Below are 107716 nucleotides of genomic sequence, written 5' to 3'. Positions count from 1 at the left end.
GGTCCTGATTGACCGTCGCGTCCGCACAGAAGATGACCCGGTTCTTGAACGTCAGCATGTAGACGCCGGCGGCGTAGTCGGCGTCCGCGGCGGTGCCGATGACCTGTAGCGGTGGGCGCAGGGCCGACGGGTAGTGGTGAGTCAGGCCCGTCAGCATCGCGTCGGCGTCGCCCATCTCCACCATCACGCTCCCCAGGTAGTTGCCGTCCCGGACCAGTTCCTCGGCCTCACGACGGGTGATGCCCTTGCGCTGGCGGAGTTCGTACAGGCGGTCGGCGTACTCCTCGACGTCCGCGGTTTCGGGGTCGACGACCACGGGGTCGAACTCCAGTCCGAACCGCCGACGGGTCGCCTCTATCTCGTCGGCGTCACCGAGCAACACGGGGTGAGCGATACCCTGTTCGACGAGTTGGTAGGCCGCCCGAATCATCTTCTCGTCGTCGCCCTCCGCCAGCACCACCCGCTTGGGGTCGCTCTTGGCCTTGTTGAGGACGACCCGCATCATCTCGCGGGACTTGCCCAACCGGGCCTCCAGTCGCTCGACGTACGCGTCGAGGTCCAACTCCTTGCGGGCCGCGCCGCTGTCCATCGCAGCCTTCGCGACGGCGGGGGTCACCTCGAAGAGGACCCGCGGGTCGAGCGGTTTGGGGATGATGTACTCCGGGCCGAACTGGAGCGGTTGGTCGCCGTAGGCCTTGACGACGGCGTCTGGCACGTCCTGCCGGGCGAGTTCGGCCAGCGCCTCGGCGGCGGCGACCTTCATCTCCTCGTTGATTTCGGTGGCGCGAACGTCGAGCGCCCCCCGGAAGATGAAGGGGAACCCCAGCACGTTGTTGACCTGATTGGGGTAGTCCGAGCGCCCGGTGGCCATGATGACGGTGTCGTCGCGGGCGTGTTTGGCGTCCTCGTAGGCGATTTCGGGGTCCGGATTCGCCATCGCGAAGATGATTGGGTCCGACGCCATCGACTGGACCATCGTCTCGTCGACGATACCCCCGATAGAGAGACCGACGAAGACGTCAGCGCCGGCCATCGCGTCCGCGAGGTCACCTCCCGGTACGTCGCGGGCGAACTCCCGTTTGAACTCGTTGAGGTCCTCGTGCTCGGCGCGGTCGGCGGTGATGATGCCCGAGGAGTCACACATCGTGATGTTCTCTCTGGAAGCGCCCAGCGAGACGTAGAATCGGGCGGTGGCGATGGCGCTCGCACCCGCACCGGAGAAGACGATGTCGAGGTCCGCGAGGTCCTTCCCCGCGAGTTCGGCGGCGTTGACCAACGCCGCCCCGGAGATGATGGCGGTGCCGTGTTGGTCGTCGTGGAACACCGGGATGTCCATCTCCTGGCGGAGACGTTGTTCGACCTCGAAACACTCCGGCGCGGCGATGTCCTCTAAGTTGATGCCGCCGAAAGTCGGTTCCATCGCACGGACCGTCTCGACCATGGCGTCGGCGCTGTCGGTGTCTAGTTCGATGTCGAAGACGTCGATGTCGGCGAAGCGCTTGAACAACACGCCCTTGCCCTCCATCACGGGTTTGGAGGCCTCCGGTCCGATGTCGCCGAGTCCCAGCACGGCCGACCCGTCGGAGACGACGCCGACGAGGTTCCCCTTCGCGGTGTAACTGAACACCCGTTCGGGGTCCGCGGCTATCGCCTCACAGGGCGCGGCGACACCCGGCGAGTACGCCAGCGAGAGGTCACGCTGTGTGTTTGTCGGTTTCGTCGTCGCTATCTCTATCTTGCCGGGCGGGTCCCGGCTGTGATAGTCGAGTGCGTCTTCGTCCAGTCCCATGGAGAGAGGTCACTCCCGACCATCAAAAAGGCAAGTCTACCGTCAAACAACGTACCGAACCTAGACGAACGTCGAATCGACCGTCTGCGCTCCCCCGCTCAGCGGTCGTTCCCGTTAGAGAGGTCTTCGACGCGGTCCACGAGTTCGGTCACGGCCGCGGACTGCTGGTCGGTCGCGGAGACGATTTCGTCCGTCGCCGACTCCGCCTCCCGGGCGTGGGCCTTGGCGTCCTCTATCGTGGTCGTTATGTCCTCGATGGCGCTGGCCTGCCCCTCGTTGGCGTCCGCGACCTCCTGGATGCCCGAGGTCGCTTCCTCGACGGCGGTGGTTATCTCGTCGAGAGCGTCGAGTGCCGCCTGAATCTCCGCCTCCGCCCGCTCGACCTGTTCGTGGGAGTCCTCGACCATCTCGGCCGTCGCCGTGGCCTGCGACTGGATGGTGTCGATGCTGTCCGAGATGTCGGCGGCGTGGTCGCTCGTCTCGTTGGCCAGCGTCTTCACCTCGTCGGCGACGACGGCGAACCCGCTCCCGCTCTCGCCCGCCCGGGCGGCTTCGATGTTGGCGTTCAGCGCGAGCATGTTCGTCTGCTCCGCGACGTCGGCGATGACCTCCGCGACGTCACTGACCTCGTCCATCCGGGACTCGAGGTCCGTGACGCTCTCGACTAATGACTCGCTCGTCTCGGTGAGGCCGTCCGTCACGTCGTGGACCGCCTCGCTGGCGTCGGCCCCCTCTTCGGCCGCTCCGAGTGCGCGCTCGGCGGCCGACGCCACCTCGCTCGACGTGGCCGCGACCTCCTGCATCCCGGCGCTCACCTCCTGCACGTTGTCGGCGGCGGTGTCCAGCGCTTCGGCCTGTTCGCTCACCTGCCGTTCGACCGTCCGGGCGGCCGACGCCGTCTGGTCGATGGCGCTGGCGAGTTCGGCGGTCTGGGTGTCGACCTGACGCGTCAGTCGGTCGAACTGGTCGGCCATGTCGTTGAGCGAGTCGACCACGTCCAACAGGGCGTCGTCGAGGTACTCGGCGCGTTCGTCTCGTTCGAAGGTCGCACGAGCGTCGAGTTCTCCGCGCCCCATCGCGCTCATCGTCTCCTCCAGTTCGGAGACGAGGTCGGTGACGGCCTCGTGTCTGAGCGCGTCGTCGGTGCGGTCCTGCACCATCTCCACGACGCCGACGAGTTCGCCGTCGTCGTACAGCGGCGCGGCGCTGAAGGAGATGTGGCGGTCCTCGCCGTGTTGGTCCTGCATGACGCTCGTGTCCCGGTAGAGGGTGAAGTCGGCCGACTCGACCTTCGGGACGTCGTACTCCGTGTGCGTGGTCTCCGGCGCGTCGAGGACTTTGTCCGCGAGGGTCTTCCCGCGGCGGCCGTCCGGGTAGAACGCTATGCTCGCCATCTCCATGTCCTTCGCTTCGGACTCCTCGACCCCCGTGAGCGCGGTGATAGAACGGTTCCACGTCACGATGTCGCCCTCGGCGTCCAACACGAACAGCGGCGTCCCGACGTGGTCCAAGACGTCGTGGACGTCCGCCGCGAAGTCGTGGTCTCCCGCGTCCTGACCGGTCTCGTCGTAGGCCGCGACGCCGGACCGACTGACCGCCCCCACCGCGGTCAGTTCGGTCTGCAGTTCGCTCTCCACGGAGGCGAGGGCCTCCTGCGCGTCGCCGTCGAGTTCCTCCCGCAGACGGTCGAACGCGGCACGCACCAGCGACTCGGTGGCGACCTCCTGTGCGGCGAGGAACCCTTCGGGTCCGACGCCCACTCGCCGGTACTCCGCGGCCAACCGGTCGGCGTCGGCCTCGTCCATCTCCAACTGTCGGGTCACCTGTTCGCGCCCGACCGACAGCGCCGCCGGTTCGTCGAACACTGCTTCGAGCGCCGCCTCGTCGGGGTCGTAGTCAGTCCGGAGGGACCAGGCGGACCCGTCGGCGCTCCGGACGGTCTTGCCGCCGTCGCTCTGGACCGATTCGTCATCGTTCGACGCACTATCCGTGAACAGCGATTCGAGTCGTGTGGGGAACATACCGGGTCGTATCGGGAACCCCCCCACCGAACGACATAAGGATATCCCCCACGGTATCAGTTCTAATAGTCACACGCTCACACGGGGGTGCGGCGGCCGCCCAAAGGAGGGCATAAGTACGAGCACACCAACGTCCACGTATGACCGTCCGTTTCCGTCGACTGCTCGCGGCGACGACGGCCCTCACGTTCGGCCTCATCCTCCTCGGCGTGTACACCGGGGCCATCGGTGCGGGGCTGACCTGCGGGGCGCGCTGGCCGCTCTGTGACGGCTGGATGGGACTGTTCCCGGCCAACTGGGCGAGTTTCGTCGAGTGGTTCCACCGGCTGGTCGCGATGATTACCGGGTTCGCCATCCTCGGCTCTACGGTCGCGGCGTGGCGCGGTGACTACACCAGCCGAATCAAGTACGCCACCGGCGTCGCCACTGTCGTCCTCCCCGTCCAGATACTGCTCGGTGCGAACACCATCATCAACTTCGGGGCGGCCGCACAGGTCCTCCACCACGCGGCCGCGCTGACGATTCTGACCGCACTGGTCGCGGCGACGGCGTGGGCGTACGACGGCACCGACGCCCGGGCGGAGACCTCGTCCGACGCACACACCCGCGACGCCGACGCCAGCCTCAGTTCGGACTGAGCGTCGGTCCTGTTTCCGGCCGAACACGTACAACACCGGTAGTAGCGGGTTCGTAACACTAATCCCGGCCTGCGTCGATGTTCCCTGTATGTCAGACGAAGGACTCTCGCGACGCCAGTATCTCACCACCGTCGGCGGGGCGGCAGTGACCCTCTCCGTGGCCGGGTGTTCCGGCGGTAGCGGGGGCGGCGAACAGACCATCACCGCGGGGACGGCCCCCGGGTTCCCCCCGTTCGAGATGAAAGAGGGCGGCGAACTGGTCGGGTTCGACATCGACCTCCTCGAAGCCGTCGTCGAACAGACCGACTACTCCTTCGAGGGGTGGGAGGAGTTCGAGTTCGACTCGCTCATCCCCGCGCTCACGAACAACAACATCGACGTCATCGCCGCCGGGATGACCATCAACGACGACCGGGACGAGACCATCGACTTCAGCGACCCGTACTACTCCTCGGACCAGGCCATCGTCGTCCGCGCCGACGGCGACTTCTCCCCGGGGAGCCTCTCGGACCTCGCCGACCGCCCCATCGGTGCGCAGAAGGGTACCACCGGCGAGGGCGTCGTGCAGGACGAACTCGTCGGCGACGAGATAACCGAGAACCAGTACAACGCCTACGACAACTACGTGCTGGCGATTCAGGACCTCCAGAACGGCAACGTCGACGCCGTCATGATAGACGTGCCCGTCGCCAACACCTTCGCGGCGAACCGCCCCGTGAAGGTGGCCTTCACCTACGAGACCGGCGAGAAGTTCGGGTTCGGCGTCCGCACCGACGACGACGCACGGCAGGAGGCGCTCAACGGCGGTCTCTCGACGGTCCGGGAGGACGGCACCTACGAGGAACTGACCCAGAAGTGGTTCGGCGAGTAAATCGATGTTACAGGCAGGCGACTGGGCGTTCGTCCTCGAGAACCTCGACTACCTGCTGACGGGTGCCACCGTCACGGTGGGCCTGACGCTGACCAGCCTCTTGCTCGGCTTCCTGCTGGGGTTCCCGGCGGGGGCCGTCGAGGTGTACGGCGACGGCGTTCTCCGGCGACTGGTGAGTACGAGCGGCATCGTCCTCCGGGGGACGCCCATCGTCGTCATCATGCTCGTCCTCTTCTTCGTCGTCTCTATCTCCCGGTCGGCGTTCGTCACGGCGACTGTTGGGCTGGGGCTGCGGAGCGCGGCCTACCAGTCACAGATTTTCCGGGGGGCGCTCCAGAGCGTCGACGAGGGGCAGATGGAGGCCGCCCGTTCCGTCGGGATGAGTCGGCTCGAAGGTATCCGGTACGTCGTCGTCCCGCAGGCGCTCCGCCGGTCGATGCCGGGGTTCCAGAACGAGTTCACCATCGTCCTGAAGGACACCAGCATCGCCTTCGCCATCGGTCTCGCCGAACTGCTGACCCGCGGGTACGACCTGTTCACACAGAGCGGCCGGTCGACGGCCGTGCTGGAGGTGTTCGTCGTCATCAGCGCCGTCTACTTCGTGCTGACCTTCGGGACGAACCGGGCGCTGGACCGTCTGAGCGAGTACTACGCGATTCCGTCCGGTGAGAGTTCATGACACTGCTACGAGTCGAGGACGTGCACAAGTCCTACGGAGACGAGGAGGTACTGAAAGGCGTCAGCTTCGAGATGGACCGCGGGGACGTCGACGTCCTCATGGGCCCCAGCGGGAGCGGGAAGTCCACGATGCTGCGCTGCATCAACCGCCTGACCGAGATAGACAGCGGCGAGGTCTGGCTGGACGGCACGCCCGTCTACGGACCCGATACCGACGTGAACGAACTCCGGCAGGACGTGGGGATGGTGTTTCAGGACTTCAACCTCTTTGCCCACCTCACCGCACTGGAGAACATCACGCTCGGCCTGCGGCGCGTCCTCGGGATGTCGGAGGCCGAGGCCACCGACCGCGCCGCCGACCACCTCGCACAGGTGGGACTGGCCGCTCAGGCCGACTCCTACCCGGCCGAACTCTCCGGCGGCCAGCAACAGCGGGTCGGCATCGCCCGCGCGCTGGCGATGGAGCCGAAACTGATGCTGTTCGACGAACCGACCAGCGCCCTAGACCCGGAACTCGTCGGCGAGGTGGTCGACGTGATGCGTGACCTCGCCGAGCGCGGGATGACGATGCTCGTCGTCTCCCACGAGATGGGATTCGCCCGCTCTGCCGCCGACGACATCCACTTCCTCGACAGCGGCCGCATCGTCGAGTCGGGGCCGCCCGAACAGTTGTTCCAGCGACCGGAACACGACCGAACCAACGAGTTCCTGACGGGGCTCCAGTCGAACGGCCACTGATGAGCGCCGAAGAACCGTCCGTCGCCGACGAAGTCCGCACCACCGTCACCGTCGACACCGACAGACCGTGGGCGCTCGTCGGTCTCGCAGTGTTCTGGGGCTGGTTGCTCCTGCGCTGGACGAACGACTTCCTCCTCCCCGACGGGATGGCGTTCCCGAGCGACCAGTCGTTCGTTCCGGCAGCGCCCGTTACCGCGGCCGCCGAATCGGTCGGTGCGACCGCCGCCTCGCTGGGTGTCGTCGGCGCACCGCTGGACGTGGTCGCCGGCGTCCTCGGGTTCGTCGCCGGCGCGATTCCCTCGCTCCCGCCGCTGGCCCGGGGCGCGTGGCTCACCATCGTCCTCACCGTCGCCGGCATCGCCTTCGGGTTCGTGCTGGCGGTGCCGCTGTCGGTGGCGCGCGTCTACGGCGGCCGGGGCCTCAGGTGGCTCTCGCTGTCGTACACCGAACTCATCCGCGGGACGCCGCTGCTGGCCCAACTGTTCGTGCTGTACTTCGGCCTGCCGCTGACCCAGCTAATCCGCACCCTGCCCGGCGTCGGCGTCGGGTTCGTCCCCGGGACGGCGGTGTGGGTCGCCGTCATCGGCTTCACGCTCAACAGCGCCGCGTATCAGGCCGAGTACATCCGGTCGGCACTGGAGTCCGTCGACGTCGGCCAGTTGACCGCCGCCCGCGCCATCGGCCTCTCGAAGGTCGACGGCATCCGCTACGTCGTCCTCCCGCAGGGGCTTCGCTACGCAATCCCCGGGTGGTCGAACGAACTCGTCTACCTCATCAAGTACTCCTCGCTGGCGGCGTTCATCACGGTCCGAGAGCTGTTCTTTCAGGCGGAGTCCATCGCCAACGACACGTTCCGCTACACGGAACTGTTCGTGCTGGCGGCGCTCTTTTACCTCGCGCTGGTCGTCTCCGCGTCGCTCCTGATGAATCTGGTCGAGGAGCGTACGGCGATACCCGGCATCGGCGGGAAGCGGCAGGCCTGAGGCCGACTCACTCTTCGTCTTCGACGACGTAGGCCCCGAAGTCCTCGGCGGTGCCGACCGGCGGCGCACCGAACGCCAGCCAGACGTGTCGCGTCTCGGTGTGGTTACACAGGTTCCTCACGGTGTCCTCGTGGACCCGGACGACGCCGTTCGCCGGCACGTCGTGCACCTCGCCCTCGATAGCTATCTGGGCCTCGGTCAGTGCGACGAACACCTCCTCTTGCCCCTCGTGGGTGTGCGGCGTCGTCACCTCGCCCGGGTCGACGACGACCTGATTGACCCGCATCTCCTCGGCACCGAGCGGGTCGGTGAGCCTCCGAACCGTCGACTCGCAGGTCTGGAACTGGTCGTCCGGGACCGACTCGGGGTCCACGATGGCGTAGCCGTCGGTCATGGCAGGGTGGTGAGTGGGGTCGACAGAAAGCGACGGGCGAGGAGTATGACTGGCGTTTATGTGTGGTTCGGAGTCACATGAAGTCCGACAGCCCGGACTGCTGGTCGTCGTCCTCGGCCGCCTCGCTGTCGGGCACTACGTCGTCCTCCCCCTTGTCGTCCGCCTCGCCGTCGTCGGCCGCTCCACCGAGCGTCGCCTGCGAGTCCTCGTCGCCGTCTTCGTCCGCGGTGTCGCCCTCGCTCGCCTCGGCACCGCTCGCGGACCCGCCGGCGAACGCGCCGCCGGAGTGTTCGACGGCGGCCTCCTCCTGCAGTCGCTCGGCGTCCTCGACGATGGACTGGACCTTGTTGGTGTCCTTCCCCGACCCGGTGACGAAGGCGACGTGTTCGGCCTCCATGTCGTAGGTGGCGGCCATCGACACCGTCAACTCGCGGTTCGTGCAGTGGTGGGTCATCGTCGCGAGGAACGGCATAATCTCCCGTCTGGCCGTCCGCATCGAGACGCCGTCGACGGCCGCAATCTGCTGGGCGACGTAGTCGCGGGTCTGGCGCGTCCCCTTCGAGCGGCCGAGTTTCGACCAGTACGAGGGCGGGCCGTAGCGCGTCCACCCGCCCTTCTTGCCGTCGCGGGCGGCGGCGACGCCGGCGGTCATGTTGTCGCCGGCGTAGCGCCAGAACGAGTAGTTCTGGGTCGCTCGCACCCGTCCGAGCCACCGGTCCGCGTTCGAGAGGAACTCGTAGGCCCGAGCGAGTTCCGCGCCCTCGTAGTCCTTGGGCATGTTGTCCTCTATCCAGTTGATGAGGTCGTCGGGCGTCTCGTCGACGTCGTAACTGGACTTCAGGGCCTCCTCGGCCGACCCCTCCTTGAGGACGACGTCGAGGTACTCGAAGATGCCCTCGGAGGTGTCCCGTTCGCCGGAGACGTAGTGGTCGGCCTCGATACGGTCCCGTCCCTCCGCGGTGGCCTGTAAGTCCTTGATGGCCCCGCGCAGGTCGCCGGTGTTCTGCTCGGCGATGTCCTCGACGACGGCGTCGGTGTACTCGACGCCCTCCTTCCGGCAGATGTCCCGCAGGACGGGCACGATAGAGCGCTTCTGCACCCCCGAAAACTCGATGTCCTGGCAGTTGTTGCGCAGGCCGTTGGACATCTCGTAGTACTCGTTGGCGATGAGAATCATCGGTTGACTGGCCTCCTTCACGAGCGAGGAGATGGCCCGCGCGCCGCCCCGGTCGGCGTTGCCGTGGATGTTGTCGGCCTCGTCCATCACGACGAGGCGACGGCCGGAGCCACCGGCGGTGAGCGTGCCGGACTTGGCGGCCTCGCCGGCGACCCGTTCGATGACGTCCTTCGTCCGGGAGTCGCTGGCGTTGAGTTCGATGGTCGGCCAGTCCATGTCGTTCGCCAGCGCGTGCGCGGCGGACGTCTTGCCCACCCCGGGCGTCCCGTGGAGGATGACCGCCTCGCGGTGGTTCTCCCACGTGTCGGCCCACTCCTTCAGCGCGTCGCGGGCCTTGTTGTTGCCCCGTACCTCCGAGAGCGTACTCGGGCGGTACTTCTCCGTCCAGTCCATTGAATCGTGGTTGGTGCGACCGGCGTTTAGGGGTTGCGGACGTCCGCCACGTGGAGAGCGGCCCGAAGACCTATGCCGGCCGCGCGTGGCGTCTGAGTCGCCATGAACGAAGACAGCCGTGGCTACGTCGCCGGTGCGGCCGCCGGTGCCGTCGCGTTCGTCCTCGCGTACGTACTGGTGTACGCCCTCACTATCTCCGTCGTCAGGGACTCGCTGTTGACCGGCATCGCCGAGGCGTTCGGCGACGAGAACGCCGCGTGGAAGATAGTCGGCTGGGTGTTCTTCAACGCCCAGTTCGTCACGACGACAATCACGGTTGACCTGCCGCTGGTCGGCGGCACCGACGCGGTGAACTTCGTCGCCGAGAGCGACGCGCTGTCGCCCGTCCTGTACGTGATTCCGCCCGCGCTCCTGACCGTCGCCGGCCTCGCGGCCGCACGCCTCGACGGTGCCACCGACGCCGGGAGAGCGCTCCGTGTCGGCCCTTCGGTGACGCTCGGTTACCTCCCCCTCGCAATCGCCGGCGGCCTGCTGTTCGCCGTCAGCGTCGGCGAGGGGAGCGGCGGGTCGCCGGACCTCCTGACCGCCGTCGTCCTCGCCGGCGTCGTCTACCCCGTCGTCTTCGGGACGGTCGGAGCTCTCCTCGCCACGGCACTCGCCGGCGACTGACCGGGGACCGAGCGTTTACGTGGGAAGGCGCGACCAGCGACTGCCGTGACACCGCCGCGGCCCGGGGACCAGTCGACGGCGAGCGACGACAGAGCCGTCGCGCCCGTCGTCGCCACGGTGCTACTGGTGGGCCTCACGGTCGTACTCGCCGCTTCGGTGACCGCCGCCGTCGGGTACGCCGCGGAACTGAGCGCCCCCGCCCCGACCGTCGCGCAGTCGTCCGGCGAGTTCGAGCGGTACGCGGCCGGCGGCGGCCGCTACACCGACCAAGTGGTCCGGATAACGCACCTCGCGGGCGACACTCTCGACGTGACGGCCGTCGAACTCGTGGTCGAGGCCTGCGGGCGAACCGGACGGTTGGTCAACCTCCCCGCGAGCGGTGACGACCTCCGCCCGACCGACGAGTACGTCCGCGGCGCGGACGTCTTCGACAACGCCTACGACGCCGTCGAGGGACCAATCGGAACCGGGGACGTCGACGACGACGGGACGTGGAGCGCCGGGGAGACGGTCCAGTTCCGTCTCGCGACGAGCGAGTGCCGACTCGAACCCGGCGAGCAGTTCACGGTGCGGGTCGTCCACACGCCGACCGGCGGGGTGATACTCGAAGAGACGCTCACGGCGGGGGACTAGTCCCTCTGCGGGCCGGCGTTCCGGTACGCTTTTGTTCCAGTCACGCAACCTTGCTAACCGATGACACGCGGCGCTCGCGACCAACTCGCCGAGAAGATAGCCGGCGAGGTCGCACTCAGCGACGACCCGGGGGCGACCCTCCGGAAGTGGCGAACCGACTTCGACGTGGCACAGACGACGCTCGCGGACCGGTTAGAGGTGTCGCCGTCGGTCGTCTCAGACTACGAGAGCGGCCGCCGAGACAACCCGGGCATCGCCGTCGTCCAACGCCTCGTCGTGGCCCTCTTGGACATCGACGAGGAACGGGGCGGCGACCACATCCGCCAGCACGCCCGCGTCCTCTCCTCGGGGTTCGACAGCGACGTGGTCCACGACCTGCGGGAGTACTCGGCCAACGTGGGCGTCGAGCGCGTGTACGACGCCATCGGGGCCGAGGAACTCCACCGCGGCGGACAGGACACCGTCGCCGGACACACCGTCATCAACTCCATCGCCGCCATCACGCGACTCTCCTCGGACGAGTTCTACCAGTTGTACGGCCAGTCGACGAACCGCGCGCTGGTGTTCACGAACGTCACCCGCGGGGAGTCGCCGCTCGTGGCGCTCCGGGTCGTCTCGCCGACGCCGAACGCCGTCGTCTTACACGGCCTCGACAGCGACGAGGTGTGGGACAAGGCGGCTGATTTGGCGCGCATCGACGACTTCTCGCTGGCGGTGACCGACAGTAACTTGGACGACGTGCTGGACGGCCTGCGCGACCTGCCCTGACAGGCGACCGTCGCGGACCCCGCTCAGAGCGTGACCAACAGGTCCGTGGCGTACATCACCGTGAGGCCGGCGAGGAACGCGAGGACGTTCGTCGGCGTGCCCAGCGACCCCCGCCTGCGGACCATCGTCCCAATCTCCCAGTTGACCTGCAGGATGGCGCCCACGCCGATGGCGAGGAACAGCGCCCCCAGCGTCGGCGAGAAGGCGACGCTCCCTATCCAGCCACCGAGGACGACCGGCGCGCCGGCGACGAGACCCAGCGCACCGAAGTGCCAGAGGGCCGGGCGCTCGCCGTCGGCGACGGGTGCGACCACCGCCGGGCCCTCCGTCACGTTGTGAATCATGAACCCGACGACCAGGAACGCGCCGAGCGAGACGCGGCCCAGCGCCACCGAACTCCCGATGGCCAGTCCCTCGGCGAGGTTGTGCAGGCCGATAGAGAGGGCGACGAGGTAGGCGACGCCCAGCGGGTTCACGTCCCCCGAGTCGTTCCACGCCGAGACGGCCTGTACGAGCAGGAGCGCCCCGAGGATGCCCAACACGACGAGGAGGTTCCCCTCGAAAGCACCGGGCACCTCGGCCGCCAACTCGAACGCCTCGAACCCGGCGTCGAACGCGAGGAACGCCAGCACGCCCACCGCGAACAGGAGGACAGCGTGCAACGAGCGGTCGCTCATCTCCTGCATCACCGGGAACCAGAGCATCCCCAACGCGACGGGGATGACGCCGACGAAGAGGCCGACGACGGCGAGCAAGCCCAGCAACTCGCCGCTCAGTCCCGGGGACACCTGCGGCGCGGTGATGGTGTGCGTGAACGTCGCCCCGTCGCTGAGGACGAGGCCGGTGTGGATGTCCCACCCCGGCGTCCAGTGATACGGGATAACGACGCGACCGCTCTCCATCGGTGCGAGCGTGTTCGTCGCCTCGCCGCCGGCGTACAGCGTGAAATCCCAGTAGGCGTCGTTGACGAGCACCTGGTTGATGGTCACGGGGTTCGGCCCGTTGTTGGTCACGTGCAGGACGACGGTCTCGTCGTTCGGGAGCGACGTGTGCGTGACCGCGACGTCCGGCAACGCGCCACCGGTCGCCAGTCCGGCGAACGGGTTCACGAAGACGAACCCGGCGACGACGACGGCGAGCAAGACGAGGGGTGCGACCGCCCCGACCCACGTCGGGAGACCGAAGGGCATCCCGCCGCGGGCGACCGTTGCGCCGCCGTCCGTTCGTTCGTCGGTCATGCTCGCACCTCGAAGAAGCTCATCCAGCCCAACTCGGCGAACTCGGACTGGTGAGCGTGGAACATGTACAGTCCCGGCTGGTGGTCCGAGTAGTCCAGCTCGATGATTCCCCGCTGTGCCTGACACTGCATGACGGTGTCGATAGTCTTGTGGGTCGGCATGAGCGTCGTCCCGTGGTCGTAGTAGTCGAAGAACTGCGAGTGGGTGTGGAAGGAGTTGACGAGGTCGAACTCGATGGCGTTGACGAGGTACACCCGCTGGCGCTGGTCGCGCCGAATCTGTATCGGGCGGACCGTCTCGCCGGCCTCCCACTCGCCGTTCTCGGCGTCGGTCGACCCCACGCCGTAGGCGAACGCCCGCGTGTTCGCGGCGTACACCTCGTTGTCGCCGTCGAAGTTGGTGTCGAAGCCGTTCATGACCATCACCATCTCGTCCACCTCGTCGGCGCGGTACTCGTGGTTGCGCAGTTCCGCTTCCTCGACCAGTTCTGCGCGCAGGTCGTCGGTCATCGGCCCGTGGTAGTTGACGTACTCGCGCGGGTTCTCCCGGACTCGCTCCGGGTCGGGGTCGATAATCATCGCCCCGTAGAGGCCGCGGTGGATGTGTTCCTTGAGCGGCATCGAGTGGCAGTGGTAGAAGTGACAGCCCGCCGGTTGGGCCTTCCACTCGTAGACGAAGCCCTCGCCCTGTTCGACGATACCGGGGCCGTTCTGCGGAATCCCGTCCATCCGCGGGTCGACGTTCTTCAGGTGCGGGTGGATAGTGTGTGGGTGTTCCTGTCCGTTAGTGAACCGGACGCGGACGAGTTCCCCCTCGACCGCACGCAGGGTCGGCCCGGGCACCTGCCCGTTGTAGGTCCACGCCGGGAACGTCACCCCGGGCGCAATCTCGATTTCCCGGAGCGTCGCGCTCAACTCGAACTCGCGGACCCGCTGACCGTCTTCCATCTTCACGGTCCCCGTCTCGAACGTCCGGAGGAACTCGTGTGGGTCGAAGTCGGCGGACTGGAACTCGCCGACGACGCCGGCGCGACCGTGCGGCGATTCGACACCGTCGTGGTCACCGGCCGCGCTGGCACCGCCGGAGAGGCCCACGGCGCTCGCACCCGCGAGGCCGAGGCCGCCCAACACGGTCCGTCTGCTGACCGCCGCGTCGTCTTTGACCGCGCTGACGAGTCTGTCAGAGAGCGACTCCGTGAACTCCGCCGCGTCCTCGTGGTCGCCGACCGACCGCGGCCCTTCGTCGGCCATCAGACCGCACCACCGCTGGAATTCGACTGCCGAAAGTGCGCTGACTGTGGCGCGTGTTTAGATGCTTGCATAGTCGAGATTAGACGCATCTAAATTAAAAGTGTGCCGGTAGACAGACCACTCGTGTCCGACGGCTGCACATGCCCTTGCAGTCGTCCCCGAGAGGTGCGGTGCCGTTCCGTCGCTGGCGGGCGGCGTCGGCTATCAGCGACGCTCCTGGGGGCTTCGAGCGGCGTGTCACTGGAAAAGTACGCTTCGAATCGGCCACCGGGCCCACGCTACACCGGTACGGCTCCCGACGGTCGCAGTTGCGGTACGAGGGTCGCGCGCCCCTCCATCCCTCCGCGGTTCCCAGCGGTCACCGCGTCACTTCGAGGAACCTCTGCTGCTCCACGGCTCACTTCGTTCGCGCCCCTCGCTACTCCACGTACCGATACTTCCGCTCACCCATCCGTCCCCACCCGTCGAAGACGAACTCCGATTCCGGTGCGGTGAACTCCTCGGCGTCGGCCTCTCTGTCGTGGTTGTGGACGTCGTGAATCTGCTCGTACTCCTCGAAGGTGAGCTCGTAGCGTTCGCGGTTCTGCTTGTCGATGTTCAACTGGGCAATCTCCTCCTCCCAGCCCGGAACGACGGTCTCCGCGTGGACCTCGGCCTGTGCGCCGGACCCGTAGGAGGCGACCAGTAGCTGTTTGTCGTCGAGGTCCCGGCCGTGTTCGCGGGCGTGTTTCAGGCCGGCGGCGCGGGCGATGTGGACCGATCCGGTGTACCAGTTGCCGACCTGTCGAGATATCTCCAGCGTCGGGTCGATGGTGTCGGCGTACCAGTCCTGATACCGCTCCGTCTCGGTCAGCGCGTCGGTGTACTCCCGGATTGCGTCGCGGAACTCGTTGTCGGACTCGAAGTCCTCGCGCATCGGCTGGTGGCCGATTTCCTCGGCGACGAGTTCCTCCACGTCGGTGCCGCGGATGATGTGGCGGTAGCCCAGCGCCGCCGCCTTCCGGACCATGCCGGGGAACGGCGTGTGGAACGGGATGAGCGGGTAGTCGTCTGGGTGGATGTCGCCGACCTGCGAGGCGAAGTCGTCCAGCGCCTCGCGCATCCGTGCGAGGTAGACGTTCACCGACCGCTTGCCGTCGACGGAGGGGAACTGCTGGTTCGGCTTGAGGAAGTCCGTCTCGTCGGCGCTCCCGAAGCCCTGTTCGGTGGAGAGTTCCACGAGGCTCGGGTCCTCGTCGACCAGCATCGCGACGGCGCCGGCCCCCTGCGTGGCCTCGCCGGGGTCGTCCCGGGCGTACAGCGCCGTGTCCGTGGCGATGACGATGGCCGCCCGGCCGCGGTTTCGCCCCGCCCGAATCCAGTTGTAGGCGTCGTCGAGGCTCTGCGTGCCCGAGATGCACGCGAACTTCCGCTCGCCCTTGTTCGCGTGGTGGAAGTCGCCGTCGTACACCTGTTCGAGACACCCGGCAACGTACGTCGAGACGGGCTTTGAGTTGTCGAACGAGGACTCCGTGGCCACGTCGATGCGGCCGATGTCGTCCGGTTCCAGCCCCTTGCGCTCCATCAGTCGGTGGGCGGCGTTGGCCGCCATCGTCACGATGTCCTCGTAGACGTCCGGGAACGAGGAGGCGTGCAGTCCCAGCCCCTTCGTGTACTTGCCGGGGTCGTCCCCCTGCGCCGGCGCGAACGTCTCGGCGAGGTCGAGTTTGAGCTTCCCTGTCCGTATCTCTATCGCGTCGATGCCGACTGGGGTCATGGGTAGAAGGTCGGTGGGGGTGGTTAAGTTATTGTCGTCTGGGAGTTCGACGGATGTCGTAATACGACAGTCAGGTCGACTGTTCTGCCGTATCGGACTGTGATGCACTATCGGTGACAGTCACGACGACGTAATAGGGCGGCGACCCACTCTGTGTGCTGCTATCCGACAGCGTCACAGATTCGGTCCCGCCCGTGTACGACGGCGAACTAACAGAGTCGAGTCGAGTCGATTTACTGGCGCTATCATAGAGTTCAACGGTGTACGATGTCAGGTCTCCGTCGGGGTCGCTGCCGTCGAACGTAATGCTCACGTCGTTCTTCCCGTTGCCACCTCCGCCCGACGAGGTGACACTGGTGGACTGTATACTGACAGTTGGCGGCTGGTTCGCAGCGACCACCTCGAACGTCGTTCCGGCGGTGTCCGCGTCGCCACGACTGAGACCGACGCTGTACGGCGAGTTCGCGCCCGACCCCGTTCCGACGCCGGTCAGTCCGAGCGTGATGGTGTCTCCGTCGGTAGCCCCGTCAGAGGTGTACTTCAGGACGACGTCACTACCCTGTTCGAGGAACTGAGCGGACCCACCACCAGCGACCACGCCGACGCTCGCACTGCCGTACTGCACGTCGTCGGCGCCCTGTGCGTCCGAGAGGTCGACGGACACCGTCTCGCCGTTCGGGAGGGTCGTCCCGGTCGCTGGCGAGAACGAAATCTGTTGGGTCTGTCCCCCTGTGTTGGGGTCGAGATTGTCGACGCTCACGCTGTCCAAACTCGACGTCCCGGCCCCGCGGGTGACAGAGAAGTCGTCGGTGACCGTACTCCCGGTGTCGCCCCGCGTAAAGGACACCGTGTAGGGGTTAGACTGGTCGATTTGGTCTCCGGCGACGACGTCGCTCAGTCGGACAGTCACCTGCGTGCCCGCCGCGATGTCGCTGGACGGCGTGTACTCGATGCTGGTCTGGTCGTCGTCGGACTGGAAGACCCAGTTCGCGGACCCGCCCGCGGCCGACTCGATGGAGGCCGACCCGTAGTCGACCTGTAGCGGACTCACTTTCTGCGGTTCGTCGAGGTTGATGGTGACCGTCGTCCCCGCGGGGAGCGTCGACCCCGGCGTGAACGAGAGCGTCTGGTCCTGTCGGGCGTTCGGGACGAGGCCCGTGGCCCGAGTGCTACTGAACGACCCGCCGACGCCGGTCGGCGAGACGGTGTACGCCTCCTCGTAGACGACGTCGTCAACGGTGTAGGTCACCGACACCAGCACCGTTTCGCCGCGCATGTCGACGTTGGTTGCGGTCCCCGACCCCTCGTCGTACCGGTAGAACTCGTAGAGATAGGTGGTGAACGTCCCGCCACCCGAGACGCGAGCGTTCTCCCCGTTGATGCGACCGTCGATGTCGAGGTCGGTCTCTCGGGGGAGCGGGACGCCGTCGGTGCTGGAGAACCCGGAGGTGTACCGGCTGAAGTCGGCGTAGGCGTCCTGTACGTCACCTTCGACGTAGTACTCGTTGTTCGTCGGTCCGGTCCCCGGCGACTCGTCGGCGAGGGCGTCGATGGTCGTATCCGCCGGTCGGAGGTCGACGTCCGTAACCGCTATCTCCTGACTATACCCGTTCTGGAAGGTGAGTTCGACGCCGCCGGGGACGGTGTTGGCGTCGCCGTCACCGTCAGCATCGTCGTCGTCTTTCGCCCGCGCGGCGGAGAGCGTGACAGACCCCACCGGGAGGTCGGTGCTCTCGGACTCGACGGTCACCGTTCGCGTGACGTTCTTCGGGTCCCCGGCGTCGAACGAAACGAGGTGCGGTGTCAACACAGCGTCGTCAGTGATTGTCTCCTTCGTCGTGAAGTTGAGTTGGTGCGGGGTCGTCGCCGTCGACCCGCCGGTGCTGTACGTGAACGTCACCTGACCGTTCCGGTCGGTGCTGCGGGCGTTGCCCGCCGCCGCGAAGGACCCGGGACTGGAACTGTTGTCGCTGGCCTCGACCGTGACTCCTTCCACCGGGTTGTTGAACTCGTCGCGCACCTCCAGCGTAATCTCCGTCTCGTCGCCCCGGGCCACGGTCGCATCGGCCCCGTCAACGACGGTGACGTAGGCGTCCTCCTCGCCGGTGACTCGCGACCCGACGCCGACTTTCGCCATCTGGAGTCGGTAGTCCGCGCCCGACTCGAACGTAATTGTGACGTTGTTGAACGGGCCGTTCTCGCCGGTCTTGGTCACGCTCGTGACGTAAGCGTCGGGGTCGGAGCCACCGGGGTCGTACTCCTCGTCGAGGAGACTTCGGAGCTGCGTAGGGGATAGCCGCGTCAGCAGCGAGACGGATACCGGGTTCGTCCCGTCGTCCGTGACCGTGACGGTGCGGGTCGACTGACTCACCGGTTCGACATCCACCGTCGTCGTACCGCTCGACGACCTGCCGAGCGACCCGTTCAGCGCGACCAGCGAGATGTGGCGTCCCTCGACGAGCGTCTGTCCCGACAGCGGCAGCGCGTCGCTCCTGAACTGGTTGTACGCAATGGAGTGCTCGTAGTAGGTGGTCGGAGCCGAACCGTAGAGGTTGTAGTTCGGTTCGTAGACCAGCGTTCCCGTGTTGTACCGTCGGGGCGTTCCGTCCCACAGGTCGCCGGTCTCACCGCTCGCGACGGCGTTGCTCACGGTGAACGCTTTCGAGGCGTCGACGGTGCCGTTCGTCCGCAACGACCCCGACGGCGGCCCGGGATTGACCGCGACGGCCCGACCCGGATAGGTCGTCCCGAGCGTGACCGACACGGCCGTCGGCGACCCCCCGCCCACCTGCGAGACGATGGCGTTGCGCAGGTCCTGCATCTGGGTCTGCACGCGCTGGTTGTGGTTGAACTCTATCTCCTCGTTCTGCTGTGGGACCACGAAGGCCTGATAGGACGAGAAGGCGACGATGAGGACGGCGAACAACAGCACGGCCCCCACTTGGACCGACTGTCCCCGCCGGTCCCCCACCAAATCCATGCAGGGTAGTTACGTACTGGTAGGTAAAAACCTGTCCGACGACTCAGCTCTCGTCTTCCTCTTCGACGACTTCGGGGTCGCTCATCGCCGTCTGGAGACTGTCGAGGCCGTTGACCCACTCCGAGACCAGGCCGTACTCCAAGTTCTCCGCGACGTCCATCGGGAGTTCGTCGCCGTCGATGATTCGCGTCCCGGCCTGCACGCAGTAGCCCAGCGCCGCGTCCAAGTTCTCCTCGGCCTCGGCGTCGGCCGCGGCACCGATGTAGTCGGCGACGGTGGCCTCGTCGGCGACGCCCTCCGCGACGTACTCCTCGGCGGCGTAGAAGACGCAGACGAGTGACGTCTGCACGCCGTCTATCAGCATCAGCGTCTCCTCGTCCTCCATCTCGATGTCGTCGAGGACGATGTCCCGGACGCCGGCCAGTTCCGACAGCGTCGTCTCCTCGTCCAGCGTCCCGTCCTCGTAGTCGGTGAGTATCTTCGCGATGGCGATGGCGGCGTCGTCCTGCAGGTTCAACAGGAGGCGTGCCGAATCCTCGTCCTCAGGGTCGACACCCTCCTCCTCGATGCGGTCGAGCCAGTTCTGCCAGCGTTCCTCGGTGTAATACTCCCCCGGCGGAGTGCTCATACCACTCCGTTCGTGCGCCCGGGGATAATAGCTTCGACAGGCGACGCCTACCGGAGCGCAGGGTACGAATCGCCCGATAGCGCCCCCATCGAGCGACAGACCTTCGGGAGCGTCTCGACCCGCGTTACTGGGGAATTTATACGGCCGCGTGAGCTATGTCACCGTATGTCGCGGCGTCGTCCGACGGTCGGTCCGACCGGCCACACAGGCCCGGCGGCGGTCGGTCGGCGGTCGACACAGGTTGGCCTCGTCCTCCTCGCAGCGACGCTGCCGCTGGTCGTGGGAGCGTTCGCGGGGATGCTGGCCGACGCCCCCGACATCGTGGCCGCTCTCGGCGTCGCGGGCGAGGCGGTGACCGGCCCGCTCGTGGGAGGGGACGGGACGGCGTGGCTGTTCCACGTCGGGACGCTCGGCGTTCTCTCCGGGTGCTGGTTCCTCGGCGCTGGCCTGCTGTTGGACGGTCTGTTCGACTAGTCCTCGGCGTCGACGCTCGCGGACCTGACCGCCGCCTCCACCTCGCCGCCGCGGCCCTGGAGTGTCCGCTGTGGGAACGGGATGGAGATGTCCTCCTCGTCGAAGGCGGCCTTTATCTCCCGGACGACGGCCGAGATAGCCCGCCACTTCCGCGGGGGCGTGGGGTGGTCTATCCAGAACCGGAGTTCGAGGACGACGGCGGAGTCACCGAAGGACTTGGGGATGACCTGGGGCGGCGGGGAGTCGACGATGTCCTCGATGCCCGTCATCGCGTCCTCGGCGACGGCCATCGCCGTCTCGACGTCCGCGTCGTAGTCGACGCCCACGTCGAGGGTCAACCTGAGGAGCCCCTTCTGACTCCGGTTGGTTACCGCCTGCTCACTCACCCGGTCGTTGGGGATGACGACGAACTCGCCGTCGAAGTTCTCCAGTCGGGTGTTGAAGATGGTGATGTCGGTGACGATGCCTTCCTCCTCCTCGCCGACCACGACCCAGTCGCCGATAGTGAACGGCCGCGAGAACATCAGGACGAACCCGGCGATGAGCGACCCCAAGGTCTGTCGGGCCGCGAACCCGACCACGATGCCGAGGAACCCGGCCCCGACGAGGAGGCCGCCGATGTTGATGCCCCAGACGGCGAGGACGCTCGCCCCGGCGGTGACGAAGATGGTGACCTGTCCCAGGCGAATCAGAATCTCCTCCTGATGTTCGGTGAAGTCGTCCAGCGCCCTGCTCAGGCGGTCGACGGACCGCTGTAACTGGTCCGAGAGGACGAACGCCACTGTCACGAGCAGCGCCGTCTGCACCGTGTCCAACAGCGTCGGGTCGTCGCTCTCGACGAAGGGGCCGAGGGCTGCCGTGACGTCAACGACCTCCCAGACGACGAGGAAGGAGACGACGACCAGCAACAGCACCGTGAGTTGGGCGGTCCGCAAGAGGATACCGCGGAACGTCGTCGGGGTGTACGACGCCAGCCGTTTCAGCCACTCGCCCGCCCGCCCCGACTCTATCTGGTCGACGGCGAGGTTCCGGAGACGCGCGAGCACGGCCGGGACCACCACGACGGCGAAGACGAGAACGCCGAGCAGAAACGCCGTCGCGGCGAGACGCCCCTGGGAAGCGGCGAGGCCTTCGAGGAACTGCTGGAGCGCTCGAATCAGTTCGAGGAGGGTATCGCCCGAGCGGTGGCCGGTGGGCGTGGCAGTCGTCCCCTGCACAGACCTGTATCACCGCCGTAGTGACTTGTGTCTTCGTTTCTGTCGGCGGAGCGGCGCCGAGGCGGTGCCGACGCTCGGCGAGTCGCGGACGAGAGAATCGGGTGTCGTCAGTTCAGACGCCGCGGCCCTGCAACTGCTCCTCTTCCGGCAGGTCGGCGTTCGCGTCGCCTTTCATGCCTTTCCCGACGTTCTTGCTGATTTCGGTGAGTTTCTCGGCGTCGTCCCAGTTGTTGACGGCCTCGACGATGGCGGTGCCCATCGCCTCGGGGTCCTCGGCGCCGAAGATGCCCGACCCGACGAAGATGCCGTCACAGCCGTGGTGCATCATCAGCGCCGCGTCGGCGGGCGTCGCGATGCCGCCGGCGGCGAAGTTGACGACCGGGAGGCGGCCCATGTCGGCCGTCTCGTGGACGAGGTCCGCGGGCGCCTCGTGTTCGCGGGCCCACTTCTCGCGTTCCTCGTAGCTCATCCCTTCGAGTTTGCGGATGGCGCCCTTGATGTTGCGCTGGTGGTGGACGGCCTGATTGACGTCGCCGGTGCCGGCCTCGCCCTTCGTCCGAATCATCGCCGCGCCCTCGTCGATGCGGCGCAGGGCCTCCTGCAGGTTGCGGGCCCCACAGACGAACGGCGCGGTGAAGTCCCGCTTGTCGATGTGGTAGCGGTCGTCGGCGGGTGTCAGCACCTCGCTCTCGTCGAGCATGTCGGCGCCGGCGGCCTCCAGAATCTCGGCCTCCTTCGTGTGGCCGATGCGGGCCTTGCCCATCACGGGGATGGACACCTCGTCGATGACCGCCTGCAGCGAGGCCGGGTCGGCCATCCGGGCCACGCCGCCGCGCTTGCGGATGTCGGCGGGCACCGCTTCGAGGTTCATCACCGCGACGGCGCCGACGTCCTCGGCGATGCGGGCCTGTTCGGGCGTGACGACGTCCATGATGACGCCGCCCTTCTGCATCTTCGCGAACCCGCGCTTCACGAGGTCGGTCCCCCGGTGCAGGTCCTCCAAATCGGTAGCTTCAGGCATTGACCGTGGCTTGGGACTGGATTTACTTAACCCGTGTCCTTGGCGGGGACAGGAAGACCGAGAGGAGGTGCGAACCGGGCTAGTGGTATTTATCCCCGGCCGACCATGCCGTGACAATGGACTCGGAGTGGGCCCCGTTCGAGCGGAGGGGACAGATACGGGTCCTCCACGTCGACGACGACCCGGACTTTCTGGAGGTGGCGTCGGCGATGCTCGAACGGCAGTCCGACGCACTCGACGTCGTCTCGGTGGCGGACCCCGCGGCGGTGACCGACCGACTCGCGGACAGCGACGTCGAATGTGTCGTCTCGGACTACGACATGGACCCGATAGACGGCCTCGAACTGCTCAATCGAGTGCGGGAGCGCCACCCAGACCTCCCGTTCGTCCTCTTCACGGGGAAGGGGAGCGAGGAGGTGGCGAGCGAAGCCATCTCTGCGGGAGTGACCGACTACGTGCAAAAGAGCGGCGACAGCGAGACGTTCGAGATGCTGGAGAACCGCATCGAGAACGCCGTCGACCACGCCCGAACCGAGCGAGAACTCGCCTACGAGAGCAGTCTGCTCGACACGATATTCGAGCAGATTCCCCACCACATGTACGTCAAGGACGCCGAGGGCCGACACGTCCGAGTGAGCCACGCCCACGTCGACGACCCGGCGGCGGCCGTCGGCAAGACGGACGTCGAGTTGTACCCAGACGAACACGCCGCGGACACGTACGCCGACGACGTGGCCGTCATCGAGTGCGGCGACCCCATCATCCACAAGGAGGAACAGACCATCGGCGAGGTGGGCGAGATGTACAGTTTCGACCATCTGGACGACAACTACGAGCAGGACGTCGTCACCGACAAGGAGCGATACAACGACTGGGCGCTCACTTCGAAGGTGCCGTGGCGCGACGAGGACGGCGACATCGTCGGCCTCATCGGTATCACGTTCGACATCAGCGACCGCAAGCACTACGAGCAGTCCCTAGAGCGTCACACCGAACGCCTCGAACAGTTCCTCGCCGAGGTCGCCCACGACATCCGGTCGCCGCTACAGGTCGCGAGTTCCAACGTCGCGTTGCTCCGCGAGACGGTCGGCGACGAGGCGGCCGACCGACTCGCGGCTATCGAGCAGAGCCACGACCGTATCGACGCCCTCGCCGACGAACTGGGGAGTTTCGCCCGGCACGGCGACGTCGAACCGACGCCGGAACCCGTGGACCTGTCCGACACCGTCGACGCGGCGTGGGCGAGTCACAGCACCGGCGAGGCGACGCTGTCGGTGGGTGTCCTTCCGACCGTCGAAGCGGACCCCACCGAACTGAACCGACTCGTCGACAATCTCGTCGACAACGCCATCGACCACGGCGGGAGCGACGTGACGGTGACCGTTGGCCCCCTCGACGACGGCGACGGGTTCTTCCTCGCCGACGACGGCCCGGGCGTTCCCGCAGACGAGCGCGACGAGGTGTTCGAGACGGGCTACACCACCGCCGCCGAGGGGACCGGTCTCGGACTGACCATCGTCGAGACGGTCGCGGACCGACACGGTTGGTCCGTCGACGTCACCGAGAGCGAGGCGGGCGGCGCGCGGTTCGAGGTCCGCATCTGAGCAGGGGTGTGCCGGACTTGCCCGACCGCTAGCGTTTTGCCCACCCCCTCCCACAGCGGAGACATGGCCACGCAGGAGGGTGTCGGCGGGCGCATCGAGGCGGTTGTCGCGCGAGTGTTCGACGGGCCGGTCCCCGACACCGAGGGACTGCCCCGTTACGTCGCCCCGCTTCCGGAGTGGCTAGAGAACGTCGGCCTCCGTCTGGCGTGGCCCATCGCCCTCGTGAACCTCGTCGGGACGCTCTTTGGCTTCTGGTACTACGCCGGCCGGCCGCTGAACCTCGCGCCGCCACTCGTCGAGGGGCAACTGGGCGCCGCGCCACCGCTCGCGTACCCCCTCATTCCCGACTCGCCCGTGGCGACGCTGTTCATCGGCCTCTCTTTTGCCGCGTGGCGACTCGACTGGGACGTCGAGTGGCTGCACATGCTCGCCTTCTTCGGCTGTATAAAGCTCGGCCTGTGGACGCCGTTCGTCCAGCTGGTCGTCAACGGTCCGGGCGGCATCGCGGCGTGGCTCTACTGGTTCCTCATCCTCTCGCACATGGCGATGGCCGTCGAGGCGTTCCTCATCCACCGCTACGCCAGCTTTTCGGTCCCGGCGGTCGCCGTCGCCGTCTTCTGGTACGGCTTCAACGACGTCGTCGACTACTTCGTGCCGGTGCTGGGCGGCCCCCACCACACGTGGCTCCGCGGCGAACCGCTGGTGGCGGCCTACACGTTCGACCACACCGTCCTCGCACACGACCTCGCGGCCGGATGGGCCGTCGTCCTGACGCTGTTGGCGACGTTCTGGGCGCTCTCGACCCGCATCGAGAAACTGAAACGGCAGCGCACGGCGTGACTCAGCCGCTCCCGGACTCGCGCCACGGCGGCGTCAGGTGGACGTGGAACAGTTTCCCGCAGTCGGACTCGCCACACACCGGGCACGTCTCGGCGGCCGGTTCGGGGTCTGCTTCGGCCGCCTCGACGTTCGTGGCCGAAATCAACCGCGACCCCGCGTGCCCCAGTTCGTACCCCTCGTCCGTCTCGCGGACGAAGTACTCACAGAGCCGCGAGAGGTGGTAGTTGAACCGGCCGGTGTCCCGTACGTCTGCGGCCTCGCGGAGGTCGGTGAAGGAGAGGGGGCCCTCCGCGTCGGCCAACTCCCGGAGGATGCGGACGCGCGTCTCGTCGCCGAGGACGTCCAGCGGGTCCGTGGGGTCGTCTACGCCCTCGCTCACGGCGGTCGGTTCGGCCACCGACGCCAAGAGCGTTACCCGATACGTCAGAAAAGTTAGCGAACGAGCGTTCGCCGAACGCTCTTGCCGGAGGCGAGACTCACCAGTGACCGATGACGCCCGCCCTTCCCCTCCGGGGCCGCCTCGACGAGGCGACCGAAGAACTGCTCGGCAACGCGGACTTCCGACGCCTGTACGCCGGCCACGCGGTCGGCGAACTCGGAGACGAACTGTACTTCGTCGCCGCGATGTGGCTCGTCTACGCCATCTCCGGGTCGACGTTCCTGACCGGTGTCGCCGGCTTCCTCGCCCGCGCTCCCGGTGCGTTCGGGTTCCTGTTCGGACCGCTCGTGGACCGAGCGCCGCTCCGCCGGTTGCTCGTCGCTGTCGAACTCGCGCAGGCCGTCGTGGTCCTCGCCGTGCCCTTCGCGGACGCCCTCGGCGACCTGAGCGTCTGGCCCGTCTTCGCGGTCATCGCCCTGCTTGCCGTCCTCGAACGGGTCACCGACCCCGCGCAGAACGCCGCTATCCCGCGCGTCGTCGCCGACCGGAACCTCGTCCGCGCGAACGCTCTCGCCTCGACGGCCGACCGCGCCATCGACGCCGTCGCTCGGGCGGCCGCGGGTGCGCTCGTCGCGGCCACCGGTGCCGTCGCCCTGTTCGTCGTGAACGCCGGCACCTTCCTCGCGAGCGGCGCGTCGTTCGCCCGGGCGGAGATTCCCGGCACGGACGCCTCGGGCGGGGTGCCCTCGGTGGCGGGGTACCGCGAGGACGTCGTCAAGGGCGTCGGGTTCGTACGCCGCTCGGTCGTGGGACACATGGTCGTCGGCGCGGCGCTGGCGAACGCCTTCACCGGGATGACGACGGCCGTCCTCCCGGCCATCGCCGCTCGCTACGGCGGGGCTGACACCTACGGCCTGTTGCTGGCCGCGATGACCGTCGGGACGCTCTGTGGCGCGCTCGCGGCCTCGTGGCTCGAAACCGTCCCCCTCGGGCACGTGACGACGACGGGGTTCGCCGTCGCCGCCCTCTGCTGGGCGACGGCAGCGCTTGCCGACTCGCTCCCCGTCGTCCTGACACTGTTCGGCGCGGCGTTCGTCCCCGCCGGAAGCTACAACGTCCTCGTCAGCGCCACCCTCCAGAGCGGCGTCCCCGAGTCGCTACTCGGTCGGGTGACGACGACGACCGGGAGCGTCCTCGCCGTCGTCGGCCCGGCGGGTCTCTTGCTCGGCGGTGCTCTGGGGGAAGTCGTCGGTAGCGGTCGGGTACTCGGGGCCTCGGCGGTCGGGTTCGCCCTCGTCGCGGCCTACTGGCTGGCGGTGCCAAGCCTCAGGCGGTTCCCCACGGCACGGGCCGTCGAGGCGGGGTCGTTCGGGCCGTCCTCCTGACACCGCCGGTGACGCCGCTCAGATAGTGAACGGGTCGTCCTCGTCTCGCTCCTCTAGGACCCACTCCAGTTCCTCGATGGCGCGCAGTATCGCCACCTCCGCCTCGTCCTCCAGTTCAGACGACGGCGGGTCGTGGCTGTCGTACTCGTCTCGAAGCGCCTCGATTCGGTCGCGTATCTCCGCCTCCGATTGCATGCGACTAGCTATCGGCCCGGTGCCATTGATGCTACTGGTCCCGGCGACGGCGACAGGGTACTTCCGTGTCCGCCCGTCCCAGCGAGGGCGCAGTCGACGGGAACCGGGTGAACGGGTATTTGGAAACCGATACTCGTTGACCGACCCCGAGAGTCCTGTCGAATACAGCACACAGATACGCGAGTAGATGTCGAGTGACGGCCGCACACGGCCATCCGAGACGGACACCGCCCACCTACTCCTGTCTCTGGGTCGTCACTCGGTACATCGCGTAGGCGAAGAAGACCAGAAGCCCGAGGGCGATGACAGTCGCGCGAAGCGTCGGGTCGATAGAGGTATGGACGACTACGTCCCCGAGGTTTCCGTTCGGGTCGAGGGTGTGCCCAGTGAAGAACGACTCGGCGATTCCCATCACCGTCGTCCCCAGCAGGATTAGTCCCCCACCGACGAGCATCGCGAGTCTGTCCACCGTGTCGGAAGCGGTCGTGACCACGTTTCGTCACCCCAAGAGGTATCTGAGCCGTGGATGGTCTCGAACTGGCTCAGTCCGCTCCAAGTAGGCGTCGAGGCCCCAGACGCGGCCAGCACCGAAGACGAGGAGGGTGATGAACAGTACGAGTGTGAGCAGGTCACCGTTGACGAACCCGTGCTCCCAGTCGGCGTTCCCGAAGTAGAGAAAGAACATCAGGACCGCTCCGAAGAAGGAAGCGAGTCGGGTCAAGCTACCGACGATGAGGCCGATGCCGATGAGGAGCTCCCCCGTCGGAATCGCGAGGTTCACGAACCAGGCTGCGTTCTGCCCAAACCACATCGTGACGGGGGCAAGGATACCCTCACTCGCCGGTCCCGTCAGCCACCACCCCGCGTTGAACGGCTCGCCCGCCAGAAACTTGTCCATCCCGGCGTGAAGAAACCTCGTACCAAGGAGCACCCGGAGGAACAGGAGCCAGTACGCTGCCCACGGCCAAGAGAGGGAGAACGAGACGTCGTCTCCGAAGAGCCGAGTTTCTATCGCGGTTGACATGGTACGTTCGAGGATTCGTTAGAAGCCACGATAGTTCTTTGTAGGGTAATGACACCTTTACCGTCCCGTCGAGTACCGGTCGCTCGAAAATCGGTCCACGACAGACCCCCTGTCTCTCCCGTGTGGTCTTCGGACTGTGAGCGACGTACGATATCCGCGAGTGTGCACTCGCAGACGCTCTCGGACTTCTGTGACAACTTCAGTCGGTCGAAATTACTGACGCTCCGGTGCCGCACACGCTCTCCATCCGGCCTGCTGTTTCTGTCACGTCTCGGGAGTTCCAACAGCGGCGGACGAACAGCTATGAACCTGTCAACCGAATTCGAATTGTAGCCGTGGCTCCGAACGCGACGTCCTCGACGCACGCAGACGCCTCGTCTCCGCGGCCGACGCCCTCCGGTGTGGTCGCCGCCGCCGGGACGTATCTCTGCTGGACGGCGGTGACGTACCTGCTCGAAGGGCGACTGCTGACGCTGCTTCGTCCGGCGGCGACGCTCGACCGACTCACGTACGCGCTGGTGGCGAACGTCCTCGTCGGCACCGTTCTGGCGCTCTGGGTCGTCCGGCGGTTCGTCGGGACGGATGGGTCCCCCGCCGACCACTTCGGTCTCCACTCCCTCCGACGGACGGCACTCGCCGTTCTGGCGGCCGGGGGCGTCGGTATCGCCCTCTACGCCCTCCAAGGCGCGCCGTCGACGAACCCCGTGGTCGTGACGAACGCGTTCGCACAGGTCCTCGTCGTCTCGGTCGCGGAACTCGTCGTGTGCTGGGTTCTGCTCGGCGTCGCCGTCGAACGGGGGCTGACCGAACAGGGTCTCGGTCGGTTCGTCTCGACGGCGGGTGCCGCCGTCGTCGCCGCCGCCGCGTTCGGCGCGTACCACGTCGCGCACAGTCCGCCCTTCAATTCCCCCGCGATGGTCGGACTGCTCACCGTCGTCGGCCTCGCGACGAGCCTCGTCTACTTCGGCGGACGGACGCTGTACGGCGCGCTGGTCTTTCACAACACGCAGGCGCTGTTCGGCGTCGTGCAGGCCCTCGAAGCGAACGGCCAGTTGGCGGCCTACGAGACGCCGCAGGGGCCGCTGCTGGCGATGGGTGCGCTGTCGCTGTTCGTCCTCGTCGCGACGGAGCGAACGCTACTCAGGCGCGCGAACCGGTCGGCGCGAGGAGACGACTAGAGTCGACCGAGACCGAGCGTCACCGCACGACGACGACGGCGTTCTCCGTCTCGGTCATCTCGCCCTCGCCGGAGTAGGTGCGGGACTCCTCGACAGCGAACAGGTCCGGGCCGAGTTCGAACTCGCCGCCGGCGACGACCAGCGTGTCGCCGTCTATCTCGTAGTCGCCGGACTCGATGGCGCTGTCGATGGCGCCCACGTCGCTCCCGAACTCGGGGCCGACGATGGAGTAGTCGAGGTCGATGTCGCTGACCTCGGTGGTGATGTCCGGGGCGTCCTCGAACGTCTCCAGCGTCTCGACGTGCATCGCCTCGGCGATGGCCGCGGCGAACCCCTCGACGTGGCCGTACACCTCGACGTGTTCGAGGTCGGCGTTCAACGGCAGGCCGTTCTCGGTCTTGTACCGGCGGAGCGCGGAGACGACCTCCATCGCCGTCTCGCCCGCTTCGAGGTCGGCCTCGTAGCCGCCGGCGACGGGCCAGTCGGTCGTGTGGACCGACTCGTCCTCGCCGTAGATTCGGCTCCACAGTTCCTCGGTGATGTGCGGGAGGAACGGCGCGAACAGCTTCAGGAACGTGCGGTGGGCGGTCAGGAGCGTGTACTCAGTCGAGGCGTCGCCGCCGTCCGAGAGGCGCTGTTTGGCGATTTCGAGGTAGTCGTCACAGAACGTGTTCCAGAAGAACGACCGCAGTTCGTTGCGGGCCTTCGAGAACGCGTAGTCCTCGAACTTCGCCGTCACTGAGTCGATGGTGGCGTCGAGTTCCGCGAGCATCCAGCGGTCGACGGCCGAGAGGTCGCCCTCGTCGACGTCTTCGACGGCGTCCGGTGCGGGGGTCAACTGGTCGACGAGCCGCGAGGCGTTCCAGAGCTTCTGAAGTAGGCGCTCGCCCGCCTCCAAATCGCCCTCCTTGTACGGGAAGTCGTCGCCGATGGAGGTGCCGGCGGCCCAGTAGCGGGCGGCGTCGACCGGGAAGTTCTCCAGCACCTCGCTGGGCGGGATGACGTTGCCCTTCGACTTGGACATCGCCTCGCGGTTCTCGTCCAGGACCATCCCGTTGACCATGACGTTCTCGAAGGGCACCTCGTCGGTGTGCTCGTAGCACTTGACGACGGTGTGGAACAGCCAGAACGAGATGATGTCGTGGCCCTGCGGGCGGAGGTCGAACGGGTACAGCTCCGGCATCTCCATCTCGAAGGTGCCGTCGGCGATGGACTGTGGTCCGTCCGCGTCGGCGTCACCGTCCGCGGTCCAGTCCCAGCCCGCGTTCACGAGGGGCGTGAGCGAGGAGGTGGCCCACGTGTCGAAGACGTCCTCCTCCGGGGTGAACGTGTCGTGGCCACACTCGGGACAGCCGTCGACCGGCGGGTCGTCCGAGAGCGGGTCGGCCGGCAGTTGCTCGGGGTCGGCCAGCACCGGCTCCCCGCACTCGTCGCAGTACCAGACCGGGATGGGGATGCCCGAGTCGCGCTGGCGGGAGATACACCAGTCCCACTCCAGCCCCTCTATCCAGTGCTGGTAGCGGCTGAACATCTTGTCCGGGAACCACTCCATGTCCCGGCCCGCTTGGAGGTACTCGTCTTTCTTGTCGAGCAGTTTGATGTACCACTGCTCGGTGACGAGGTACTCGACTTCGACGCCACAGCGCTCGTGGACCTGCACGGTGTGTTCGTGGTCGCGCGATTCGAGGAGATACCCCTCGACGTCTAAGTCCTCGATGATGGCCGCGCGGGCCTGCGTCGTGCTCATGCCCTCGTAGTCGCCGGCCACCTCGGTCATCGTCGCCGACTCGTCGATAGCCAGTCGGAGGTCTAAGTCGTGTGCTTGGTACCACTCGATGTCGTTCTGGTCGCCGAACGTACAGCACATGACGAGGCCGCTCCCCGTCTCCATGTCGACGCGTTCGTCGGCGATGATGGGGACCTCCTGGCCGAACAGCGGGACCCGCGCGGTGCCGCCGACGAGGTGCTGGTTCTCGTCGTCGTCGGGGTGGACGAAGACGGAGACACACGCCGGCAGGAGTTCGGGTCGAGTGGTGGAGATGGTGAACGTCTCGTCCTCAACGGGACCGTCGCCGTCCTCGACCAACTCGAACGCGATGTCGTTGAACTTGGTGTGTTTGTCCTCGTCTTCCTGTTCGACCTGCGAGATGGCCGTCTCGCAGTCGGGACACCAGATGGTCGGCGCGCGCTGGCGGTACTCCCGACCCTGCTCGTATAGGTCGAGGAAGGACAGTTGAGAGACCCTCTGGACCTCCGGCGCGATGGTCTTGTAGGTGTTGTTCCAGTCGACGGAGATAGCCAGTGATTGAACGTCCTCCGTGAACTCGTCCTCGTACTGGGTACAGACCTCGCGGCACTTCTCCTGGAACTCGCGGCGCTCGAAGTCCTGGTGGCGGATGTCCAGTTCGCGCTCGGTCAGGCGCTCGGAGGCGATGCCGTTGTCGTCGTAGCCGAACGGGAAGTACACCGTGTCGTCGGCCATCCGGTGGTAGCGGGCGACGAAGTCCTGCAGGGTGAACTGGTAGAGGTGGCCCATGTGGAGGTTGCCCGATACCGTCGGCGGCGGCGTGTCGATGGTGAAGCGGGTGTCGGCGTCGCCGTCGTATGCGTAGGTGTCTTCGGCGACCCAGTGGTCCTGCCACTTGGGCTCTATCTCGCGGGGGTCGTACTCCCCGTCGATGCTCTCGGACTGGTCGGTTGGCGATTCCTCGGTCGGCGGGTCCTGTGTGTCACTCATGTCTGAACTGCGGCGTGTCGGTCGAAAACGGTGCGGGCGTCGAGAGGGTGTGTTAGTGGGGCGTGGGGACCCCTACTACGGGTACGAGAACGGCTTCGGAGACTGCTCGACGCGCCATTACCTATATGTGGGCCAACCGGGGGCTAAACGACTTCGGTTTGCTGACGTCGTCTCGCCCCGGTCGCCGGCGTGGCCAGCGACGCACGGTGTCAGATGGTGAGTGTCCGGAGTGAGCGGCACGACCAGTCGTGGCGCGACCGCCTCCCGGCCGTCGGGCTACAACACGTCGTGTTCGCGGTCCTCGGCCGAGTGCGCGCGGACCCACAGGTCGCCGATGCGGGAGAGTCGCGTCCGGTAGGACTTCCCGTGTTCCTCCTGCTCGATGTAGCCCTTCCCACCGGGGCCCAGTCGGTCGACGTTGTAGATGACCTTCGAGCGGAACGAGTCGGTGTACTCCTCGCCCAAATCGCGGGCCAGTTCCTGTGCCAGTTCCGAGACGGACTCGAACTCGCCGTGGTCGCCCAGCGTGAAGAGGATGACCTCCTCGAAGGGTTTGACGTTCGAGAACGACGCGACGGGGAGTTCCACGATGTGGGAGCCGTCTATCTCCTTCGCGCCGATGGTGGTCCCGCGCTCGTCGAACTCGTCTAAGAGGTCCAGCGCCGTCTCCAGTCGGTCGCCGACCCGGTCGTCGACCTCCTCGCCCCGCTGGAGGTCCTGCAGGAGGTCGACCTGCCGGCGCAGTTCCTCGGCGAGTTCCGTCTCCAGATACTTCTCGGGGACGGTGTAGTAGGTGTGGATGCGGTCCCGGTCGCCCTCGCGTTCGACCATGATGGAGTGGGCGGCGGTGGCGAAGGCGAAGGAGACGGTCCGAGGCATCGCGGAGACGTTGACCCACACCTCGCCCCCGGCGTCGAGTTCGGCGTTGATGAGTTCGAACGCCTGCTCGAACGCCTCGTCGTAGTCGTAGACGTCCGCGACGACGACCCGTTCCGTCTCGGCGCCCAGCAGGTTGCTGTAGTCCTTCTCCAACTTCTCGGCGAGGTTGCGCGAGTACTCGACGTTGGCCTCGGAGCCGACGGCCCCCTCTAAGAGGATGACGCGGTCCACGTCGAGTTGCTCGCGCACCAGCGGCGCGATGAGCCGGTCGTAGTCGAACCCGACCGGGACGATGTGGGTCTGCATACCCCAACTGCCGTCACGGACGGTTATAAACACCCGCAGACTCTCGCCGGCGCTACGCCGGCGTTCGCTGCCGACCGCTCACTTGCAGGCGTCGTGGACCGTCTCGCCGTCCTCGTTCGGACTCCGAGACTGCCCGACGACGATGGGGTCACCGCAGGCGGCGCAGGTGAGGGTCTTGCCTCCGGTGGCCGTCGCGTCCTCGTCGACGTCCTCGTCCGTCTCGGAACTCTCGTCGGCCGCTTCGTCGGCGTCGTCCGACGATTCGAGGACGCCCGTGTCGAACGGGTCCTCGATGTCGGCGTCGGTAGCCGTCGCGTCGTATCCGATGGCGACGGCCCCGACACCGGCGAGCAGTCCACGGAGCCGTTTCCCGCTCCGGACGGACCGGAGGGCGAGGATAGCCAGCACCACGGCGAGCAGTACGCGGACGAGTCGGTCGCGGCCGCCGACGCTCTCGTTGAGGTCCATACCGAAACGCCGGCCCGCACGCTCTTTAGTCTCACCCCTTGCGCTCGCCGGTGGGGTTCACTCGCCGAACGGGTCCTCGTAGCCGTTGCGGACGAAGTACCGGACCCAGTTGCCGTAGGTGCGGTCGGCCGGGTGGTCCGCGACCTGTTCGTACCGGACCGTGCCGGACTCGTCGAGGACGTAGGTGGCGGCGATTCCAGTGAGGCCGTGGCTGGTCTCTTCGGTGCCGCTGTACTCCTCTGCGGCCTCGCCGTCCGGGTCCGCCAGCAGTTGGACGTCGAGGTCGAATCTGTCGCGCATCTCCGTCACCGGGCCGATGGGGTCGGTGACGACCGGCAAGATGTCAACGCCGTCGTTGAACCAGAGGTCGTAGGACACCTCGCTGAACGTCTGTAGCTGTTCGGCGCAGAAACTGCACCAGTGGCCCCTGTTTATCAGGACGACCGTCGGGCCGTCGCCCACGTAGTCCGAGAGCGACACCTCCCCGCCGGCGGTGTTTTCGAGAGTGAAATCGGGTGCCTCTGACTGTTCCAGACTCATACAGGGGGCGTTCGTCGCATCGGTTCATAACGAGGGCCCGGGTGTGCGCTCGGTCGCCACAGCCGAGTCACCGTCGGCTGACCCCTCAGCGAGACGGCCGCCTCAGTCGGCGTCGACGCCGTCCACCCGATAGGCCGCGTGGTTCTCCTCGGGCGCGGCGGAGGTGACCAGCGAGACGCCCACCGTCAGGACCAGTCCGAGGAGGATGCCCACGATGCCCGGCGTCCAGCCCACGTACGCCGTCGGGAGGGAGACGGTCAGTCCCGCGACCCCCGCGAGCGTCTCGACGACTGGGAACACGTGCAGGACGTAGAACACCTGCGTCCCGACGACGCCGGCGTACATCCCGTAGCGGGTGGTCCCCGGCCAGTACAGCGCCAGCGCGACGGGCACCGTCAACTGGGCGAACCCGCTGAAGGCGGTGTCGCCAATCTGGACGAGCGTCCCCGGCGTGTAGAGGCTGGCGACAAATGAGAGCGTCGCGAAGACGACGACGCCGACGCGGGCGACGAGTGCCTCGCGTGCGTCCTCGTCGGGCCTCTCGCTCTCGCCGAGCGCGCGTTTCAGCGGACGGTAGACGTCACGAGTGAGGTACGACGACCCGGAGAGGAGCATCGAGTCGCTGGAGGACATCATCGCGGCCATCGCGCCGGCGATGACCAGTGCCGCGAACCACGTCGGCGTGTACTGAGCCAGCAGCGCCGGGACGACGTTGCCGCCCTCCGGCACGGTCACGCCGAGACCGGCCGCCCACGCGCCGAGCATGAACGCCGGGACGAACAGGAGAAGGACCAGCACGGGCCACAGCGCGAACGTCCGCTTGAGCACTTTCTTCGACCCGGCGGCGAAGAAACGCTGGTTTATCTGGGGGAACATCGTCACGCCGAAGGCGATGCTCACCGCCGTCGAGATGATGAACTGCGGGCTGTAGAGACCGCCACCCAGCGCGAGGTACTCGGGTTTCGTTCCGGCGAGCGCGGCCGTGGCCTGGCCCGCACCGCCGACGGCGTTCAGAATCCACGCGACGGCGACCCACACCAGCGAGAGCATGAACAGGCCCTGTAAGGTGTCCGTCCACGCGACGCCGCGCATCCCGGAGACGGCGACGTACGCAATCATGAACAGCGTGATGCCGCCCGCGCCGACCCAGAACGGCACCGCGCCCTCGGTCAGGCCGACGATGGCCTGTCCCGCCCCCTTCTGCTGGAGCATCACGTACGGGAACAACCAGACGAGACTGACGCCGGCGACGAGCACCCGGAGCGGCGTCGACCCGAAGCGGTCGCCGAGCATCTCGCCGAGGGTGACGTAGCCGTGGCGCTTGCCGACCAGCCACTGTTTGTACCCCAGCACGTACCAGAGGACGGCGAAGATGATGCCGTCCATCAGCCCCATCACGAGAATCCACTCGGGGCCGGCGGCGAAGGCGAGGTTCGGCCCGCCGAAGAAGGTGAAGGCCGACAGGAGGGTGGCGAACGTCGTGAAGAGGAGGACGACCGTACCGAGGGTCCGACTCGCGAGGTAGTAGTCCTCGGCGCTCCGGTCGGTCAGGCGGTAGGCGACGACGCCCACCGCCAGCGCGACGACCATGTACGCGCCGACGATGCCCAGTTGGAGGGCGGTCTCGGCCATCTCAGTGCACCCCCTCGACGCCGAGGCCCCAGTCGGTTCGGGCGAAGACGGCGAAGACGACGCTCGCGAGCACCATCCACCCGACGTGCCACCAGAGCCACACCGGCAGTCCGAAGGCGACGCCCGCACTGTCCCAGAGGAACCACGGCACGGCCAGCGCCATCAACGCGAGGGCGACGACGGTCCAGCCGACGGTTCGTGCGACGCTCATATTGACGGACGTTTCACACTCCGCCTACTAATGGGTGTCGAACCTTCACAGAGATGCTATGAAGAGATTTCCTCTTCAGTACACCCGGGTCCCCGGGTCGACGTCCCGTTCGGTCGTCAGGTGGACCACGCCGTCACCACCGTCGACGCCGGTGACCAGACACTCGCTCTCGAACCCGGCGATGGAGACGGTGCCGAGGTTGACGACAGCGACGACCTGTGCGCCCAGCAAGTCCTCGTGGTCGTAGTAGTCGGTGAGTCCCGCGGCCGACTGTAGGGTCTCCTCGCCGAAGTCCACCCGCAGTTTGTAGACGTCCTTCCGAGCCTCCGGAAAGTCGTCGACGTCCACCACCTCACCGACGCGCATCTCCACGTCTTCGAGGAACCGTGCCGGGTCTATCGCGTCCTCGCTGAATCCCATGGCACCGTATTGTGGGGCCGGTTATTTCACAGTCGCGCTACGAGTGGGGTGCATGCACACGGCGCTTCAGTTGTGGACGCTCCGGGACCTCGACGCCTCGCTCGCCTCCCTCCTCGACCGCGTCGCCGTCGCGGGCTACGACGGCGTCGAGTTCGCCGGCATAGAGGACCCCCCGGAGACCGCACGGACGATGGAGGCGGCCGGACTACTGCCGGCCGGCGCGCACGTCGACGCCGACGAACTCAAGGCGGACCCTGCTGGGGTCGCCGACGAACTCGACACGCTCGGCGTCCCGTACGTCGTCGTCCCCTATCTCGACCCCGACCACTTCGCTGACGCCGCGGCGGTCGACGAGACGGCCGCGACGCTGGACGGCCTCGCCCGCGAGTTCGACCGTCCACTCCTCTATCACAACCACGACCACGAGTTCGTCCCCGTCGGGACCGAGACGGCCTTCGACCGCCTCGCCGCGGAGACCGCGGTGGGGTTCGAACTCGACGTCGGATGGGCGCAGGCCGCCGGCCGGGACCCGGTCGCGTTGCTCGACGACCTCGCCGGCCGCGTCCCCGTCGTCCACGTGAAAGACGTGACTGTCGCCGGCGAACCGACCGAACTCGGGGAGGGCGTCGTCGACGTTCCCGCCGTGGTGCGGGCCGCGCGCGAGGCGGGGACCGAATGGCTCGTCTTCGAACACGACGACCCCGACGACCCGGTGGCGTCGATGGAGCGCGGTGTCGAGGTGCTGGACCGGATACTGTCGGCCTGACCGCCCGTCGACCGGACCGGGGGACGAGACGAGGGCGGACACCCGCGACGCCAAGCTTATTTGGAGCGTCGTCGCCTACGGAAGCATAGTGACAGCGGCCGTCGCCGGTCTCGGCGACGGACCGGGAGTCCGGGAACAATGCACGACACATCGAAGTATCTGATACACGCGGACATCACCGCCGCCGGCGTCGTAGAGCGGAGCGACGTCGTCGGCGCGGTGTTCGGCCAGACCGAGGGCTTGCTCGGCGAGGAACTGGACCTGCGGGACCTGCAGGACTCGAAGAAGGTCGGTCGAATCGACGTCGAGATTCGCTCGGAGGGGGGACAGTCGTTCGGCCAGATAACCGTCGCCAGCGGCCTCGACAAGGTGGAGACGGCCATCCTCGGGGCCGCACTGGAGACCATCGAACAGATAGGACCCTGCCGGGCCGAGATAACCGTCTCGGACATCGAGGACGTCCGGAGCGCCAAGCGGCGGGAGGTGGTCGACCGAGCCACGGAACTGCTGGCGGCCTTCGAGGAGCACTCCGTCCAGACCGAGGACATCGTCGAGACGGTGCGTCAGCGCGCCCGCGTGGAGGACGTCACGGAGTACGAGGGGCTTCCCGCCGGACCGCGAGTGGCCGACTCCGACGCCATCGTCGTCGTGGAGGGCCGGGCCGACGTCCTGCAACTGCTGAAGTACGGCGTGAAGAACGCCATCGCCGTCGAGGGGACCGACGTGCCCGACGCCGTCGCGGCGCTGACCGACGACCGAACCGTGACGGCGTTTCTGGACGGCGACCGGGGCGGCGACCTCATCCTGAAGGAACTGTCGCAGGTCGGCGACGTCGACTACGTGGCCGTCGCGCCGCGAGGCCGCTCGGTCGAAGACCTCGCGCGCGGCGAAGCGATGCGGGCGCTCCGCGATAAGGTCCCCTACGAGGCCGTCGCCGACGCCGAATCCCCCGAAGAGGCCCTCGAAGCGGCCGAGACACGCGCCGACGGCGCGACCACCGTCGGCGAGGAAAGCGCCGACGCGGCGGACGACGGGGCCGCGGGACCGCCGTCGGCCGGCAGGCCGGACCCCGCCCCCGCCGTGGCCGACGCCGCGTCGACGGCGACACCGGCAGAGACCGAACAGGACGCCGCCGCGCCGGCCGACGACGCCGAAGACGAGGGGGACGGCGACGAGACAGAGGGTGCGGCGACGACCGAAGCAGGGACCGGAGAGGACTCGGTGGGGACGGTCACGCTGTCGGACCACGTCGACGCCGTCATCGGTGCCGACAGCGGCACGGTTCGCCTCCTCGACGCCGACCTGACCGTCCTCGCAGAGGGCGACGCCGCGGACGTGGTCTCGCTCGTCGAGACCTGCGAGGAGGCCCCCCGGACCGTCGTCCTCGACGACACCTGTTCGCAGACGGTCCTCGACGTCGCCGCCCAGCGAGAAGTGGACGTCGTCGCCACGGGCGAGGGCGAGTACGTCAAGCAACCGACGAGCGTGCAGGTCCGGACCGTCGATTAGAGGGTCCGGACCAGCAACACCGCGTCGCCGTCGTCGTAGTGGTCCGGGAGGTGGTCGACGAGTTCGAACCCGAACCCCTCGTAGAATGACCGAACCCGCTCGTCGTCCGCTCGGGCGGTGAGTCGGAGCGTCTCGAACCCCTCCTCGCCGAGGCTGTCGAGGACGCCCTCCATCAGCCGTGTCCCGTGGCCCTGCCCCTGTGCCGGCGGGGCGACGGCGAACTCCGCGAGGTAGGCGACGGGGTGGTCCGGGACGACCAGCGCGTAGGCAATCGGGCCGTTCAGGTCCAACACGAGGACGTGTGGCGGCCCGTCGATGGCGACGTCGAGCAGTCCCGGCCACGGGTGGTCGAGCGCCGCCGACTGGATGGCGCGGAGTCGCTCGTGGTCGGCCGACCGGGCCGAACGAATCATACGAGGCCGGCCGCCACCGCGACGCCGACGCCGGTGAGCGCCGCCGCGAGCGTCGCCAGCGCGTTGACGCCCTGATTGCCGACGACGGTTCCCTCGACGGTGGCCCCGAGGAGGCTATCGACGGTCATGCCCACGAACCCGCAGGCGAGAATCAGCGACGCTCCGACGGACCCGACGCTCTCTATCGTGACGGCGGCGATGCCGGCGATGATGCCCGCCCCGACGAGGCCCGCCACGACGCCCTGCCACGTGACGCCGCCGTCGGTGCCGGGTTCGACCCGCTGGAACGTGGTGATGAGGCGCGGGTTGTCGTAGAGGCCGCCGAACTCGCTGGAGAAGGTGTCGGTCATCGCGGCGGCGACGGCCCCGGCGAACGCGTAGAGGAACAGCGTCGGGTCGACGGCGATGTGGCTCGGACTGGCCGCCCACGCGAGGACGGCGACGAGCGCGACGATGGAGTTCGCGAGGACGTTCCCGCTCCCGCGGGCCCCCTCGTTCTCCTCGGCGATGCCGCGCTCTTGTTTCTCCTCGTAGCGGTACTTCGAGGAGAGGCCGCCGAGGCCGAAGAACGTGATGAGCATGGCGAACCAGCCGTACCCGCCGAGGACGATGGTCAACAGCGAGAGCAGGACGCCGGTGAGCATCCCCGGGAGCGAGGCGGTGTCGAGCGCGTAGGCGACGTAGCCCAGCACCGCGGAGATGCCCAGCGCGACGAACACGCGCTGGGAGGCCACCGACGGGTCGAGTTCGAAGAACAGCCACAGCAGTAACCCCACCGAGAGCATCACCAGCGGGTCGTCTCGCTCGAACAGCACCGAGCGGAGCAACGCGGCGACGAGGGCGCCGCTCGCGGCGAGGAACAGGGCGTCCGGCGTCGCGACCGAGAGGCCCTGTAACCGTGCGGCGACCAACTGAGCGCCGACGCCGGTAGCGAACCCGGCGACGACGAACCCGGCGGCGGTGACCACCTCGTCGGTGTGGACCCGGGCGGCGAGTCGCTGGCCGAGGTTGCCGTAGGCGACGATGACGACGGTGCCGACGAACACCCAGACCGGCAACTCGAACTGGACGGCGATGAGAGCCAGCCCCGCCGCGGCGAGGGCGAAGGCGGCGAGGCCGTACAGTTTGCCGTCCTCGTAGTCGCCCGGTCGGGCGAACAACTCGAACAGGGCGCTCCCCTGGTCGACAGCGGTCATGGCGAGCGCCGCGACGAGGACGAACGGTCCGGTCGCGGCGACAGTCGCGAGCGCCGGCGACTCGATACGGGTCGCCACGGGCACGACGAACGCCAACGTCCCCACCGCCGCGAACGCGCCGGCACGTCGGACTGTCGAAGTCACGTCCCGCCGGTATCCCCGAGAGCCACTTACCCTTTCCGAACTTGCAGGCTATCCGCCAGTACGTCGCTAGCACGCTCGTTCGGTGTCGGTCGGCGGACCGTGAGTTTTAGGCGAACCGTCGCTGTACCCGTCGGCGTGGGCCTCTACGACAGGTACCTCGCCACCCGCCTGCGGATGAGCGATGCGACCCTCCCCGAGACGGTGGCACTGGTCATCACCGAACGGGACCTGCTGACAGAAGGCGCCTACACCACCCTCGAACGGTTCTTCGACTGGGCGGTCCAGTACGAGGCTGCGACTATCGTGGTGTACGTGAGCGTCCTCGACGAGGACGTGGTCCCGACGATTCGACGGGAACTCGCGGACCTCCGAGCGCCGAAGCCAATCGCCATCCGCGGTCCGGGCGACGAGTCCGTCGCCGACGCTCCGATTCAGATATCTATCGGCCTCGGCGGGCAGTCGGAGTTCGCCACGGCCGTCCAGAAACTCGCCGAGGACGTCGAGGCGGGCGAGTTGGCCCCCGAGGACATCGACGAGGCCGCCGTCGAGGACCACCTCGTCTTCCCGACGGACCCGGACCTCGTCATCAAGACGGGGGCCGAGCGACTCTCGGACTTCATGATTTGGCAGTCGGTGTACTCCGAACTGTACTTCACCGACGTGAACTGGCGGAACTTCCGTCGCAGAGACTACCTCCGGGCCCTGCGGGACTATCAGGAACGCCAGCGTCGGTTCGGACGGTGAGTGCGGGCGGTCGCCGGACGCCGACAGGGTACTCTCTCACGGCCTCTGAGCCGGGACGGGCGACGCAAAAACACGTTTGACGCGGCGTCAGAGCGTCTCCTCTTCGTCTCGGCCAGGGTTCGAAGACCGGTCGTCGTAGTTCTCGCGGCCGACGTGGTCGTCGCCGAGGTTGGCCATCACCGTGTCGTGGAGTTCCGCCACCGTCTGGAACTCCGCCGTGTCGCTTCGCTCGACGATTGTCTCGATGGTGGTCCCGTCACCGCCCTGTGCCGCTATCGTCCGGTCACCGACCGTCTCGGCGACGGTGTCGCTGTCGACCGGCGGGTCGAGTTCGGCATCGAACAACTCTCTAGCGTCGGACGGACTGATAGGCATGGGACGACCCTTTGGTCCGCCGACGGGTACACTTGCGGCCTGCACAGGCAAGCCGTCAGTTCGCCGTCTCGTACTCCTCGTCCAGGTCCTCGCGTTCGCCGCTCGGTAGGGCGTCCCTGAACCGGGCGAGGACCCGACGGGCCTGCGGAACCTCGGCGTTCTCGACGGCGCGGACGAGGGTACGCGCCCGCCGGGCGCGAGTGGTGCGCCACGACTCCTCGCGGTTCTGGTAGGTGCGGATAGCCCGGAGGAAGTCTATCTTCCGGAACTCGGGCCAGTAGGGCGTACAGAAGAACGTCGCCGCCTCGTTGCCGTTGGCGTGCCACGGGAGGAAGTTCGAGGTGCGCTCGTCGCCACCCGTTCGCACGATGAGGTCCACGTCACAGGTCGGTCCTTCGTAGAGGTACTCTTCGATAGTGTCGACGTCGACGTCGTCGGGGGCCAACTCGCCCGCCTCGACGTCCTCGGCCACGTCCCGGGCCGCACCGAGGAGTTCCGCGCGCCCACCGTAGGCGAGCGCGATGTTGAGGTTCAGGCGGTCGTACTGGGCGGTCCGGCCCTCGGCGTAGTCGATGGCCTCTTGTACCCGTTCGGGGAGCATCTCGGTCTCGCCGATGGCCCGGATGCAGACTTCCGCGTCGTGGACCCGGTCGGCGTCCGCGAACGTGCGGAGTTTCTCCTCGACGAGGTCGAAGATGTACTCGCGTTGGTCCTCGGGGCGGTCGAAGTTCTCCGTCGAGAAGGCGTACAGCGTCACCTCGTCGATGCCGAGTTCGTCGCACCAGTGCAGCAGCGACTCCGTCGTCTCGGCGCCCTCGCTGTGTCCCTGTTTCGTCTCGACGCCCTGCTCGCGGGCGTAGCGGCGGTTGCCGTCCTGAATGACGGCGACGTGACCGGGGGTCCCGGATAGCTCCCAGCGGAGCACCCGCTCGTAGGCGGCGTAGCCGAGACTTCGGACCCTGTCTCGCATCGTCCGTAGTGTATCAACCGAACGATAAGGCGTTTGTGGCTCCGACCGTCCGTGTGAGAGCGCCGCATGGTTTTAATACCCTCGGCGCATACGGGAAGTTGCAATGGCGACCGGTACGGTAGACTTCTTCAACGACACGGGCGGTTACGGCTTCATCGAAACAGAGGACGCGGACGAGGACGTGTTCTTCCACATGGAGGACGTCGGCGGTCCCGACCTCGAGGAGGGACAGGAGGTCGAGTTCGACATCGAGCAGGCGGACAAGGGTCCGCGAGCGAAGAACCTCAAGAGGTTGTGACGATGGCGACAGGCACAGTCGACTTCTTCAACGACACGGGCGGGTACGGCTTCATCGAGACGGAGGACTCCGAGGAGGACGTGTTCTTCCACATGGAGGACGTCGGCGGTCCCGACCTCGAGGAGGGACAGGAGGTCGAGTTCGACATCGTGCAGGCCGACAAGGGCCCGCGCGCCGAGAACCTCAAACGGTTGTAGACGAACACGTTCGGCGGTTGTGACGACCTCGTCGCGGCGAGAGCGGCCGCTACGGCGGCCTGAATCCGAAGTGCATTAGGCACCGGCAGGCCGACGTCCGGTATGAGCGACGCCGACGCACTCGACGACGACCTGTATCGCCGGACCAAACAGCTTCTGGAGCCCGGCGAGATTCGACTCAACGGCGCCGTCGTCCACACCGAGTACGACGGCAGCGACGAGATAGAGATGATGCAGGCCACCATCGACGTCGGCGACGACATCGCCGAGGGGTACGGGATGGACCCCACGGACACGTTCGTCTACTCCGGCAGCGACGACCCCGAGTTCGCGTCGAACCAGCACCAGGGCCTGACGCTCGACGGCGAGGAGTTCGTCTGGGAGTGTCAGCAACTGCTCCGCAACGGGTCGTTCGACCTCGTGTTCTACTACGAGGCCAGCGCCGACCACGAGGCCATCCTCGACGCTATCGCGGACCGGGGCTTCGAGGTCACCGGGGTCCGCGGCGACTGAGTCAGTCGGCGAGGCGTTCCTGACAGTTGTGACAGTAGGTGTAGTTCGGTCCGTTGGCCGACCCGCAGAACCGGCAGGTCTGGGCCTCCACGCCCGCGCTCTCGAAGTAGGCGTTTAGCTGGCCGGTGTCGAGACCGGCGCGTCGGCCGCTGAACTGCTCGACGAGGGTGTCCTTCGCGGCGTAGTCCATGAGGCGGAACAGGAGGACGAAAAAGAGCGGCGCACCGACCAGTACGACACAGTAGACGAGCAACCGCACCGCCAGTTCAGCGGTGGATATCTGCACGCGTGACGTAGGTGCTGGAGGCGCTAAAGCACTCGGGCGGAGCGCGTGCCGACCCCAGAGAGACGCGCGGCGTGGCCGCGTCGCCCCCTCGCGTCGAGGGCGCTCCCGCGCCGTTTTTATTCGCCCAGTCCCGAGTCTCGACCATGAGCGAAGACCTCGGGCGGGTGGACAGCGCTATCCTCAACGCGTTTCAGGGCGGGTTCCCGGTCGTCGAGCGGCCCTTCGAACCGGCGGCGGCAGCGCTCGCCGAACACGGCGTCGACCTGACGGGCGCGGAACTGCTCGAACGCGTCCAGCGGCTCGACGAGGCGGGCGTCCTGACGCGCTTCGGTGCCCTCATCGACGCCGAAGCAATCGGCGGGACGGCGACGCTGGTGGCGACACACGCGCCCGAGGACGCCTACGACGACCACGCAGAGATGGTCAACGCCCACCCCGAGGTGGCCCACAACTACGAGCGCGAACACCCGTACCTCAACATGTGGTTTGTCCTCTCCGTCGTGGACGAGGCCCGCGTCGAGGAGGTGTTGGCCGACATCGAGGCCGAGACGGGCGAACCGACGTTCAACCTGCCCAAACAGCAGGAGTTCCACGTCGGCGCGAAGTTCCCGGTCGAGGGGCCACAGACGCAGGCCGTCGACTGTTCGGACGCCGGCCCCGACGTGACCCCGACCGACCGGCAGTCGCTGACGCCCGCGGAACTCGACCTCGTACTGGAGATTCAGGGCGGTCTCCCCGTGACCGAGACGCCCTACGCGGACGTGGCCGACGCTATCGGGGCCGACACCGAGTGGGTCCTCGCGACCATCAAGCGGTTCAATCTGGAGGGGAAGGTCCGTCGCGTCGGCGCTATCCCGAATCACTACGCGCTGGGCTACTCCGAGAACGGGATGACCGTCTGGGACGTCCCCGACGACGTCGTGGACGAGGTGGGGCCGGCCATCGCCGAGTTCGACTTCGTCACGCACTGTTACGAGCGGCCGCGCCACGAGGGCGTCTGGCCGTACAACTTCTTCGCGATGACGCACGGTCGGACCGAGGAGGAGAGCGACCGACGCATCCGACAGGTCCACGACCGGATGTCGGAGTACTGGGACGTGGGCGACGGCGACTGGGACACCCTGTTTTCGACGCGAATATTGAAGAAGACGGGCATCAGAGTTGAGGATAGAGCCGAAGCGAACGTCGAATCGGCCCCCGACCAGGGATGATACCGCTACTGCACGACTTCGAGGGCGAGACCGTTCTCGTCGTCGGCGGCGGTCCCGTCGGCGCCCGGAAGGCCCGTCGGTTCGCCGCGGAGGCGTCCGTCGTCGTCGTCAGCCCCGCGTTCGCGGACCGAGACTTCGGCGGGGCCGAACTGGTCCGGGCCGCGCCCGACGCCGACTCGGTCCGCGAGTGGGTCGACCGGGCCGACCCCGCGTTGGTCGTCGCCGCGACGGACGACCCGGACCTGAACGCGGCCGCCGAGTCGGCCGCCCGGGCGCGCGGCGCACTCGTCAACCGCGCCGACGACCACGGCGAGCAAGCGTTCGGCAACGTGGTCGTCCCGGCCACCGTTCGGGACGACCCGGTGACGGTGGCCGTCGCTACCGGCGGGCGCTCGCCGGCGCTGTCGAAACACATCCGCGAGCAGGTCGAGTCCGAGTTCGCCGGCGCCGGCGAGATGGCCGAGTTGACCGGCGACCTGCGGGAGACCCTCAAATCTGCGGGCGTACCGCCGGCCCAACGGCGCGACGCCGTCCGAGCGGTGGTCAGAGACGGCGAGGTTTGGAAGGCTTTAGATAGTGGCAGGTCCAAGGCCCGACAGGTAGCAGAAGACGTGATCGGAGATTTCCCGGGTGATACCTCGTGATGGGCGACTCTGGCGTCATCGTCGGCGTTCGCGTCTCGCACGACCGCGCGAGCGTCGACCAACTGGAGACGGCGGCGGCGGAGAGCCAGCGCCACGCCGTCGAGATGCTTCTCTCCCGTCCGGGCGTCGAGGAGGCGCTGGTCCTCCAGACGTGCAACCGGACGGAGGGGTACGTCGTCGCGACCGACCACGAGACTGGCCGCGAGGCGCTGTCCCTGTTCACGCGGGACATCCCCGAGGACGTCCCGGTGACGATGGACCACGAGGAGAGCCTGCGCCACCTCCTTCGCGTGGCGGCGGGCCTCGAATCCATCGTCCTCGGTGAGGACCAGATTCTCGGCCAGTTACGCGACGCCTACGAGGACGCCCGCGGCGTCGGTGGCATCGGGCGACTGCTGGAGGACGGCGTGACGAAGGCCATCCACGTCGGCGAGCGCGCCCGCACCGAGACGAGCATCAACGAGGGCGTCGTCTCGCTCGCGTCGGCCGCCGTCCGACTGGTCGACCGCGAGTGTCCGCTCGACGGCGAGACGGCCCTCGTCGTCGGCGCCGGCGAGATGGGGCAACTCGCCGCGAAGGCCCTCGCAGAGCGGGTCGACCGCGTCATCGTCGCCAACCGGACCGTGCCCCACGCCGAACACGTCGCGGAAGCCGTCGACGCCGACGGGAGCGCCGTCGCGCTGGACGCCGCCGAGGCCGCCGTCGAGGAGGCCCGCATCGTCGTCTCGGCGACGGGGAGCAACGACCACGTGTTCGACGCCGGCACGTTCGCCGAGGCGGGCGAGACGTACGTCGTGGACATCGCCCAGCCACGGGACGTGCCTGCGGGCGCCGACCGCCTGCCCGGCGTCACCGTCTACGACCTCGACGCGCTGGAGTCGGTCACCGAGGAGACCCGCGCCCAGCGCCGACAGGCCGCCGAAGCGGTCGAGCGACTCGTCGACGAGGAGTTCGACCACCTCCTCACGCAGTACAAGCGCAAGCGGGCCGACCGCGTCATCTCGGCGATGTACGAGAGCGCAGAGCAGGTCAAGGCCGCCGAACTCAACACGGCGATGGCCGGCACGGACTTCGACGAGGAACAGCGCGAAGTCGTCGAGGCGATGGCCGACGCCATCGTCTCCCAACTGCTCGCCGCGCCGACCCGGAGCCTGCGCGACGCCGCCGAAGAGGACGACTGGTCGACCATCCAGACCGCGCTGGAACTGTTCGACCCCGACTTCGGACCGGACGGCGTGGACCCCTCGACGTTCCCCGAGGACATGTCCCTCGAAGACATCCCCGAGGGGATGCGCGACGAGGTGCCGGCGGCGGTCCTCGACCAGTTAGCCGACGACTGATGGTCGCCCCGCTCCCGTTCGTCGTCGGCGTCGGGTTCGTCGTCGTCGCCGTCGGCGGTTTGTACGAGGTGACGAACTACACCGAGGCACAGCGGCGGCGCGAGCGGCGACTGGTGCAGGCGTTCACCTACGGGTGCCTGCTGGTCGCCGCGCTGGGGCTGGCGGCGGTGTGGGTCGGCCTCCGGAACGCGGACCTCCCGACGTGGCTGTTCGTGAGCCTCGCCGCCGTCGTCGTCGCGGTGCTGGTCGTCCAGCGCCGCCTCAGAGAGCGACTGGACGCCGACTGACCGGACCGACACAACTGTTTTGCGGCTGGCAGGCGACCGGTGGCGTATGGCAGACCTGCTTTCCGACTCGGAGATAGCCGAGCGCCTCCCCGACGGCTGGGAGCGAGACGGGGACGAAATCGTCCGAACCTTCGAGTTCGACGCCTATCTCGACGCGTCGGGGTTCCTGAGCGCCGCCGCGGGCGTCGCCGAGGACGCGTGGCACCACCCCGAGATGACCATCCGCTGGGGCGAGGTCGAAGTGCGTCTGACCACCCACGACGCGGGCGGTATCACGGGCAACGACGTCGACATGGCCGAGCGGTTGAACGGAATCTACGACTAGGCCCGTGCCGGAGACGGACCCCGCCGACGCGCCGGCCCGCTACGTGTTCCGCGTGACGGTCAGACTCGCTCCGAAGTCGGGAGTGACGGCTGACCCCGACCGATTCGAGACGGTGGTCTCCCGCGCGGCCGACCCGCCGGGCGAGGACGGGTGGCTGTTCTTCCGCGACACGCTCTGGCGGGGGGAGTTGGGCGACGACGCGTACGGCCGTCAGTGGGCCGAAGACGCGCTGGGCGTCCCCGTGGAGTCGGCGTCGTTCAGCGAACTCCAGACGAGCGAGGCGTATCTGGACGCGTTGAAGACGTCCATCGCCGCGGACTTGGACGCGTTCAACGCCGACAGCGTCACCGAAGTCCTCTCGAAGTACCTGGGGAGTTCCATCCGCGTCGAGTGACACCGGGACCGGGTTAGTCACTCTCTACGGCCCCGTTAGGGCCAGAAAGACTATACCTCGAACTACCATAGAGATTTGTCCCTATGCCCCACAACTACGACTTCTGGCTGTTCGACCTCGACGGAACGTTAGTCGACGTCGACCCGTCGTACCCGGCCGAAGTCATGGCCCGAGTCGGCGACCGCCTCGGTCAGGGGTTCACGGAGCGAGACGCCGCCCTCCTGTGGTACGGCCAAGGTGACGCGCGGGAAGAGTTGCTCGCCGAACGAGACGTAGACCCGGAGCGGTTCTGGGCCGCCTTCCACGACGAGGAGGACCCGCAGGCCCGCGCCGAAGCGACGTACCTCTACGACGACGCCGAGGAGTTCCTCGCAGACCGCACCGACCCCGTGGGACTGGTGACGCACTGCCAGCGCTACCTGACGATGCCCGTCCTCGACCACCTCGACATCGCCGACTGGTTCGACACCGTGGTCTGCTGTGACGACGACATCGGCTGGAAACCGGACCCTGCCCCGGTCCATCGGGCGATGGGTGAGATGGGCGTCGGCCACAACGGTCACGTCGGCGCGCTGGCGGGCGACAACCCCGGCGACATCGGCGCGGCGTGGAACGCCGGCCTCGACGGCATCCACGTCGAGCGTGAGTCGCCGCTCGCTGCGGACCGATGCGTGCGCGGCGACCACCGCGTCACCTCCCTGCTCGACCTCTAGGGGAGGTAGTCCCAGTCCTCGACGGCGACGCTGTCCCCAGCGGCCGGTCCGTCCGTCCCCTCGGGGACCGTCACCCACCCGTCGGCCCGCGTCGCCGTGGCGAGGTCCGTCCCCGCGAGCGGGGTCGCCCCCTCGTCGCCGAGCGCCACCGGGACGAACGTACGGAGCGACGCGGCGGCCTCGATGCTCTCCGTGAGCGGCGCGGTCCGCATCGGATGCGGCGTCAGCGGCGCGTCGGCGAACGCCTTCACCAGGGGCCTGAGGAGTTGCACCGCGCCGACGCGGGCGGCGACCGGCGACTCGGGCAGGAGGAGTACCGGGCGGTCCTCGACGACGGCCACCCCCGTCTCGCGGCCCGGCGAGATGGCGACGCGGTCCGCTATCACGTCCCCGAGGTCACGTACCACCCCCCGGAGGGCGTCCCCCGGTTCGGTGCCGGTGACGACGAGCACGTCCCGAGTCAGGTCCCGCTGGACGGCCATCCGGAGCGCGGGCGGGTCGTCGGCCACCGGGTCGCGGTAGGTGACTTTCCCGCCCCAGCGGTCGAGGTACTGCGCGAGCGTGAACCCGGCCGTCTCGACGGCGTCGGGCCCTCCGTCGCCGTACTGCGCGAGTTCGTCCCCCGTCGGGACGACGCCGACCTGCGGGCGCTGACGGACCAGCAGTTCGGTGACGCCGGCGGCCTTCAGCAGACCCACGTCGGCGGGCGCGACCTGTCGGCCGCGCTCGAACACCACCTCGCCGGCGTCGATGGCCGCGTCGGGGACCCGTTCGTTGGCGGTCGCGTCCGTCGCGAGCACTCGCCCGACGGACACCGAGAGCGGGATGCGGTCGGTCCGGTCCACTGGGACGGCGTACCCGCCGAGTTGACGGCGGGCGGTCTCCAGACTGCACTCCCCGGCGTCCGACGGCGAACTCCCGGCCATACGGTACGTTGGGGCCCGCGAGCCAAAAGACTCCGGAGTGCGGCAGTCCGGGCCGGTCGGAGGGAACGCTTTTGCGCCTCGCAGACGCCGGTCCGGGCATGGTCCTCCCGCAGTTGGTCGCCCTCGGGGTGGCCGCCGTCGCCGTCTACCTCCTCTACACCGGAGGGCGCGAACTCACCACCGCAGGGCACATCCTCCTGAACGACCCGCTCCCGGTCCGCGAGTTGCACGGTTACACCGGCCCCGCCGAGGTGACCGGCACGGCCGTCGAGGGCGACGGCGGGACGGTGACGGCACCGTTCACCGGGGCGGCGTGTCTGGCCTACACGTACGAAGTCGAGGAACTCCGCTCGTCGGGCAAGAGTTCCTCGTGGCACACGCTAGACGAGGGGATGGACGGTGCGGACTTCGTCGTCGACGACGGCACCGGCCGGGTTCGCGTGGACCCGACCGGGGCGGACGTGCGTTTCGAGGCCCACTCAGTGACCGTCTCGCCGGGCACCGAGTTACCCGACAGACTCGCGAGGTACGTCGCCGAGACGGACGCCGTGGACGCGCAGGACCGGACCATGAACCTACTGGTCACGGAACTCAACGTCGGCAACGAACAGCGGTTCACCGAGCGGCGACTCGACGTGGGCGAGGCGGTGTACGTCTACGGACAGGCGACCCGCGGCCCGCCCGTCGAGTGGGGCAGTGACCTCGTGGACGCCGTCCTCGGCGACGGTCGTGGGACGCCGGTCTTCGTCATCTCGGACACGACGGAACGCGGGACCGCGTGGCGAATCGCCCGCGGCGGCCTCCTGCGCGCGGGTATCGGCCTCGTGGCCCTCGTGCTGGGGCTCTTCTTCCTCGGTCCGGTCGTGCTGTGACCGCCGAGTACTCCTGACGATGCCGATACCGCCGGGTTTAACGCACCGCCCGCCCTAGGGCAGTCCATGTCAGCGCTGCGTGAGGCGTTGCGGGACCTTCCCGACGCCGTGTTCGCGGACGTACTCGAATCCGAGGAAGCGTACCTGCTCGTCCTCGACCTACCGGGCGTGACCGCGGAGACGGTCGACGTCAGCGTCGAGGGCGGCCGTCTCGTCGTCGAAGGGCAGCGCACGAAAGACGTCCCCCGGGAGTTCCGGTTCGTCGAGGAGGACCGGTCGGTGTTCCTCGACGTGGAACTGCCGCTCCCGCCGGACGCCACGGGGCAGGGGGCCGAGGGCCACGTCGACCGCGGCGTCCTCGAACTCACCCTCCCGAAGGCCACCGCCGCGCCGAGCACGACAATCCCCATCGACGAGGCCTGAGCGCGGGGTGCCCTGTAGGTGAATCTCCGCGCGTACTGGCGGTTCTTCGTCGTCGCCAGGCAGTTCCTGCCGCTGTTGCTCGCGTACGCTCGCGACCGGAACCGGTTCCTGCTGTTCGGGTCGTCCCGGCAGGTCACCAGCGAACAGCGACGCCAGCGTGCGAGCGCGCTCCTCGACTCTATGCTTCGGTTGGGACCGACGTTCATCAAACTCGGGCAGTTGCTCTCGACGCGGCCCGACATCCTCCCGCCGGAGTACATCGACGAGTTCTCGAAACTGCAGGACCGCGTCCCGCCCGCGGAGTGGGAGAGGGCCCGACAGGTCCTCGAATCGGAACTCGGCCCCGTCGAGGAGCGGTTCGCCGAGTTCGAGACCGACGCCATCAGCGGGGCCTCGCTCGGGCAGGTGTACCGGGCCGAGGTAGACGGCGAGCGAGTGGCGGTGAAGGTCCGTCGGCCGGACATAGAGGACCTCGTGGAGGCCGACCTCCGGGTCATCGGGTGGTCGTTACCGCTGCTGATGTACTTCATCGACGAGTCGCGGTCGTTCTCGCTGGAGACGCTGGCCGACGAGTTCGCCAAGACCATCCGCGAGGAGATGGACTACGAGCGCGAGGCCCGGATGCTCGGCGAGATTCGGGAGAACTTCGCCGACAACGACCGGGTCCGCATCCCGCGCGTCGTCGACTCACACTCGACACAGCGGGTCCTCACGATGGAGTACGTCCCGGGGACGAAAATAAACGACATCGAGGACCTAGACGAACGCGGCTTCGACCGGACCCAACTGGCCGAGACGCTCCAGCAGGCGTACCTCCAGATGATTATCGATGACGGCGTCTTCCACGCCGACCCACACCCGGGGAACCTCGCCGTGCAGGAGGACGGCAAACTCGTCTTCTACGACTTCGGGATGTCCGGCCGCGTCGACCCGTTCGTCCAAGAGAAGATTGTCGACTTCTACGCCGCCGTCGCCGACCAGAACATCGACGCCATCCTCGACGCACTCATCGAGATGGGGACGCTCTCGCCGGAGGCCGACCGGCAGGTGATGGGCGACGTGATGGAACTGGCCATCGCGGACGCCCGCGGCGAGGACATAGAGCAGTACCGCGTCCAGCAGATAATCCAGCAGGTCGAGGACACCATCTACGAGTTCCCGCTCCGCCTGCCGTCGAACCTCGCACTCGTCCTCCGGGTGGCGACGGTGGTGGAGGGCGTCTGCGTCACGCTGGACCCGGACTTCGACTTCATCTCGGTCGCCACCGAGTACCTCCGCGACGAGGGGTACATCGCCGCCGGCGTCCGCAACTACGTCGAAGACCGGGCGACGGAGGTGCAGGACGCCGCCCAGTCGGCGGTCCGCATCCCGCCGAAACTCGAATCGGTCCTCGACAGGGTCGAGCGGGAGGACCTGCAAGTTCGCGCGGACATCGAGGACTCGGACCGCCTGCTGGCGACGATGACCAAGCGGCTGATTCTGGGGATGTTGCTCGCCAGCACGGTCTTCTCGACGGCGTTCCTCTACGCCGAGGCCACGCCGCTCGTCGCCGCCATCGCCGCCGTCGGGGTCTTCGCGGTGTCGGGCGCGCTCTGGTGGTCGTTCCGCTCGAAGAAGGGCGTCCGCGCGAAACCGCAGTTCACTCGACAGAGCATGCGCGAACGCCAGGGCGAGAGCGCCGGCGGGATGACGACGGCGTTCGAGGACGAGGACGCCTGACGTTCCGGCGGCGACTCCGCCGGACCGACCGAGGTGCGCTCACTCGCCAGACAGTTGCATTCCGCGAGCCACGGCGTAGACGAGGACGACGCCGCCCCCGACGGCGAGGACGAACTGCCCGAGCACCGAGAACATCGCGCCGAGGACCGAGTCCCCGAGGAAGAAGAACACGAGCGCGAACGGGACGAGACTGACGGCGACGAACAGGCCGACGAGTTTCGCGAGCGGAATCGCCTCCGAGAGAATCTGTGTCGTGTCGAGTGCGCCAGTCGCGCGGTCGACGAACGGGCGTGAAGAGGGCATCGACTCCGACGTCGCAGGGCGGTGATAAGTGTCTCCCGGTACGTGAACGGGTCGAACGGGCGACGCCGGCTCTCAGGTAAGGTCGACCACGCGGTCCGCCCACGCTCGCAACGCGTCGAGTGCGCGCCGTTCGTTCGCCGACACCGGGTTCCCAGTCCCGAGTTCGTCGCTCTCGAAGGCGTTCAGAACCGCACAGTCCGCCCGGTCGCAGTAGTCGGTCAGCCGACTCGTCGCGGCGGGGTCGGCTTGCAGTCCGATGGTCGCGTCGTTGACGAAGACGGCCGTCGGGTCGGCGGGCGCGGCGTCCAGTCTGTCGGCGGCCGCCGCCGCGTTCGACTCGGCGAGTGCGAGGGCCTCGGCGTCCGTCGCACCCTCCGAACGCGGTGCGTGGGCGTCGACGACGCCGTGAGAGGCCCCGTCGGGAACCGTGGTGAACTGCGTGAGATGCCCGCCGAGGGTCCGCCCGTCCCGTTCGACCGTCGGCGCGAAGTCGAGGACGACACAGCCGTCCGGTCCGTGCCGGTCGACCCAGCGGTCGAGCGCCAGCGCCGTGCGCCGCGTCTTGCCGACGTTCGATGGGCCGACGACGAGCGTCCTCCCGTGGAGCGGGAGCGAGCGGTCAGTCATCTCAGTCCGCCGCCATCGGGCGGTCGTCCGCCTCCGTGAGCCAGTTCCGGACCGTGAGGCCGACCAGCCCGAGCATCGCCGCGGCGAGAATCGCCGCGAACGCGAGGATGGACAGCGACACGGGGTCGGTGACGCCCCCGGCCGCCACCCGCTGGACCCACTGCCCGGCGACGACGGTGCTGATGCCGACCAGCAGGAGGCCGCCCACGTTCTCCAGGGGGGCGTTCGTCTTCGGCACGGCCGTCGGGTCGTTGAGGAGGTACAGCACGAGCGCCAGCACGAACGGCGTGCCGACGAAGCCGATGGCGAGCGCCTGAATCAGCAGGCCGAAGACGGCCCCGGGGATGAAGACGCCGAGGACGCTGACGAGCGCGAAGGCCGCGATGGCCGCCTGGTACCGGGCGTCGTCGGTGTCCTGTTCCCAGCCCATCTTGTCCGCGAGGAGGTACGGCGGGACGACGGTGTTGCCGCCCAGCGTCGTCACGGCCGCACCCCACAGGCCCAGCAGGAAGAGCCACTTCGCGTTCGACCCGACGAGCGGACCCAGCGCGTTCGCGGCGCCGACGGCCCCGAGACTCGGGTCGCCGAGCACCGACGCGGCGACGAGGAAGATGGCCAGACTGGCGACGCCGAAGGCGACCAGCATGGACGCGCCGACGTCGAAGACGGCGATGTCGGCGTCCTCGGCGGTCCAGCCGCGGGCCCGCATCGTGTAGGACTGCATCGTCACCAGCGCGATGTGGACGGCGCCGCCGAGGATGCCGGCGGCGAGCAACGCCCCCTCGACGCCGGCCGGGATAGACGGAACCAGTCCGGCGGCCGCCGCGCCGTAGTCGATGGGGACGACGAACAGCGACACGACGAACAGCAGGACGACGGTAGAGACGAGCAGTTTCGCCCCCCACTCGGCGAACCGGTAGCCGCCACCGGCGAGGCCGGCGGCGAGCACCACGCCCCAGACGACCGCCCAGACGACGGGGTTGAAGCCCGCGACTTCCGCCGACACGCCGGCCAGCGTCTTCATGATGACCAGTTGGGCCAGTCCGGCCGCGACGACCGTATCGGCTACCAGTAGCCACGCCCACGCGTCGCCGAGGTTCGCCTCGACGGCGGCGACGATGCCGGCCTCGGTGAGGAGGCCGAGGCGCATCGCCAGATACTGCGCCGTCGCGCCCATCACCGCCGAGAGGACGACGACCCACAGCAGGGTGTAGTCGAAACTCGCGCCCGCCGTCACGAGGGCGCCGATGGTCGCCGGGCCGGTGGCGATTGCGCCCGCGAGCCACGTCGGCCCCATCTCGGAGAAGCGCGAGAGGACGCCCGAGTCGCTGGTCGCCATCTACACGCACCCCGCGAAGCTCTCGCCGGTCACGTCGTAGCTGTCGACCCACTCCGGCGGGTTCTCGTCGGTGAACCGCGAGCGACTCCGCATGTACGAGGCGATGTACGCCCGCCGCCAGTCGTCCGTCTCGTTGGGGGCGGTGTAGTGGGGGAGCAGGCAGTGCTGGAACAGGACGTCGCCCGGTTCCATCGGCAGGGCGACGGCGTCCTCGGGACCGTAGTCGGCCTCGGCGATGGTGATGTCGGTGTCGTACTCGATGGCCTCGTGGCCGAGCAAGCCGTCCTTGTGCGCGCCCGGGACGACCTGCATACACCCGTTCTCGGTGGTCGACTGGTCGAGTGCTATCCAGACGGTGACGTGGTCCATCGGGTGGATGGGGTAGTACGCCGCGTCCTGGTGGTACTTCTTCTCGCTCCCGACGCGGGGCGGTTTCAGCATCGCCGCACTCCGCAGGAGGTGGAGGTTCGGGCCCTGCAACTGCCGGACCACGTCGAGAACCGCCTCGTCGTGGACCAACTCGGCGAACACGTCGTCCTCACGGACCATCCCGAGACCCTCGAACTTCCGGACCGGGTCGGCGTCCCCGAGGGCGTCGCCGTCGGCCTCGGGTTCGAGCATCCGCTCGAACCTCGTCTCCTCGCGGTCGTTCCGGACGTACGCCTCGATGCGCGTCGTCACGGCCTCGACGATGTCACCGTCGAGACAGTCCTCGACGACGACGTAGCCGTCCCGCTGGTACTGTTCGAACTGCGCGTCTGTGAGTGTCATACCACTCCCTACTATTCTCCGGTAATAAGCCCTTCCAACTCGTCGCGCCCCTGACAGCGGTCGCAGCGAGTCACCGCGCGGACCAGTTCGGCACGGAGGCCCGCGACTGCGCCATTCCAAACCGTTTATACCCCAACAGGGGTAACGCGGCCGTATGGCAAGAGAGCAGACTGAGGTTCGCGAACTCGACGAAGGCAGCTACGTCATGATCGACGACGCCCCGTGTAAAATCGACTCCTACAGCACGGCCAAGCCCGGCAAACACGGCAGCGCCAAGGCCCGTATCGATGCCCGAGGCGTCTTCGACAGCAAGAAGCGCTCGCTCTCCCAGCCCGTCGACGCGAAGGTGTGGGTCCCCATCATCGACCGGAAACAGGGACAGGTCGTCTCCGTCAGCGGCGACGACGCGCAGGTCATGGACCTCGACACCTACGAGACGTTCACGATGCTCATGCCCGACGACGTCGACCTCCAGCCGGACGACGAAATCGAGTACCTCGAGTACGAGGAACAGCGCAAGATTACCCGCTCGTAACGATGTTTCCCGGTGCGGCCGCCGACCGCGAGGCCGCCGACTACGCCCTCGTGGGGGCGCCGCTGGACGCCTCGACCTCTTTCCGTCCCGGCGCTCGATTCGGGCCGCGCCGCGTCCGTGACTTCGCCGAACAGTTCGACGACTTCGACCACCGCTCGGGCCGGCACTTCACCGAGTTGGGGGTGTACGACCACGGCGACGTCGGCCCGACGGCCGACACCGCCGAGTACCTCACGTTCCTCGAGAGCGCCCTCGCCGAGTTCGACAGGGGCGGGGCCGTCCCGCTGGTGGTCGGCGGCGAACACACCGTCAGCGTCGCCGCCGTGCGGGCACTCGACCCGGACGTGTTCGTCTGTCTGGACGCCCATCTGGACCTCCGGGAGTCCTACGCCGGCGACGAGTACTCCCACGCGACGGTGACCCACCACGCGCTGTCTGTCGCCGACCGGGCGGTCGTGCTGGGCGCTCGGACGGGGAGCGAGAGCGAGTGGGACCGCGCGGCGGACGCGGACGTGACCGCCGTCCCGCCCGAGGACGTGGCCGACTGGTCGCCCGCGTTCGACGACGAGTCGGTGTACCTCTCGGTGGACATCGACGCCGCCGACCCCGGGTTCGCGCCGGGGACCGGCACGCCCGAACCGTTCGGGCTGGCACCCCGGGAGATGCGCGACGTGGTGCGGTCGGTCGCCCCGCGGGCCGTCGGGTTCGACGTGGTCGAGGTGAACGACCGGGACGACGGGCAGGCCGCGACGCTGGCGGCGAAACTGCTGCGGGCGTTCGTCTTCGCCCACGCCACCGAGACGTAGCGCCCGCACGGACACAAGATTCTTCGTCCAGTCAGGCGAACCTGCAGTCGATGCGCCGACCTGCCCTCCACTTAGCGCTCGCTATCTGTCTCGTACTGGCCGGGTGTTCGGTCCTCGGCGACGACCCGGTCCGCGAGGGAGCGGCCGTCGAGCGACTGGACACCGTCAGCGAGCGCGCAGCGACCGTCGAATCGTACCGCTACGACCTCTCGTTCGACGTCTCGACGACCGCGAGCAGTGAGCGAATCGACGGCACCGGGACCGGACGCGTCAACGTGACGACCCGGCGGGCCGCGACGAACGTGACGGTCGACGGTTCCACCACCCGAACCTACGTCGACAACCGGACCGCGTACGCCCAGTGTCGCAGTCTCGCCGGCGCACAGAGCGGTTTCTGGGGCAAGCACGAACTACCGGCCGACCGGAACTGGACCGAGACGACGCCGCTGGGCCGCCAACTCGCCCTGCTCTCGACGGGCGACCTCTACCACAACGGCACGGAGACGCTCGACGGGCGCGAGGTCGTCCACCTCTCGGGGTCGCCCTCGAAGGACGCGCTCGACGCGTACCGCGACGGGACGGGTAGCCGACCGGTGTTCGGGTCGCCGAACGTCGACAGCGTCACCGTCGACCTCTGGGTGGACGCCGCGACGAACAGGCCCGTCAGGAGCGACGTGACGGTGGTCGTCAGCGGGGACGGCGAGACGGCCACGGCGACGCTGACGACCCGATACCGGGACTACGGCGAGCGCGTCCGGGTGACGGTTCCGGCGGACGCGCGCGCCGACGCGTTCAGCGGCGGGTGTCCGGAGTAGGGCGTGGCGGTTTTAAGGCGGCGGAAGGACGAAGGTGACGCATGGACCGACTCTCGTCGTGTTACTTCTGCGCTGCGTCGCTCGACGCCTCGCTCTCCGAGTACCCGGTGGTCCCGAAACGCCTCCAGTCCGAATCGACTCCGGACAAGCGTGTCGTGCTCTGTCAGACGTGCCGGCGGAAACTCGCCGCGGTGCTGAAAGACGTCGTCGCGGCCGCCGAAGACGACCCGGACGACCAGAGCAGCGTGATGGACGAGTCCGGGATGGCTCCGCAACCGGACCCGATGGCCGTCGGCGACGCCAACGAGACGGCCGACGCCGTCGGCGAGGGGGACACCGACGCCGCCCTCGTCGAGGACGACGGGTCGAGCGGCGACGCGGCGCAATCGCCGACCGAACGGGACCGAACGGCCACCGGAGCGTCCGGGACAGCATCCACCGGGACGGGGGCCGACGACGAGAGCGCCGCGACCGACGACGGCCCGTCGCTGACGCGACTGGAGTACAGCAAGGTGATGCGCCTCCTCCAGAACCGCCAGTTGCCGGTCGACCGAGCGGAGATACGCACGGTCGCGGTCAACGCCTACGACATCGAACCCGAGGAGTTCGACGCCATCATCGACGCCGCGGTGGAGCGTGACCTCATCGCCGAGGAGAACGGCACGTTCGTCGCGACGGAGTAAGGCATACCACCCCGGCGGGGCAACACCATCCCATGCACGCAGGCGACATCGCCGCCCGACTCGACGACGAACTGGACGTCGACGCGTACGCCGACGTGGACGCGAGCCCCAACGGCCTGCAGGTCGGCCCCGCAGAACAACCGGTCGACCACGCCGCCGTCGCCGTCGACGCGGCCGTCGAGACGATAGAGCGCGCCAGCGACGCCGGCGCGGACCTGCTCGTGACCCACCACGGCATCGTCTGGGGCGGCGTCGAGCGCATCACCGACTCGACCTACCGCCGGGTCGCACCGCTCGTCGACGACGACCTCTCGCTGTACGTCGCACACCTCCCGCTGGACGGCCACCAGTCGCTGGGCAACGCCGCGGGTCTCGCGGACCTGCTGGACCTCGACAACCGCGCCCCGTTCGGCCGGATGGGGCCGGAGTACGTCGGTCAGCGCGGGACGCTCGCGGAGGCCACCACCGTCGAGGACCTCGCGGCGACGCTGGACGACGAACTGGACACGGGCGGGCAGTCAGTCCGGACGCTGGACTTCGGCCCGTCGCTCGTCGAGGACGTGGCAATCGTCACCGGGAGCGGCGTCGACTGGGTGGGCGAAGCAGTCGAGGCGGGGGCGGACGTCCTCGTCACCGGCGAGGGCAAACAGCAGGTGTACCACGAGGCCCGCGAGGCCGGCATCAGCGTGGTGTTGGCGGGTCACTACGCGACGGAGACGTTCGGCGTCCGCTCGCTCCAGTCGAAACTGGAGGAGTGGGGCGTGGAGACGACGTTCGTGGACTGCCCGACCGGTCTCTGATGGGCGACGGCGTCGCGTACGACGACGTGACCTCCGACGCCGACGTCGTCGCGTGGTCCCGCGAGTACTGTCGCGACGTGCGACGGGAGTGGGGCGTCGACGTGCGCTTCGACTTGGTCGACTGGGAGGTGTCGACCCGCGCCAAGCGGCGCGCGGCCGCCGTCAAGCGGCCGAAACTCCCCGACGCCGTGGTGGGTGAACCCTACGACTGGGAGTCGGTCGAGGGGGCAGACGGCCGCCCGCTCCCCTGTACCCTGTCGCTGACGCGCGCGGCGTTCGAGGCGTTCGACCGCGCCGAGTGGGAAGCGACCCTGCGGCACGAACTCGTCCACGTCGAGCAGTACCAGCGCGACGGCACGACCGACCACGGTCCGGGGTTTCGCGAGCGAGCGGCCGCCCTCGACACCGAGGTCCACTGTCCCGCCTTCGCCGACCCGAAGTACGTCCTCTCGTGTGCGGCCTGCGGGGACCTCGTGGCACGGCGCTACCGGGACTGCAAACTGGTTCGGGAGCGCGACCGCTACCGGTCGGACTGCTGTGGTGCCGAACTGGCGCTGGAGTGACCACCGGAGTTAGGTCGCCGACGGTCGAATCCCGGGTATGGACGTAGCTCTCACCTGTTACGCCTGCGGGGCGACGGCGACGCTCGCGGACGGAACACGGTGTGCCTGCGGCGAATCGTACTGGGTCAGGACCGACCCCTCGGACTTCGAGTGGCCCGACACCGCCGAACAGTCCATCTGGCGCTACCGGGACCTCCTGCCGGAGGCGTCGCCGACCGGACTGGCCGCCGGGGCGGGCGGAACGCCGCTGGTCCGCGCGCCGCGACTGGACGAGGACGTGGGTGCGACCGTCCACGTGAAGTACGAGGGCGCGAACCCGACGGGGACGTTCAAGGACCGCGGGAGTGCCGTGGGTGTCGCCGTGGCCGCCGCGGCGGGGTACGACGCCGTCGGCACCGTCTCGCACGGCAACATGGCCCGGTCGATGGCCGCCCACGCCGCCAGCGCGGGACTGGACTGTCTGGTGCTCGTCCCGGCCGACATCCCCCCGGAACGACTCGAACTCGTCGCCCGCTACGACCCGACCGTGCTCCGGGTCGAGGGCGACTACGGCCGCCTCTACGAGGCGTCGCTCCGAATCGGCCGCGAGACCGGGGTCCACTTCGAGAACTCCGACACGCCGCTCCGGGTGGCCGGGCAGAAGACCACGGCGCTCGAAATCGCGGCGTCGTTCGCCCCGGACGCGCCCGACGCCGTCGTCCTCCCCGTCTCCAGCGGCGGCCACGCGAGCGGCGTCTGGAAGGCGTTCCGTGACCTCTCGGCGGCCGGTCTACTCGACAACGTGCCGCGACTCTACTTCGTGCAGGCGGCGGCCTGCGCCCCCATCGCCGAGGCGTGGGCGCGAGGCGACGACGCCGTCAGACCCGTCGACGCCGGCGAGACGGTGGCGTACTCCATCGCGAACGCCGACCCGCCGAGCGGCAACCGGGTGCTCGCGGCGGCCCGAGCGACGGAGGGTGCCGTCCTCGCCGTCGACGACGAGGCTATCCTCGACGCTCGCCGGTCGCTCTCGGCCGAGGCGGGCCTGTTCGTCGAGAGCGCCTGTGCGACGGCGCTGGCGGGCGCACGCCGCCTCGGAGGCGACGGCGAGATAACGCCCGACGACGACGTGGTCCTGATTGCGACGGGGACGGGGTTCACCGAACGTGACGTGGACGCGCCGTCGGTCGACGCGGCGACGGTGGACCTGTCCGCGCTGTCCGACGCGGTGGCGGCCCGCCTCTACGACCCTCAACACCAGTAGCAGGCGTACGCGACGACGCCGATGCCGAGACAGGAGACGGCGGCGAGGGCCCCGAACGCCATCGACCACGACGGCATCACCAGCAGTCCGGCGACGCCGAGGGAGAGCGCGACCGCGAACAGGGGCACGAAGACGTGTTCGGGTTCCATCGGCGGGAGTAGACAGCGGGACGACATAAATCCGGAGGGCGAGGGCGTAGTTCTCGGTCGGCCCGTCGCCTCACACCATCGCCGCGTCGTCGAGGTCGGGGTGCTCACGGACGTAGGTGACCAGACTGTCGACGTAGGACTCGAACAGCGGACACCGGACCTCCGTCCCGGCGAGCGCCCGACGCGTGTTCTGGTCGGTGTACCTCGTCGGGTGTGCGAGGTACGGGAGCGCCGCGGGTTCGACGCCGAGTCCGTCGGCGAGGCGCGGGAACCGGTCGAGCGCCGCGTGCGAGAGCAGAACGGTTCCGGGCACCGGGACGGCCACCCGGTCGCTGGCCCGACCGAGCGCACGGACCAGACGCCCGATAGTCGGCGGGTGGGGGTTGCAGAGTTGGTACACCTCGCCGGCGGTGTCGTCCCGGCCGGAGAGTTCGGCGATAGCGTCGACGACGAACTCCCGCGGGACGACGTTCAGCGTGTGCGCGTCCGGCCGGACCGGCGCGGGCGCTAGTGCGAGACAGGGCTGGCGGCGCAACAGCGACAGCAGGTAGTACGGCCCGTCGTACTTCCGGGTCTCGCCGGTCCTGCTGTCGCCGACGGCGATGGCGGGCCGGTACACCGTCGCCGGGAGACCGTCCGCCATCCGCGCCTGTACGGCGCGTTCCGCCTCGAACTTCGACCGCTCGTAGTGGTTGTGGAACGACTGGCCCACGTCGAGGTCGGCGTGAGTGAACGTGCCGTCGTAGCGGCCGCTGACGTAGCAGGTGCTGACGTAGTGGAACCGCTCGACGTCGGCCGCGTCGGCGAAGTCGAGGACGCGGTCGGTGCCGTCGACGTTCACCCGGTCCGCGAGGTCCGGGGCCACGCCGAGGTCGTAGACGGCCGCGAGGTGGTACACCGTGTCCGCGGCCGCGGTGAGGCGGTCGTACTCGGCGAGTCCGAGGTCCGGTCGAGTGACGTCCCCCTCGACCAGACTGATGCGGTCCCGCGGCACCCCGGCCTCGTCGGTCAGCGCCCGCGCCCGTCGGTCGGCGGCGTCGCGGAACTTCGACTGGACGAGGCAGGTGACGTCGTCGTCGCTCCGGGCGAGGAGTCGGCCGACGAGTGCCGACCCCAGAAAGCCCGGGAACCCCGTGAGGAACCGCATCAGTGTGACCCGAACGGCGAGAGACGGCGGAGGCGGCGGAGCGTCCGCACTCCGAGCGTCGCGCCGGCCGCGGCGACGCGGTTCGGAAGCCCCTCCACGGGGACCAACGGGTGGAGTCGCTGGGTCGTGACCGTCTGTGGCTCGGTGTACTTCCGGATGCCCTCGGCACCGTGGCGCCGACCGATGCCGGAGTCGCCCACGCCCCCCATCGGCGCGTCCGTCGACGCCCACATACCGAGGTAGGCGTCGTTGACCGACACCGACCCCGCCTCGATGCGCCGGGCGACCGCCTCCCCCCGGCCTACGTCCTCGGTCCAGACGCTCGCGTGGAGGCCGTAGTCGGTCTCGTTGGCGCGTGCGACCGCCTCGTCGGCGTCCGCGACCGGGCTTATCGAGACGACGGGACCGAACGTCTCCTCGCGGGCCGCGGTCGCGTCGTCCGGGAGGTCCGTGAGGACCGTCGGTTCGTAGAACAGGGGGCCGACCTCCTCGCGCCGCCGACCGCCCGTCTCGACGGTCGCTCCCCGGTCGCGGGCATCGGCGACGTGCGCTTCGACCGTCTCCAGTTGGTGCCGACCGATGAGCGACCCCACGTCGGGACCGAACTGGAGCGAGGCACCGAGGTCCAGCGCCGTCGTCGCCTCGACGAACCGGTCCGTGAACCCCTCGTAGACGTCCTCGTGGACGAATATCCGCTCGAACGAGATGCACAGTTGCCCGGCGTTGGCGTAGCTTCCGTGGACCGTCCCCCGAACCGCCTGCGAGAGGTCCGCGTCCGGCAGGACGACGGCGGCGTTCTTCCCGCCCAGTTCCATCGAGGCGTCGACGAGGTGTTCGCCGGCCAGCGACGCCACCGTCCGCCCCGTCTCGGTGCTGCCGGTGAAGGTGACGTAGTCGACGCTCGAAATCAGTGGCTCCCCGAGCGTCTCACCGTGACCCGTGACGACGTGGACGAGGTCGTCCGGGACGCCGGCCTCTTTCAGGAGTTCGACGGCCCGGAGGGCACAGAACGGCGTGGCCTCGGCGGGCTTGAGCACCGCGGCGTTGCCGGCGAGGAGCGCCGGGAGCATGTCCGAGACGGCCAGCGTCAGGGGGTAGTTCCACGGTTCGACGAAGCCGACGACGCCGACGGGGTCGTGGTGTTCGACCGCCTTGGTCGCCACCGGGAACCCACCGTCCCGCCGGGTCGCCCCGACGTGGGCCGGCCCCTCGCGGGCGTAGTAGTCGGCGGTGAGGACCACGTCCAGCAGTTCGACGTGGGCGTCAAGGCGCGCCTTCCCCGCCTCCAACTGGACGACGTCGAGCAACTCCTCGCGGTGGGTCAACATCCGGTCGGCGAACGTCCGGAGGACCTCGGCGCGCGCCTCCATCGGACGGGCCGCCCACTCCGATTGTGCCGCCCGCGCCCGTTCGACGGCCTCGGTGACGTCGGCGGGTTCACACGCGGGGACGGCCCCCAGTCGGTCGTCGGTGAACGGACTCCGAACCTCCAGCGGGTCGCGGTCGCCGACCTGCGTCACGCCGCTCGCCAGACGCTCGCGGACCCGCCCCGGGAACGTCGACTCCGTTGGCACGCTCATTGGTCGATAGAGCGACGGCTGACTCAATGGTCTTTCGGCGGCCCCCTCGTCCCGCAGGTCCGGCGCGAACCGCGCCGTTCAAGCCGTCGGCCCGACCACAGGGGCACAATGAGCGACCACGAGGACCGCGAGACGTTCAGCCACGACCCCATCGGGCACGCCGAGGCCCGCGCGGGGATGACCGTCGGCGAGTTGGCCGAGAGCTACGGCGAGGCCGGCATCGGCGCGAGCGACCTGCACGAGGCCGTCGACGTCTACGCCGAGATGTTGGCCGACGACGTGACGACGTTCTTCGGACTGGCCGGCGCGATGGTGCCGACGGGGATGCGCGCCATCGTCTCCGAACTCATCCGGGACGGTCACGTCGACGTGCTGGTGACGACGGGCGCGAACCTGACTCACGACACCATCGAAGCCATCGGCGGCAAGCACCACCACGGCGAGGTCACGCCGCCGGAGCGCACCGAACGCGAACACGACGAGACCCTGCGCGACGAGGGCGTCGACCGCATCTACAACGTCTACCTCCCGCAGGAGCACTTCGCGCTGTTCGAGGGCCACCTCCGCGACGAGGTGTTCTCCGTGCTGGAAGACGAAGGCGCGGTGTCAATCCAACGCATGACCGAGGAACTGGGCCGTGCGAACAGCGAGGTCAACGCCCGCGAGGAGGTCACAGAGGACGCCGGCGTGCTGGCGGCGGCCTACGAGAACGACGTGCCGGTCTACTGTCCCGCGTTCCAAGACTCCGTGCTGGGACTGCAGGCGTGGATGTACTCCCAGACGAGCGACTTCACCGTCGACGCGCTGGCGGACATGACTCAGATTACCGATATCGCCTACGAGGCCGACAGCGCCGGCGCGATGGTCGTCGGGGGCGGTGTCCCGAAGAACTACGTCCTCCAGACGATGCTCGTCTCCCCGGACGCCTACGACTACGCGGTGCAGTTGACGATGGACCCCTCGAACACGGGCGGTCTCTCGGGCGCGACGCTCGACGAGGCCCGGTCGTGGGGGAAACTGGAGAAGGACGCCCGCAACGTGAGCGTCTACGCCGACGCGACAATCACCCTCCCGCTGGTGGTCGCCGCCGCCCGCGAACGGGTCGGCGAGTAGGGATTCTGCCGCTCCGGGTCCGACGGGCTAGTTCTATGGGCGTGGGCGTGGTATGTCTACACATGTCGTTCCAACTGAGCGTCCGCCCGGCGGACGAGACGGACGTGACGGCGATTCAGCAGGTCGCCCGCGCGTCGTGGCACGCCGTCTACGACAGCATCCTCGGGTCGGAGACGGTCGAGATCCTCCTCTCGGAGGGGTACGAACGGGACCTCCTCGAACGGATGGTCGACCTCGACGACGTCGGCCTGTTCGTCGCCACCGCCGACGACGACGTGGTCGGCTACGCCAGTTGCGGGATGACCGACCCCGCCGGCATCGGGGACCTCGACCTCTACGTCCACCCCGACTACTGGGGGGAAGGCGTCGGCACCCGACTGCTCGAACGCGGCCGGAAGCACCTCCAGAGCCTCTCGGTTCGCAAAGTCCGCGACGAGGTACTGGTCGACAACGAGATTGGCAACGGCTTCTACCGGAAGCACTTCGACCACGTCGGTCAGCGAACCACCGAGTTCGGCGGGGCGGAACTGCCCGTCAACGTCTACGAGTTGTCGCTGGTGGCGAGGGCCTGAGCGCCGACGAGGACCCGCGAGGACGGCCGGCCTCCTGCGGGCTCGACGGTCACTCTGACCCCGCTCGTCGCCATCGCGTCACGGTTCGCGTCGCCCATCGCTCCGCGTCGAGTCCTCCGCCCATGTGTGCCACTCTCACCCGCCGTCGAGCCGTTTGACAACGTTTTAGCCCCTGATTCGTCTGCTAGTTCACAATGAGCTACAAGATAGGACTCGTCGGCAAGCCCTCCGTCGGCAAGTCCACTTTCTTCAACGCGGCGACGATGAACGACGTCCCGGAGGGGGCGTACCCGTTCACGACCATCGACCCGTCGATGGGCGAGGCGTACGTCCGCGTCGACTGTGCAGCCCCGGAGTTCGACCACAGCTGTACCCCCAACCACGGCTACTGCGCCGACGGCGTCCGGTTCGTCCCGACGAAACTGGTCGACGTCGCCGGCCTCGTCCCCGGGGCCCACGAGGGGAAGGGGCTTGGCAACCAGTTCCTCTCGGACCTCAACGAGGCCGACGTGCTCGTCCACGTCGTCGACTTCACCGGCGAGACGGACCTGGAGGGGGAACCCACCGAGGACCACGACCCCCGCGAGGACATCGACTTCCTGGAGAACGAACTCGACATGTGGTACCTCGACATTCTGGAGAAGGGCATCGAGCGGTACCGCTCGGGCTACCACGGCGAAGACAAGGATATCGAGGCCGACCTCGCGGAGCAGATGTCGGCGTTCAAAATCAGCGAGGACGAGATAAAACAGGTCGTCCTCTCGCTGGACATGGAACTGGACCCCGACGCGTGGGACGACGAGGACCGGGAAGCGCTGGCCCGCGAGATTCGCATCCGAACCAAGCCGATGGTCATCGCGGCCAACAAGATGGACACTCCGGCGGCACAGGCCAACTGGGACGAGGTGACCTCCGACCCCGAGTACGAACACCTCACGTTCGTCCCCGTCTCCGCCCACGCCGAGAAAGCCCTGAAGAACGGCGACGAGCAGGGCGTCCTCGACTATCGCCCCGGCGACGACGACTTCGAGGTGACGGCCGACCTCCCCGAGGAGAAGGCCGCCGGTCTCGAACAGATTCGAGAGTTCGTCGACGAGTTCGACGGCACGGGCGTCCAGCAGGCGCTAGAGACGGCGCTGTTCGAGGAACTGGACGCCATCGCCGTCTTCCCCGGCGCGCGCAAGCCGCAGGACGACGGCACCTTCCTCCAGGACTGTTTCGTCCTGCCCGACGGGTCGACGGCCGAGGACTTCGCGTACTTCCTGCACACGGACATCGGCGACGGGTTCCTCCACGCCCACGACGTGCGCTCGGGCCGGCAGGTCGGTGCCGACACGGAACTGGACCACCGCGACGTGGTCGAGATTACGACGACGAACTGAGCGGTCGGCGGCGGCCTGCGAGCATCAACTGTGATAATCCGGGGTCGTGGTTTTTGGGTCTCCGGGCCGCTACCTCGGAGTATGCCCGATTCGACACGTCGTCTGCGGTCGCGCCGCGCCCAGACCCGTCGCACGGAGGGGGACGGATGAGCGCCGAGACCGCCGAGAGCCGACTGGTCGGCCGTCTGCTGGTCACAGTCGGTGCCGTCCCGATGGCCGTCGAACCGTACCTCCCCGGACCGCTCCGGCGGGACTTCGGCGTCCGCCTGTTTCTGCTGGCGTTCGTCTCCGTCGTCGTCGGTCCGGCCGTCGCGGCGACGCTGTTCTCCGAGGCCCTTCCCGCCGTCGCCTTCGCCGCCGCCATCGTCCTCTGCACCGGGTTTCTGGGGTACTGTGAGCTCTACCGCGCGATAATCGAAATCAACGAGAAGGCCGTCGCCGTCGACGACGGCGAGTACGACGTCGACTTCGGCGTCGACCGGGTGGACGAAATCGGCGAGACGTACGACACGTTCGAACGGACCGCCCGCTCGCTGGGCGAGTCCATCGACGAGGCCGAACGCGCACAGGAACGCGCCGAGGCCGCCCGCGAGGAGGCCGAAGACGCGATGGAGGACGCCGAGCGAGAGCGCAACGAGATGGAGGCGCTCTCCAGCCACCTCGAACAGAAGGCCACCCAGTACCGGGACACGCTGTCGGCGGCGGCCGACGGCGACCTGACGGCCCGCGTCGACGCGGAGAGCACGAGCGACGCGATGGCCGAGGTGGGTACGGCCATCAACGAGACGCTCGACGCCCTCGAACGCGCCGTCGGGCAGGGACAGCGTATCTCCACCCGCATCGCCGACGAGAGCGACCGGGTGGCCGAACGGGGCCAACGAGTCCAGCAGGAGGCACAGAGCGTCGCCGACCACGTCGAGGAAATCGCCGACGGCGCAGGGACACAGCGCCACCAACTCGCCGAGGCCGCCGACGAACTGAGCGACCTCTCGGCCACCGTCGAGGAGATGGCCTCCTCTGTCACCGAAATCGCCGACCGGAGCGACACCGCCGCCGAACTCGGTCGAGACGCCCAGCGCTCGTCCTCGGAGGCCCAGAGCGCCGTCGACGCCATCCGCCACCAGTCGATGACGGCCGCGAGCGAAGTCGAGCAACTCGACGAGATAGCCGACGACGTGGCCGAGATTCTGGACGTCATCGACAGCATCGCCGAGGAGACGAACATGCTGGCGCTGAACGCCTCCATCGAGGCCGCTCGTGCCGGCGAAGCGGGCGAAGGCTTCGCCGTCGTCGCCGACGAGATAAAGGGCCTCGCCAGCGAGACGAAAGACGCCACCGCCGACGTGGAGGCGCTCATCGAGACGCTGCGCTCGCAGGTCGGCGACTCCGTCGAGGCGATGGAGACGATGGAGTCCGCCGTCGACCGGGGGAGCGACACCATCTCGGAGACCATCACAACGCTCGAGGAGGTGGTCGACGCCACCGTCGACGTCAACGACAGCATCCAAGAGATAGACCGGGCGACGAACCAGCAGGCGGGCAGCGCACAGGAGGTGGTCGGCCTCATCGACGACATCAGCGCCATCGCCGACCAGACCGCGGGCGAGGCCGAGGCCGTCGCGGCGACGGCCGACCAACAGGGCGTCGTCGTCGGCGAGATGGTCGACTCGGTCGACTCCTTCGCAGCGGACGCCGACGACCTCCAGTTCGAACTCGCGCAGTTCGAGACCGGCACCGTCTCCGAGGCCCCCGGAGGGGACCCGGTGGGCAGGCAGGCGACGACCGACTGAGTCAGACGTCGACCGGACAGCCGTTTATCTCGCCGCCGCGCATCCCGTCGGCGAGCCAGTAGACAGAGAGCGTGAGGACCACGAGCGCGCCCAGCGCGAACTCCAACCCGTCCAGCGGGAGAACGAGGAGCGAGGCGGAGACGCCGAACAGCGAGAGGAGGCCAAGCAGAATCGCGGACCCGCAGGCCGCACACCCGGCCCCGAGCGTCCCGAGGAGGACGCCGGCCGCGCCCGCCCCGCCCTGCTGGACGTTCAGACCGTGCTCCCGGAAGTGGTAGGTCGCCATCGCCACGTCGACACCGGTCGACAGCGCCACGACGACCAACAAGAGCCCCTGCGCCGGGTGGAAGAACGTCCCGACGAATGGATACAACTCCACGAGGACGGTGAGCCGACTCCCCAGCGGGAGGGCTCCCCCGACCACGAGGTCCAACACCAGCGGGACGTTCAGCGAGACGACGAACGCCGTGAGGGCGGCGACCCCCGCGACGAGTGCGACCCCGGCGTACGCCGGGACCGTCAGGACGAGTCGTGCCGTCCGGCCCATCAGTCGCCAGTCGGCCCGCCGAACCGGGAGCCGACTCCAGAGTCGCCCACTCGCCATCAGTCCGCCTCCCCGAGTGCCTCCGCGACCACTTCGTAGCTGACGCTCCCGGTGACCTTCGTGACGAACTCGCCGTCCCGGAAGAGGAGGACGATTGGCGTCGACTCGCTCAGCCCCGCGTTCTCGGCCGCCGCGACGTCCGCCTGCACGGCGTCGTCGTAGGCCCCGTCCCGCGCGTCAGACGCGACGGCGTCGCCGTCGAGGGCCGTCTCCGCGTTCAGGAACGCCGCCGTCCGGTCGAGGACGTTCTCCGTCGTGAACTTCGAGCGCGTCGCGAAGTAGTGCTCGAACAGCGACCAGAAGGCCGCGTCGTCACGGGCGTAGGTCGCTTCCAGCGCCTGCGTCGCCGGTTCCCCCCACGGGAAGACGACGGGGTACGTCCGGACGACGTACGCGCCGATGCCCGGGTCGACGAGGTTCGACCGTATCTCCGGCACCGTGTTCCGGTGGAACGCCGCACACCGCTGGCAGGACGGGTCCTCGAAGGTGAGGACGACGTGCCCGCCCAGGTCCCCCAGTCGCGGCTGGTTCCGATAGCCCGCCGCGGCCGGGTGTTCCTCGACGGACCCACCCGTCGCGTCGCTTCCCCCACACCCCGCGAGGGCCCCGACCGACCCCGCCCCCGCGAGCGCCAGAAAGCGTCGTCGCTTCATGCTCGGCGGAATGGCTTCGCGCGATTTAGCGTTTGTTCTCCCGTGCGCCGGCGAGGGGGAACCGTCTTGCCGACGGAGAAGGTAGCTCCGGTGGCCGATGACGACAGCGCGTTCCGAGTCGGGGTGACTCCCCGGCGGTGACGAACCCTATGAGTGCCGAGGCCTCTTCTCCTATGTAGGACTTTGCCGTGTCCTACTACAATTTAACGGAAGCTGCGTGAAGAACTGAAGATGTTAAAGCCATTTCTGTATCTCAACTGTCGGCGGTGACGGGCTGAGATAGACTGCTGGCGATAGGGATTTTCTGGATTCGTTGGTCCGAGGTATGTTCGTGGTGGAGGATTTGATCCAAAGTTGGCCCGTCCGAAGTGATACGGGAGCGGATAGGAGGAGAGGTTTTGCCTGCCTCTTTTCTCTGTTTTCCTTAGTCACTCCGTTCTCTCGCTTTTCCTGTGTATGGACCGTATATTATAGTCGTTAGGTGTTTGAGGCCTGTTTCAGTGCTGTTGTTCGGACCTGTGGTTTTCTGTGAGGCCTGTTTCTGACCTGTTTTTCTGGCCTGATGTTTGTGTTCTGGGCTGTTTCGGGGTTGGTTTTCTGGGTTGTTGAGGTCTCCAATTATGTTAGTGCATCTATAGTTGTACATTTAAAAGAATTGATGATTAATTAACAGGTAGGCAGAAAAAATGACACAAACGCACAGCACCTTACAACTACCCAAGAACGAAAAAATCCGACTTATCCGAGGTATCACAGGAGTATTCCACTCCCCAAAAATCGTAGAGGGACAGACCTCAAGCACAGGCAAAACAATCGAAGTCGAGGACGACAGAGGCAACAGGTACAGACTCGACACAGAACAGATTCTTTCCGACGGTCTTGAGGTCAGGAGAGCAACGACGTTCAAGATATACACGCCGGAGAAATACATCAGGCAGAAAAAAGCCAACTACGACCCAGCAAACGGGAGGAACTGCAAAGCCCACGACTTAGAAAAATCAGAACTCCCGGAGCCGACTCACAGGCCAGTCGAAGGGTGAATGCTGTGAGTAAACAAGAGATCTCTGACGAACTACGCAGTGAAATCTACGACAAGATCGAAGACATAGCACCGGAGAAGGCCGAGAGATTCAAGCGGATAGCGGAGGAGTACAGAGAAGGCCACCACATCCTTCCAGCAGAGAACATCGCCATTCCCTTAGGACTCGAAGAAATCGCAGAGGCCTACAAGCTGGATTTTGAGGAAGAAAATACGAGAGAAATAGCCGAGCACACCGTACTCGTCTACTTCCTAAACGAGCCGAACTTGACCCAGCAAATCTCAGGTGAAGAACTTCGAGAAAGTCCCTCAGGTTTCGTTGAACACCTCACAAAAAATGCCTCAAAGAAACTTCAGCGGATAATCTGCCGGCTCTACAAGAAGATTCACCCCTACGAGTGGAAAGACCGAGAGCGAGACGTGAAGGATGCTCTCGAAATCCCTAAAGAAGCCAATTTCCCTGCCAAGCCAACGAGACAGGGAGTTGAAGGGTGATTACGATAGAGAGGATAATCACACCTGAGGGCTTCAACCCTGACGCGAATCTGACGAGTGAAGGCCATACAGTCTACATCTGCCGGACAGAGTACGCCGAGAAGAGATACGGACTGAAGAACGAGGGAACTGTCGGAGAACCGGATTACGAACTCAATGAGAAAGACACTGTAGACAGCGAGACGGATACCGGCACTATCGCATGTACTTGTGGGGAATCTCTTGACTCAGAGGACGAAGCTCTTCAGCACCTCAAGGAGATAGAGAATCAGCACAAAGGCAGTCTAAACCAGAGGATAGCCCGTAGACAGCTTGACGGGGTAAAGCTCCACGGATTCGAGTACGCAGGCCTTGAGGCCCACGGCGGTTCTATCTCCTTCGCCCATGAAGAGTTAGGCCTGAAACTGTACGCAACACCGAACTGGGAGAACAACGACGGCCAGATTTACATCGAGGTGGACGGCACGTACAAGACTATCCTGGAAGGCCCGCTTCAAGGCCAAATAGTCGAACAGGTGGATGCCTCTGAGCACCTGACAGTAGGCGAGTACCTGCGGCATTTGAGAGACTTCATCGAAGAAAACCTTCTCAGCAAAAGCCGGAGAGAAGATCTCCGTAGCAGCGAGGAGCAGTGATGCTTCAATGAGTGTAGAAGCACTAGATCTGGAGCGTGGAGACACCGCGTTTCAGGTCGAGAAGTGGGAGGACGAGTTAGCGAAAGACGTTGAATCTGCGTTGAAGGATATGGCCGAGGTGGAAAACGAAGATATTGAGGCCGAGGCCGCAGCCTTCACCGCGAAACTCTTGTTCCTGGTCACGGAAGGTGACTGGAAGCAGTCGGAGGGAATCGCCGCAGTCCTTGAATCGTTCTTCAGCGAACAAGCAGGTTCGGAGATAGAGATGCCTGAAGAAGTAGAGGATTCTGAAGACGGGCAAACAGAGGCCTCCGAACAAGAAGAACAGGAAGAGCAGGAAGAAGAGGATAAAGACGGGGTGATTGTCGAGTGAGCAGTAATACGACGCCTCCATCAGATGAGGAAAACGAGGTCTATGGCTATGCAGTAATGAACGTCCACAAGAATACGTTGGTGCCTAAACTGGACGTTAACGACCCCGAGATCTTCGACGAAGAAGAAGTCCTTGAACACTACAGAGAGGTCACAGAGGACACCGTTTCAAAAAGCAACTCACATCTTAGAATTGTCGAAGTCCGGCTCGCCAACGAACTCGACAAAAAGGCCTCAGAAGAGGTGAACCAGTAAATGGGTTCAGAAGATGAATTGACCGAAGGATTGGAAGAGAATCCCTACGAACAGGCGTTCCCAGAAGACTACGAAAGGCTGAAAGAAGACATCGAAGAGACGCTTCAGTCAGGCCTATCACGCCCAGCTAAAGCTGAAGAGGTATTCGCACACGCACAGGCCTTCCTCGACTACGCCAAAAATACCGAACGGGTGGTGGACCCGTGACGGAGCATCGCACTGGGGCAGATGAGAAAGAATTGGAGGTGGCAAGTCAGCAGTGAGCGACGGACGGTTTTCTCAGGACACGTTGGTGTGCCACGTCGGACTCCTTGAGAAAGGCGACGTAATCCGTTACGAGAAACGTGGAAGGGTGATGGAGGCCTTCTTCGTTGCAGCACAGCAGGGAACGAACGCAGTCAAGATCAGGAAGACGAAGGACACCTACGACCTGATCTCGTTAGAGAGTATCAAGGAGCGGGTTGAAGATCCGGACATCGAAGAAGGATATCTGGACGATAGAGACAGAGAAGAGAAGGTGGGCGTCTGACGTGGGCGAGGTCGATTTTGCTGAAGAGGCCCGCCGAATCGAGAAAGAAGCTGAAACACATCAGGAAGTAGTGAAGAAACTCCGTGGTTCCAGAGAGTATCAGGACGCGCTCCTGGAACACGGCTGGCACAAGGAACACACTGGCATTTCTGTCTGTAACTTAATTCACTGGCAGGAGCAGAGGAACGAGGCCGTCGACACCCATCACTTCGATTATCTTCTCCGGGAGATCGTTGAGGCCGAATTGGTGTTCTGGAAGCACTACTACGACTTCGATCTTGACCAAGACTTTGTGAACGCAGTAGTCAACGGAGATCTTGACACTGCCAGTAACTCAGCTGAGAACATCGTTAAGACGTGGAAGTGGTTGACCGAGAAGATCGACGCACCGGAGGAACTGCAAAGCCGGCAGGAAGGCCTCAATAGTTTCTCAGGAGGAGGTGGTTCTTGAGTAAGCGCCTCCGGCCCTGAGTCTGATTTTTTTAAACACTGATGAATAATTTGTTGATACGGTCTGGAGGTTATTGGCGGTAGGAGGCTCCGCTTATATTCTGACTTCATTGACGGCGTGCCCTCGGGGAGAGGCCTTGTATCTCCTATTTTTCGTCGGTAGTCGGAGTCTCTGTTTGAAGCTTCAGTGCCTCCCAGACTTTTCCCTATTTCCCTTTATTAGGAATTTGCATAAAGACACTTGTGGACGTAGTTAGTAGAGATTGGAATAAGATGTGTGAGGTAACCGTCAGTGAATCGCGCGGGATAGATGAAGGGAACAGGTGCAGTCTGTCCACGCATCTGGCCGAAGAGTTGGGAAAAGACGTGGGCAGCCACGTCAAGATAGAAGCGGGTTTGAAGGCCTACTACGTCGTCGACCACGTCCACGAGGACGAGTCGGAGGCCGTCAAAGTCGGAGCTGAAGGATTGGACAGAGTCAAAGCCCAGTCCGGTGAACAGGTAGAGATCTCGGAGACGGTCCCGGTCTCAAGTTACGAGGAGGCTTGGAAGACAGCTGGTTTCTACGAATCCGTGTTTGAGTCCGAAGGCAGTGATGTCTTCATTTCTTGTCCTCACGGTGGGGATGCGGAGAAGAACACGGATGTGATGGGCCGTCACCTCTGCAAGATGCTGCGGGAAAACGACGTAAGTTGTTCGGCGTGGCTGTGCCAGGGCTTTGATTCAGGGCGTGACGGTAAGGATTCGTACAGTCGCTGGCATTTGGAGAAGCCGGTGAAGGCCTTAGATGCATACCCGGGTTTGGAGAGTCTCAAGGAGCGGCGTTTCGAGTACGTTGTCGGACTCCATCTCCACAGCAGGGATTACAGTACGGTGATGGTCGGAGGCCAAGCATCAGACACTCTACGGAGAAGCGTTGCTGAACGGCTTCAAGAGAGGCTTGGCGACTATGCGGATGTCGAGTGGAGATACAGCAGTTTTGCCTTGACAGGGAGAGGAGACCTGAACTCGGTCAACTACTTCACGGAGAGTGGGCAGGGGGTTCAGATTGAGATGCCGCCGAAGGTCTGCCGCAACAAGTTCAAAACAGTGCCGAGAGCCGTCCGAGATACATTGATCGACAACCTTCAGTGAGGACTCTTGATCTAGATCTCTGCTTCTTTACTTGCTTCTTCTATTTTCCGGGGTGCTTCCATCTTCAGTTGAAACCCGTCTTGGATTTTCTGCTTGAGATCGCGGCCAGTGATTACTTCGGATTCGAGAGTGTCTTCGTCGACGGCGATGTAGTAGTACCTGTACGTTGTTTCGCTCAGGTCTTCTTTGTTGCAGAATATCCAGAGGCCTTCGCTGGGGATGTACCCGGTTTTGTCTTTGTCGTAGAGTTCCCGCTGAAGGCTTACTCTTCTCTCCGTTTCTGTGGCTGCGGTTTGAGCTGTGGCGACCAGTGATCCTTCCTCGCAGTATTTTTCGGTTGAGTCGAGGATTTTCTGGGCGAGTTCTGCGTCCGTCATTTCGTCCAATTCTTTTTCGGGCATAGACAGTTCGTATCTCTCCAGGGTTACTGTTTGTCCGAAGTCCAACCTTTGATCTGGTCCTGGGGAACAGCTTGCCTGACTGAGTCCTCCCAATGCTCGTCCAAGAAATCGTAGACGTCGTCGAACTCTTTCTCCAGCAGTAGGTCTTGCAGCTTGTTTGCTGTGTCGACGCCGAGGTAGACGGTAAGTTCTTCGCGGATGGTTCCGGTGACGGAGAAGTAGGAGAGATCGTTTTCGTTGATGTCTTCGAACAACGGTGTTTCAACTTCGTGGTCTTCTGCGGTTTTTTCGAGGGCTTCGACCATTTTGTAGGCCTTCGGTATTCCGTAGTCGTCGTACAGTTTCTCATCCATATTGTCTCACTCCATTGATTGGGCTTTGTCCATCCATTCGCCTTCTCTGATGCAATCGAGGACGTAGTCGACCTTGACAGGCCGGTACTCGGTGAGTTCGACGGAGACGTTGACCAATTGCTCTTCCGGATTGACGAACGGGTACTGTTCGGGGTGGTTGTTGTGGTGGTGTCCGTGGATGATCCAGTCGTCCCAGAAGCGGGGAGCGTTCTCAGGCCTGTGCGTCAACAAGTACTCTTCGTCTCCCTGGCTCAAGGTGTAGTATTGGTGTGTGTTCAGGTCAGAGACGTACCGGCCAGGGTCGTCGTGGTTTCCTTCGATGAAGACGACTCTCCCGTTTAACTGGTCAAGCCAGTCCCGCAGCTGATCTTCTTCTGCGAAGAAGCCGAGATCTCCGAGGAAAAACACGACGTCGTCCTTCTTGATTTCCTGGTTCCAGTTCTCGATCAGGACGTGGTTCATCTCCTCAACGCTTTGGAAAGGCCTGCTGCAGTACTCGATGATATTCTCGTGTCCGAGATGCAGGTCGGACGCCAGGAAGCGAGTCATCTGTAGTATGTAGCTGTTTGTTTAGTCCTGCCCATTGTTTAGGCTTTTGCATAAATTCTGGATAAGGTATAAAAAGGTAGTTTGCACAGACAGTTATTATGTCTGAATCGACTGATGAGTACGTTGTAAATCCACATCACTTCCTTGACTCAGTGACGAAGGAGATTGTAGAAGTACTACTGGAAAACCCGACAATAGCATACAGCAAGACCTCTCTGGCTGAAGCAGCTGATATCTCAAAAGACGCGCTTTACCGTAGATGGGACTCATTCAAAGAGATAGGCCTCGTTGAGGAAGCTGATGTAGAATCCAAGACCCAGCATTGGCAGCTCAACTCTGACTCTTCGATAGCGGATAATCTCGGCGCACTGCTGTACCAAGATCTCCGAGGTGAGAGCCAGTAGTGAGTGAGGATGAAATTACTGCCGGGCAGTGGTGTAAAGACGTGTTGGACATTCAAGCAACCGTTTCGAACCATCACGGTATAATACAAGAACTAAGAGATTCTGATAGAGAGCCTGATTTCATCAACCTATCCCGTTTCAAACGAACGCACAATCTGGAGCAGGTAGTTATCTCAGTACCCTATCTGAAGAACTTGGTAGAATTATTGGAGAAAGGAAATTACAGTAACGTCTTGGTTGAGATGGGTACGGATACTCCGATACAGTTTACGGCGAAAGGTCCTGACTCAGGTACTATCTCCTGTATTGCTCCAAAAATAAGGCCAAGTCAAAAGCAGAAAATTCTGAAGGCTCAGAGAGAGCTGGGCAGCTTTGAAACAGTCTGCCTAAACGATGAATGTACCTGGAGTGACTGCTACGATGACAGAGAGGAGGCGAAGACAGCAGGCCTTGAGCATCGTTACTTCGAGGGCCACCAGTTCAAAGTCTACAGTCCTCTTGGAGAAACGGAGTTTGACAGTACAAGACCTGCAGAGGTGAGAAACCAGTAGTGAGTGAGGACGAGTATGTTGTTTACGGCGTTGAAAAGGACGGCAGGATTATTTCAGCAGCTTATGACCACGAGGAGGACGCAAAAAGCTATGCTGTAACTGTTGACGGTGCGGAGGTTGTCGAACTCGTTAAACGCGAAGAAGTAGACGTTCTCGAGAACCAAGTCGAGCCTCTTGCCGAGCTTGCTCACCGGTTGTGGACGTATTGGAGCCAGCACATCGCAGAGGAAGAAGACATCAGCCAAGACCGACTCGAACGCTGGGAAGACCTCTGGGTTCCGTACAGTGAATTGAGTGAGGAGGACAAAGAGGATGACCGGCGACTTGTCCAGCGGTTCCTTTCCGAGAAACCGGATTACAGCGTTGAAATCGATACTATGGGTGATACCCAATCAAAGTAATACAACTGGTAGTTTCTGCAGCAATTGTAGCAGTAGTTATGATACCAATCTTTCTCACAGTGAGTGGATTAGGCTCAGCACGAGGTGAGTCGACCTACACTGGCTACGTGGTAGACGCAGAGATGGATAAAGGATTGATCTTCAGGACCAGTCAGGTACACTTGAAGACTCATCCACGTAGCAGTGCGGTCGAAGAGTTTTGCCTCGTCAGTGACCAGCAGGAACAGAAGGCAGAGCAGTACCTCAGAAACCAGCAGAAGGTGACAGTGACGTACAGCAGGCCTTTCTGGGTCAATCCATTCACCTGTGAAGGAGGATTGTCTATCGTAAAATCATTCAACGAGTCAAGCGGGGTCAACACCCCGTGAAGTCTCACTTCTTAAATATCGGTGTATAGATACTATGACTGAATCTGACTATGGAGTTGGTGATATTGTTGTAGACAAAGAAGACGAAAATCCTGATGAAGCAGTGGTGGTCCGTAAGACCGGCCTCAGCATCAAAGAATGGGAAGTCGAATCCGGTACCACTGTTGCGGATACAAATCTTGACTATGATGAAGACGAGGAGACAGTTCTCGTAGCATTCACTCACTATCTGGACGAGTACTGGCCGGAGTGGGAAGATGTCGATGACGAAGATCTCTACTACAAGGTCATGGAAAACAGTCTGACGTGGTATGCCTTCCCGGAATCTCGGCTCGTCCCTGTAGAAGGTGATATGGAGTGACTTGGACGTGCCAGAAATGCGGGTACAACCACGGCGACAGGCGTGTTGAAGAAGAGCTCAGCAGGGAAGAGATAGATGGCTGGTACTTCCCCAGTATACCCGACTCGGATACTGTTGAAGGCTGGATATGCGACAGATGCGGAAACCATCATCCAACTCCAGAAAGAGCACCAGGTGATACGGAGTGAAGATGGAGTATGATCAGGAAGCCGGAGCTGCCGTCCTCGATCTTGTGGAAGATGCGGAAATAGCCAAGACAGTAGACACGGAAACAGGTGTGAACCTTGACTTTGGTGAGGATGGCACCCTGGTATCCATCGAGATCTGGGCCTCAGACAGAATCCCAGAAAAGTTCTTCAAAGCCGAGAAAGTAGGAGTTGAAGGCCTTGAGACTGCAGTTACCTATCTCAAGGATGGAGCTCTGGGAAGGTATCGCAAAGCTCCTAATGTTACTTTGAAAGATGGAGACGAGCTTTCTCTAAAGAAGGATATCCATCTCTGGCTTGCCGATTTGAAGAAGGAGATGGACTTTGACTCCTGGGAAGAGGCTGAAGGAGCTCGAAAGCTTGTGGAGCAGGCAGGCCTTCAACTCGGAACCCACGGCAGGCAGATCCTTCAGGAAAAACTCGAAGAAGACGACGATGAGGGTGATTCTGAATCGAGCAGGTAGTTAGTGCTGAGGATATCGAGCCGATCATAAATCTTGTAGCAGAGCTTGAGCAGGGAAGTGGAGGCCACAACAGCAGGTTTGGTTCTCTCAAGTCGATTACCTGGAAATACGATTCCCGCATCAACAGAGATGATCCTCACATCCAACTCTACGTTAAGATAGAAGCCTGGACGTTCTGGAAAGGCGAGCAACTGGATAACCTGAAAGATAGGGTCCGAGAATTTGCTGACGAACACGGCAATACAGACGACAGAATATTCTATCTGAAGAAGGACAAACCGCTGAGCTTCAGCCTGAAGATACCTCTCGAAGATGGAGGTGAGGATGCTTGAGCGGTTTTCTCTTGGTGACGAACAGCGGGCAAAAGGGATGCCGCTGGCACATCTTCAAACAGGGAAACAAGGAGTGTCTGTGTAGGAAGTACTCGGCTGGCCAGGTCGACGCAAAGGATACCAAGAAAACAGTGTCAGACAGGCAACTGACCGAACTTCTCTGTAGAGAACAGTCTCCCGGCCTCGGGGCCTGGGCAGAGCCTTGCCGCGAAAAAGCTTTAGAGAGTTTGACTGACGAGAAGCAGTTCTCCTGCAGTATCTGTGGCCAGCCAATCTCGAATATAAGCGGTTTGAAGATCCACGTATCCCGGACTCACGGAAAACCGATGGAAGCAGCTGAAGAGATGGCGTCGAAGGGTGGTGCCTGAATCGACATTCTTGACGCAGAAGTGGATTGGAAGGAGGAGTACGGGAACGATCCTCGGCTGCACTTGTCGGCTGAGGATATCCCGACTATCGATGAGCTCCAATACGAAGGATCTGTAGATGAAGGCCTGTGGTACGCTGAGAGCGACGATGGTTTCGTCTCATACTTTGCTTGGAGTGGTGGGCAGCAGGACGGTTACGGAGGCCGTCATTACGATATAGAGACTGTTGACGGAGAGAGTGTTACGTTGAAGGGGCCTTGGAGCAGCCGTGCCGGAGTAATGAACAAGGCCGGTTACGGCCCGTGTATGGATGTCAGGTTCAACTCCACGGGTACTGGAGCAGTCACAGTCGACCTGGGGGAGGATGTCGTCGACGAGTACCTGGAAGACGTCGAGCTCGAACGAGTGGAGAAGTTCAGCAACGACGAACCATACTGGATACCTCAGAAAGTCGGAGGTGAGGAGCTGTAGTGGCTGATCTGGTTTCTGATGAGGACAAGGAGGAGCTTCAGGCCTTAACGGACAAGGACAAAAGCGAAATCAACGACGCAGAGCTCACCAAGCTAACCAAACTGGCGTTAGAGAGGAAGTTCGATTACCCGGAGTGGGGACTGTTCTTCGAGGTGAAAGGGAAGAACGGGAAGATGGCTGACGCAATAGCGTACAACCTCTTTCCCTCCCGGAACTTCAAGACGATAGGCCTGGAGGTCAAGGCCTCACGAAGCGACTGGAAAAGCGAACTGGAGAAACCTTCCAAAAACGACTGGTTCGTAGGCCAGGTCGACGAGTTCTACGTAGTAGCTGCCCAGAAAGGTATTGTGAAGGAGAGCGAGTTGCCCGAGGGTTGGGGCCTATACGAGATGAAAGGCGGCGGCAAGCTCTACGAAGTGGTTGAGTCAGATCTTACAGATCATCAGGACCGTAGTATGGATCCTGAGTTCTACATTCGGGGAGTGAAGAAGGCGGTAGAGAAGATGCACAGTGCCCAGGTCTCGAAGAAGCGAGCCCGGAAAAGAGGCTATCGTCAAGGAAAGAAGGAGGGTCAGAAGGAGGAGAACCTGGATTACAAGTCTGAGAAATTGGTTGAGGACGGAAAGAAGTACAGAGAGCTGAGAGACAGGGTGAACGTCAGTCTCTACAGCTTGGATGACGGAGATATTGAACTCCTGAACAAGGCCTTGGATATTCTGAAAGGCCTTGGTAGCGGTTATCGCAGTGTTGCTTCTGAGTTGGAGAATTTGCAGAGCAAGAATGCGGATGTTCAGGAGAAGATCTCGGAGGTCAAGAGCGACGTCCAGCAGTTAGGTCAAGAGCTGGACGAGAAAGAGGATGTGACACTGGAAAAATTCGGAGGTGGCTCTCAGGAATGACTGATCCCTGTCCTGAATGTGGAGAACCAGTACAGGCCTCTCGGAAACTAACCGAGGGCACCCACAAACACAGCAGCAACTTCCTCCAGAAAATCAATGTAGACGGTTACTGCATCAGCTACGAAACCAGTACCGACACACACGGAGCCAAGGCCTGCGCCAAAATCTACCTTCATAAACAGTCAGAAGGTGAGAATCACCGGTCTTAGTCGATGGAAGAGAGGTTGACGGTTACTACATTGCAGAGGCCTACGACGGCGCAGACCTGGAAGAGGAAGAGATCTTCTACGCTTCCGCCGGCCTTCCAGACTACATCGAAGAACACGAAGCCCGAATCGACGAGGCCTTGGAGCAGAATCCGGACAAGATGATCTTCCCAACCACACTGAAGGAAGCTGGCAAGGCCTTGGATCCAGTCGAAGAAGGAGGTGATGTCGGTGACGTTCGGTAGAGGAAGACCTGATCTTGATGATGTCATTCGCCACGCCCTAGATCAGGGACGTGATGTTGAGATCGACTACGCGGATAAGTACGGCTATGAAATCCTTGTTGACGGGGTAGCGATCGGAGCGGTGACACCCGAAACATTCGGATACAGAATATCGAACAGTGTTGAAGACGAGGTCGAGCACAAGATCCGACAACTCAAAGAAGACTTTGTTTCAAAGCACGAGGAGGCGATTGAGGAATCTGAGAGCAGTCCTTGGTTTGTGAAGCAGCTCAGGGAGAACGGTCTATACACATCCGATATTCTCGAATGGACGGATTTTGACTCGATAAATGAGGTTCAGGCAGCACTGGCCAAAGCCGAACTTGAGGAAGATGATGGAGGTGAGAATCTGTAGTGGGGAAGAACATCATCTCGGAGGAAGAGGCCCGTGAGAAGCTGGAAGCGGTTCTGGAGGCCTCGAGCTGGAGTGGCAATGGAGAACCGACCTTGGGCCAGTTAGTAACTGGAGTGATGTACGCCGTTTCTCCTGAAGCAGTCGTACCTTGGTGCCCGACGTGTGAAAGAGAACTTGAAGCGTGTATCTGCGGTGATGAAGAGGCGAAGAAACGAGAGCGAGAGCGGCAGATGACGAACCTATCTGAAGAGCAGAAACAGCAGATAAAAGACGCTTTTGCTCAGCAATTACGGGATCAGCTTTCTGAGGAGGAAATTGAGGAGATCAAGAGGAAGAGGGAAGCTCAGGAGGACATGGAGTTCTGCCCGGTCTGTGATACGAAGCGGGTGCAGGACTTGATCTACTCTACAGGAGACCGAATCGTGGGCTGTAAACTGTGCCTCGACAGGCCTGAAGAAGTAGTACCGGGTGATGCCTGAATCGGTCTAGGAGCGTTGATTGAGTTCTACCGGGAAGTGTGGATACTTATCCCATTCCACGCAGCGGTCTATATCGTCGCTCTTTGCTACCTGGTAAAGAAGATTAGGAGATTATACTCGAAGCTCAAAGAGAAGGGTGACGCTGGATCGATTTAGAGGAGACTCTTGACCAGCATATACAGCAGTTGACTGAGGTTGACGGCGTCGACGAAGCTACTGCACAAGATCTTATTCAGGACTACGATTACCCTGGTGAGATCTTTACCGACCTCCACTTCAGCACCGTTACTGAGGATCGAAGTTATCCGGAGCTTCCCGTCGACGACGTCGGCCAACTACATAGAGAAATGATCGATGCCGGAATCAACTATTACACCGGAAAGGCAGTGTACCGGGAGGCCACTCAGCCGAGGCCTTCAGACAAGCTGGTATTCAGCTACCCTGAGAGCGAGGATGAGGAGTACGACTTGCTGGGCAAGACCACGGATTCCCTGGCCCACTACTGGAGGGATACGGACAGCTTCCTCGAAGTCAGACGGTTCAGGCATACGTTAGAAGGCGACCTGAAAGACGTGGAGGATGATACAGGCCGGTTCACACACCAACGGGAGGCCTACCTGCAGAAGTACATCGAAGACCGGGAGTGGGAACTCCTTCAGGAACCGGACTACAGCGAGATCCATGAAAACACAGACACTGGTTCTGTGGACCTGCCGGACGAAACCCAGCAAACAAAACTCTCCGACCTGAGGTGAATGATGTATGGCGAAGTACTGTGCGAACTGTGGAGACAAATTGGTGGATGCGATGGATATCTGCCCGAAATGCGGTTCACAGGAGTTCGAGGAAAGAAGATGAGGCCTTGGCAGAAAGCCTTCACCGTCAACCTGTCGGTAACTGCGGTTCTCGTCTATCTTGAGGCAGTGAATCCTCTGTACAGCGAAGTCTTTGCAGCTGCAATCATCGCTGCTGCATTAGTGGGTATCGTGTCTCTCTGTTTCTCTCTTGAGGTCGATAGAGGTATGCGGATTTTGACGTGATAGGCCTCCAGAAGTATTGTATGAGGACCATCCACAAGCCCCCAGTGTTTCTGGTGGAGGTGCTGACACTCATCTCGGTTCGAATTTTCTAACTGGTTCTAAAATCAGAACTTTCCTACCTATAACTACCTCTGACCGGCTAATTGTTGGTTATGGATCGTCGAGAACCTCCAGAGCCGAGAAAACAAGATCTGCACCCGTACCCCTCAGAAGCCGAGGAACGTGCATATCTGAAAGAGCAGGAAGAGAAGGAGTGGGAGAGGCAGAAACGTGAGTGGGACGAGGAATTGAGAAGACTGGATGATGCAGCGGCAGCGATGAAGGAAGAAGAACTCCTGACGGAGGACTACAATCCTTTGCAGCGATCTGGCGAGTCCATCGCCTCGAAGTATACGAAGTTAGCGTTGAAGAAATGCCGAGGAAATGAGTTCAGTAAGACGTGTGCCAACTGCGGTGCCAAGCCGTTCTCTGAAGGCCCTCACCACGACGCATCGTGTTCCCGGAATCAAGATCAATTAGCTCTCAGTACGGATCTGGCGCATAAATACAAGTGCACGCATTGTGATTCCCGTCCGTTCGTTCCTGGAGTTCATCATAAGCGTGGATGTCCTCGCCGTGTGAAGAAACACGTCAAAGACGTAGTCGAGAACAGAGATTATTCCACGACGTGTAATCACTGCGGTGTTAAGCCGCTTTCCCAGGGACCGCATCACAAGAAGGACTGTAAACGGAGGTGGAGCTACGTAGCCTACTCGACCAAACTCGCACACAAGTACAAATGCAGCGGTTGTAACGCCCGTCCGTTTGTCGCCGGACCGCACCACAAGGCCTCTTGCGACCGGCATTTCTTCTCCACCGTGTTCTGAATTGATCAGGTGTTTTTCCCTCTTTCTCGTCTCTGGAATTGTTTTATAAATACTATTTTCTCAACTGGTTCTTATGGTGATCAGCTCATCGCAAACGAAGACAGGTACAGGTTCTCAGACTTAGACGGACTCTATCAAATCGCTCAAGATGAAATGCCGGAAGTCTCCCGGTTTGACGTTCTTGCCTCACATCCCGAGAAAGATGGTTTAGACGGCGTACCGTGGAGAGACGCATTGTATACTGACGAGGAAGAGCCGCAGCTGGCAGGTGAAGTCAGTAGCGGCGACGACTACTACAACATCATACAGTACGGCGATATCCTCGAAGCAGTAGCCAAAGGGATCGAAGCCAGAGACGAAGATATCCAGCCGGAAGGCGAGATCGCTCTCTCCGATACCCGGCACAAGATGAGCGCCCGAATCGGAATGGGTCAATCAGTCGAAGCAGCCCCAGGCGACCGAATCAATCTAGATCTACGTGCTCGTTCTGGACACTCGGGTTACCACGGATTGAAGTTCGACGTCGGAGCGATGCGAGAGATCTGCAGTAATGGGATGATGGCGTTCGTTGCTGATCAGAGCTATGAGCAGACCCATAGTGAAGAGTTCCAGCCGCAGTTGGCGTATCACGCTGTCGACGCTGTTATGGACGGTGCGGATACAGTAGAACGACGTTTGGAACAGGCCCAAGAACGAGAACTACGGAATCAAGATGAAGCACTGCTTGTCCTACAGGATATCGGGATTGATCGTTACCTGGAAGATCCGACCGCTGACCTTCTCACCGCTCTCAACGAAGAAGTCGAAGATCCAGACAATCCTTCCCTGTACGAGACTTTCAACGCCGCAACCTATGCACTGACCCATCTCTCCGAGGACAGGCCTCAGTACCAGTTGGATGACGGCTACGAACAGGCCTCACAGCTTCTCGAGTATGGCGAAGGAATACCGCATCCTGACATTCTCGGTGAGAACGCGGTTCGCCGCAGATCAAACCAGTTGATCGAAGATCCTGAAGCTGAGGAGTACTGGGAAGGCGAGAGAGAATCTCTGCGCGACCTAATGGAGTACCACGAGGTTCAGGCCTAAAGGGTGATAACTGATACAGAGCGTTGACGAGATCATCGAGGAATACGTAGAAGAGAAAGATTACGTGGAGAATGAGAAGCCGTACTGGATGAATCTCACCGGAGGCACCAGTTTTTCCGGTGAGCTCCGTTTTGAACTGGAGAATATCTTCCCCGAGGTGCATTACAAGATGGCGATCGACCAGGCCTTCAGGCAACAAGCACAGGAAAGCTTGAGAACCGATGGAGGCCCTAGGAGAACAGAATATTTCTGGAGCGGAGAAGACGGAATCCTGTACCACACAGAATTTGGCGAAGACATCGTCAACCCGTTCTTCGGCTCAGTACAGGAAGCAGAGCAGTACTTAGAAAGACAGGCTGATAGAAACGGGAAGGAACGATACGAAGGCCTCGTCCTCAGGAAAAGCGGGAATCAGAAAGTGGAGGAAGCGACGGAGGTCCTGACGGAGCAATCCGGGTTAGACCAGTTCGCAACTGATGGAGGACAGGAATGGTTCGAACCTGTTGAGGAGTACTGGCAGGCCTTCGAGGACTTCGAGGAAAGACATCCGCCGCGGTACGTAGATCCTGGAAAACCTGTTGACCACGGCAGTGTTGATTATTTTCCTCACAGGCATTTCCAGCAAGGTGTCAGGGACTCTGTTGAGTCGGAAGAGGAATACCGTGATCTCTTGGATGTTGAGGTGCTGCGGAAGCACGGTGTCGAACCTGTCCTGGATTAGAAGGGTGGTTCAGAAATTCACGAAGAGCTCGAGGAATTAGAAGAGGAGTATCCTCTGGAGGATGAGTTCGGACGGTCCTTGGAAGAGCAGTTGCAGGATAACATTGTTTGGGATTACTGGGTTGACCGTGATATCCACAGTATCCGGGAAGAGTACGTTTCTGATGACGATTTCCAGGACGGTGAGGATGAACTCCCGTTCGGGATGTATGTGAGCTTCGAGGATGGCGGGCCTCAGTTCGAGATCGAGGAACCGTATCTCGCTCCTTGGCACCGGGACATGGCTATTGAGTTACTCGACGAAGGTTACGACGCTTTGGTCAACTGGCGCGAACGATACGAATTATAACTTTTCTAATACAATACTGTTGTAGAAGAGGTGGATTCCAGATTTCGAGGAAACTGAAGGACTTGGTCGACAACATTGAGGAAAAACACGTATGCCAGATCTGCGGCAGCGAACACAGTGACGAACGCGATGCACTCAGCTGCGCTAACAACTGTCTGGACTTCTCCTACCGTTTCCGAGGCTCAGACACGTACCGATACTCTTCCCGTCAAGTGACTTTATAAGTAGTATTCGCCCATTCAGAAATAGTTCCTATGAAGCTGCCTTCCCTGAAGCAAACAGCTACAGCAACCGGAATCGCAGGCCTCGTACTACTACTGTTCCTGATAGGGCCTTCAATGCTCTCCGTTGCTCAAGACAATCGGAAAGAGTCAATCAGTTTCTACCACTTGACCAACAACGCAGGGACAACTCAGGCCCTTCAAGACACCTTGGAAAACAAGTATCCGGGAACATTCACAGATAAAGCGAAGCTCGGGAAGTACCAGTTTGATCTTTCTATGCGTGGCTTGACTTCCGGAGGAGACGGCTGCTTCCTCGTACCGAAAGTCCAAAAGAACGGCGTGGAAGTCGACCAGTTCAATCTCCAAGACAACAAAATCACGAGTTACAGTGGATGGAGCGACAAAAGCGGTACAGGAGGCGTTGAGAAAACATACGGCGACATCAAGGCCTCACTCGGAACCGCTCTCTACATGGACGAGGTAATTTACTACGGCACTTACTTTGGCGTTGATAGCTGTGAAGGAGCATTCAACACATACGAAATAGAGATTCCGTGGAACCAGATCAGCGTCGAAACCAGTACCCCGGAGAAATCTCAAGCCGATAACCCGGTTGCGTTGACCTACACCTTCCACAATCAGTGGAGACCTATGGAAGCAGATCTCGAAGCCGAGGTCTGCATCGGAAACGGGCTGTGCAAAACAATACAGAAACAGAACGTCTCAGTCCCTGTCGGTACTTCAGCTACTACAGTTAGTGTAACTCCGAACGCATCCGGAGAGCTGAGAACAGACTTTGGAGGTTCTGTTGCTTTGGATATGGAGCATTATAGAGCCAGAGGCCTCAGCGTAGACTGTGACAACGACGGCAGCAACGAGCCTGCTTCTCAGTGCTCCAGCATAGAAATCGGAGAGATCCAGGGCTCAGACGTTGTCAAACTAAGGGAAAAGCAGCCAAGTCTTGTAGATCAGATGAGCCTGAGACTTGCTAAAATCTATACTACAGTTGTCGGCGGATTCCCTTTCGTCGGAGCGTGACATCGACCATGAACTCGAGAACTAAGACTACAGTACTTCTATCAGTACTTCTGCTGGCAGTTTCAACCGTTGCAGCAGCAACACCTACCAACCCTGCGAATAGTCCATCCGACCTGCCCGGAGACAAGCCTGACCATGCACCGGGTAACGTTACTCCGAAGAATCAAACAGGTCCTCTCTCAATGATTCCAGGTGCGGGTAACGCTACTTTGCCGTCGATGCCAGATCTTCCTTCTCAGGCCTCCGACGTGGCGAAGTCAGTTACCAGTACAATCGGTGACGCATTCAGCTCTGTAGGAAGCGTTGGTGGCGGTATCGGGTCATTCCTGTCCGAGAATCTGCCTGTCATCGGCGGGGCAGAACAACCAGCTCAGGAACAACCGGTGAATGGAACTAACTCAACCGAGGGGTGAGAATCAGGGATCAGTATAGAGCGGCAGACCACGGCCTACGCCTTTGACCGGATAGATAACTTCCAGACAATATTCGATGTTGATGACGATGATCTCCGGTTGTTGATTGATCCGTGGCTGCATCAGTATGAGGATATGCACAGCGGTGAGACGCTTCCAGAGGAAGAGCAGTACTTTGAGACCTTGATCTACGGAGTTGACGGAGAGTGGCTTGAAGACGATGACATAGATGCTGAGGCCAGTTTCGAGCTCCGGTTCAACTACGACGACGTCGACGTGGACGAGTACCTGGATGTCCTTGAAGCGACCATCAACAGGTTTGAGGAAGAGTACGGCGGCGAAGTCGGGTTTCTTGGCTACCCTGACTTGGAGCGTTATGGTTAGAAGTCGTCAAACCCGGATTGAACCGTATCATCTTCTTCGTCTTCCTCTAAATCTTCTTCCTGCATATCGTCTCGGTGCTCTGGGATGTGCAGTTTCCCAGCTTCCGGACTTTGCTCGTTCCTGTATACGTCCGCGTCTCCTAACGCTTTGAAGAAGTCGTGGGCGTCAAGATCATACGTGTTTTCGAGGTGTGCGACGTCGCTGGTTGCTGCCCAGGAGACCGTCCGCAGGTTACTGTAGTCATCTATGAGGAGTTCGGCGAGAGATTCGTCGACACCATCCACCCGTGCCAGTTCTTCGATGAAGTGGTCTTCCGCCAGTTCGTCGACCTGGATACTGTTGTAGACCTCTTCGCTTCCCCGGTCAAGTACGTGGAACTGGTCCGGGATCTCGGTACCTGTAATTTTGTTGTGGCCGCGTACAACTGGTTCTATCTGAACTTTCTCCAATGCGTTTTCCGGAGCAATTTCCAGGTAGTCAGGCCTGTAGTCTACGAATACGTCGTTCGAGTCTTCGGCCTCTGCTTCAAGGATATCTGCAACGGTGGAGAACTCCGCTCTCAAAGGGATAACGTAGTCTCTGTCCCCGATTACAACGCTTCCCTCAAAGCCCTGATTCAATTCAGGTGTGTAGTCGAGATCTGCGATTGAGTGGAAATCGTGGCTCGGAAGTTCTTCTTCAATTTCCCAAGGCCTTTGATACGCGTATTCTCTCAGGGCCTGTTCTGGGTCACCGTGCTGTAGTCTCCACCGGTCGTCCTCCCGGTATTCATCGGTGCTTGCGTCGTAGCTGGCAAGGATTACTTCGGCGTGGCTTGGTGTGTATCGTGCAAAATGTGTTCGGCCTGTTGCTGCATCGACCCCGATAAACTGGTACTCAGCATTGTCTACAGAAATCTCAGAAGGAGGTTCTGTGACATCCTCGATAACGGTTTCACCAATTAACAAGGCCGGAAATCAAATTTATATAATCAAGGTGCAGCAAGCGAGAAGATGATGCGATTACTGATCGAAGATTTCCTCTGTAGGCTCATCTGAGAATGAAAGAATCATATCCTCAACCAACTCCTGATTTGCTTCGTGGATATTCAGTCCGTGTTCCTGCTCTATCCGGTAGTACTCCTTGATCAGTAGAGCGAGGTACTCACGAGTATGCTTGATGAACTGGAAGTTCTCTAAACGTTCACCGGCGTCGGTCTCTTGCAGTAGGTAGTCAGGTAGTTTATCGAGGTGCGTGGCGTTCACTTCCTCTACCTTCTTGTCCTCGTGGACGATCTTGTTCCGGACCTCTCGTAGGACATCAAAGAAATAGTAGACTTCAACAGGGTCACCGACACGGTCTCTGAGAAGAATAGCTGCGCCAATCGGCATTCGGAAACTCGTTCCTCCCTTAGAACCTTTCAACAGCAACGATTCGAGAGCGATATGGCAGTCAAGGATGTGATCCTCAGCGTGGCCTGGAAGATACGTCCGGTTGTATCGTCGAATCGGGCGATCGAACGTCTCTGAGGTCAGCAGGTCAGCATCTTTCTCCCAGAATTGGTTAGCAAAGGCCCGTGCCCCCCATTCGTCAAGTGAGAAGCTGTGGATGTTCCTGTATTCGATATCGCAGTCAGGATGTAGATGTGCCCGTTCAACAGCTTCAGCGTTTGTTCTGTACGTTAGCCAGTTATTGCGTAGTGCGAATATGGGTCCAAACCAGATGTTGTCTTGTTGTGGCTCGGATAATCTGAGTCCGTCAACGACCTTTCGAGCAATATCTACGGAGATGTCCGTGGCTTTTTCTGCCAAAATATCGGGTACGTGGAAGTCTTGTCGTCTGTCGTTGATCTCGATGGTGTACCGTAGTCGTCCTTCCCATCCCAGCTTTGTGGGGTCTCCGTAGAGGCCTTCCATACTCTTGTTCTGCAGTGCGGCCATCTCTGAGGCCGTGATTTTGTCGAGGCTGAAGTCGGAGGTGACTGTTAGAAGGTATTGTTCGTCCTCGTATCTCGGTGACTGAGGTGTGAAGGTGACTGGTTCGCTGTGTTCTGCAAGACCAGGGATAGGAACGAGAATATCCAGGGTCAGAGCATCATTGAAGTGTATCTCGAGATTGTCTGAGAATGCGGCTTGATAGGCCTCTTCGTCGAAGTCGTAGCCGCCTACGTAGTTGAAGACAGAGTTGGCGAAGCTGCGAAGCCGATGTTCATATGCAGACTCTGTATTTGTGTGGGAGAGGTGGGCTTCCTCGTCAGCGTCTTCAAGCCATTCAGCGCAGTCGTCGAAGTGTGAGATCTCGTCAGGATCAATCAGGTACTCGATTCCGCGGGAGGGGACTGAGATCTCAACCAGTTCAGTACCTCCCTCCTCAGTTGGACACACCCATTCTTCTTTAGGATAGATATTCTCATCTTCGGCGGCTTCGCGTACTGTTTCCGCGTAATCTTCGACAGCAGGGCGTAGTTCATCTTTTAGTTCCTCCGGTGTGACCATTATACACCGAATTGTTATCGTCAGGACTTGAAGTCCGGGTTCCGAAGACTGTCGTGGAGGCCTACGTCACTCGGTTTTCCGTGGGTATCAATGTCTTCTACAGTATCTATGAACTCCTGCAGGGCGGCGTGAATGTCTTGAAGACCTGCTGAATTACCGGCTTGTTCTTCGATCTCGTTGAGCTCCTGCTTCAGCTCCAGCTTCTCTGAGTCTTCAAGCTCTTCTTCCAAAAAATCGATCTGGTCGTGAAGTCGGTTGATGTATTGCTGTAGTTCTTCTTCGCTGTCGAACTCGTCGGGGACACTGGGTACTTTGGTCATAGTTAGTTGTCTTCGAGTTCTGCTTTGAAGTCCTCTGGATCTTGGGTGATGTCTGCACCCAGTGCCTCTGACAGTGCCTTGGTTTCCTCGGACTCTTCGGGAAGACCGTAGTCACTGTCCTCGTCTAAATAGCCTTCTTCAAATTCTTCAATACGATTTCTCATCGCCTGTAATGGCTCTAGAATGCCTTGGAAGCCGCCGCTGCGGGAGGCCTGTTTTTCGATGTCGTTTAGGTCTTGTTTGAGTTCGAGTTTGTCCTTCTCGGAGCTTTCCAGTTCTTCTTCCAGGAACTCGATTTGATCGTGCAACTGGTCTATGTAGGCCTTGAGCTCTTCTTCTGAGTTGAACTCGTCAGGGACTTCGGGGACTTCAGTCATTGTGTGATTTGTTCAGGTGTGGTCGCCTGGGCTGTTTCCAGATCCACCCGGGTTCTCGTATTCGGAGACTTTGTCTGCCAGCGACTTTTCCTCAACTCCACCTTCTTCACCGGTTTCTTCTGAGTCACTGGCTTTGTCTGAGGAGTTGAAGAACCTGCTGTGCTTTTCTTTGAACTGTTTCCTGTTCTCCTCCATCTTGCTGGTTTCTTCGCCTACTCTTTTGGCCTGGCTTCTCAGGTCAGCGGCTATATCCGCTAATTCATCGGCACGGTCGTCGACGTCTTCCTGACGGACTCTCTCCAAGTTCTCTTTCAGTTGTCTGAGTGTAGAGTTGAGATCTGTGAAGCCGAGTGTGTCTCCTACCCGTGCTTTTGACGGTAGTTCGTCCAGTTCCTGTTTGAGTTCCAGTTTCTCCTTCTCTGAACTCTCAAGCTCTTGTTCCAGGAAATCGATCTGGTCGTGTAATTGGTCGATATACGCCTCCAGCTCTTGTTCTGAGTCGAACTCGTCGGGGACACTGGGTACTTTAGTCACGGTCTTGCCTCCTACAGATCTCTTGCATTTCTGGATACTTCTAATTTAGGTATTTGTATAAAATCGTGTTCACCGGTTTGTTGACTCCGACATAGCTTATAAAAAAGATGTTTCCGGATAAGTATGTAAGGTGATACGAAATCGAAGGCCCTTATTCAAAGTACGATAGCTACAGCGTCCCAGAACTAACTGAACTCGACGAAGCGTTTCTCAACCCTAAAACAGCGAAGATACTGATTTCGTTGACTGGTGGTACCAGTTATGCAAGCGAGATCTCCACAAAGGTGGACTGCACCTACAGCCACACCGTCAAGATACTAGACAGACTCGAAGACCACGGACTCGTGGAAAGAGAGAAAGACGGGAGAACAGTTTACTGCAGTCTCACCGATGAAGGCCAGGAACGAGCCGAGGCCTTGGTCAACTTCCTTCATGCAGGAGGTGACACTTCCCAGTGAGCGATATCACAGTTGTCGACAAGAGGGAACTGAGCGATTATAGAGAGTACCTTGTGAGTCAAGGAGTTGGTGCTGGTGTAGCCACAGGCTGCTTTGCGTTCGGTGTTGTAGCACTGCCGAAAGTCGGATTCGCCGGTGCTGGCTTGTTCACAGGCGCAAGTCTGGTTCGTTGGTATTTCACCAGAGACCAGTATCAGGTGGTTCGAAAGGCCATAAGAGATGTAAGAGGTGAGAATCAGTAGTGGGAGAGGCGACAATTCACTACCTGAACTGGGATCAAGAGGCCAAAGAACGTGCCAATGATCCTGATGTAGATGAGCATCCTGCGATGGGGCCTGCTGGAGAGCTTCACCACAAGCTCGGTGTAATGGAGGTTCTCGACGAAGATGAGAAACCTTCTATGACCTATTCTGAGGAAGAGTTTGACGAGTTGTACCGAGAGATCGCTGAGCTTGAAGGATACAGCGAAGACGATCTTGAGCAGCTCTGGAAGGAGTGGAACGCTGGCAGCAGGCAGGAGTCCCAGCAGTTCTACGACGCTGAGGTCCGTTCGATGTCTGTCGGTGACGTCATCCAAGTCAATGGCACGTACTATCAAGCCCAGAACATTGGATTCGAAGAAATCGAAGTAGGAGGTGAGTCTCTGTAATGCCGATTAGAGTAGATTGCGACAGAGAACCCTGCAGCAACGATATCAAGGGAAGCAAGGGAATCCAGATGACAGAGGGAGAAGTCGTCATCAGCTCGGGTAATGCCCACGTCGAGCAGGATGTCTTCCACGGCCTGTTCTGCAGCAAGAAATGCCTCAGAGAACACCTGAAAGACAGAGGTGAAAGCCAGTAGTGACGAGTGAAGAGTTGTACGATGATATCTTTGAGGAGATTTACAGTCGTGCCACGCCAGGCCTTGAGGAGATCGAGGACGAGGACATGGAGTATCCGGATGATGTCAACGTAGCCTACTTGCATTTCATCGACGGCGACGAGTTAGAGGAAGTGATCGAGGACTACTGCGATGAGTACGATGTCCCAGACCACGAGGAGATGCAGGTCAAACGCAACGTGGTTCTTGGTAAAAGCCCGTCCACGAGCCTGGATAACGTGGATAGGGCGAGGGAAGATGCAGGCCTCAAACCCGTATCAGAAATGCTTGAAGGAGAAGGTGATATCTGATTACTCTATTAGAACAACAGACATATGCGACAATCGGCAAAATCTCACTAATCACTGCAATCTTCGGAATGATTGTGACCTGCATTTTTGGAATCGCTGCAATACAAGGCATTCAATCCCTTGAGGAACGGAAGGACAAGCTGGACAAGTATCAGGGTGAAACTTGGAACATGACCCTCGATAACTACCCCAGAGTAGTTCAAGAGCTATGCGAGAGAACCTTTGGACCGAATTACAGCTACGCCTACACAGATCCTGTAGGTGCAGCGTTCGGAGAAACAACAGACTTGGATGAAATCGCCTGTGAGGGCACTGAAGGATACCGTCACATTCCGATAGAGAGTGACCGAGGTGGAAGCCAGTAGTGGAACTCGAGTCTATCGAAGACCTCTACGAGAACGCTTTGATGATGGCGAACGGCGAGTCTCTGGAGTACAGAGATCTTACGTTGGAGAAGGTGGACTGGACGCATCCAGAGCACACGGAGTACGCAGTATTCAACGAGGATGACGAGAAGGTAGAATCTCTCACGATCTCCGCTTACGACTCAGTCGACGATCTTCAGGACTACCTGGACGAGATCGCGGACTACGGCCCCGAAGATATGGAAGACTGGCTGAACAGAGGTGGGACTCTGTAGTGGATAAGTCTGAGATGTTTGCTGGTGCGGCCTTCTTACTGGCTCTATTTGCTGTTGTTGCAGCTGGAGAACCTACCGCTAAGATCGTCACTGAGCAAGAAGTAGTTCATTTTACTGCGTATAACAATTCAACATTTACCCGTGCCTCTCTCAGCGCACACCTATCAAACAACCCCAATAGGAGCGATTTCATCTGTACTGGCGAAGTAACTTTTGAACAGGTCAGATATAGGAATCGCCAGACATCTCTTCCGAAAGCTGGGGATGGCGAAGTAGAGGAATGCGCCGTAGTAGCGGAGGTAGAGAAGCCGTATATCGGTGTTTACGGAGTTAACTTGGTATCCTGGTTCCGTGGGTGGTCAGAAATAGGAGCATTTGTCGGTGGTTTGCTCGGACTTCTGATGTCCATAGTTCTGCCGCCGTACATCGCCTACGAAATCTACCGAGGGAGGCTCGGAGAGGTTGCTGAGGCCTTAGAAGGAGAGGGTGATGCGGAATAGCATCAGGACCCGGGTACAAGGAGGCCGCAGAGCCGGTCGTCGATAAGTTGGAACAGATCCAGTTCGTTGGTGGGTATAGCAGGCACCAAGTGTTCGAGGATTTCCTTGACTTGTCGTTGTATGCCTTGCAGAGCGACGACGAGAATTATCTCGAGGTAATGGACTCGTATGGCGAGGAAGAGGCGCAGCTGTACAGTGAGGCCTTTGGAGAGTTGATGAACGCCAGTGCCGAGGCCAACCACGACTTGCTCGGAGTAGTCTACGAAGAACTTGGGCAGAGCAGCGACCATTTCGGCCAGCACTTCACACCTCACAACCTGTCCGACATGAATGCGGAGATGGTCATCGACGAAGATCCCGACCCGGATAGGGAAGACCCCTACAGTGTCTTGGATCCGGCGGCAGGAAGCGGACGGCTCCTGATCTCCGCAGCGAAGCAGCTACCGGATGAAGCAGAGGCCGAGTTCTACGCAGTAGACAAGGACAGTACCGTCGCAAAGATGGCCGCACTCAACATGTGCTTCTTCAACATGGATGGTTACGTGGTCCACGGTGACTCCCTTACACAGGATTACCACAGGGTGTGGGCGACGGAAGGCAGTGTTTTCGGCGGATCAGTCTACGAACTTGACGATGACCAGTGGACGAACCCTTACGACCAGGAAGTCAGTGAAGAACCCACGGGGGACGAAGTCGACGGAGATACCAGGGAAGGTTCTCAGGAAAATCCTGTAGAGGATTCCAAGCAGGTGGATACGCCGGACATCGATTTCGAGGAAGTCCGGGAAACCCGGCTCTCCTCTTTTGCAGATAATGGTGATGGGCAGTGAATCAGATGTGGCAGAGACACGTCTCCGGAGCCAGAGCGGTTCTAATCCTCTTCCTCGGATTGAATATTGCCTGGATTGAGACCAGTGTGAACGCTATCACGATGAGCGGAGGTCACAAACTGCTGGGCTGGCCTCCCTTCAATCTGTACATGACGGCGGTGGACTGGTTCTGGACCCATCTCGTGCTCACAATCCTCATCACCGCCGCATTGATTTACAGCTACCACACCGTTCCTCCACAGAGAGGTGAACCAGCCTGATGGAGTGCCGGAATTGTGGATGCGCCGATCAGTCTCCATGCGGAGGTGGCTGTGTCTGGATCTTCGTTGATCTGTGCAGCAAATGTACTCCGGAGATCCTGAAGTTCGAGTGTAGGGACGAAGGCCACAGCTTCGACTTCAAAATCCGGGATGACGGACTGTACGAGGTCGACGGAGAAACCTTCAGCACCCTCGACGAAGTCTCCTGCCCGATCTGTGATTCAGACAACGTCACTGAGAAAGACCGAGGTAGTCCCTGATGGAGTGCAAGAGGAAGAAATGCAGGAACTCGGTGCCCGACTACAGGGAGGACTACTGCAGCGGCACATGTTATAAAAAGGCGACTACAAAAAATCCCCATAGAAGAAGGTGATCTCGATATCGGAGAAAGGATGGTGGTAGCAGCTGAGTTCCGATGAGCAGACACCCTCGAATCTGGTATTATTCGGTCTCTGGTTCTTCTACTTCGTTCTCGGAACGATAACAGCGGTCACGATCAACGTAACCGTGGGACTGACTGTAATCGCTGGAGGATATCTTCTCTTCGCCATAGGATTGTACCACCGAGACCCTGAAGAGGATGAATCAGCCGGGTGACGGTTAAGGCCGGTAGAGACGTTGATGCTTTTTTAGAAGAGGGAGTCGAGTTCAGATCTCAAGTGTTCAAAGGCTGATTCTGCCTGTTCAATGGATTTTGCACCGGTTATCACGGTCTTCCCAGAGCCGAAAATCAGCAGTACACAATCGTATTCAGTAGGGCGGTAGACGAGCCCAGGAAACTGCTCGGGTTCATATTCGCTTTTCTCCAGGCCCAGACCGATTGCGAGAGCGGACAGGTTGACTGACTCATCGAGATCTGCGACACAGACGTAGTTCTGGATAGAGAACCAGTCATCCTCGGCAGAAGGAAGGATTCCATGGTCGTGGAGCGTAGAGAGAAATCCATTCCTTATTTCTACAGCCTGCTGTTCGGAGGATGAACCAGTAATGATGTACTTGCCTGTGCGATAAAGTGTGATGAGCGGATCAGAGTCTTCTAACCGAACGTATGCACCCGGGTATTTTTCAGGGTCATAATCAACGATGTCGTCAAGTTCCTGAGCAACAGCTTCCAGATCGAGTTCCACGCTCAAAGAGCCAGAAGAAACAACGTTGACGACATCCACCATTTTGGCTGTCTCGATAATTCCAGTGTTATCGACTTATACACCGGTGATGTCACCGGAAAACGCTCTGCTGAAATATTAGATATTTTATAAGTTCAAACTCGGTTTTGACTGTCCAAGCAAACTTCTTTGTAGTCATCATCGGAACAAGAAGGTATGCACGAACAAGAACTCGTTCAGGACACCTATGACGAGCTCACAGACATCTACGGAGAGAACCGAGTCGTACTTGAGCCGTTTATCGAGGGACAACTAAGCTTCCGTCCCGACCTTGCCGTCTTAGATGAAGATCTGGACGAGTTCTTTGTAGTCGTTGAATGCAGCACCGTTCTTTCGGAGCACAGGGAGCGAGAAGACCTGAAAGAGCTCCGCCGCTTGATGAATCACTCAAGGGCACCATACGGCGCACTGGTTTCCGAGTCCTTCGAATACATCTTCAAACTCGTTCCCGGTGAAGAAGGCGAACAGGTGGAACGCGAACTCGCCGATTTCCCTAGTGACGACGGTCAGGAACGACGAGCTTTAGAATCCGCAGAAGAGGTTCAGATGAAATTCTGGCGGCTTGCCGAGTACTTTAGAGGAAAGATCGGTAGAGAGATCGAGAGTCAACTCTACCACAGCCTGTTCCGAAAATTGGCCGCTGAACGACACAACTACAACCTTGATATCGACAACCTCTCCGAACAAGACCTGACAGAGATAGACGAACTGATCGAGGAGAAATACCCGCCGTTCCAGGCTCAACGCCACCAGCATGATGTCGAGTTCCAGAAACAGGTGTTGAACACGTTCTACGGCATCGATTTAGACCAAACCCCGCCGGAACTCGCCGAAGCATTCGTAGAACTCGAAGAGAAGTCAAGAAGATCCGCACCCAAAACCACACCTCTCTGGCTGAGCAAAGCCTTTCTCGACCTATCAGAGACTGGTGAAGGGGACGTTGTCCTCGACCCCGCCGCAGGGTACGGAAACATCCTCCGAGAAGCCAGTGCCCGAGGTGCAGACGCACACGGCGTCGAAATAAACATTAACGCTGTAAACAGCGCCATCTTCCTGAACGAACTGTTCGAGACAAACATCTCCTACACAGCGGGAGACTATCTAAAACTCTCACAGATAGATCACAGCTTGCCAACAGAGTTCGACCAGGTCTTCATCGATCCGCCGTTCAACCTACACTACGAGAAGCCGGACGGAACCCCTGCACGGAACGGCGACGAAAAATTCGTCCTCGATTCACTGGAACGGCTCAAGCCTGGTGGCCGCCTAACAGTCATACTCCCGGTCGGGAAACTGTACAAGAGAAAGGCATCCGACTTCCGAGAGACAATCCGTACAGAGTACACCATAGAATCCCTGATCGAGATTGACACCCCGATCTATGACCACACCGGGATCTCTACCGTAATACTGCAAATAGCAAACGAACCCTCCTCACCAAGCGACGAGATCTCTTACGCCATCGTCGACAGTGACGAAAACCCGGAAAGAAGAATCCCAGAGATCGTAGATGACATCCGACTCGATAAGGCCAACACACTGGAGCTGAGCAGGCTGGAAGGTGGATCCTATCTCCCCAGCGAAATCATCCAGATGGACAAGACAAGCCGAAAACTGCAACAGCAGTACGCGGAAGTAGGGGAGATCCAGGATGTCGCTGAGGAAATCCGCGGCGGCACCAGGAAGCCAGACCAAGTCTTCGAAGAAGATGGTGAAAACCGGCTGCCGTACGTCAACATCCGAGATGTCGGGCAGAAACAATACTCTGAGTACCTCGATGTCAACGAGAATATCGTGAGAGCGGACGAGACAGACGTCCTAGTCTCGGCCACCGGAGCAAAGATCCACGTCCACCATCCCGAAAGGGAGATAGCTCCAAGCTCGATGTGGGCTGTCGTCCGATTGCGTACAGAGGAGGAAGCACTGGTGTACGCCCACTTCCTGGATACTGAACTGGCCAGAAACCAGTTGGAATCGATGCAGGGCGGGGCGACAGTACAACATATCCCTATAAGGAGACTGCGGGAATTGTTGGTGCCCAAGTTCTCAGAGACAGAGATACAGGAGAAAGCTGAGGCCATCCGGAAGCGACTGGAGAAAATCGCTGACCTAGAGCAAGAACAGGCACAGCTCCAGGATGACCTCGAAGGGCTCTTCGGAGGTGAATGAATATGAGCCAGTCCTCCGCCCCGCCTACCAACGAGGAGATGATCGAAGAGCAGATCGAGAAGTGCTTCGATCTGCTGGCGGACATCATCGAGCCTCGGATCGACGTCGAGAACGACGACGACGTCTACCAGAAGATAGACGAGTACTTCGGATGGGTGGAACAGTCCACTCGGGCTTCGTTCCAGGACCGGTTTAATACCGCCCAGCTGTACAACTACCTGCGATATGTCTTCCTGGGTCTCGCCGATGAACGAGGATACCGTGACAAGTTACAGCGAGAAGTCGGCGGAGAAATCCGGAACGAAGATAACGTGGTTAACGCCTACCGCTGGTTCAAAACGTACTCAACGGTGCTCCTCGACGAGGAAATCGAGATTTCGTACACCTTCGCCCTGGAGAACCTGAACGAGTACCGGGAAGACGAGATCGCTCACCCCAAGGACCTTCCCTCACCTGACCAGCAGGCCGACCCCGTACTCCTGAGTTCACTTCTCCTCATCTGGAATGCCTTGGAAGGAGTGATCCGGACCTGGGGACGGATCCTGGACTTAGACGAGGATACCTACGAAGAGCGCCTTCGGCTGCTCGACGACGACCACGACTTCCATATTGGATTCGTCGACCACGTAGAGGGCCGAGTCGGATACGTAACCTCATTCCAGGAAGGTGAGGCTGGCAAAAGCATCCGTATAGAGCCCCGGTACGTCGAATACTTTCCATCAGAAGGGGACGTGGTCATCCTGAAAGCGGAGCAACAGTACAACCACAACGACGAACCCTTCAGCAGTCTCACACCGGTCATCGAGAACAACAACCGGGTTCGGAAATTTGTGGAGAGCGACAGATAATGAGTCTGCACATCGTCCCTCACGGAGAAACGACAGTCCACATCAAACGTGGACTACAAGCCTATGGATCCGCCGACCACGTCCAGCTACTGACCAGTGAAAAATTCCAATCAGTCGGGAACGAGCTCGCACAAGAACTCACTGAGTTCGGGTACAACGTCGAGATAGATCTCATAGACGCATTCGACCTACGAGATGTGGTCGATACAGTCGTGAGCGTGGCGAGAGAAAACCCCGACCAGGAAATCTACGTGAACATTACAGGCGGTACAAACCTGATGGCTGGAGCAGCCACCGCCTCCGCCTTCTTCATCGGGGCAACTCCGTACTACGTTCTGGAACCCCAGACTGGAGAAGAATCAGTTGACGAGCTCGTGAAAAAGCTCCCTTCGCCCACCCAACCACTCAATTTCGAAATAGAAGGGCTGCAACTCGATGTCCTGGAAACACTCGGCAGGTGGAACGAAGAAGGACGGAAAGGCGTGATACTCCGGGAGATCGGTGAGGAACTAAGCGAATCATCACAGAAGATCAGCTACCATGTCAGCCAATTGGAGGAGAAGGGCTTAGTCGAAACAGAAATGGAGGGGAGAACGAAACACGTCTACGTAACTGACGTGGGGCGTTTGTACCTGCAGTGGACTTCGCACGAGTAAAACCGCGATTCACAGGTGTCCGAAAATATGATGGAACTACACAATATCGGCGTGAAATCGGCAGCAGAATCGGTAACCAGCAAAGTTGAAGTGGCGGTCATGAGGTGTTAAAGTATGAGTATTAATGGGGAGTCTGACGAGTTCGAGCAAAGTCTCTGGCAGTCTGCGGAAGGTCTGCGTGGCCCGGTAGAGTCAGCTGAGTACAAGCACATCGTCCTCGGCCTGCTCTTTCTGAAGTACATGTCTGACGCCTTCGAGGAGCGCCGGGAAGAGCTACGGGAACTGACCCACGACGAGGATTCGATGTACTACTGCGGGGACGATGATCAAGAGCGTCAATTCATCTTAGAGGACATGGACGCCTACCGCGCGGAGAACGTCTTCTACGTCCCAGAGGATGCTCGCTGGAAGAATCTGGTTGGCCGCGCAACACATCCCGATATTGGCTCGCAAATCGACGACGCTATGCGGGCAATTGAGGATAAAAATCCGGATCGTCTTGAGGGGATGCTCACTAAACAGTACTCTCGAATCCCTCAAGATACACTCGAGGGTTTGCTCAACCAGTTTTCTGAACTCGATCTAGGGAATGGCGACGACACGAACGACGAAGACGTCTTTGGACGTGTTTACGAGTACTTTATCAAAGAGTTCGCCCGGCAGGAAGGGCATCGAGGAGGAGAGTTCTACACGCCGAAGCACGTAGTTGAGCTGATGGTGGAGATTCTGGAGCCGTTTGAAGGCCGTATCTTCGACCCGTTTTGCGGATCCGGCGGTATGTTCGTCCAGAGCCACAAGTTCTTGGAACGGAAAGGCGGCGACGAAGACCAGGTGTCTATCTACGGCCAGGAAATCAACGAGGCCACCTGGCGTATCTGCCAGATGAATCTATATCTCCGCGGAATCGACGGCAATATTCAGCTTGGAGACAGTATCCGTGACGATAAATTCGGCAACCTGAGCGCAGACAAGATCATCACCAATCCTCCATTCAACATGAGTGAGTGGGGAAAAGACACTGTCTCTGACGAGGATCCTCGCTTCGATTACGGTCTACCGCCATCCAACAATGCAAACTTTGCATTTATTCAGCATATGATTCATCATCTTGACAGGGATGGAATGGCCGGAACCGTCATGGCAAACGGGTCTATGTCGGCACAAGGAACTGAAGGAGATATCCGAGAGAAAATCATCGAAGACGATCTCGTTGATGCCATTATCTCTCTTCCCAAAGAGCTGTTCTATACTACCCAGATCCCGGTCTGTCTCTGGATTCTCAGTAAGGGTAAAGACTCGGATCAGTACCGTGATCGAACTGGAGAAACGCTGTTCATCGATGCCCGGGACCTGTATAAATCGATTGACCGTACCACTAATCAACTGACCGAGGACCACATTAACAAAATTGCCAATACAGTCCGGGCATATCGTGGCGAAGACGGCGTCGATGAATATGAGGATGTTACTGGCTACTGTAAGGTTGCGACCAAGGATGATATAGAGGAACACGGATATATCGTGACGCCGGGCCGGTACGTTGGTGTGGAAGAAAATGAGGGTGACGGGGTACCGTTCGAAGTGAAAATGGAAGAGCTCAGCGCTGAAATTCGAGAACAGTTCCAGCGTTCAAATGAGCTGGAGGACCGAATCGAAGAAAATCTTCAGGAGGCAGGATTTTGAGCGACCAATCCGATCTGGCGGCCTTCGATGAGAAAGATGTTGAAACTCAGCCGGACACAGGAAGCATGACTGACTGGGAGGAGCATGTCTTTTCAGATATCATAAATATCAACGACTATCCGAAGCTGGAAAAGGACGTTGAGCAGACGCACGTCGGGATGAAGCAGTTGAAGGAGAACGTCCGCAAGGTTCAGGGGACGTTAAAGAAAGAGTACAGTTACTCAAAGCCACGTTTCGAGAACGGGGATACTCTATTCGCCAGAATAACACCATGTCTTGAAAACGGGAAGACTGCTTTCGTCGACATTTTGGATGACGACGAAGCTGCGACAGGATCTACAGAGTTCCTTGTTCTTTCGGCAACTGAGGATATCCTCCCGAAATTCGTCTACTACACCGCCCGTCGTCCAGATGTCCGCCAGTTCGCCATCAAGCGGATGACAGGCTCTTCAGGCAGACAGCGGGTGCCAACAGATGTTTTCGACGATCTCAATATCAAAGTCCCTCCAATCGAGGAACAGAGGCAGATAGTCGACTTCCTTGATGCCATTGACACTAAGATAGAAGTCAACCACGAGATGGCAGATACTATCGAGGAAACCTGCGAAACAATCTATGAAGAGAAATTCAATGATCTAGGGGAGGATGGATATCTAACTGACATCTCAGAGATCGTATTGGGCGGAACCCCGGACAAGGACAACTCCGAGTACTGGGGTAATGACATAATCTGGGCCAAGGCCAAGGACGTTTCACAATCCTCCTATTGCTTCTTAACAGAACCTGAGAAGTCAATATCTGTTAAAGGACTGGAGGAAAGTTCCACAGAAATGGTTCCAGAGGGTACTACAACCGTGGTTGCGCGGGGTAAGACTCTCGGAGAACTGGTAATGACCGGCCGAGAGATGGCGATTAATCAGACCTGCTATGGCCTGGTGCCGAACAAGGAATTTGACAAGTACTTCCTCTATTTCACTACTAAAAAATATCTCAACGAGCTGCTTAGTAGGTCTCATGGCACTGTTTTCGAGACTGTGACCAAGAGAACGCTCAATGAACAGCAAATAGCTATCCCCGAGAAGGAAGTTCGTCAAGAATTTCACCAGCAGGTTTCTCCACTAATGGAAAAAGCACGTCAGGGTATACTTGAGAATACTACCCTGAAACAGATGCGTGATACCCTTCTTCCGAAACTCATGAAGGGTGAAATCCGGCTTGACGGATAAAAACACAAGTGATCATACACTCTCGGATACAATAAATGGCTCTCGATGAAATGCAGCTGGCCGAGAAACCGGCCATCGAAATCCTCCAAGATCTCGGCTACGAGTACGCCTCTCCCTCTGAATTAGCCGAAGAACGCACTTCCACCTCTAACGTAGTCCTCCAGGAACGTCTTGAAGAAAGTCTCCACCGAATCAATCCTCACATTCCTCGAAGAGGCTTGGAAGAAGCCGTTACGCAGCTCACCAGCACCCAATCACCGAATCTACTGGATGACAACAGGCGTCTGCACGAGCAACTCGTCGACGGCGTCCAAGTAGAGTACGAGCAAAATGGAGAGCAAGTCGGCAGGTTCGTCAACCCGATAGACTTCGACAACCCGCAGAACAACGACTGGCTGATCACCACTCAGTTCACCGTCCAAATCGGAGACAATCCTCGCCGCCGGCCTGATATGGTTGTCTTCGTCAACGGTCTTCCTATAGGGGTTCTGGAGTTCAAGAACCCGACTGATCCGAAAGCCACGCTGGAGAACGCCTACGACCAAGTCAACAACCGATACTGGAACGACATCCCAAACCTCCTACGGTACAACGAGGTTGTCGGCCTGATGTCGATGAACGAAGCATTGGTCGGCGGCTTGAAAGCAGGCTGGGAATGGTATAGGCCGTGGCGGTACATTGAGGAAGAAGGTGACGACCCGGACTACTCTGAGGAAGAAGTCCTGCTTCGAGGAGTCTTTGGGAAAGAACGCCTTCTCGACCTGATTGAGAACTTCGTCGTCTTCAGCGACAAGGACGGGAAACTGGCGAAAATCCTTGCAGGGTACCACCAGTTCTACGGAGTCCGTGAAGCAGTTGAAAGCGCGAAAGAGACGATGGGCAGTGAGCTTGGCAGGGCAGGAGTCTACTGGCATACACAGGGCTCCGGGAAATCCCTGTCAATGGTCTACTTCGTCCGGAAGATACGCCGCAGCGAGCACTTCGGCAACCCAACCTTCGTGATCGTCACCGACCGGAACGACCTGGACGAGCAGATAGTTCACACGTTCAGCGATGCCGGTTACAACGTAGACTGGGCGGACAGCATCGAAGACCTTCGAGACCAGTTGGACCGGAAAGCAGGTGGCCTGGTCTTCACCACTATCCAGAAGTTCCAGACCAAGGACGACGAACGGGACTATCCCGTGGTAAACGAGCGCGAGGACATCATCGTCATGGCTGACGAGGCACACCGGTCTCAGACCGAGCAACTGGGTCTGAACCTGCGTCAGGCACTTCCGAATGCCTCGTTCCTCGGATTCACCGCTACTCCGATCCATGAAGGCGACAAGGCCACTCGAACCACGTTCGGTAATCACGTCAGCGAATACACCATCGACCGATCGGAACAGGACGGATCCACCGTCCCGATCTACTACGAGTCACGTTTCGCAAAGCTCCAGCTCAACAAAGAGGCAATCAGCGAGTCGGTTCAGGAGCTGCTGGATGCCGGCTCAGAAGAGTTAGAGAACGAGCTCGTCGAGAAGTGGACGAACCTCCGCCGGATAATCGAGAACGCTGACGACCGGTTAGAGCGACTCTCCGAAGACATCGTCGAGCACTACAACGACCGAGAAATCGAGGGGAAGGCGATGGTTGTTGCCATCAGCCGGAAGGCAGCAGTGAAATACAAACGGTACATAGAGGAGCAGCCCGAGTCTCCGGAGGTCGAAGTCGTAATCTCTGAACCTGAAGAGTACATCGACGATCCCCCGCCAGAAGGCGAACTGAAACGCCGATTCAAAGACCCAGACGATCCACTGAAAATCGTGGTTGTCTGCGACAAATGGACGACCGGGTTCGACTGCCCTCCACTCCACACCCTGTACATCGACCGTCCGATGAAGAACCACAACCTGCTTCAGACCATCGGACGAGTCAACCGAGTCTACAAGGACAAGCCCGGCGGCTTAGTCGTCGACTACATCGGTATCGCAGAGAACCTGCGCCGAGCCCTGGACAAGTACACGGCAGACATCCAGGATACGGCGATGGTGGACATCGAAACTGCCGTGGAAGTGATGGAGCAGAAGCACCACCAAGTCTCTCAGTACTTGTCGAACGTCGACTACGAGGGCTGGCAGGACCTCAGCGAGGTAGATCTAACCCGACTGATTCACCGAGCGGAGAGTGAGGTAATCGAAACCGAGGAGAAGCAAGAGAAGTTCATGCAGGCTGTCGCCGAATTGAGACGAGCTTTCGCCCTGGTTACCCCGCACGAAGCTGCGAACAAGGTCCGCTCCGACCTGCTCTTCTTCGAGTCTGTTCGGGATAGTCTTCGGTCGCTTGAGGCGGAAGGCAGCCGTCAAGACCAGGATATGGACTCTGCGATGAAGAAACTGATTGCGGAGGGTGTTACAGCGGACGATGTCGTGTCTGTGGCCGGGTTTGACAAGTGGAAGTCCGAGGAACCGATTGTCAGCGACGAGTTCCTTTCCGATGTCGACCGGGTCGAGGAGCCTGAACTCCAGGCCAAGATGTTGGAGTCGCTGCTGAAGAACGAGATTTCGACTCGAAAGCAGCAGAACTTGGCGAAGTACGAATCCTTCGAAGAAGAATTGGAGGACACGCTGAATGAGTACAACAACCAGTTCCTGACGACAGACGAGGTTATCGAGGAGCTGCGGAATTACGCCGATGAACTGCAGCAAGAAGACCGGCGGAAAGAACGCCTCGGACTAACCGAGGAGGAGCTTGCCTTCTACGACGCCATAAGCTCCAACACTGAAACGGAGATACCGGAGGACAAGCTCAGTGAAATCGCTGAAGAGCTGTGTGAGATGCTGAAGGAGAACGTCAACATCGACTGGACCAACCGGAAAGCCATGAGATCGAAGCTGAAGATCCGGGTCAAAGGCTTGCTCCGGAAGAACGGGTTTTCCCATGACGACTATGACCCTCTCGTAGATCCTATCGTCCACCAGGCTGAGGCTCTGTACGGTGATGTCACCGGCGAAGCCGGTTCATGAACCAGGTAGATCCAGCTCTGTAAGTTCCTCTTTCAGGTATTCTACACCTGCTTGAGCCTGGCCTAGTTCCTTCGCACCACCGATAATCACCTTTCCACTTGCAAAGAGCAGCAGAGTAACCTGATGGCCTTCAGGCCGGAAAACAAGGCCAGGGAATTGCTCTGGTTCATACTCCACATTGTTCAATCCAAGCGATATCGCCAGGGTCTCCAGATCAAGTTCTCGCCCGAGGTCCTCCATGCAGACCAGTGTCGAGAGTTCAAACTCGAACCCCGGGGATTCCACTCCGAGATCATTCAAGAGCTCCTGGAACCTCCCCAAGGCCTCCTGCAATGAGTCCTCACTCTCCGCCCCTCGTATCTGAAAAGATCCAGTCCTATAAACGGTGTACGCAGGCCCGTTATCTTCTAACCGGATCGTGACCATGCTGGAGGACTGAAAGTCCGCATCAACATCGGCCAGTTGCTCCTCGAGTTCGTCGACAAGAGCCTCTAAGTCGATTTCTCGGCTGAGAGTTCCGGTCCCCATTGTGCTTACGACCTGCATTATTCAGCTGTTAGTGCCTGATAATCCGTCACAGTGTTTAAATCCGTAGTACCGAGTATTTTCCCTCATTCCCTTTTGCTGGAAGAGATAAGCTGTCGCCAGTATTTCATTAGATAGACTCTTTTGTCGCTGTATGTTTGTGGTGGAGATCAAGACCTCAGCTATCGAACCAGGCAAGAAGTTATTCAAGCAGAATCCTATTCTGTTTCCTCTGTATTCATCTTGAATAGTATTCCATCAAGCCCTTCGCTCTGTATATATCCCCGGAGCCGGACTTCCATCTCCACAAAGTCATGAGGTGCGTTAGTATACGGGATTGACTCCAAAGGCTTGTTCGGCATATTAATCACCTCGGCCACCTCTCCTGGAGTAACTTTCAAATTGAATACTATATCATCTTCAACGAACTCCACACCGTGGCTTTCATTCTCCAAAAGCAGGAGGGCAGAATACGTTTCCGTGGCTTCAGTGAGAACAGGGATGTCCAAGAAGGTGTGATGGGAGTTAGGGA

At 62.2% G+C, this 107716-nt stretch carries 133 protein-coding genes (2 of these 133 running past the window's edge); 83 read left to right on the top strand and 50 right to left on the bottom strand.

The features are described from left to right. Both Hhyl6_RS14440 and Hhyl6_RS14435 read right to left on the bottom strand, forming a co-directional pair. Window positions 1-1789, bottom strand: partial view of an NADP-dependent malic enzyme gene (locus Hhyl6_RS14440; RefSeq protein ID WP_483739961.1) — the 5' portion only. Its footprint begins 464 nt before the window's first position; only the first 1789 of its 2253 coding nucleotides appear in the window; its start codon is at window positions 1787-1789; the stop codon falls past the left edge of the window. Window positions 1790-1887: 98 nt separating this feature from the next. After that, complete coding sequence (locus tag Hhyl6_RS14435) at window positions 1888-3810, bottom strand: methyl-accepting chemotaxis protein (RefSeq protein WP_483739960.1); 1923 nt, start codon at window positions 3808-3810, stop codon at window positions 1888-1890. A gap of 140 nt (window positions 3811-3950) precedes the next feature. Between Hhyl6_RS14435 and Hhyl6_RS14430 the strand changes: the two genes are divergently transcribed. The 5 genes from Hhyl6_RS14430 to Hhyl6_RS14410 all read left to right on the top strand — a co-directional run bounded on the left by Hhyl6_RS14430 (window position 3951) and on the right by Hhyl6_RS14410 (window position 7718). Beyond that, a complete protein-coding gene (locus Hhyl6_RS14430) occupies window positions 3951-4448 on the top strand; it encodes a COX15/CtaA family protein (protein WP_483739959.1) in 498 nt (165 codons plus the stop codon). Between the two features lie 88 nt (window positions 4449-4536). Beyond that, a complete protein-coding gene (locus tag Hhyl6_RS14425; protein ID WP_483739958.1) occupies window positions 4537-5319 on the top strand; it encodes a basic amino acid ABC transporter substrate-binding protein in 783 nt (260 codons plus the stop codon). Window positions 5320-5323: 4 nt separating this feature from the next. Continuing rightward, the gene (locus Hhyl6_RS14420) at window positions 5324-5998 is read left to right on the top strand and encodes an amino acid ABC transporter permease (protein ID WP_483739957.1); all 675 of its coding nucleotides are present in this window, start codon (window positions 5324-5326) and stop codon (window positions 5996-5998) included. After that, a complete protein-coding gene (locus Hhyl6_RS14415) occupies window positions 5995-6735 on the top strand; it encodes an amino acid ABC transporter ATP-binding protein (protein WP_483739956.1) in 741 nt (246 codons plus the stop codon). Before Hhyl6_RS14420 ends, Hhyl6_RS14415 begins: the two co-directional genes overlap by 4 nt. Continuing rightward, window positions 6735-7718, top strand: coding sequence for an amino acid ABC transporter permease (locus tag Hhyl6_RS14410; RefSeq protein ID WP_483739955.1), 984 nt, complete (start codon window positions 6735-6737; stop codon window positions 7716-7718). Before Hhyl6_RS14415 ends, Hhyl6_RS14410 begins: the two co-directional genes overlap by 1 nt. 7 nt (window positions 7719-7725) lie before the next feature. Here Hhyl6_RS14410 and Hhyl6_RS14405 read toward each other — a convergent pair whose 3' ends face one another. Both Hhyl6_RS14405 and Hhyl6_RS14400 read right to left on the bottom strand, forming a co-directional pair. After that, entirely contained in the window at window positions 7726-8112 is a 387-nt protein-coding gene (locus tag Hhyl6_RS14405) for a cupin domain-containing protein (protein WP_483739954.1), read from the bottom strand. A gap of 73 nt (window positions 8113-8185) precedes the next feature. After that, a complete protein-coding gene (locus Hhyl6_RS14400; protein WP_483739953.1) occupies window positions 8186-9682 on the bottom strand; it encodes a replication factor C large subunit in 1497 nt (498 codons plus the stop codon). Between the two features lie 102 nt (window positions 9683-9784). Here Hhyl6_RS14400 and Hhyl6_RS14395 point away from each other — a divergent pair, with 102 nt between their 5' ends. Genes Hhyl6_RS14395 through Hhyl6_RS14385 form a run of 3 tightly spaced genes read left to right on the top strand, consistent with a single transcriptional unit; the run spans window position 9785 to window position 11752 of the window. Then, window positions 9785-10351: a DUF7978 family protein gene (locus Hhyl6_RS14395; RefSeq protein WP_483739952.1), complete on the top strand. Its 567-nt coding sequence runs from the start codon at window positions 9785-9787 to the stop codon at window positions 10349-10351. A 45-nt stretch (window positions 10352-10396) separates the two neighbouring features. After that, complete coding sequence (locus tag Hhyl6_RS14390) at window positions 10397-10984, top strand: type IV pilin domain-containing protein (protein ID WP_483739951.1); 588 nt, start codon at window positions 10397-10399, stop codon at window positions 10982-10984. A gap of 60 nt (window positions 10985-11044) precedes the next feature. Continuing rightward, complete coding sequence (locus tag Hhyl6_RS14385; protein ID WP_483739950.1) at window positions 11045-11752, top strand: helix-turn-helix domain-containing protein; 708 nt, start codon at window positions 11045-11047, stop codon at window positions 11750-11752. A 23-nt stretch (window positions 11753-11775) separates the two neighbouring features. Here Hhyl6_RS14385 and Hhyl6_RS14380 read toward each other — a convergent pair whose 3' ends face one another. From Hhyl6_RS14380 to Hhyl6_RS14360, 5 genes are all read right to left on the bottom strand, one after another. Further along, window positions 11776-12990, bottom strand: coding sequence for a ZIP family metal transporter (locus tag Hhyl6_RS14380; protein ID WP_483739949.1), 1215 nt, complete (start codon window positions 12988-12990; stop codon window positions 11776-11778). After that, window positions 12987-14240 carry a multicopper oxidase domain-containing protein gene (locus Hhyl6_RS14375; RefSeq protein ID WP_483739948.1) on the bottom strand — a complete coding sequence of 418 codons (1254 nt, stop codon included), beginning with the start codon at window positions 14238-14240 and terminating at the stop codon, window positions 12987-12989. Before Hhyl6_RS14375 ends, Hhyl6_RS14380 begins: the two co-directional genes overlap by 4 nt. A gap of 418 nt (window positions 14241-14658) precedes the next feature. Continuing rightward, a complete protein-coding gene (hmgB, locus tag Hhyl6_RS14370) occupies window positions 14659-15996 on the bottom strand; it encodes a hydroxymethylglutaryl-CoA synthase (protein ID WP_483739947.1) in 1338 nt (445 codons plus the stop codon). Between the two features lie 70 nt (window positions 15997-16066). Further along, window positions 16067-18976, bottom strand: coding sequence for a hypothetical protein (locus Hhyl6_RS14365; RefSeq protein WP_483739946.1), 2910 nt, complete (start codon window positions 18974-18976; stop codon window positions 16067-16069). A 43-nt stretch (window positions 18977-19019) separates the two neighbouring features. Beyond that, on the bottom strand, window positions 19020-19604 hold the full coding sequence (locus Hhyl6_RS14360; protein WP_483739945.1) for a DUF2150 family protein: 585 nt from the start codon (window positions 19602-19604) through the stop codon (window positions 19020-19022). 165 nt (window positions 19605-19769) lie between these two features. Between Hhyl6_RS14360 and Hhyl6_RS14355 the strand changes: the two genes are divergently transcribed. Next, on the top strand, window positions 19770-20078 hold the full coding sequence (locus Hhyl6_RS14355; protein ID WP_483739944.1) for a hypothetical protein: 309 nt from the start codon (window positions 19770-19772) through the stop codon (window positions 20076-20078). Here the strand turns inward: Hhyl6_RS14355 and Hhyl6_RS14350 are convergent. Together Hhyl6_RS14350 and pdxS are read right to left on the bottom strand one after the other, a co-directional pair. After that, window positions 20075-21295 (bottom strand): mechanosensitive ion channel family protein, encoded by a 1221-nt coding sequence (locus Hhyl6_RS14350; protein WP_483739943.1) that lies wholly within the window; start codon window positions 21293-21295, stop codon window positions 20075-20077. The genes Hhyl6_RS14355 and Hhyl6_RS14350 overlap by 4 nt on opposite strands. Before the next feature lie 112 nt (window positions 21296-21407). After that, the gene (pdxS, locus tag Hhyl6_RS14345) at window positions 21408-22316 is read right to left on the bottom strand and encodes a pyridoxal 5'-phosphate synthase lyase subunit PdxS (protein WP_483739942.1); all 909 of its coding nucleotides are present in this window, start codon (window positions 22314-22316) and stop codon (window positions 21408-21410) included. A gap of 116 nt (window positions 22317-22432) precedes the next feature. Between pdxS and Hhyl6_RS14340 the strand changes: the two genes are divergently transcribed. Together Hhyl6_RS14340 and Hhyl6_RS14335 are read left to right on the top strand one after the other, a co-directional pair. After that, the gene (locus Hhyl6_RS14340; RefSeq protein WP_483739941.1) at window positions 22433-23920 is read left to right on the top strand and encodes a PAS domain-containing sensor histidine kinase; all 1488 of its coding nucleotides are present in this window, start codon (window positions 22433-22435) and stop codon (window positions 23918-23920) included. 63 nt (window positions 23921-23983) lie between these two features. Further along, window positions 23984-24760, top strand: coding sequence for a DUF1405 domain-containing protein (locus Hhyl6_RS14335; RefSeq protein WP_483739940.1), 777 nt, complete (start codon window positions 23984-23986; stop codon window positions 24758-24760). Window position 24761: 1 nt separating this feature from the next. On the opposite strand, the gene Hhyl6_RS14330 is transcribed toward Hhyl6_RS14335, so the two are convergent. Next, window positions 24762-25139 carry a DUF7347 domain-containing protein gene (locus Hhyl6_RS14330; RefSeq protein WP_483739939.1) on the bottom strand — a complete coding sequence of 126 codons (378 nt, stop codon included), beginning with the start codon at window positions 25137-25139 and terminating at the stop codon, window positions 24762-24764. Window positions 25140-25249: 110 nt separating this feature from the next. On the opposite strand from Hhyl6_RS14330, the gene Hhyl6_RS14325 reads away from it, so the two are divergent. Beyond that, window positions 25250-26524 (top strand): MFS transporter, encoded by a 1275-nt coding sequence (locus Hhyl6_RS14325; RefSeq protein ID WP_483739938.1) that lies wholly within the window; start codon window positions 25250-25252, stop codon window positions 26522-26524. 18 nt (window positions 26525-26542) lie between these two features. On the opposite strand, the gene Hhyl6_RS14320 is transcribed toward Hhyl6_RS14325, so the two are convergent. From Hhyl6_RS14320 to Hhyl6_RS14310, 3 genes are all read right to left on the bottom strand, one after another. Then, the gene (locus Hhyl6_RS14320) at window positions 26543-26719 is read right to left on the bottom strand and encodes a hypothetical protein (protein WP_483739937.1); all 177 of its coding nucleotides are present in this window, start codon (window positions 26717-26719) and stop codon (window positions 26543-26545) included. 235 nt (window positions 26720-26954) lie between these two features. Continuing rightward, window positions 26955-27212 (bottom strand): hypothetical protein, encoded by a 258-nt coding sequence (locus tag Hhyl6_RS14315; RefSeq protein ID WP_483739936.1) that lies wholly within the window; start codon window positions 27210-27212, stop codon window positions 26955-26957. A 6-nt stretch (window positions 27213-27218) separates the two neighbouring features. Further along, window positions 27219-27743, bottom strand: a complete 525-nt coding sequence (locus tag Hhyl6_RS14310) for a DoxX family protein (protein ID WP_483739935.1) — start codon at window positions 27741-27743, stop codon at window positions 27219-27221. Between the two features lie 335 nt (window positions 27744-28078). On the opposite strand from Hhyl6_RS14310, the gene Hhyl6_RS14305 reads away from it, so the two are divergent. Beyond that, window positions 28079-28921, top strand: a complete 843-nt coding sequence (locus tag Hhyl6_RS14305) for a hypothetical protein (RefSeq protein ID WP_483739934.1) — start codon at window positions 28079-28081, stop codon at window positions 28919-28921. Between the two features lie 19 nt (window positions 28922-28940). On the opposite strand, the gene Hhyl6_RS14300 is transcribed toward Hhyl6_RS14305, so the two are convergent. The 7 genes from Hhyl6_RS14300 to Hhyl6_RS14270 all read right to left on the bottom strand — a co-directional run bounded on the left by Hhyl6_RS14300 (window position 28941) and on the right by Hhyl6_RS14270 (window position 36114). Next, window positions 28941-31658 carry a valine--tRNA ligase gene (locus Hhyl6_RS14300; RefSeq protein WP_483739933.1) on the bottom strand — a complete coding sequence of 906 codons (2718 nt, stop codon included), beginning with the start codon at window positions 31656-31658 and terminating at the stop codon, window positions 28941-28943. Window positions 31659-31934: 276 nt separating this feature from the next. Beyond that, window positions 31935-32843 carry an HFX_2341 family transcriptional regulator gene (locus Hhyl6_RS14295; protein WP_483739932.1) on the bottom strand — a complete coding sequence of 303 codons (909 nt, stop codon included), beginning with the start codon at window positions 32841-32843 and terminating at the stop codon, window positions 31935-31937. Between the two features lie 78 nt (window positions 32844-32921). Further along, window positions 32922-33311: a YgaP family membrane protein gene (locus Hhyl6_RS14290; RefSeq protein WP_483739931.1), complete on the bottom strand. Its 390-nt coding sequence runs from the start codon at window positions 33309-33311 to the stop codon at window positions 32922-32924. A gap of 57 nt (window positions 33312-33368) precedes the next feature. Beyond that, window positions 33369-33851, bottom strand: coding sequence for a peroxiredoxin family protein (locus tag Hhyl6_RS14285; RefSeq protein ID WP_483739930.1), 483 nt, complete (start codon window positions 33849-33851; stop codon window positions 33369-33371). Window positions 33852-33953: 102 nt separating this feature from the next. Beyond that, window positions 33954-35483: a sodium:solute symporter family protein gene (locus tag Hhyl6_RS14280; RefSeq protein WP_483739929.1), complete on the bottom strand. Its 1530-nt coding sequence runs from the start codon at window positions 35481-35483 to the stop codon at window positions 33954-33956. A gap of 1 nt (window position 35484) precedes the next feature. Then, window positions 35485-35694, bottom strand: a complete 210-nt coding sequence (locus tag Hhyl6_RS14275; RefSeq protein ID WP_483739928.1) for a DUF3311 domain-containing protein — start codon at window positions 35692-35694, stop codon at window positions 35485-35487. Window positions 35695-35769: 75 nt separating this feature from the next. Continuing rightward, the gene (locus Hhyl6_RS14270; protein ID WP_483739927.1) at window positions 35770-36114 is read right to left on the bottom strand and encodes a tRNA-binding protein; all 345 of its coding nucleotides are present in this window, start codon (window positions 36112-36114) and stop codon (window positions 35770-35772) included. A 52-nt stretch (window positions 36115-36166) separates the two neighbouring features. On the opposite strand from Hhyl6_RS14270, the gene Hhyl6_RS14265 reads away from it, so the two are divergent. Beyond that, window positions 36167-36880: a sugar phosphate isomerase/epimerase family protein gene (locus Hhyl6_RS14265; protein WP_483739926.1), complete on the top strand. Its 714-nt coding sequence runs from the start codon at window positions 36167-36169 to the stop codon at window positions 36878-36880. A 138-nt stretch (window positions 36881-37018) separates the two neighbouring features. Further along, on the top strand, window positions 37019-38389 hold the full coding sequence (dnaG, locus tag Hhyl6_RS14260) for a DNA primase DnaG (protein ID WP_483739925.1): 1371 nt from the start codon (window positions 37019-37021) through the stop codon (window positions 38387-38389). Here dnaG and Hhyl6_RS14255 read toward each other — a convergent pair. Both Hhyl6_RS14255 and Hhyl6_RS14250 read right to left on the bottom strand, forming a co-directional pair. Beyond that, on the bottom strand, window positions 38386-38802 hold the full coding sequence (locus Hhyl6_RS14255; protein WP_483739924.1) for a GNAT family N-acetyltransferase: 417 nt from the start codon (window positions 38800-38802) through the stop codon (window positions 38386-38388). The two genes, dnaG and Hhyl6_RS14255, sit on opposite strands and share 4 nt — an antisense overlap. After that, on the bottom strand, window positions 38799-40142 hold the full coding sequence (locus Hhyl6_RS14250) for a DUF92 domain-containing protein (RefSeq protein WP_483739923.1): 1344 nt from the start codon (window positions 40140-40142) through the stop codon (window positions 38799-38801). The genes Hhyl6_RS14255 and Hhyl6_RS14250 overlap by 4 nt, the downstream gene beginning before the upstream one ends. 135 nt (window positions 40143-40277) lie before the next feature. On the opposite strand from Hhyl6_RS14250, the gene Hhyl6_RS14245 reads away from it, so the two are divergent. Next, entirely contained in the window at window positions 40278-40886 is a 609-nt protein-coding gene (locus Hhyl6_RS14245) for an undecaprenyl diphosphate synthase family protein (RefSeq protein ID WP_483740734.1), read from the top strand. Between the two features lie 87 nt (window positions 40887-40973). On the opposite strand, the gene Hhyl6_RS14240 is transcribed toward Hhyl6_RS14245, so the two are convergent. Together Hhyl6_RS14240 and uppS are read right to left on the bottom strand one after the other, a co-directional pair. After that, on the bottom strand, window positions 40974-41261 hold the full coding sequence (locus tag Hhyl6_RS14240; RefSeq protein ID WP_483739922.1) for a DUF5789 family protein: 288 nt from the start codon (window positions 41259-41261) through the stop codon (window positions 40974-40976). A 55-nt stretch (window positions 41262-41316) separates the two neighbouring features. Continuing rightward, complete coding sequence (uppS, locus tag Hhyl6_RS14235; RefSeq protein WP_483739921.1) at window positions 41317-42231, bottom strand: polyprenyl diphosphate synthase; 915 nt, start codon at window positions 42229-42231, stop codon at window positions 41317-41319. A gap of 103 nt (window positions 42232-42334) precedes the next feature. Between uppS and Hhyl6_RS14230 the strand changes: the two genes are divergently transcribed. The 3 genes from Hhyl6_RS14230 (at window position 42335) to Hhyl6_RS14220 (ending at window position 43239) form a co-directional block, all read left to right on the top strand. Further along, window positions 42335-42529, top strand: coding sequence for a cold-shock protein (locus Hhyl6_RS14230; protein ID WP_483739920.1), 195 nt, complete (start codon window positions 42335-42337; stop codon window positions 42527-42529). Window positions 42530-42531: 2 nt separating this feature from the next. Beyond that, window positions 42532-42726, top strand: a complete 195-nt coding sequence (locus Hhyl6_RS14225; protein WP_483739919.1) for a cold-shock protein — start codon at window positions 42532-42534, stop codon at window positions 42724-42726. Between the two features lie 102 nt (window positions 42727-42828). Then, window positions 42829-43239: a DUF5778 family protein gene (locus Hhyl6_RS14220; RefSeq protein WP_483739918.1), complete on the top strand. Its 411-nt coding sequence runs from the start codon at window positions 42829-42831 to the stop codon at window positions 43237-43239. 1 nt (window position 43240) lies between these two features. Here the strand turns inward: Hhyl6_RS14220 and Hhyl6_RS14215 are convergent, their stop codons facing one another. Further along, window positions 43241-43525, bottom strand: coding sequence for a DUF7577 domain-containing protein (locus Hhyl6_RS14215; protein ID WP_483739917.1), 285 nt, complete (start codon window positions 43523-43525; stop codon window positions 43241-43243). 143 nt (window positions 43526-43668) lie between these two features. Here Hhyl6_RS14215 and ahbB point away from each other — a divergent pair, with 143 nt between their 5' ends. The 7 genes from ahbB to Hhyl6_RS14180 all read left to right on the top strand — a co-directional run bounded on the left by ahbB (window position 43669) and on the right by Hhyl6_RS14180 (window position 48439). Next, the gene (gene ahbB / locus Hhyl6_RS14210) at window positions 43669-44736 is read left to right on the top strand and encodes a siroheme decarboxylase subunit beta (protein WP_483739916.1); all 1068 of its coding nucleotides are present in this window, start codon (window positions 43669-43671) and stop codon (window positions 44734-44736) included. Beyond that, the gene (locus Hhyl6_RS14205; protein ID WP_483739915.1) at window positions 44733-45380 is read left to right on the top strand and encodes a precorrin-2 dehydrogenase/sirohydrochlorin ferrochelatase family protein; all 648 of its coding nucleotides are present in this window, start codon (window positions 44733-44735) and stop codon (window positions 45378-45380) included. Before ahbB ends, Hhyl6_RS14205 begins: the two co-directional genes overlap by 4 nt. Continuing rightward, window positions 45377-46720 (top strand): glutamyl-tRNA reductase, encoded by a 1344-nt coding sequence (hemA, locus tag Hhyl6_RS14200; RefSeq protein ID WP_483739914.1) that lies wholly within the window; start codon window positions 45377-45379, stop codon window positions 46718-46720. Before Hhyl6_RS14205 ends, hemA begins: the two co-directional genes overlap by 4 nt. Then, the gene (locus Hhyl6_RS14195) at window positions 46720-47007 is read left to right on the top strand and encodes a hypothetical protein (RefSeq protein ID WP_483739913.1); all 288 of its coding nucleotides are present in this window, start codon (window positions 46720-46722) and stop codon (window positions 47005-47007) included. Before hemA ends, Hhyl6_RS14195 begins: the two co-directional genes overlap by 1 nt. Before the next feature lie 46 nt (window positions 47008-47053). Continuing rightward, window positions 47054-47332, top strand: coding sequence for a 4a-hydroxytetrahydrobiopterin dehydratase (locus Hhyl6_RS14190; RefSeq protein ID WP_483739912.1), 279 nt, complete (start codon window positions 47054-47056; stop codon window positions 47330-47332). A gap of 4 nt (window positions 47333-47336) precedes the next feature. Then, window positions 47337-47726, top strand: coding sequence for an LWR-salt protein (gene lwrS / locus Hhyl6_RS14185; RefSeq protein WP_483739911.1), 390 nt, complete (start codon window positions 47337-47339; stop codon window positions 47724-47726). A gap of 83 nt (window positions 47727-47809) precedes the next feature. Further along, on the top strand, window positions 47810-48439 hold the full coding sequence (locus tag Hhyl6_RS14180) for an HAD family hydrolase (protein ID WP_483739910.1): 630 nt from the start codon (window positions 47810-47812) through the stop codon (window positions 48437-48439). Here Hhyl6_RS14180 and Hhyl6_RS14175 read toward each other — a convergent pair. Further along, window positions 48436-49365 (bottom strand): molybdopterin-binding protein, encoded by a 930-nt coding sequence (locus Hhyl6_RS14175; RefSeq protein ID WP_483739909.1) that lies wholly within the window; start codon window positions 49363-49365, stop codon window positions 48436-48438. The two genes, Hhyl6_RS14180 and Hhyl6_RS14175, sit on opposite strands and share 4 nt — an antisense overlap. Window positions 49366-49463: 98 nt before the next feature. Between Hhyl6_RS14175 and Hhyl6_RS14170 the strand changes: the two genes are divergently transcribed. The 3 genes from Hhyl6_RS14170 (at window position 49464) to Hhyl6_RS14160 (ending at window position 52379) form a co-directional block, all read left to right on the top strand. Continuing rightward, window positions 49464-50237, top strand: a complete 774-nt coding sequence (locus Hhyl6_RS14170) for a GIDE domain-containing protein (protein ID WP_483739908.1) — start codon at window positions 49464-49466, stop codon at window positions 50235-50237. Between the two features lie 66 nt (window positions 50238-50303). Continuing rightward, window positions 50304-50660 carry an Hsp20/alpha crystallin family protein gene (locus Hhyl6_RS14165; protein ID WP_483739907.1) on the top strand — a complete coding sequence of 119 codons (357 nt, stop codon included), beginning with the start codon at window positions 50304-50306 and terminating at the stop codon, window positions 50658-50660. Window positions 50661-50678: 18 nt separating this feature from the next. Continuing rightward, a complete protein-coding gene (locus tag Hhyl6_RS14160) occupies window positions 50679-52379 on the top strand; it encodes an ABC1 kinase family protein (protein WP_483739906.1) in 1701 nt (566 codons plus the stop codon). 39 nt (window positions 52380-52418) lie between these two features. On the opposite strand, the gene Hhyl6_RS14155 is transcribed toward Hhyl6_RS14160, so the two are convergent. From Hhyl6_RS14155 to Hhyl6_RS14140, 4 genes are all read right to left on the bottom strand, one after another. Continuing rightward, window positions 52419-52682 (bottom strand): hypothetical protein, encoded by a 264-nt coding sequence (locus Hhyl6_RS14155; RefSeq protein WP_483739905.1) that lies wholly within the window; start codon window positions 52680-52682, stop codon window positions 52419-52421. 72 nt (window positions 52683-52754) lie between these two features. Beyond that, window positions 52755-53309: a hypothetical protein gene (locus Hhyl6_RS14150; RefSeq protein WP_483739904.1), complete on the bottom strand. Its 555-nt coding sequence runs from the start codon at window positions 53307-53309 to the stop codon at window positions 52755-52757. A 1-nt stretch (window position 53310) separates the two neighbouring features. Further along, window positions 53311-54648: an NRAMP family divalent metal transporter gene (locus tag Hhyl6_RS14145; RefSeq protein ID WP_483739903.1), complete on the bottom strand. Its 1338-nt coding sequence runs from the start codon at window positions 54646-54648 to the stop codon at window positions 53311-53313. After that, window positions 54649-55419 (bottom strand): phytanoyl-CoA dioxygenase family protein, encoded by a 771-nt coding sequence (locus Hhyl6_RS14140; protein WP_483739902.1) that lies wholly within the window; start codon window positions 55417-55419, stop codon window positions 54649-54651. It abuts the gene before it with no gap. A 154-nt stretch (window positions 55420-55573) separates the two neighbouring features. Here Hhyl6_RS14140 and Hhyl6_RS14135 point away from each other — a divergent pair, with 154 nt between their 5' ends. From Hhyl6_RS14135 to thrC, 7 genes are read left to right on the top strand one after another with little or no spacing between them, the layout of a single operon-like run. Next, entirely contained in the window at window positions 55574-55954 is a 381-nt protein-coding gene (locus Hhyl6_RS14135) for a translation initiation factor IF-5A (RefSeq protein WP_470312148.1), read from the top strand. 2 nt (window positions 55955-55956) lie between these two features. Beyond that, window positions 55957-56760, top strand: coding sequence for an agmatinase (gene speB / locus Hhyl6_RS14130; protein ID WP_483739901.1), 804 nt, complete (start codon window positions 55957-55959; stop codon window positions 56758-56760). 50 nt (window positions 56761-56810) lie between these two features. Continuing rightward, window positions 56811-57575 (top strand): hypothetical protein, encoded by a 765-nt coding sequence (locus tag Hhyl6_RS14125; protein WP_483739900.1) that lies wholly within the window; start codon window positions 56811-56813, stop codon window positions 57573-57575. Between the two features lie 41 nt (window positions 57576-57616). Next, the gene (locus Hhyl6_RS14120) at window positions 57617-58258 is read left to right on the top strand and encodes a hypothetical protein (RefSeq protein ID WP_483739899.1); all 642 of its coding nucleotides are present in this window, start codon (window positions 57617-57619) and stop codon (window positions 58256-58258) included. A gap of 32 nt (window positions 58259-58290) precedes the next feature. Continuing rightward, on the top strand, window positions 58291-59058 hold the full coding sequence (locus Hhyl6_RS14115; protein WP_483739898.1) for a Nif3-like dinuclear metal center hexameric protein: 768 nt from the start codon (window positions 58291-58293) through the stop codon (window positions 59056-59058). Next, entirely contained in the window at window positions 59058-59621 is a 564-nt protein-coding gene (locus Hhyl6_RS14110) for a transcription elongation protein SprT (RefSeq protein ID WP_483739897.1), read from the top strand. Before Hhyl6_RS14115 ends, Hhyl6_RS14110 begins: the two co-directional genes overlap by 1 nt. Window positions 59622-59658: 37 nt before the next feature. Next, entirely contained in the window at window positions 59659-60864 is a 1206-nt protein-coding gene (thrC, locus tag Hhyl6_RS14105) for a threonine synthase (protein WP_483739896.1), read from the top strand. Here thrC and Hhyl6_RS14100 read toward each other — a convergent pair. The 3 genes from Hhyl6_RS14100 to Hhyl6_RS14090 all read right to left on the bottom strand — a co-directional run bounded on the left by Hhyl6_RS14100 (window position 60852) and on the right by Hhyl6_RS14090 (window position 63740). Then, a complete protein-coding gene (locus Hhyl6_RS14100; protein WP_483739895.1) occupies window positions 60852-61013 on the bottom strand; it encodes a hypothetical protein in 162 nt (53 codons plus the stop codon). The two genes, thrC and Hhyl6_RS14100, sit on opposite strands and share 13 nt — an antisense overlap. 70 nt (window positions 61014-61083) lie before the next feature. Further along, window positions 61084-62160, bottom strand: coding sequence for an SDR family oxidoreductase (locus Hhyl6_RS14095; protein WP_483739894.1), 1077 nt, complete (start codon window positions 62158-62160; stop codon window positions 61084-61086). Further along, the gene (locus Hhyl6_RS14090) at window positions 62160-63740 is read right to left on the bottom strand and encodes a succinic semialdehyde dehydrogenase (RefSeq protein WP_483739893.1); all 1581 of its coding nucleotides are present in this window, start codon (window positions 63738-63740) and stop codon (window positions 62160-62162) included. Before Hhyl6_RS14090 ends, Hhyl6_RS14095 begins: the two co-directional genes overlap by 1 nt. Window positions 63741-63848: 108 nt before the next feature. Here Hhyl6_RS14090 and Hhyl6_RS14085 point away from each other — a divergent pair, with 108 nt between their 5' ends. Beyond that, window positions 63849-64853 (top strand): deoxyhypusine synthase, encoded by a 1005-nt coding sequence (locus Hhyl6_RS14085; RefSeq protein WP_483739892.1) that lies wholly within the window; start codon window positions 63849-63851, stop codon window positions 64851-64853. Window positions 64854-64915: 62 nt separating this feature from the next. Further along, entirely contained in the window at window positions 64916-65425 is a 510-nt protein-coding gene (locus Hhyl6_RS14080) for an N-acetyltransferase family protein (protein WP_483739891.1), read from the top strand. On the opposite strand, the gene Hhyl6_RS14075 is transcribed toward Hhyl6_RS14080, so the two are convergent. Then, complete coding sequence (locus Hhyl6_RS14075; RefSeq protein WP_483739890.1) at window positions 65395-65523, bottom strand: hypothetical protein; 129 nt, start codon at window positions 65521-65523, stop codon at window positions 65395-65397. The genes Hhyl6_RS14080 and Hhyl6_RS14075 overlap by 31 nt on opposite strands. A gap of 96 nt (window positions 65524-65619) precedes the next feature. Between Hhyl6_RS14075 and Hhyl6_RS14070 the strand changes: the two genes are divergently transcribed. After that, window positions 65620-66807, top strand: coding sequence for a redox-regulated ATPase YchF (locus Hhyl6_RS14070; RefSeq protein ID WP_483739889.1), 1188 nt, complete (start codon window positions 65620-65622; stop codon window positions 66805-66807). Between the two features lie 146 nt (window positions 66808-66953). Beyond that, window positions 66954-68597, top strand: coding sequence for a methyl-accepting chemotaxis protein (locus Hhyl6_RS14065; protein ID WP_483739888.1), 1644 nt, complete (start codon window positions 66954-66956; stop codon window positions 68595-68597). 1 nt (window position 68598) lies between these two features. On the opposite strand, the gene Hhyl6_RS14060 is transcribed toward Hhyl6_RS14065, so the two are convergent. Continuing rightward, a complete protein-coding gene (locus Hhyl6_RS14060; RefSeq protein WP_483739887.1) occupies window positions 68599-69201 on the bottom strand; it encodes a hypothetical protein in 603 nt (200 codons plus the stop codon). Further along, on the bottom strand, window positions 69201-69854 hold the full coding sequence (locus tag Hhyl6_RS14055; RefSeq protein WP_483739886.1) for a DsbA family protein: 654 nt from the start codon (window positions 69852-69854) through the stop codon (window positions 69201-69203). Before Hhyl6_RS14055 ends, Hhyl6_RS14060 begins: the two co-directional genes overlap by 1 nt. Window positions 69855-70540: 686 nt before the next feature. Between Hhyl6_RS14055 and Hhyl6_RS14050 the strand changes: the two genes are divergently transcribed. The 9 genes from Hhyl6_RS14050 (at window position 70541) to Hhyl6_RS14010 (ending at window position 74763) form a co-directional block, all read left to right on the top strand. After that, a complete protein-coding gene (locus tag Hhyl6_RS14050; RefSeq protein WP_483739885.1) occupies window positions 70541-70894 on the top strand; it encodes a hypothetical protein in 354 nt (117 codons plus the stop codon). Window positions 70895-70899: 5 nt separating this feature from the next. After that, a complete protein-coding gene (locus Hhyl6_RS14045) occupies window positions 70900-71388 on the top strand; it encodes a hypothetical protein (protein ID WP_483739884.1) in 489 nt (162 codons plus the stop codon). Then, a complete protein-coding gene (locus tag Hhyl6_RS14040; protein ID WP_483739883.1) occupies window positions 71385-72023 on the top strand; it encodes a hypothetical protein in 639 nt (212 codons plus the stop codon). The genes Hhyl6_RS14045 and Hhyl6_RS14040 overlap by 4 nt, the downstream gene beginning before the upstream one ends. A gap of 7 nt (window positions 72024-72030) precedes the next feature. Continuing rightward, complete coding sequence (locus Hhyl6_RS14035; RefSeq protein ID WP_483739882.1) at window positions 72031-72396, top strand: hypothetical protein; 366 nt, start codon at window positions 72031-72033, stop codon at window positions 72394-72396. Continuing rightward, the gene (locus Hhyl6_RS14030) at window positions 72393-72650 is read left to right on the top strand and encodes a hypothetical protein (RefSeq protein ID WP_483739881.1); all 258 of its coding nucleotides are present in this window, start codon (window positions 72393-72395) and stop codon (window positions 72648-72650) included. The genes Hhyl6_RS14035 and Hhyl6_RS14030 overlap by 4 nt, the downstream gene beginning before the upstream one ends. Beyond that, window positions 72651-72857: a hypothetical protein gene (locus Hhyl6_RS14025; protein WP_483739880.1), complete on the top strand. Its 207-nt coding sequence runs from the start codon at window positions 72651-72653 to the stop codon at window positions 72855-72857. Between the two features lie 52 nt (window positions 72858-72909). Next, the gene (locus Hhyl6_RS14020; protein WP_483739879.1) at window positions 72910-73179 is read left to right on the top strand and encodes a hypothetical protein; all 270 of its coding nucleotides are present in this window, start codon (window positions 72910-72912) and stop codon (window positions 73177-73179) included. Between the two features lies 1 nt (window position 73180). Continuing rightward, a complete protein-coding gene (locus Hhyl6_RS14015) occupies window positions 73181-73630 on the top strand; it encodes a hypothetical protein (protein ID WP_483739878.1) in 450 nt (149 codons plus the stop codon). A gap of 272 nt (window positions 73631-73902) precedes the next feature. Continuing rightward, on the top strand, window positions 73903-74763 hold the full coding sequence (locus Hhyl6_RS14010) for a poly-gamma-glutamate hydrolase family protein (protein ID WP_483739877.1): 861 nt from the start codon (window positions 73903-73905) through the stop codon (window positions 74761-74763). An 11-nt stretch (window positions 74764-74774) separates the two neighbouring features. Here Hhyl6_RS14010 and Hhyl6_RS14005 read toward each other — a convergent pair whose 3' ends face one another. The 3 genes from Hhyl6_RS14005 to Hhyl6_RS13995 are packed head-to-tail and all read right to left on the bottom strand — an operon-like array spanning window position 74775 to window position 76066. Further along, window positions 74775-75164: a hypothetical protein gene (locus Hhyl6_RS14005; RefSeq protein ID WP_483739876.1), complete on the bottom strand. Its 390-nt coding sequence runs from the start codon at window positions 75162-75164 to the stop codon at window positions 74775-74777. A 23-nt stretch (window positions 75165-75187) separates the two neighbouring features. After that, complete coding sequence (locus Hhyl6_RS14000) at window positions 75188-75517, bottom strand: hypothetical protein (RefSeq protein WP_483739875.1); 330 nt, start codon at window positions 75515-75517, stop codon at window positions 75188-75190. 6 nt (window positions 75518-75523) lie between these two features. Then, on the bottom strand, window positions 75524-76066 hold the full coding sequence (locus Hhyl6_RS13995) for a metallophosphoesterase family protein (RefSeq protein ID WP_483739874.1): 543 nt from the start codon (window positions 76064-76066) through the stop codon (window positions 75524-75526). Between the two features lie 98 nt (window positions 76067-76164). Here Hhyl6_RS13995 and Hhyl6_RS13990 point away from each other — a divergent pair, with 98 nt between their 5' ends. The 16 genes from Hhyl6_RS13990 (at window position 76165) to Hhyl6_RS13915 (ending at window position 85931) form a co-directional block, all read left to right on the top strand. Next, a complete protein-coding gene (locus Hhyl6_RS13990; protein ID WP_483739873.1) occupies window positions 76165-76470 on the top strand; it encodes a hypothetical protein in 306 nt (101 codons plus the stop codon). After that, window positions 76470-77021 carry a hypothetical protein gene (locus Hhyl6_RS13985; RefSeq protein ID WP_483739872.1) on the top strand — a complete coding sequence of 184 codons (552 nt, stop codon included), beginning with the start codon at window positions 76470-76472 and terminating at the stop codon, window positions 77019-77021. The genes Hhyl6_RS13990 and Hhyl6_RS13985 overlap by 1 nt, the downstream gene beginning before the upstream one ends. Further along, window positions 77021-77422 carry a hypothetical protein gene (locus Hhyl6_RS13980; RefSeq protein ID WP_483739871.1) on the top strand — a complete coding sequence of 134 codons (402 nt, stop codon included), beginning with the start codon at window positions 77021-77023 and terminating at the stop codon, window positions 77420-77422. Before Hhyl6_RS13985 ends, Hhyl6_RS13980 begins: the two co-directional genes overlap by 1 nt. Window positions 77423-77529: 107 nt before the next feature. Then, window positions 77530-77790 (top strand): hypothetical protein, encoded by a 261-nt coding sequence (locus Hhyl6_RS13975; protein ID WP_483739870.1) that lies wholly within the window; start codon window positions 77530-77532, stop codon window positions 77788-77790. 34 nt (window positions 77791-77824) lie between these two features. Beyond that, window positions 77825-78151: a hypothetical protein gene (locus Hhyl6_RS13970; protein WP_483739869.1), complete on the top strand. Its 327-nt coding sequence runs from the start codon at window positions 77825-77827 to the stop codon at window positions 78149-78151. 190 nt (window positions 78152-78341) lie between these two features. Further along, window positions 78342-78821, top strand: a complete 480-nt coding sequence (locus tag Hhyl6_RS13965; protein WP_483739868.1) for a DUF2283 domain-containing protein — start codon at window positions 78342-78344, stop codon at window positions 78819-78821. A 328-nt stretch (window positions 78822-79149) separates the two neighbouring features. Continuing rightward, window positions 79150-79521 (top strand): hypothetical protein, encoded by a 372-nt coding sequence (locus Hhyl6_RS13960; RefSeq protein WP_483739867.1) that lies wholly within the window; start codon window positions 79150-79152, stop codon window positions 79519-79521. Window positions 79522-79542: 21 nt separating this feature from the next. Further along, entirely contained in the window at window positions 79543-79992 is a 450-nt protein-coding gene (locus Hhyl6_RS13955) for a hypothetical protein (RefSeq protein ID WP_483739866.1), read from the top strand. Beyond that, a complete protein-coding gene (locus Hhyl6_RS13950; RefSeq protein ID WP_483739865.1) occupies window positions 79992-80891 on the top strand; it encodes a hypothetical protein in 900 nt (299 codons plus the stop codon). Before Hhyl6_RS13955 ends, Hhyl6_RS13950 begins: the two co-directional genes overlap by 1 nt. 437 nt (window positions 80892-81328) lie before the next feature. Then, window positions 81329-81736, top strand: coding sequence for a hypothetical protein (locus tag Hhyl6_RS13945; protein ID WP_483739864.1), 408 nt, complete (start codon window positions 81329-81331; stop codon window positions 81734-81736). Continuing rightward, a complete protein-coding gene (locus Hhyl6_RS13940; protein WP_483739863.1) occupies window positions 81736-82215 on the top strand; it encodes a hypothetical protein in 480 nt (159 codons plus the stop codon). Before Hhyl6_RS13945 ends, Hhyl6_RS13940 begins: the two co-directional genes overlap by 1 nt. Window positions 82216-82400: 185 nt before the next feature. Next, window positions 82401-82970: a hypothetical protein gene (locus Hhyl6_RS13935; RefSeq protein WP_483739862.1), complete on the top strand. Its 570-nt coding sequence runs from the start codon at window positions 82401-82403 to the stop codon at window positions 82968-82970. Continuing rightward, the gene (locus Hhyl6_RS13930) at window positions 82971-83255 is read left to right on the top strand and encodes a hypothetical protein (RefSeq protein ID WP_483739861.1); all 285 of its coding nucleotides are present in this window, start codon (window positions 82971-82973) and stop codon (window positions 83253-83255) included. Between the two features lie 152 nt (window positions 83256-83407). Beyond that, window positions 83408-84121: a hypothetical protein gene (locus Hhyl6_RS13925; RefSeq protein ID WP_483739860.1), complete on the top strand. Its 714-nt coding sequence runs from the start codon at window positions 83408-83410 to the stop codon at window positions 84119-84121. A gap of 153 nt (window positions 84122-84274) precedes the next feature. Further along, window positions 84275-85210, top strand: coding sequence for a DUF932 domain-containing protein (locus Hhyl6_RS13920; protein ID WP_483739859.1), 936 nt, complete (start codon window positions 84275-84277; stop codon window positions 85208-85210). Between the two features lie 64 nt (window positions 85211-85274). Beyond that, window positions 85275-85931 (top strand): hypothetical protein, encoded by a 657-nt coding sequence (locus Hhyl6_RS13915; RefSeq protein WP_483739858.1) that lies wholly within the window; start codon window positions 85275-85277, stop codon window positions 85929-85931. Window positions 85932-85967: 36 nt separating this feature from the next. Here Hhyl6_RS13915 and Hhyl6_RS13910 read toward each other — a convergent pair whose 3' ends face one another. Continuing rightward, window positions 85968-86204, bottom strand: coding sequence for a hypothetical protein (locus Hhyl6_RS13910; protein ID WP_483739857.1), 237 nt, complete (start codon window positions 86202-86204; stop codon window positions 85968-85970). 329 nt (window positions 86205-86533) lie between these two features. On the opposite strand from Hhyl6_RS13910, the gene Hhyl6_RS13905 reads away from it, so the two are divergent. Together Hhyl6_RS13905 and Hhyl6_RS13900 are read left to right on the top strand one after the other, a co-directional pair. Continuing rightward, window positions 86534-87541 carry a hypothetical protein gene (locus Hhyl6_RS13905; RefSeq protein WP_483739856.1) on the top strand — a complete coding sequence of 336 codons (1008 nt, stop codon included), beginning with the start codon at window positions 86534-86536 and terminating at the stop codon, window positions 87539-87541. Window positions 87542-88089: 548 nt separating this feature from the next. After that, window positions 88090-88338 carry a hypothetical protein gene (locus Hhyl6_RS13900; protein WP_483739855.1) on the top strand — a complete coding sequence of 83 codons (249 nt, stop codon included), beginning with the start codon at window positions 88090-88092 and terminating at the stop codon, window positions 88336-88338. Here Hhyl6_RS13900 and Hhyl6_RS13895 read toward each other — a convergent pair. From Hhyl6_RS13895 to Hhyl6_RS13875, 5 genes are read right to left on the bottom strand one after another with little or no spacing between them, the layout of a single operon-like run. Beyond that, a complete protein-coding gene (locus tag Hhyl6_RS13895; protein ID WP_483739854.1) occupies window positions 88335-89285 on the bottom strand; it encodes a hypothetical protein in 951 nt (316 codons plus the stop codon). The two genes, Hhyl6_RS13900 and Hhyl6_RS13895, sit on opposite strands and share 4 nt — an antisense overlap. Window positions 89286-89339: 54 nt before the next feature. Continuing rightward, on the bottom strand, window positions 89340-90812 hold the full coding sequence (locus Hhyl6_RS13890; protein WP_483739853.1) for a hypothetical protein: 1473 nt from the start codon (window positions 90810-90812) through the stop codon (window positions 89340-89342). Window positions 90813-90832: 20 nt separating this feature from the next. Next, window positions 90833-91132, bottom strand: a complete 300-nt coding sequence (locus Hhyl6_RS13885) for a hypothetical protein (protein ID WP_483739852.1) — start codon at window positions 91130-91132, stop codon at window positions 90833-90835. Window positions 91133-91134: 2 nt separating this feature from the next. Continuing rightward, window positions 91135-91509 carry a hypothetical protein gene (locus tag Hhyl6_RS13880; RefSeq protein ID WP_483739851.1) on the bottom strand — a complete coding sequence of 125 codons (375 nt, stop codon included), beginning with the start codon at window positions 91507-91509 and terminating at the stop codon, window positions 91135-91137. 12 nt (window positions 91510-91521) lie between these two features. Continuing rightward, window positions 91522-92043 carry a hypothetical protein gene (locus Hhyl6_RS13875; RefSeq protein ID WP_483739850.1) on the bottom strand — a complete coding sequence of 174 codons (522 nt, stop codon included), beginning with the start codon at window positions 92041-92043 and terminating at the stop codon, window positions 91522-91524. A 242-nt stretch (window positions 92044-92285) separates the two neighbouring features. Between Hhyl6_RS13875 and Hhyl6_RS13870 the strand changes: the two genes are divergently transcribed. The 10 genes from Hhyl6_RS13870 to Hhyl6_RS13825 all read left to right on the top strand — a co-directional run bounded on the left by Hhyl6_RS13870 (window position 92286) and on the right by Hhyl6_RS13825 (window position 95903). Beyond that, window positions 92286-92501, top strand: coding sequence for a winged helix DNA-binding protein (locus tag Hhyl6_RS13870; RefSeq protein WP_483739849.1), 216 nt, complete (start codon window positions 92286-92288; stop codon window positions 92499-92501). After that, window positions 92498-92743 carry a hypothetical protein gene (locus Hhyl6_RS13865; RefSeq protein ID WP_483739848.1) on the top strand — a complete coding sequence of 82 codons (246 nt, stop codon included), beginning with the start codon at window positions 92498-92500 and terminating at the stop codon, window positions 92741-92743. The genes Hhyl6_RS13870 and Hhyl6_RS13865 overlap by 4 nt, the downstream gene beginning before the upstream one ends. Then, window positions 92743-93150: a hypothetical protein gene (locus tag Hhyl6_RS13860; RefSeq protein WP_483739847.1), complete on the top strand. Its 408-nt coding sequence runs from the start codon at window positions 92743-92745 to the stop codon at window positions 93148-93150. The genes Hhyl6_RS13865 and Hhyl6_RS13860 overlap by 1 nt, the downstream gene beginning before the upstream one ends. Next, the gene (locus Hhyl6_RS13855; RefSeq protein ID WP_483739846.1) at window positions 93150-93344 is read left to right on the top strand and encodes a hypothetical protein; all 195 of its coding nucleotides are present in this window, start codon (window positions 93150-93152) and stop codon (window positions 93342-93344) included. Before Hhyl6_RS13860 ends, Hhyl6_RS13855 begins: the two co-directional genes overlap by 1 nt. Then, a complete protein-coding gene (locus tag Hhyl6_RS13850) occupies window positions 93344-93673 on the top strand; it encodes a hypothetical protein (protein ID WP_483739845.1) in 330 nt (109 codons plus the stop codon). The genes Hhyl6_RS13855 and Hhyl6_RS13850 overlap by 1 nt, the downstream gene beginning before the upstream one ends. Window positions 93674-93741: 68 nt before the next feature. Beyond that, on the top strand, window positions 93742-94038 hold the full coding sequence (locus Hhyl6_RS13845) for a hypothetical protein (protein WP_483739844.1): 297 nt from the start codon (window positions 93742-93744) through the stop codon (window positions 94036-94038). Beyond that, window positions 94038-94313 (top strand): hypothetical protein, encoded by a 276-nt coding sequence (locus Hhyl6_RS13840; RefSeq protein WP_483739843.1) that lies wholly within the window; start codon window positions 94038-94040, stop codon window positions 94311-94313. Before Hhyl6_RS13845 ends, Hhyl6_RS13840 begins: the two co-directional genes overlap by 1 nt. Beyond that, window positions 94313-94813: a hypothetical protein gene (locus Hhyl6_RS13835; RefSeq protein WP_483739842.1), complete on the top strand. Its 501-nt coding sequence runs from the start codon at window positions 94313-94315 to the stop codon at window positions 94811-94813. The genes Hhyl6_RS13840 and Hhyl6_RS13835 overlap by 1 nt, the downstream gene beginning before the upstream one ends. Before the next feature lie 47 nt (window positions 94814-94860). Further along, the gene (locus tag Hhyl6_RS13830) at window positions 94861-95643 is read left to right on the top strand and encodes an N-6 DNA methylase (protein ID WP_483739841.1); all 783 of its coding nucleotides are present in this window, start codon (window positions 94861-94863) and stop codon (window positions 95641-95643) included. Between the two features lie 5 nt (window positions 95644-95648). Continuing rightward, a complete protein-coding gene (locus tag Hhyl6_RS13825; RefSeq protein WP_483739840.1) occupies window positions 95649-95903 on the top strand; it encodes a hypothetical protein in 255 nt (84 codons plus the stop codon). A gap of 629 nt (window positions 95904-96532) precedes the next feature. Here Hhyl6_RS13825 and Hhyl6_RS13820 read toward each other — a convergent pair. After that, complete coding sequence (locus Hhyl6_RS13820; protein ID WP_483739839.1) at window positions 96533-97072, bottom strand: TATA-box-binding protein; 540 nt, start codon at window positions 97070-97072, stop codon at window positions 96533-96535. 153 nt (window positions 97073-97225) lie between these two features. Between Hhyl6_RS13820 and Hhyl6_RS13815 the strand changes: the two genes are divergently transcribed. From Hhyl6_RS13815 to Hhyl6_RS13790, 6 genes are all read left to right on the top strand, one after another. Next, complete coding sequence (locus tag Hhyl6_RS13815) at window positions 97226-99238, top strand: N-6 DNA methylase (RefSeq protein WP_483739838.1); 2013 nt, start codon at window positions 97226-97228, stop codon at window positions 99236-99238. Window positions 99239-99240: 2 nt separating this feature from the next. Beyond that, complete coding sequence (locus Hhyl6_RS13810; RefSeq protein ID WP_483739837.1) at window positions 99241-100086, top strand: hypothetical protein; 846 nt, start codon at window positions 99241-99243, stop codon at window positions 100084-100086. Continuing rightward, complete coding sequence (locus tag Hhyl6_RS13805; RefSeq protein WP_483739836.1) at window positions 100086-100742, top strand: HFX_2341 family transcriptional regulator domain-containing protein; 657 nt, start codon at window positions 100086-100088, stop codon at window positions 100740-100742. Before Hhyl6_RS13810 ends, Hhyl6_RS13805 begins: the two co-directional genes overlap by 1 nt. Window positions 100743-100856: 114 nt before the next feature. After that, window positions 100857-102425 (top strand): type I restriction-modification system subunit M, encoded by a 1569-nt coding sequence (locus Hhyl6_RS13800; RefSeq protein ID WP_483739835.1) that lies wholly within the window; start codon window positions 100857-100859, stop codon window positions 102423-102425. Next, window positions 102422-103651 (top strand): restriction endonuclease subunit S, encoded by a 1230-nt coding sequence (locus Hhyl6_RS13795; RefSeq protein ID WP_483739834.1) that lies wholly within the window; start codon window positions 102422-102424, stop codon window positions 103649-103651. Before Hhyl6_RS13800 ends, Hhyl6_RS13795 begins: the two co-directional genes overlap by 4 nt. A gap of 35 nt (window positions 103652-103686) precedes the next feature. Next, window positions 103687-106659, top strand: a complete 2973-nt coding sequence (locus tag Hhyl6_RS13790) for a type I restriction endonuclease subunit R (RefSeq protein ID WP_483739833.1) — start codon at window positions 103687-103689, stop codon at window positions 106657-106659. Here the strand turns inward: Hhyl6_RS13790 and Hhyl6_RS13785 are convergent. Both Hhyl6_RS13785 and Hhyl6_RS13780 read right to left on the bottom strand, forming a co-directional pair. After that, the gene (locus tag Hhyl6_RS13785; RefSeq protein ID WP_483739832.1) at window positions 106654-107205 is read right to left on the bottom strand and encodes a TATA-box-binding protein; all 552 of its coding nucleotides are present in this window, start codon (window positions 107203-107205) and stop codon (window positions 106654-106656) included. The two genes, Hhyl6_RS13790 and Hhyl6_RS13785, sit on opposite strands and share 6 nt — an antisense overlap. A 197-nt stretch (window positions 107206-107402) precedes the next feature. Beyond that, window positions 107403-107716: the final stretch of a hypothetical protein gene (locus Hhyl6_RS13780; RefSeq protein ID WP_483739831.1), read on the bottom strand. Its footprint extends 1654 nt past the window's final position; the window shows 314 of its 1968 coding nt (coding positions 1655-1968); the start codon falls outside the window, past its right edge — the gene reads right to left on this strand; its stop codon occupies window positions 107403-107405.

This window comes from Haloarcula sp. H-hyl6 (genome assembly GCF_056934455.1).
This window is presented reverse-complemented; position numbering and strand designations above follow the sequence as displayed.

Excerpts from the sequence above, each read along its gene's own strand:
- Hhyl6_RS13905 (WP_483739856.1), top strand. The coding sequence starts at position 86,534 with ATGAAGCTGCCTTCCCTGAAGCAAACAGCTACAGCAACCGGAATCGCA.
- Hhyl6_RS14220 (WP_483739918.1), top strand. The coding sequence starts at position 42,829 with ATGAGCGACGCCGACGCACTCGACGACGACCTGTATCGCCGGACCAAA.
- Hhyl6_RS14360 (WP_483739945.1), bottom strand. The coding sequence starts at position 19,604 with ATGAGCACTCCGCCGGGGGAGTATTACACCGAGGAACGCTGGCAGAAC.
- Hhyl6_RS14195 (WP_483739913.1), top strand. The coding sequence starts at position 46,720 with ATGGTCGCCCCGCTCCCGTTCGTCGTCGGCGTCGGGTTCGTCGTCGTC.
- Hhyl6_RS14065 (WP_483739888.1), top strand. The coding sequence starts at position 66,954 with ATGAGCGCCGAGACCGCCGAGAGCCGACTGGTCGGCCGTCTGCTGGTC.
- Hhyl6_RS13785 (WP_483739832.1), bottom strand. The coding sequence starts at position 107,205 with ATGCAGGTCGTAAGCACAATGGGGACCGGAACTCTCAGCCGAGAAATC.
- Hhyl6_RS14140 (WP_483739902.1), bottom strand. The coding sequence starts at position 55,419 with ATGACACTCACAGACGCGCAGTTCGAACAGTACCAGCGGGACGGCTAC.
- Hhyl6_RS14205 (WP_483739915.1), top strand. The coding sequence starts at position 44,733 with ATGATACCGCTACTGCACGACTTCGAGGGCGAGACCGTTCTCGTCGTC.
- Hhyl6_RS13995 (WP_483739874.1), bottom strand. The coding sequence starts at position 76,066 with ATGACTCGCTTCCTGGCGTCCGACCTGCATCTCGGACACGAGAATATC.
- Hhyl6_RS13815 (WP_483739838.1), top strand. The coding sequence starts at position 97,226 with ATGCACGAACAAGAACTCGTTCAGGACACCTATGACGAGCTCACAGAC.
- uppS (WP_483739921.1), bottom strand. The coding sequence starts at position 42,231 with ATGCGAGACAGGGTCCGAAGTCTCGGCTACGCCGCCTACGAGCGGGTG.
- Hhyl6_RS13925 (WP_483739860.1), top strand. The coding sequence starts at position 83,408 with ATGGATCGTCGAGAACCTCCAGAGCCGAGAAAACAAGATCTGCACCCG.
- Hhyl6_RS14190 (WP_483739912.1), top strand. The coding sequence starts at position 47,054 with ATGGCAGACCTGCTTTCCGACTCGGAGATAGCCGAGCGCCTCCCCGAC.
- Hhyl6_RS14340 (WP_483739941.1), top strand. The coding sequence starts at position 22,433 with ATGGACTCGGAGTGGGCCCCGTTCGAGCGGAGGGGACAGATACGGGTC.
- Hhyl6_RS14035 (WP_483739882.1), top strand. The coding sequence starts at position 72,031 with ATGAGTGTAGAAGCACTAGATCTGGAGCGTGGAGACACCGCGTTTCAG.
- Hhyl6_RS14070 (WP_483739889.1), top strand. The coding sequence starts at position 65,620 with ATGAGCTACAAGATAGGACTCGTCGGCAAGCCCTCCGTCGGCAAGTCC.
- Hhyl6_RS14100 (WP_483739895.1), bottom strand. The coding sequence starts at position 61,013 with ATGGAACCCGAACACGTCTTCGTGCCCCTGTTCGCGGTCGCGCTCTCC.
- Hhyl6_RS14095 (WP_483739894.1), bottom strand. The coding sequence starts at position 62,160 with ATGCGGTTCCTCACGGGGTTCCCGGGCTTTCTGGGGTCGGCACTCGTC.
- Hhyl6_RS14135 (WP_470312148.1), top strand. The coding sequence starts at position 55,574 with ATGGCAAGAGAGCAGACTGAGGTTCGCGAACTCGACGAAGGCAGCTAC.
- Hhyl6_RS14090 (WP_483739893.1), bottom strand. The coding sequence starts at position 63,740 with ATGAGCGTGCCAACGGAGTCGACGTTCCCGGGGCGGGTCCGCGAGCGT.
- pdxS (WP_483739942.1), bottom strand. The coding sequence starts at position 22,316 with ATGCCTGAAGCTACCGATTTGGAGGACCTGCACCGGGGGACCGACCTC.
- Hhyl6_RS13990 (WP_483739873.1), top strand. The coding sequence starts at position 76,165 with ATGTCTGAATCGACTGATGAGTACGTTGTAAATCCACATCACTTCCTT.
- Hhyl6_RS14170 (WP_483739908.1), top strand. The coding sequence starts at position 49,464 with ATGGTCCTCCCGCAGTTGGTCGCCCTCGGGGTGGCCGCCGTCGCCGTC.
- Hhyl6_RS14080 (WP_483739891.1), top strand. The coding sequence starts at position 64,916 with ATGTCGTTCCAACTGAGCGTCCGCCCGGCGGACGAGACGGACGTGACG.
- Hhyl6_RS14240 (WP_483739922.1), bottom strand. The coding sequence starts at position 41,261 with ATGCCTATCAGTCCGTCCGACGCTAGAGAGTTGTTCGATGCCGAACTC.
- Hhyl6_RS14355 (WP_483739944.1), top strand. The coding sequence starts at position 19,770 with ATGTCGCGGCGTCGTCCGACGGTCGGTCCGACCGGCCACACAGGCCCG.
- Hhyl6_RS14060 (WP_483739887.1), bottom strand. The coding sequence starts at position 69,201 with ATGGCGAGTGGGCGACTCTGGAGTCGGCTCCCGGTTCGGCGGGCCGAC.
- speB (WP_483739901.1), top strand. The coding sequence starts at position 55,957 with ATGTTTCCCGGTGCGGCCGCCGACCGCGAGGCCGCCGACTACGCCCTC.
- Hhyl6_RS14110 (WP_483739897.1), top strand. The coding sequence starts at position 59,058 with ATGGGCGACGGCGTCGCGTACGACGACGTGACCTCCGACGCCGACGTC.
- Hhyl6_RS13810 (WP_483739837.1), top strand. The coding sequence starts at position 99,241 with ATGAGCCAGTCCTCCGCCCCGCCTACCAACGAGGAGATGATCGAAGAG.
- Hhyl6_RS14395 (WP_483739952.1), top strand. The coding sequence starts at position 9,785 with ATGAACGAAGACAGCCGTGGCTACGTCGCCGGTGCGGCCGCCGGTGCC.
- Hhyl6_RS13970 (WP_483739869.1), top strand. The coding sequence starts at position 77,825 with ATGACTGAATCTGACTATGGAGTTGGTGATATTGTTGTAGACAAAGAA.
- Hhyl6_RS14005 (WP_483739876.1), bottom strand. The coding sequence starts at position 75,164 with ATGCCCGAAAAAGAATTGGACGAAATGACGGACGCAGAACTCGCCCAG.
- Hhyl6_RS14320 (WP_483739937.1), bottom strand. The coding sequence starts at position 26,719 with ATGCAATCGGAGGCGGAGATACGCGACCGAATCGAGGCGCTTCGAGAC.
- Hhyl6_RS14050 (WP_483739885.1), top strand. The coding sequence starts at position 70,541 with ATGACACAAACGCACAGCACCTTACAACTACCCAAGAACGAAAAAATC.
- Hhyl6_RS13805 (WP_483739836.1), top strand. The coding sequence starts at position 100,086 with ATGAGTCTGCACATCGTCCCTCACGGAGAAACGACAGTCCACATCAAA.
- Hhyl6_RS14010 (WP_483739877.1), top strand. The coding sequence starts at position 73,903 with ATGTGTGAGGTAACCGTCAGTGAATCGCGCGGGATAGATGAAGGGAAC.
- Hhyl6_RS14405 (WP_483739954.1), bottom strand. The coding sequence starts at position 8,112 with ATGACCGACGGCTACGCCATCGTGGACCCCGAGTCGGTCCCGGACGAC.
- Hhyl6_RS14430 (WP_483739959.1), top strand. The coding sequence starts at position 3,951 with ATGACCGTCCGTTTCCGTCGACTGCTCGCGGCGACGACGGCCCTCACG.
- Hhyl6_RS14055 (WP_483739886.1), bottom strand. The coding sequence starts at position 69,854 with ATGAAGCGACGACGCTTTCTGGCGCTCGCGGGGGCGGGGTCGGTCGGG.
- Hhyl6_RS14290 (WP_483739931.1), bottom strand. The coding sequence starts at position 33,311 with ATGGACCTCAACGAGAGCGTCGGCGGCCGCGACCGACTCGTCCGCGTA.
- Hhyl6_RS14155 (WP_483739905.1), bottom strand. The coding sequence starts at position 52,682 with ATGCCCTCTTCACGCCCGTTCGTCGACCGCGCGACTGGCGCACTCGAC.
- Hhyl6_RS14365 (WP_483739946.1), bottom strand. The coding sequence starts at position 18,976 with ATGGATTTGGTGGGGGACCGGCGGGGACAGTCGGTCCAAGTGGGGGCC.
- Hhyl6_RS13930 (WP_483739861.1), top strand. The coding sequence starts at position 82,971 with ATGATGTATGGCGAAGTACTGTGCGAACTGTGGAGACAAATTGGTGGA.
- Hhyl6_RS14425 (WP_483739958.1), top strand. The coding sequence starts at position 4,537 with ATGTCAGACGAAGGACTCTCGCGACGCCAGTATCTCACCACCGTCGGC.
- Hhyl6_RS14335 (WP_483739940.1), top strand. The coding sequence starts at position 23,984 with ATGGCCACGCAGGAGGGTGTCGGCGGGCGCATCGAGGCGGTTGTCGCG.
- Hhyl6_RS14120 (WP_483739899.1), top strand. The coding sequence starts at position 57,617 with ATGGACCGACTCTCGTCGTGTTACTTCTGCGCTGCGTCGCTCGACGCC.
- thrC (WP_483739896.1), top strand. The coding sequence starts at position 59,659 with ATGGACGTAGCTCTCACCTGTTACGCCTGCGGGGCGACGGCGACGCTC.
- Hhyl6_RS14375 (WP_483739948.1), bottom strand. The coding sequence starts at position 14,240 with ATGGCCGACGAAGGGCCGCGGTCGGTCGGCGACCACGAGGACGCGGCG.
- Hhyl6_RS13965 (WP_483739868.1), top strand. The coding sequence starts at position 78,342 with ATGGAGTATGATCAGGAAGCCGGAGCTGCCGTCCTCGATCTTGTGGAA.
- Hhyl6_RS14225 (WP_483739919.1), top strand. The coding sequence starts at position 42,532 with ATGGCGACAGGCACAGTCGACTTCTTCAACGACACGGGCGGGTACGGC.
- Hhyl6_RS13890 (WP_483739853.1), bottom strand. The coding sequence starts at position 90,812 with ATGGTCACACCGGAGGAACTAAAAGATGAACTACGCCCTGCTGTCGAA.
- Hhyl6_RS14400 (WP_483739953.1), bottom strand. The coding sequence starts at position 9,682 with ATGGACTGGACGGAGAAGTACCGCCCGAGTACGCTCTCGGAGGTACGG.
- Hhyl6_RS14075 (WP_483739890.1), bottom strand. The coding sequence starts at position 65,523 with ATGGGCGACGCGAACCGTGACGCGATGGCGACGAGCGGGGTCAGAGTG.
- Hhyl6_RS14025 (WP_483739880.1), top strand. The coding sequence starts at position 72,651 with ATGGGTTCAGAAGATGAATTGACCGAAGGATTGGAAGAGAATCCCTAC.
- Hhyl6_RS14420 (WP_483739957.1), top strand. The coding sequence starts at position 5,324 with ATGTTACAGGCAGGCGACTGGGCGTTCGTCCTCGAGAACCTCGACTAC.
- Hhyl6_RS14085 (WP_483739892.1), top strand. The coding sequence starts at position 63,849 with ATGAGCGACCACGAGGACCGCGAGACGTTCAGCCACGACCCCATCGGG.
- Hhyl6_RS14125 (WP_483739900.1), top strand. The coding sequence starts at position 56,811 with ATGCGCCGACCTGCCCTCCACTTAGCGCTCGCTATCTGTCTCGTACTG.
- Hhyl6_RS13920 (WP_483739859.1), top strand. The coding sequence starts at position 84,275 with ATGCCGGAAGTCTCCCGGTTTGACGTTCTTGCCTCACATCCCGAGAAA.
- Hhyl6_RS14295 (WP_483739932.1), bottom strand. The coding sequence starts at position 32,843 with ATGCAGACCCACATCGTCCCGGTCGGGTTCGACTACGACCGGCTCATC.
- Hhyl6_RS14165 (WP_483739907.1), top strand. The coding sequence starts at position 50,304 with ATGTCAGCGCTGCGTGAGGCGTTGCGGGACCTTCCCGACGCCGTGTTC.
- Hhyl6_RS14385 (WP_483739950.1), top strand. The coding sequence starts at position 11,045 with ATGACACGCGGCGCTCGCGACCAACTCGCCGAGAAGATAGCCGGCGAG.
- Hhyl6_RS13790 (WP_483739833.1), top strand. The coding sequence starts at position 103,687 with ATGGCTCTCGATGAAATGCAGCTGGCCGAGAAACCGGCCATCGAAATC.
- Hhyl6_RS13900 (WP_483739855.1), top strand. The coding sequence starts at position 88,090 with ATGCACAGCGGTGAGACGCTTCCAGAGGAAGAGCAGTACTTTGAGACC.
- Hhyl6_RS14280 (WP_483739929.1), bottom strand. The coding sequence starts at position 35,483 with ATGGCCGAGACCGCCCTCCAACTGGGCATCGTCGGCGCGTACATGGTC.
- Hhyl6_RS13855 (WP_483739846.1), top strand. The coding sequence starts at position 93,150 with ATGCCGATTAGAGTAGATTGCGACAGAGAACCCTGCAGCAACGATATC.
- Hhyl6_RS14255 (WP_483739924.1), bottom strand. The coding sequence starts at position 38,802 with ATGATTCGTTCGGCCCGGTCGGCCGACCACGAGCGACTCCGCGCCATC.
- Hhyl6_RS14435 (WP_483739960.1), bottom strand. The coding sequence starts at position 3,810 with ATGTTCCCCACACGACTCGAATCGCTGTTCACGGATAGTGCGTCGAAC.
- Hhyl6_RS13845 (WP_483739844.1), top strand. The coding sequence starts at position 93,742 with ATGATTGTGACCTGCATTTTTGGAATCGCTGCAATACAAGGCATTCAA.
- Hhyl6_RS13820 (WP_483739839.1), bottom strand. The coding sequence starts at position 97,072 with ATGGTGGATGTCGTCAACGTTGTTTCTTCTGGCTCTTTGAGCGTGGAA.
- Hhyl6_RS13885 (WP_483739852.1), bottom strand. The coding sequence starts at position 91,132 with ATGACCAAAGTACCCAGTGTCCCCGACGAGTTCGACAGCGAAGAAGAA.
- Hhyl6_RS14285 (WP_483739930.1), bottom strand. The coding sequence starts at position 33,851 with ATGAGTCTGGAACAGTCAGAGGCACCCGATTTCACTCTCGAAAACACC.
- Hhyl6_RS14410 (WP_483739955.1), top strand. The coding sequence starts at position 6,735 with ATGAGCGCCGAAGAACCGTCCGTCGCCGACGAAGTCCGCACCACCGTC.
- Hhyl6_RS14230 (WP_483739920.1), top strand. The coding sequence starts at position 42,335 with ATGGCGACCGGTACGGTAGACTTCTTCAACGACACGGGCGGTTACGGC.
- Hhyl6_RS13880 (WP_483739851.1), bottom strand. The coding sequence starts at position 91,509 with ATGACTGAAGTCCCCGAAGTCCCTGACGAGTTCAACTCAGAAGAAGAG.
- Hhyl6_RS13825 (WP_483739840.1), top strand. The coding sequence starts at position 95,649 with ATGTGGCAGAGACACGTCTCCGGAGCCAGAGCGGTTCTAATCCTCTTC.
- Hhyl6_RS14150 (WP_483739904.1), bottom strand. The coding sequence starts at position 53,309 with ATGACTGACCGCTCGCTCCCGCTCCACGGGAGGACGCTCGTCGTCGGC.
- Hhyl6_RS14270 (WP_483739927.1), bottom strand. The coding sequence starts at position 36,114 with ATGGGATTCAGCGAGGACGCGATAGACCCGGCACGGTTCCTCGAAGAC.
- Hhyl6_RS14300 (WP_483739933.1), bottom strand. The coding sequence starts at position 31,658 with ATGAGTGACACACAGGACCCGCCGACCGAGGAATCGCCAACCGACCAG.
- Hhyl6_RS14415 (WP_483739956.1), top strand. The coding sequence starts at position 5,995 with ATGACACTGCTACGAGTCGAGGACGTGCACAAGTCCTACGGAGACGAG.
- Hhyl6_RS13800 (WP_483739835.1), top strand. The coding sequence starts at position 100,857 with ATGAGTATTAATGGGGAGTCTGACGAGTTCGAGCAAAGTCTCTGGCAG.
- Hhyl6_RS14175 (WP_483739909.1), bottom strand. The coding sequence starts at position 49,365 with ATGGCCGGGAGTTCGCCGTCGGACGCCGGGGAGTGCAGTCTGGAGACC.
- Hhyl6_RS14310 (WP_483739935.1), bottom strand. The coding sequence starts at position 27,743 with ATGTCAACCGCGATAGAAACTCGGCTCTTCGGAGACGACGTCTCGTTC.
- dnaG (WP_483739925.1), top strand. The coding sequence starts at position 37,019 with ATGCACGACACATCGAAGTATCTGATACACGCGGACATCACCGCCGCC.
- Hhyl6_RS14275 (WP_483739928.1), bottom strand. The coding sequence starts at position 35,694 with ATGAGCGTCGCACGAACCGTCGGCTGGACCGTCGTCGCCCTCGCGTTG.
- Hhyl6_RS14380 (WP_483739949.1), bottom strand. The coding sequence starts at position 12,990 with ATGACCGACGAACGAACGGACGGCGGCGCAACGGTCGCCCGCGGCGGG.
- Hhyl6_RS14325 (WP_483739938.1), top strand. The coding sequence starts at position 25,250 with ATGACGCCCGCCCTTCCCCTCCGGGGCCGCCTCGACGAGGCGACCGAA.
- hmgB (WP_483739947.1), bottom strand. The coding sequence starts at position 15,996 with ATGACCCCAGTCGGCATCGACGCGATAGAGATACGGACAGGGAAGCTC.
- Hhyl6_RS14115 (WP_483739898.1), top strand. The coding sequence starts at position 58,291 with ATGCACGCAGGCGACATCGCCGCCCGACTCGACGACGAACTGGACGTC.
- Hhyl6_RS14180 (WP_483739910.1), top strand. The coding sequence starts at position 47,810 with ATGCCCCACAACTACGACTTCTGGCTGTTCGACCTCGACGGAACGTTA.
- Hhyl6_RS14145 (WP_483739903.1), bottom strand. The coding sequence starts at position 54,648 with ATGGCGACCAGCGACTCGGGCGTCCTCTCGCGCTTCTCCGAGATGGGG.
- ahbB (WP_483739916.1), top strand. The coding sequence starts at position 43,669 with ATGAGCGAAGACCTCGGGCGGGTGGACAGCGCTATCCTCAACGCGTTT.
- Hhyl6_RS14000 (WP_483739875.1), bottom strand. The coding sequence starts at position 75,517 with ATGGATGAGAAACTGTACGACGACTACGGAATACCGAAGGCCTACAAA.
- Hhyl6_RS14265 (WP_483739926.1), top strand. The coding sequence starts at position 36,167 with ATGCACACGGCGCTTCAGTTGTGGACGCTCCGGGACCTCGACGCCTCG.